At 61.5% G+C, this 115343-nt stretch carries 98 protein-coding genes (2 of these 98 only partly in view); 56 read left to right on the plus strand and 42 right to left on the minus strand.

Annotation, left to right across the window (positions count from 1 at the left end):
* From QOM08_RS14765 to QOM08_RS14810, 10 genes are all read left to right on the plus strand, one after another.
* Positions 1–808 carry the end of an ATP-binding cassette domain-containing protein gene (locus tag QOM08_RS14765; protein ID WP_188250808.1) on the plus strand. Its footprint begins 926 nt before the window's first position, so the window shows 808 of its 1734 coding nt (coding positions 927–1734); its start codon lies beyond the left edge, outside the window; the stop codon is at positions 806–808.
* A 208-nt stretch (positions 809–1016) separates the two neighbouring features.
* Positions 1017–1976, plus strand: coding sequence for an AAA family ATPase (locus tag QOM08_RS14770; RefSeq protein WP_047225799.1), 960 nt, complete (start codon positions 1017–1019; stop codon positions 1974–1976).
* A 10-nt stretch (positions 1977–1986) separates the two neighbouring features.
* Entirely contained in the window at positions 1987–2931 is a 945-nt protein-coding gene (locus QOM08_RS14775; RefSeq protein ID WP_047225798.1) for a DUF58 domain-containing protein, read from the plus strand.
* Entirely contained in the window at positions 2928–3422 is a 495-nt protein-coding gene (locus QOM08_RS14780) for a DUF4381 domain-containing protein (RefSeq protein ID WP_047225797.1), read from the plus strand. Before QOM08_RS14775 ends, QOM08_RS14780 begins: the two co-directional genes overlap by 4 nt.
* The gene (locus tag QOM08_RS14785; protein ID WP_047225796.1) at positions 3415–4494 is read left to right on the plus strand and encodes a vWA domain-containing protein; all 1080 of its coding nucleotides are present in this window, start codon (positions 3415–3417) and stop codon (positions 4492–4494) included. Before QOM08_RS14780 ends, QOM08_RS14785 begins: the two co-directional genes overlap by 8 nt.
* Positions 4491–6227, plus strand: a complete 1737-nt coding sequence (locus QOM08_RS14790; protein ID WP_076384459.1) for a vWA domain-containing protein — start codon at positions 4491–4493, stop codon at positions 6225–6227. The genes QOM08_RS14785 and QOM08_RS14790 overlap by 4 nt, the downstream gene beginning before the upstream one ends.
* Complete coding sequence (locus QOM08_RS14795) at positions 6224–7861, plus strand: BatD family protein (protein ID WP_047225794.1); 1638 nt, start codon at positions 6224–6226, stop codon at positions 7859–7861. Before QOM08_RS14790 ends, QOM08_RS14795 begins: the two co-directional genes overlap by 4 nt.
* Positions 7862–8018: 157 nt before the next feature.
* Entirely contained in the window at positions 8019–9263 is a 1245-nt protein-coding gene (locus tag QOM08_RS14800) for an exonuclease SbcCD subunit D C-terminal domain-containing protein (protein ID WP_188250807.1), read from the plus strand.
* The gene (locus tag QOM08_RS14805) at positions 9260–12901 is read left to right on the plus strand and encodes an AAA family ATPase (protein ID WP_316911782.1); all 3642 of its coding nucleotides are present in this window, start codon (positions 9260–9262) and stop codon (positions 12899–12901) included. The genes QOM08_RS14800 and QOM08_RS14805 overlap by 4 nt, the downstream gene beginning before the upstream one ends.
* A complete protein-coding gene (locus QOM08_RS14810) occupies positions 12898–13500 on the plus strand; it encodes a glutathione S-transferase (RefSeq protein WP_188250805.1) in 603 nt (200 codons plus the stop codon). The genes QOM08_RS14805 and QOM08_RS14810 overlap by 4 nt, the downstream gene beginning before the upstream one ends.
* A gap of 35 nt (positions 13501–13535) precedes the next feature.
* Here the strand turns inward: QOM08_RS14810 and QOM08_RS14815 are convergent, their stop codons facing one another.
* The 9 genes from QOM08_RS14815 to QOM08_RS14855 form a co-directional block, all read right to left on the minus strand.
* Positions 13536–13793, minus strand: coding sequence for a hypothetical protein (locus QOM08_RS14815; protein WP_160892259.1), 258 nt, complete (start codon positions 13791–13793; stop codon positions 13536–13538).
* Positions 13790–14002 carry a hypothetical protein gene (locus QOM08_RS14820; RefSeq protein WP_188250896.1) on the minus strand — a complete coding sequence of 71 codons (213 nt, stop codon included), beginning with the start codon at positions 14000–14002 and terminating at the stop codon, positions 13790–13792. Before QOM08_RS14820 ends, QOM08_RS14815 begins: the two co-directional genes overlap by 4 nt.
* A 114-nt stretch (positions 14003–14116) precedes the next feature.
* The gene (locus QOM08_RS14825; protein ID WP_256676792.1) at positions 14117–14242 is read right to left on the minus strand and encodes a hypothetical protein; all 126 of its coding nucleotides are present in this window, start codon (positions 14240–14242) and stop codon (positions 14117–14119) included.
* A 162-nt stretch (positions 14243–14404) separates the two neighbouring features.
* Complete coding sequence (locus QOM08_RS14830; protein ID WP_047225788.1) at positions 14405–14584, minus strand: hypothetical protein; 180 nt, start codon at positions 14582–14584, stop codon at positions 14405–14407.
* 155 nt (positions 14585–14739) lie between these two features.
* Complete coding sequence (locus QOM08_RS14835; RefSeq protein WP_188250804.1) at positions 14740–15915, minus strand: lactonase family protein; 1176 nt, start codon at positions 15913–15915, stop codon at positions 14740–14742.
* Positions 15902–16198 (minus strand): DUF5629 family protein, encoded by a 297-nt coding sequence (locus QOM08_RS14840; protein WP_173406906.1) that lies wholly within the window; start codon positions 16196–16198, stop codon positions 15902–15904. The genes QOM08_RS14835 and QOM08_RS14840 overlap by 14 nt, the downstream gene beginning before the upstream one ends.
* Before the next feature lie 235 nt (positions 16199–16433).
* Positions 16434–18014, minus strand: coding sequence for an aldehyde dehydrogenase (NADP(+)) (locus QOM08_RS14845; protein WP_188250803.1), 1581 nt, complete (start codon positions 18012–18014; stop codon positions 16434–16436).
* A 12-nt stretch (positions 18015–18026) separates the two neighbouring features.
* The gene (gene araD1 / locus QOM08_RS14850) at positions 18027–19019 is read right to left on the minus strand and encodes an AraD1 family protein (protein ID WP_076384445.1); all 993 of its coding nucleotides are present in this window, start codon (positions 19017–19019) and stop codon (positions 18027–18029) included.
* A gap of 147 nt (positions 19020–19166) precedes the next feature.
* On the minus strand, positions 19167–20489 hold the full coding sequence (locus QOM08_RS14855; protein ID WP_047225784.1) for an MFS transporter: 1323 nt from the start codon (positions 20487–20489) through the stop codon (positions 19167–19169).
* Between the two features lie 193 nt (positions 20490–20682).
* On the opposite strand from QOM08_RS14855, the gene QOM08_RS14860 reads away from it, so the two are divergent.
* The 3 genes from QOM08_RS14860 (at position 20683) to QOM08_RS14870 (ending at position 28212) form a co-directional block, all read left to right on the plus strand.
* Positions 20683–22419, plus strand: coding sequence for an IlvD/Edd family dehydratase (locus QOM08_RS14860; protein WP_047225783.1), 1737 nt, complete (start codon positions 20683–20685; stop codon positions 22417–22419).
* A 239-nt stretch (positions 22420–22658) separates the two neighbouring features.
* The gene (locus QOM08_RS14865) at positions 22659–23378 is read left to right on the plus strand and encodes a FadR/GntR family transcriptional regulator (protein WP_076384441.1); all 720 of its coding nucleotides are present in this window, start codon (positions 22659–22661) and stop codon (positions 23376–23378) included.
* A gap of 136 nt (positions 23379–23514) precedes the next feature.
* Entirely contained in the window at positions 23515–28212 is a 4698-nt protein-coding gene (locus QOM08_RS14870) for a dermonecrotic toxin domain-containing protein (RefSeq protein ID WP_188250802.1), read from the plus strand.
* 62 nt (positions 28213–28274) lie between these two features.
* Here the strand turns inward: QOM08_RS14870 and QOM08_RS14875 are convergent, their stop codons facing one another.
* From QOM08_RS14875 to QOM08_RS14910, 8 genes are all read right to left on the minus strand, one after another.
* A complete protein-coding gene (locus QOM08_RS14875; protein ID WP_047225780.1) occupies positions 28275–30650 on the minus strand; it encodes an efflux RND transporter permease subunit in 2376 nt (791 codons plus the stop codon).
* A gap of 43 nt (positions 30651–30693) precedes the next feature.
* Complete coding sequence (locus QOM08_RS14880; RefSeq protein ID WP_047225779.1) at positions 30694–31746, minus strand: WD40/YVTN/BNR-like repeat-containing protein; 1053 nt, start codon at positions 31744–31746, stop codon at positions 30694–30696.
* A 412-nt stretch (positions 31747–32158) separates the two neighbouring features.
* A complete protein-coding gene (gene pepN, locus QOM08_RS14885) occupies positions 32159–34816 on the minus strand; it encodes an aminopeptidase N (protein WP_076384437.1) in 2658 nt (885 codons plus the stop codon).
* 13 nt (positions 34817–34829) lie between these two features.
* Positions 34830–35660, minus strand: a complete 831-nt coding sequence (locus QOM08_RS14890) for a DUF2797 domain-containing protein (protein ID WP_076384435.1) — start codon at positions 35658–35660, stop codon at positions 34830–34832.
* Entirely contained in the window at positions 35657–35917 is a 261-nt protein-coding gene (locus QOM08_RS14895) for a YeaC family protein (protein WP_047225776.1), read from the minus strand. The genes QOM08_RS14890 and QOM08_RS14895 overlap by 4 nt, the downstream gene beginning before the upstream one ends.
* 44 nt (positions 35918–35961) lie before the next feature.
* Positions 35962–36834: a rhomboid family intramembrane serine protease gene (locus tag QOM08_RS14900; RefSeq protein WP_047225775.1), complete on the minus strand. Its 873-nt coding sequence runs from the start codon at positions 36832–36834 to the stop codon at positions 35962–35964.
* On the minus strand, positions 36831–37805 hold the full coding sequence (locus QOM08_RS14905; RefSeq protein WP_171061363.1) for a metallophosphoesterase: 975 nt from the start codon (positions 37803–37805) through the stop codon (positions 36831–36833). The genes QOM08_RS14900 and QOM08_RS14905 overlap by 4 nt, the downstream gene beginning before the upstream one ends.
* Positions 37802–38692, minus strand: a complete 891-nt coding sequence (locus tag QOM08_RS14910; protein WP_003202709.1) for an NAD(+) kinase — start codon at positions 38690–38692, stop codon at positions 37802–37804. The genes QOM08_RS14905 and QOM08_RS14910 overlap by 4 nt, the downstream gene beginning before the upstream one ends.
* Positions 38693–38795: 103 nt before the next feature.
* On the opposite strand from QOM08_RS14910, the gene QOM08_RS14915 reads away from it, so the two are divergent.
* Complete coding sequence (locus tag QOM08_RS14915; RefSeq protein WP_047225773.1) at positions 38796–39761, plus strand: DUF1853 family protein; 966 nt, start codon at positions 38796–38798, stop codon at positions 39759–39761.
* Between the two features lie 129 nt (positions 39762–39890).
* Here QOM08_RS14915 and QOM08_RS14920 read toward each other — a convergent pair whose 3' ends face one another.
* Together QOM08_RS14920 and QOM08_RS14925 are read right to left on the minus strand one after the other, a co-directional pair.
* On the minus strand, positions 39891–41174 hold the full coding sequence (locus tag QOM08_RS14920; protein WP_076384429.1) for an arsenic transporter: 1284 nt from the start codon (positions 41172–41174) through the stop codon (positions 39891–39893).
* A 105-nt stretch (positions 41175–41279) separates the two neighbouring features.
* Positions 41280–41837: an NADPH-dependent FMN reductase gene (locus QOM08_RS14925; protein WP_047225771.1), complete on the minus strand. Its 558-nt coding sequence runs from the start codon at positions 41835–41837 to the stop codon at positions 41280–41282.
* 184 nt (positions 41838–42021) lie between these two features.
* Between QOM08_RS14925 and QOM08_RS14930 the strand changes: the two genes are divergently transcribed.
* Positions 42022–42285: a hypothetical protein gene (locus QOM08_RS14930; RefSeq protein ID WP_047225770.1), complete on the plus strand. Its 264-nt coding sequence runs from the start codon at positions 42022–42024 to the stop codon at positions 42283–42285.
* 86 nt (positions 42286–42371) lie between these two features.
* A complete protein-coding gene (locus QOM08_RS14935; protein WP_076384427.1) occupies positions 42372–43265 on the plus strand; it encodes a LysR substrate-binding domain-containing protein in 894 nt (297 codons plus the stop codon).
* Here QOM08_RS14935 and QOM08_RS14940 read toward each other — a convergent pair.
* The 4 genes from QOM08_RS14940 to QOM08_RS14955 all read right to left on the minus strand — a co-directional run bounded on the left by QOM08_RS14940 (position 43231) and on the right by QOM08_RS14955 (position 46419).
* Positions 43231–43845, minus strand: a complete 615-nt coding sequence (locus QOM08_RS14940; protein ID WP_047225768.1) for a GNAT family N-acetyltransferase — start codon at positions 43843–43845, stop codon at positions 43231–43233. The two genes, QOM08_RS14935 and QOM08_RS14940, sit on opposite strands and share 35 nt — an antisense overlap.
* A gap of 272 nt (positions 43846–44117) precedes the next feature.
* Entirely contained in the window at positions 44118–44879 is a 762-nt protein-coding gene (gene dnaQ, locus QOM08_RS14945) for a DNA polymerase III subunit epsilon (protein WP_047225767.1), read from the minus strand.
* Positions 44880–45118: 239 nt separating this feature from the next.
* On the minus strand, positions 45119–45571 hold the full coding sequence (rnhA, locus tag QOM08_RS14950; RefSeq protein WP_047225766.1) for a ribonuclease HI: 453 nt from the start codon (positions 45569–45571) through the stop codon (positions 45119–45121).
* 89 nt (positions 45572–45660) lie between these two features.
* Positions 45661–46419: a class I SAM-dependent methyltransferase gene (locus QOM08_RS14955; RefSeq protein WP_047225765.1), complete on the minus strand. Its 759-nt coding sequence runs from the start codon at positions 46417–46419 to the stop codon at positions 45661–45663.
* A gap of 65 nt (positions 46420–46484) precedes the next feature.
* Here QOM08_RS14955 and gloB point away from each other — a divergent pair, with 65 nt between their 5' ends.
* The 8 genes from gloB to fabI all read left to right on the plus strand — a co-directional run bounded on the left by gloB (position 46485) and on the right by fabI (position 57151).
* A complete protein-coding gene (gene gloB / locus QOM08_RS14960; RefSeq protein WP_188250800.1) occupies positions 46485–47252 on the plus strand; it encodes a hydroxyacylglutathione hydrolase in 768 nt (255 codons plus the stop codon).
* Positions 47253–47351: 99 nt separating this feature from the next.
* Positions 47352–48782: a transglycosylase SLT domain-containing protein gene (locus QOM08_RS14965; protein WP_076384421.1), complete on the plus strand. Its 1431-nt coding sequence runs from the start codon at positions 47352–47354 to the stop codon at positions 48780–48782.
* Between the two features lie 162 nt (positions 48783–48944).
* Entirely contained in the window at positions 48945–50777 is a 1833-nt protein-coding gene (locus QOM08_RS14970) for an extracellular solute-binding protein (protein ID WP_047225762.1), read from the plus strand.
* Complete coding sequence (locus QOM08_RS14975) at positions 50774–52627, plus strand: extracellular solute-binding protein (protein ID WP_107322355.1); 1854 nt, start codon at positions 50774–50776, stop codon at positions 52625–52627. The genes QOM08_RS14970 and QOM08_RS14975 overlap by 4 nt, the downstream gene beginning before the upstream one ends.
* Before the next feature lie 3 nt (positions 52628–52630).
* A complete protein-coding gene (locus QOM08_RS14980; protein WP_047225760.1) occupies positions 52631–53704 on the plus strand; it encodes a microcin C ABC transporter permease YejB in 1074 nt (357 codons plus the stop codon).
* A gap of 1 nt (position 53705) precedes the next feature.
* A complete protein-coding gene (locus tag QOM08_RS14985) occupies positions 53706–54725 on the plus strand; it encodes an ABC transporter permease (protein ID WP_047225759.1) in 1020 nt (339 codons plus the stop codon).
* A 1-nt stretch (position 54726) separates the two neighbouring features.
* Positions 54727–56337 (plus strand): ABC transporter ATP-binding protein, encoded by a 1611-nt coding sequence (locus tag QOM08_RS14990; protein ID WP_076384417.1) that lies wholly within the window; start codon positions 54727–54729, stop codon positions 56335–56337.
* Positions 56338–56356: 19 nt separating this feature from the next.
* Positions 56357–57151, plus strand: coding sequence for an enoyl-ACP reductase FabI (gene fabI, locus QOM08_RS14995; protein WP_003202751.1), 795 nt, complete (start codon positions 56357–56359; stop codon positions 57149–57151).
* Between the two features lie 254 nt (positions 57152–57405).
* Here fabI and QOM08_RS15000 read toward each other — a convergent pair whose 3' ends face one another.
* A complete protein-coding gene (locus QOM08_RS15000) occupies positions 57406–58368 on the minus strand; it encodes a sensor domain-containing diguanylate cyclase (protein ID WP_188250799.1) in 963 nt (320 codons plus the stop codon).
* Positions 58369–58505: 137 nt separating this feature from the next.
* On the opposite strand from QOM08_RS15000, the gene QOM08_RS15005 reads away from it, so the two are divergent.
* Positions 58506–59330, plus strand: coding sequence for a helix-turn-helix transcriptional regulator (locus tag QOM08_RS15005; protein WP_047225756.1), 825 nt, complete (start codon positions 58506–58508; stop codon positions 59328–59330).
* Between the two features lie 28 nt (positions 59331–59358).
* Here the strand turns inward: QOM08_RS15005 and QOM08_RS15010 are convergent, their stop codons facing one another.
* Positions 59359–59946, minus strand: a complete 588-nt coding sequence (locus QOM08_RS15010) for a LysE family translocator (RefSeq protein ID WP_047225755.1) — start codon at positions 59944–59946, stop codon at positions 59359–59361.
* Positions 59947–60148: 202 nt separating this feature from the next.
* Here QOM08_RS15010 and QOM08_RS15015 point away from each other — a divergent pair, with 202 nt between their 5' ends.
* Positions 60149–61603, plus strand: coding sequence for a TrkH family potassium uptake protein (locus QOM08_RS15015; RefSeq protein WP_107322352.1), 1455 nt, complete (start codon positions 60149–60151; stop codon positions 61601–61603).
* 79 nt (positions 61604–61682) lie between these two features.
* Here QOM08_RS15015 and QOM08_RS15020 read toward each other — a convergent pair whose 3' ends face one another.
* Positions 61683–62147 (minus strand): hypothetical protein, encoded by a 465-nt coding sequence (locus tag QOM08_RS15020; RefSeq protein ID WP_047225753.1) that lies wholly within the window; start codon positions 62145–62147, stop codon positions 61683–61685.
* A gap of 144 nt (positions 62148–62291) precedes the next feature.
* Between QOM08_RS15020 and QOM08_RS15025 the strand changes: the two genes are divergently transcribed.
* The 3 genes from QOM08_RS15025 (at position 62292) to QOM08_RS15035 (ending at position 64695) form a co-directional block, all read left to right on the plus strand.
* Positions 62292–63374 (plus strand): bifunctional transcriptional activator/DNA repair enzyme AdaA, encoded by a 1083-nt coding sequence (locus tag QOM08_RS15025; protein ID WP_047225752.1) that lies wholly within the window; start codon positions 62292–62294, stop codon positions 63372–63374.
* Between the two features lie 23 nt (positions 63375–63397).
* Positions 63398–64015 carry a DNA-3-methyladenine glycosylase family protein gene (locus tag QOM08_RS15030; protein WP_107322351.1) on the plus strand — a complete coding sequence of 206 codons (618 nt, stop codon included), beginning with the start codon at positions 63398–63400 and terminating at the stop codon, positions 64013–64015.
* A 191-nt stretch (positions 64016–64206) separates the two neighbouring features.
* Positions 64207–64695, plus strand: a complete 489-nt coding sequence (locus QOM08_RS15035) for a GFA family protein (RefSeq protein WP_188250798.1) — start codon at positions 64207–64209, stop codon at positions 64693–64695.
* Positions 64696–64830: 135 nt separating this feature from the next.
* On the opposite strand, the gene QOM08_RS15040 is transcribed toward QOM08_RS15035, so the two are convergent.
* Positions 64831–65436, minus strand: a complete 606-nt coding sequence (locus QOM08_RS15040; RefSeq protein WP_076384407.1) for a tRNA-(ms[2]io[6]A)-hydroxylase — start codon at positions 65434–65436, stop codon at positions 64831–64833.
* A gap of 159 nt (positions 65437–65595) precedes the next feature.
* Here QOM08_RS15040 and QOM08_RS15045 point away from each other — a divergent pair, with 159 nt between their 5' ends.
* A complete protein-coding gene (locus QOM08_RS15045) occupies positions 65596–66459 on the plus strand; it encodes a universal stress protein (RefSeq protein WP_047225748.1) in 864 nt (287 codons plus the stop codon).
* 27 nt (positions 66460–66486) lie between these two features.
* Here QOM08_RS15045 and QOM08_RS15050 read toward each other — a convergent pair whose 3' ends face one another.
* Positions 66487–66957 carry a DUF1289 domain-containing protein gene (locus tag QOM08_RS15050; protein WP_047225747.1) on the minus strand — a complete coding sequence of 157 codons (471 nt, stop codon included), beginning with the start codon at positions 66955–66957 and terminating at the stop codon, positions 66487–66489.
* Positions 66958–67365: 408 nt separating this feature from the next.
* Between QOM08_RS15050 and acnB the strand changes: the two genes are divergently transcribed.
* Entirely contained in the window at positions 67366–69966 is a 2601-nt protein-coding gene (gene acnB, locus QOM08_RS15055; protein ID WP_047225746.1) for a bifunctional aconitate hydratase 2/2-methylisocitrate dehydratase, read from the plus strand.
* Between the two features lie 256 nt (positions 69967–70222).
* Here the strand turns inward: acnB and QOM08_RS15060 are convergent, their stop codons facing one another.
* Positions 70223–71503: a serine/threonine transporter gene (locus tag QOM08_RS15060; RefSeq protein WP_076384405.1), complete on the minus strand. Its 1281-nt coding sequence runs from the start codon at positions 71501–71503 to the stop codon at positions 70223–70225.
* Between the two features lie 402 nt (positions 71504–71905).
* Here QOM08_RS15060 and QOM08_RS15065 point away from each other — a divergent pair, with 402 nt between their 5' ends.
* Positions 71906–72859 carry a 2-hydroxyacid dehydrogenase gene (locus tag QOM08_RS15065; RefSeq protein ID WP_107322349.1) on the plus strand — a complete coding sequence of 318 codons (954 nt, stop codon included), beginning with the start codon at positions 71906–71908 and terminating at the stop codon, positions 72857–72859.
* On the opposite strand, the gene tssA is transcribed toward QOM08_RS15065, so the two are convergent.
* The 5 genes from tssA to QOM08_RS15090 are packed head-to-tail and all read right to left on the minus strand — an operon-like array spanning position 72856 to position 80384.
* On the minus strand, positions 72856–73944 hold the full coding sequence (gene tssA, locus QOM08_RS15070; RefSeq protein WP_107322348.1) for a type VI secretion system protein TssA: 1089 nt from the start codon (positions 73942–73944) through the stop codon (positions 72856–72858). The two genes, QOM08_RS15065 and tssA, sit on opposite strands and share 4 nt — an antisense overlap.
* Positions 73941–77762: a type VI secretion system protein gene (locus QOM08_RS15075; RefSeq protein WP_160892240.1), complete on the minus strand. Its 3822-nt coding sequence runs from the start codon at positions 77760–77762 to the stop codon at positions 73941–73943. The genes tssA and QOM08_RS15075 overlap by 4 nt, the downstream gene beginning before the upstream one ends.
* The gene (locus QOM08_RS15080; protein ID WP_107322346.1) at positions 77759–78520 is read right to left on the minus strand and encodes a DotU family type IV/VI secretion system protein; all 762 of its coding nucleotides are present in this window, start codon (positions 78518–78520) and stop codon (positions 77759–77761) included. Before QOM08_RS15080 ends, QOM08_RS15075 begins: the two co-directional genes overlap by 4 nt.
* Before the next feature lie 18 nt (positions 78521–78538).
* Positions 78539–79870 carry a type VI secretion system baseplate subunit TssK gene (tssK, locus tag QOM08_RS15085; RefSeq protein ID WP_107322345.1) on the minus strand — a complete coding sequence of 444 codons (1332 nt, stop codon included), beginning with the start codon at positions 79868–79870 and terminating at the stop codon, positions 78539–78541.
* A 52-nt stretch (positions 79871–79922) separates the two neighbouring features.
* Positions 79923–80384 carry a hypothetical protein gene (locus QOM08_RS15090; RefSeq protein ID WP_047225739.1) on the minus strand — a complete coding sequence of 154 codons (462 nt, stop codon included), beginning with the start codon at positions 80382–80384 and terminating at the stop codon, positions 79923–79925.
* 223 nt (positions 80385–80607) lie between these two features.
* Here QOM08_RS15090 and tssB point away from each other — a divergent pair, with 223 nt between their 5' ends.
* From tssB to QOM08_RS15140, 10 genes are all read left to right on the plus strand, one after another.
* Positions 80608–81165, plus strand: a complete 558-nt coding sequence (tssB, locus tag QOM08_RS15095; RefSeq protein WP_047225738.1) for a type VI secretion system contractile sheath small subunit — start codon at positions 80608–80610, stop codon at positions 81163–81165.
* A gap of 30 nt (positions 81166–81195) precedes the next feature.
* Entirely contained in the window at positions 81196–82677 is a 1482-nt protein-coding gene (tssC, locus tag QOM08_RS15100; protein WP_047225737.1) for a type VI secretion system contractile sheath large subunit, read from the plus strand.
* A gap of 207 nt (positions 82678–82884) precedes the next feature.
* Positions 82885–83382: an Hcp family type VI secretion system effector gene (locus QOM08_RS15105; protein WP_047225736.1), complete on the plus strand. Its 498-nt coding sequence runs from the start codon at positions 82885–82887 to the stop codon at positions 83380–83382.
* A 13-nt stretch (positions 83383–83395) separates the two neighbouring features.
* Positions 83396–83839 carry a type VI secretion system baseplate subunit TssE gene (gene tssE, locus QOM08_RS15110; protein ID WP_316911783.1) on the plus strand — a complete coding sequence of 148 codons (444 nt, stop codon included), beginning with the start codon at positions 83396–83398 and terminating at the stop codon, positions 83837–83839.
* A complete protein-coding gene (gene tssF, locus QOM08_RS15115; RefSeq protein ID WP_281459162.1) occupies positions 83823–85613 on the plus strand; it encodes a type VI secretion system baseplate subunit TssF in 1791 nt (596 codons plus the stop codon). Before tssE ends, tssF begins: the two co-directional genes overlap by 17 nt.
* A complete protein-coding gene (gene tssG / locus QOM08_RS15120) occupies positions 85577–86602 on the plus strand; it encodes a type VI secretion system baseplate subunit TssG (protein WP_188250795.1) in 1026 nt (341 codons plus the stop codon). Before tssF ends, tssG begins: the two co-directional genes overlap by 37 nt.
* Before the next feature lies 1 nt (position 86603).
* A complete protein-coding gene (gene tssH / locus QOM08_RS15125) occupies positions 86604–89147 on the plus strand; it encodes a type VI secretion system ATPase TssH (RefSeq protein WP_316911784.1) in 2544 nt (847 codons plus the stop codon).
* Positions 89148–89202: 55 nt separating this feature from the next.
* A complete protein-coding gene (locus QOM08_RS15130; RefSeq protein WP_047225731.1) occupies positions 89203–89646 on the plus strand; it encodes a hypothetical protein in 444 nt (147 codons plus the stop codon).
* Between the two features lie 18 nt (positions 89647–89664).
* Positions 89665–91674: a type VI secretion system tip protein TssI/VgrG gene (gene tssI / locus QOM08_RS15135; RefSeq protein ID WP_188250794.1), complete on the plus strand. Its 2010-nt coding sequence runs from the start codon at positions 89665–89667 to the stop codon at positions 91672–91674.
* Positions 91675–91687: 13 nt separating this feature from the next.
* Positions 91688–92230 (plus strand): toxin-antitoxin system YwqK family antitoxin, encoded by a 543-nt coding sequence (locus QOM08_RS15140; protein WP_188250793.1) that lies wholly within the window; start codon positions 91688–91690, stop codon positions 92228–92230.
* 144 nt (positions 92231–92374) lie between these two features.
* On the opposite strand, the gene QOM08_RS15145 is transcribed toward QOM08_RS15140, so the two are convergent.
* Positions 92375–92770: a DUF4280 domain-containing protein gene (locus QOM08_RS15145; RefSeq protein WP_047225728.1), complete on the minus strand. Its 396-nt coding sequence runs from the start codon at positions 92768–92770 to the stop codon at positions 92375–92377.
* 180 nt (positions 92771–92950) lie between these two features.
* On the opposite strand from QOM08_RS15145, the gene QOM08_RS15150 reads away from it, so the two are divergent.
* From QOM08_RS15150 to QOM08_RS15160, 3 genes are all read left to right on the plus strand, one after another.
* Positions 92951–94018: a phosphotransferase family protein gene (locus QOM08_RS15150; RefSeq protein ID WP_076384387.1), complete on the plus strand. Its 1068-nt coding sequence runs from the start codon at positions 92951–92953 to the stop codon at positions 94016–94018.
* 24 nt (positions 94019–94042) lie between these two features.
* Positions 94043–94810 carry an SDR family oxidoreductase gene (locus QOM08_RS15155; RefSeq protein WP_047225726.1) on the plus strand — a complete coding sequence of 256 codons (768 nt, stop codon included), beginning with the start codon at positions 94043–94045 and terminating at the stop codon, positions 94808–94810.
* A gap of 216 nt (positions 94811–95026) precedes the next feature.
* A complete protein-coding gene (locus QOM08_RS15160) occupies positions 95027–96139 on the plus strand; it encodes a Gfo/Idh/MocA family protein (protein ID WP_188250792.1) in 1113 nt (370 codons plus the stop codon).
* A 157-nt stretch (positions 96140–96296) separates the two neighbouring features.
* Here QOM08_RS15160 and QOM08_RS15165 read toward each other — a convergent pair whose 3' ends face one another.
* Positions 96297–97736 carry an FAD/NAD(P)-binding protein gene (locus QOM08_RS15165; protein WP_316911785.1) on the minus strand — a complete coding sequence of 480 codons (1440 nt, stop codon included), beginning with the start codon at positions 97734–97736 and terminating at the stop codon, positions 96297–96299.
* Between the two features lie 15 nt (positions 97737–97751).
* Positions 97752–98315, minus strand: coding sequence for a helix-turn-helix domain-containing protein (locus tag QOM08_RS15170; protein WP_047225723.1), 564 nt, complete (start codon positions 98313–98315; stop codon positions 97752–97754).
* On the opposite strand from QOM08_RS15170, the gene QOM08_RS15175 reads away from it, so the two are divergent.
* The 8 genes from QOM08_RS15175 to QOM08_RS15210 all read left to right on the plus strand — a co-directional run bounded on the left by QOM08_RS15175 (position 98310) and on the right by QOM08_RS15210 (position 106408).
* The gene (locus tag QOM08_RS15175; RefSeq protein ID WP_047225722.1) at positions 98310–99335 is read left to right on the plus strand and encodes a DMT family transporter; all 1026 of its coding nucleotides are present in this window, start codon (positions 98310–98312) and stop codon (positions 99333–99335) included. The two genes, QOM08_RS15170 and QOM08_RS15175, sit on opposite strands and share 6 nt — an antisense overlap.
* Positions 99336–99516: 181 nt before the next feature.
* Entirely contained in the window at positions 99517–102444 is a 2928-nt protein-coding gene (locus QOM08_RS15180) for a monovalent cation/H+ antiporter subunit A (protein WP_173406896.1), read from the plus strand.
* Entirely contained in the window at positions 102444–102788 is a 345-nt protein-coding gene (locus QOM08_RS15185) for a Na+/H+ antiporter subunit C (RefSeq protein WP_047225720.1), read from the plus strand. The genes QOM08_RS15180 and QOM08_RS15185 overlap by 1 nt, the downstream gene beginning before the upstream one ends.
* Positions 102785–104467 (plus strand): monovalent cation/H+ antiporter subunit D, encoded by a 1683-nt coding sequence (locus QOM08_RS15190; protein WP_160892222.1) that lies wholly within the window; start codon positions 102785–102787, stop codon positions 104465–104467. Before QOM08_RS15185 ends, QOM08_RS15190 begins: the two co-directional genes overlap by 4 nt.
* Positions 104464–104952, plus strand: coding sequence for a Na+/H+ antiporter subunit E (locus QOM08_RS15195; protein ID WP_139049914.1), 489 nt, complete (start codon positions 104464–104466; stop codon positions 104950–104952). Before QOM08_RS15190 ends, QOM08_RS15195 begins: the two co-directional genes overlap by 4 nt.
* On the plus strand, positions 104949–105227 hold the full coding sequence (locus QOM08_RS15200; RefSeq protein ID WP_047225717.1) for a K+/H+ antiporter subunit F: 279 nt from the start codon (positions 104949–104951) through the stop codon (positions 105225–105227). The genes QOM08_RS15195 and QOM08_RS15200 overlap by 4 nt, the downstream gene beginning before the upstream one ends.
* Positions 105224–105586, plus strand: coding sequence for a Na+/H+ antiporter subunit G (locus QOM08_RS15205; RefSeq protein ID WP_047225716.1), 363 nt, complete (start codon positions 105224–105226; stop codon positions 105584–105586). The genes QOM08_RS15200 and QOM08_RS15205 overlap by 4 nt, the downstream gene beginning before the upstream one ends.
* A gap of 303 nt (positions 105587–105889) precedes the next feature.
* Positions 105890–106408, plus strand: a complete 519-nt coding sequence (locus QOM08_RS15210) for an AidA/PixA family protein (protein ID WP_047225715.1) — start codon at positions 105890–105892, stop codon at positions 106406–106408.
* A gap of 98 nt (positions 106409–106506) precedes the next feature.
* Here QOM08_RS15210 and QOM08_RS15215 read toward each other — a convergent pair whose 3' ends face one another.
* The 5 genes from QOM08_RS15215 to QOM08_RS15235 form a co-directional block, all read right to left on the minus strand.
* Positions 106507–106731: a formate dehydrogenase subunit delta gene (locus QOM08_RS15215; RefSeq protein WP_076384381.1), complete on the minus strand. Its 225-nt coding sequence runs from the start codon at positions 106729–106731 to the stop codon at positions 106507–106509.
* Positions 106728–109604, minus strand: a complete 2877-nt coding sequence (gene fdhF, locus QOM08_RS15220; protein ID WP_076384379.1) for a formate dehydrogenase subunit alpha — start codon at positions 109602–109604, stop codon at positions 106728–106730. Before fdhF ends, QOM08_RS15215 begins: the two co-directional genes overlap by 4 nt.
* On the minus strand, positions 109601–111160 hold the full coding sequence (locus tag QOM08_RS15225) for a formate dehydrogenase beta subunit (protein ID WP_139049911.1): 1560 nt from the start codon (positions 111158–111160) through the stop codon (positions 109601–109603). The genes fdhF and QOM08_RS15225 overlap by 4 nt, the downstream gene beginning before the upstream one ends.
* On the minus strand, positions 111154–111636 hold the full coding sequence (locus QOM08_RS15230) for a formate dehydrogenase subunit gamma (protein ID WP_047225711.1): 483 nt from the start codon (positions 111634–111636) through the stop codon (positions 111154–111156). The genes QOM08_RS15225 and QOM08_RS15230 overlap by 7 nt, the downstream gene beginning before the upstream one ends.
* 383 nt (positions 111637–112019) lie before the next feature.
* On the minus strand, positions 112020–112946 hold the full coding sequence (locus QOM08_RS15235; protein WP_047225710.1) for a LysR family transcriptional regulator: 927 nt from the start codon (positions 112944–112946) through the stop codon (positions 112020–112022).
* A 242-nt stretch (positions 112947–113188) separates the two neighbouring features.
* Here QOM08_RS15235 and QOM08_RS15240 point away from each other — a divergent pair, with 242 nt between their 5' ends.
* The 3 genes in view from QOM08_RS15240 to QOM08_RS15250 are tightly spaced (at most 11 nt apart) and all read left to right on the plus strand, a layout consistent with a single transcriptional unit that may run on beyond the window.
* Positions 113189–114625, plus strand: coding sequence for an NAD-dependent succinate-semialdehyde dehydrogenase (locus tag QOM08_RS15240; protein WP_139049910.1), 1437 nt, complete (start codon positions 113189–113191; stop codon positions 114623–114625).
* A gap of 11 nt (positions 114626–114636) precedes the next feature.
* On the plus strand, positions 114637–114975 hold the full coding sequence (locus QOM08_RS15245; RefSeq protein WP_047225708.1) for a carboxymuconolactone decarboxylase family protein: 339 nt from the start codon (positions 114637–114639) through the stop codon (positions 114973–114975).
* On the plus strand, positions 114972–115343 hold the 5' end (the start) of the coding sequence (locus QOM08_RS15250) for an NAD(P)H-quinone oxidoreductase (protein ID WP_160892220.1). 630 nt of this gene lie beyond the right edge of the window; the window shows 372 of its 1002 coding nt (coding positions 1–372); it begins with the start codon at positions 114972–114974; its stop codon lies off the right edge, out of view. The genes QOM08_RS15245 and QOM08_RS15250 overlap by 4 nt, the downstream gene beginning before the upstream one ends.

Here is a 115343-nt window from a genome sequence, read left to right on the forward strand (position 1 = left end):
TGCCGATCAGCGTCGACTTCAAAGCCTGCTTTTGCTCCCAAATTTTGACCATGGCAATCGGCAATCGGAAGTCAATTTTCGAGGGGCATCGACACTGATTCTGGATCCGTGCGTACTGACCGAAAATGGCGACGTTCGCTTGTCGATCACGCAAAGCCTGAGATTTACTCAAGGTCAATCCGTGGCGATCATCGGCCAGAGCGGTGCGGGCAAATCCACCTTGTTGGAAGTTCTCGCTGGTCTTGATCAAGAAACGCGAAATCAGTTGAGCATCGACGCAACTCCCGTTTCGCAACTGAATCCTCGCGCCCACTTGAGTGCATTGAGGTACTGCCCTCAGCAGCCCTGTTTTCTCGAAGGTCTCTTTGAAAGGTCCGTTCTGTTTGGCGTTAAAGCGTCGCCTCACCTCGACCAGGCAATACGACGACTGCAGCTACAGGACATTGTCTGTGAACGGAACATCAGTGAACACGCATCGAATATTTCTGGCGGTGAAGCCAAGCGTCTGTCACTGCTGCGTCTGATCAACAGGCCTGGGCGATTCAATTTGTTCGATGAACCCAGTGCATCAATCGAGCCCGGGTTGACCGACTCCCTATGGGACTTGCTGTTCGATACCTTCGCAGAACGCGGGCTAATTTGTGTCACTCATGATTTCGAGCATCTACAGCGCTTTGATCGGGTCATCGTCCTGCGCGACGGCGCGATTGTTGACGAAGGGTGTTGGCAGGAGCTGGCCGACAGACCGGCAATCAAATTGTTGCTCAATGACTTTCAGGACACGGCACTAGCAGGCATACAGGAATAGATCTAAACGCCAGTCCCTGCGGGAGCCGATCAGGGGTGTTCATAGAGTCGGTGTTCACCTCAGATCCCACAATGAATCCAAACCGATCACAAATCCGCACACCAAACAAAATCCCGTTAGTCGCCACCCCCCGCCATGCATTAAAGTAACGCCCCCAGCCCCGACGTTATCCGAACGCCTGGGCCACCCTTTCCAGGAACAGTCACCGATGGAACATCGTGAAGCGCTGCTGGCGCTGCGAACCTTTCTTTCAACGCAGATCCTCGGCCAGGAAAAACTCATCGAGCGTCTGCTCATCGCCCTGCTCGCTGACGGCCACATGCTGGTGGAAGGCGCGCCGGGGCTGGCCAAGACCAAGGCCATCAAAGAGCTGGCCGAGGGCATTGAAGCGCAGTTCCATCGTATTCAGTTCACCCCCGACCTGCTGCCCGCCGACATTACCGGCACGGAAATCTACCGCCCGGAAACCGGCAGTTTCGTGTTCCAGCAGGGGCCGATCTTCCACAACCTGGTGCTGGCGGACGAAATCAACCGTGCCCCGGCCAAGGTCCAGTCGGCCTTGCTCGAAGCAATGGCCGAGCGCCAGGTCAGCGTCGGGCGCAGCACGTACGAGCTGTCGCCCCTGTTTTTGGTGATGGCCACGCAAAACCCGATCGAGCAGGAAGGCACCTACCCGCTGCCCGAGGCCCAGCTCGACCGCTTCCTGATGCACGTCAAGATCGGCTTCCCGGATGCCGCGGTGGAGCGTCGTATTCTGCAGCAGGCCCGAGGTGAAGCGCTGCACGGCGAAACCAAGCCCGAGCGCCGCGTGAGCCAGCAGGCTATTTTCTCCGCACGCAAGGAGATCCTCGGGTTGTACATGGCCGACGCCGTGGAGGAATACCTGGTGCAACTGGTCATGGCCACCCGTACGCCGGCCAAGTTCGACCCGGAAATGGCCGAATGGATCGCCTACGGCGCCAGCCCGCGAGGCTCCATTGCCCTGGACCGCTGCGCCCGTGCCCACGCCTGGCTCGCCGGCCGCGACTTCGTCAGCCCCGAAGACATCCAGGCCGTGCTGTTCGACGTGCTGCGCCATCGCATCATCCTGTCGTTCGAAGCCGAAGCTGCCGGTATTGACCAGGACCGCGTCGTGCAGCGGATTCTCGACGTCGTCGCCGTCGCTTGAGTAGCCAGCCATGAACAACCCACTGGCGCCCGTACCGGGCATCCGCGTCAGCCTTTCGGAGCTGATCGAGATGCGCCATCGCGTGCGTGAAGTGCAGTTGTTCTCGACGCCGGGCCAACGTAGCCCACTGATCGGCCTGCACCACTCCAAACTGCGCGGGCGCGGCGTGGATTTCGATCAGGTGCGGGTCTATCAGGCCGGCGACGACGTACGCACCATTGACTGGCGCGTGACCGCTCGTACTCAGGAGCCCCACACCAAGCTGTTTCATGAGGAGCGGGAGCGGCCGATCTTCATCATGATCGAGCAAAGCCATCGGCTGTTCTTCGGCTCGGGGCTGATGTTCAAGTCGGTGCTCGCGGCCCAGGCCGCCAGCCTGATCGGCTGGGCCGCCCTGGGGCACAACGACCGGGTCGGCGGGCTGGTGTTCGGAGATAACACCCATTACGAGGTTAAGCCCCGGCGCAGCAAACAGAGCCTTCTGCAACTGCTGAACCGCCTGGTGCGGGTCAATCAATCGCTGCATACCGAGGGCGAAGCGGACCGCGATTCGTTCGGCAACGCCTTGCGCCGGGCCCGGGAAGTATTGCGCCCTGGCAGCCTGGTGATCGTGATTTGCGATGAGCGCGCGCTGTCCGACAGCGCCGAGCAACAGTTGAGCCTGCTGTCACGCCATTGCGACCTGTTGCTGTTGCCGCTTTCGGATCCGCTGGATCACGCCCTGCCCGCCGCCGGATTGCTGCGTTTCGCCCAGCGCGGCGCGCAGTTGGAACTCGACACCCTGAATTTCGAACTGCGCCAGACCTATCGCGCCCAGGCCGAGGCGCGCCAGGAGCGCTGGGAATTGCTGGCCCAGAAGCTGCGGATTCTGCTCATGCCCCTGAGCACCCAGGGCGACATGGTCGAACAGCTACGCGAATACCTGAACCCCAAGCGGTCGGGGAAAAGCCGATGAGCAGTCTCGATCAACTGCAGCCACTGATCACGCCGCCACCCATCGGCTTCTGGCCTCCCGCGCCGGGCTGGTGGCTGCTGCTGGTGGTATTGCCGTTGCTGGGGCTTGGACTGTGGCAATTGCGCCGGTTCCTTCCCGCCAAGCGCTCCACCGTGCGCGCCGAGCAACCCCTGGACCCTGCGCGCCTGGCCGCGCTGGCGGAACTCGCCCAACTGCCCAAACCCTACGATGGCGCCCCTGCCGGCGCCTGGCTGCAACAGCTCAACGGGCTGCTCAAGCGCCTGTGTCGCAACCACTACCCGTACAGCCAGAGTCACACCCTCAACGGACGTAAATGGCTGGCTTTCCTGGATAACCGCTGCCCCGCGGCAGGCCTGACCCGCTGGATGGTGCTGGTGGAAGGCGCCTACAAACCCGAATGCAAGCTCGATGACAAAGCCATTGCCGGCCTGACCCAAGCCGTCGAAATCTGGATTCGCAAACATGTTTGAGTTCGCCTGGCCGTGGATTTTCGCGATGTTGCCGCTGCCCTGGCTGATGCGCCTGGTGCTGCCGGCGGCCGACAGTGGCGAGCCGGCCCTCAGGGTCAGTTTCCTGGGCGACCTCGAAGGTCTCGTGGGGCGCCGGGCCCGAAGCAATCTGCCGACCTGGCGTCAGCAGGCACCCTTCATCCTGCTCTGGCTGCTGTTGCTGATTGCCGCTGCCCGCCCGCAATGGTTGGGCGAGCCGTTGCCGATCGCAGCCAGCGGTCGTGACCTGTTGGTGGCGGTGGATGTCTCGGGGTCCATGGACTTTCCCGATATGCGCTGGCAAGACGAGGAAATCAGTCGCCTCGCGCTGGTCCAGCACCTGCTGGGAGATTTTCTCGAGAGCCGCGAAGGTGATCGGGTCGGCCTGATCCTGTTCGGCAGCCGGGCCTACCTCCAGGCACCGCTGACCTTCGACCGTCGCACCGTGCGGCTGTGGCTGGATGAAGCGCGCATCGGCATCGCCGGCAAGAACACCGCTATCGGCGACGCCATCGGCCTGGCGCTCAAGCGCCTGCGTCAACGTCCGGCAAACAGCCGCGTGCTGATCCTGGTGACCGATGGCGCCAACAACGGCGGGGAAATCGACCCGCTGACCGCCGCCCGGCTGGCCGCCGAAGAAGACGTGAAGATCTACCCGATCGGCATTGGCGCCGATCCGGAAGAAAGTGGCACAGCAGGGTTTGTCGGGGTCAACCCGAGCCTGGACCTCGACGAAGCGACACTCAGGGAAATTGCCCAAACCACGGGCGGCCAGTATTTCCGCGCCCAGGATGGCCAACAACTGTTGGCGATCAAGACCACCCTCGACCAGCTAGAGCCGGTGACCCAACAGCCGACCCAGGCGCGCCCCGCCCAGGCACTTTACCAATGGCCCCTGGCCGTTGCGCTGCTGCTGAGCGTCTTGCTGGTAGCCCGGGAACGCTGGCCGGACAACCCTCTGCAGCGTCTGTTCACCCAGCCATTGTTCCAACCGGCAGAACATTCCGAGTGGCGCCGGCGACTCAAGCGCATGCGCCTGGGGAAACGCCGATGATCGCTCTCTGGCCACACTGGTTGCGTCCCTGGTTCCTATTGCTGCTGCCTTTATTGGGGTGGCTGCTGTGGCACCTGTGGCACCGGCAGAAACGCGTGGGCCGCTGGCAAATGATTCTGCCGCCGGCGTTTCATGCCGTGCTGCTCAGTGGCGGCAACGGCCGCGAAAGCAAACTCCCGTGGGTTGCCCTTGGCCTGGGCTGGCTGTTGGTGGTGCTTGCGCTGCTGGGCCCCAGTTGGGCACGGGTCGAACAGACCAGCCAAAAACCTGCCGATCCGCTGGTGGTGGTGCTGGAATTGACGCCGCAAATGCTCGCCGCCGACGTCCCGCCCACGCGTCTGGAGCAAGCCCGGCGCAAGGTGCTGGACTTGCTTCATAGCCGCAGCGACGCCCAGACCGCAATCATCGTCTATTCCGGCAGTGCCCATACGCTGGTGCCGCTGTCCGACGACCTGTCCACCAGCGCCAACCTCCTGGAAGCACTCACCCCCTCGATCATGCCCCAGAACGGCCATCGCGCCGACCTGGCGGTCAACAAGGCCATGGCCCTGCTGGATCAGAGCGGACTTGGTCACGGTCGGATCCTGCTGATAGGTTCATCGTTGAACGAACAGGAACGCGAGCATATCCGCCAGATCCTCGATGGATCTGCCACGCAATTGCTGATGCTGGGCATCGGAACACGCGAAGGCGCCCCGGTAACCCAGGAAGATGGCAGTTACCTCAAGGATGCCCAGGGCGCGATTCTGGTACCGCGCCTGGACAGCCCGAGCCTCAAGTCCTTCCTCAATGAGCTGGACGGCCGCTATCGCCCGGCGCGCCTGGACGATAGTGACCTGCGTGGCCTGGGGCTGCTGGACGGCCCTCGCCATTTGCGCAGCGACGGTCAGACGTTGCGCCTGGATACCTGGGCGGACCATGGCTACTGGCTGCTCCTGCCGCTGTTGTTGCTGGCCGCCTGCGCCGGACGGCGCGGCTGGCTGTTCTGCCTGCCGTGGGTGTTCATGGTGCCGCAAACCGGTCATGCCTTCGAACTCCAGGACCTGTGGCTGCGCCCCGATCAACAAGGCCAGCACCTGCTCAAGCAGAAGCGTCCGGCCGAGGCTGCCGTCCACTTCGAGGACCACCAATGGCAAGGTGTGGCCCTGTATGAAGCCGGTGCCTACAGCGAAGCCGCTCGCCGCTTTGCCGAGGGCAACGACGCCCGCGCCCACTACAACCGCGGCAACGCCCTGGCCAAAAGCGGCGAACTGGACGCCGCGCTGGATGCGTACGAGCAAGCGCTGGAGTTGCAACCGGACCTGCGTCCGGCCCAAACCAACAAAGCACTGGTGCAGAGCCTGCTCAAAGAGCAGACAGCAAAACCTGCCGAACCTGAACCCAGTGAAAGTGAGCAGCCAGGGCCCGCCGAGCAAGCACCGAACGCCAATGCCCAGGCACAAACTTCTGCGCCGGGACAGCCCTCCTCCGAAGCGACCGCGACACCGGAACAATCCCAGGGCCCCCAGGCAGCGCAACCGCCTGGTGCCCAGGATGTGCCGGGCAGCGAGTTGCCTGATGAGCGGACCACGACCCCACCACTGCGCCCCGCGGCCGGCCAGCGCAACGACGAAGAACAGCGCCAGGCACTGGAACAATGGCTGCGCCAGATCCCGGATAATCCGGGCGAACTGCTCAGACGTAAATTCTGGTATGAACAGCAAAGCCATCAGGCCCAGGGAAAAACCCCATGACCCGCTTCACCGCCTACCTCCTCGTGTTGCTGCTCTGGGCATCTGGAACCCAGGCCGTACAGTTGACTGCCAGTGTGGATCGCGGGCGCCTGAATTCCGGGGAGACCGTGGAACTGACCCTGGAGTCCAATGACGCCACACTGTTCGGCAAACCCGACCTGAGCCCGCTCCAGGCGCTGTTCGAAGTGCGCGGCACCCGCCAGGTCAACCAACTGACGACTCTTGATGGCGAGAATCGCGCCACCACCCGCTGGATCGTCACCCTGCTGCCGCGCCAAAGTGGCACCGTGGTCATTCCGCCCCTGCAATTGGGCGAAGTGACCAGCCAACCGATCACCCTGCAAGTGATCGAAAGCGAAACGCGCAATGAGCCGGGCAAACTGGCCCCGGTGTTCATCGAGGCCAGCCTCGACCAGACCGACGTCTATGTGCAGGCACAGGCGATCCTGACCTTGCGCATCTACCATTCGGTGTCGCTGTACGACGACAGCAGCCTGACACCGCTGCACATTCCCGATGCCCGTACCGAGCAACTGGGCGAATCACGCACCTACGAAAAGGTCATCAACAACGTACGCCACGGCGTGATCGAACTGCGCTACGGCATCTACCCCCAACGCAGCGGCGAACTGATGATCCCGGCCCAGACCTTCAGCGCCACCCTGGTCGAGCCGGTGGCCCAGGGAACCGCGCCGTCGGGGCCCAAGCCCGGCCAGTTGATGCGGGTCAGCTCCGAGCAACTGCGCCTGACCGTCAACCCCAAGCCCGCCAGCTACCCGGCAGATGTGCCCTGGCTGCCGGCGCGCAGCCTTTCCTTGAGCGAGAGCTGGAGCCCGGAACCAACCCACAGCCAGGTGGGTGACTCCCTGACCCGCAGCCTGACCCTGGAAGCCGAGGGTCTGGCCAGCGCCCAGCTACCGCCCCTGCCAGCCACTGAAATCAGCGGCCTGCGGCGCTACCCCGACCAACCGGTACTCAGCAGTCGCAGCAGCGAGCGCGGTTTGGTGGGCAGCCGTGAAGACCGCGAGGCCCTGGTGCCCAACCGCAGCGGCACCATTGAATTGCCGCCGGTGGAAGTGGTTTGGTGGAACACCCGGGAAGACCACCTGGACCGCACCAGCCTTCCAGCGCGGACCCTGCAAGTGGCGAACAATCCGAGCCTGATGGTGGACACGCCAACAAGCACACCTCAGATTGTGACGATCGTCGACAGCGACACCTTGCGGTATTGGCAATTGAGCACTTTCATCCTGGCCTGCACCACGCTGCTGGGCTTGGGCCTGTGGTGGCGCGCCCGTTCGCAGCCGGCCATCCTGCGCGCGACCCAGGCCGGGCCGAGCCCGCGGACCTTGCTGGACGACCTCAAGCGTGCCTGCCTGGCCAACGACTCCCACGCTACACGCCAGGCGCTGGACGCCTGGGCTCGCCAGCAACCGGAAACCCTGGCCGACATGGCCGCGCGCTTCGTGCCACTGTCCGACGCCCTGGATGGCCTCAACGGCGCGCTCTACAGCGAAACGGGTCAGTATTGGCAGGGCGAAGATCTGTGGCGAGCCATTCGTACCATTCCCGCTGCGGAAGGCTTCCAGGACCCGGCCGGCGACAGTGGCTTGCCACCGCTCTACCCCAAGTGATCCCTTTGCGGGACATAGCGCTTCTGTGGCTCGCCACAGGAGTGGCGCCAACTCATTTGGAGAAATTGCCCGGTTTCTCTCCTCTGTTTCCCAGTAAACTCTCCATCTTTTAGCCGCCTCTCTTCCCGCGGCCATCATCTGTTTTCTGGAGTTCATCTTGCGTCTGTTCCACACCTCCGACTGGCACCTTGGGCAAAACCTGCACGGTCAGGAACGCGACTTCGAACACGCCTGTTTCCTTGACTGGCTGCTGCGTCAGTTGACCAGTGAAAAGCCCGACGTGCTGCTGATTGCCGGGGATATCTTCGACACGGTGAACCCGCCGGTCAAAGCCCAGGAGCGGCTGTACGACTTCATCGTCAGTGCCCATGAACAAAACGCCAATCTGACCATTGTGATGATCGCCGGCAACCACGACTCCGGTTCGCGTATCGAACTACCGGCGCCGCTGATGCGTCGGTTGCGCACCCATGCCCTGGGCCGGGTGTTGTGGCTGGACGACGGGCAATTGGACGTCGAGCGCTTGCTGCTGCCGTTGCCCGACGCCAAGGGCAAGGTCAAGGCCTGGTGCCTGGCCCTGCCATTCCTGCGGCCTGCCGAGGTGACCGGCGCACAACTGGGTGACGATTACCTGCGGGGCATCGGTCAGGTCCATGAATGGCTGATCTCCGCCGCCAACGACAAACGCAAGAAGGGCCAGGCACTGATCGCCATCAGCCACGCCCACATGGCCGGCGGCTCGGTGTCCGAGGATTCCGAGCGCAGCCTGATCATTGGCAACGCCGAGGCCCTGCCCGCCAGCCTGTTCGGCCCGAGCATCAGCTACGTCGCCCTCGGCCATTTGCACAAACCACAAAAGGTCAACGGCGAAGAGCGCATCCGCTACAGCGGCTCGCCGATTCCATTGTCATTTTCGGAAATCGGTTATCAGCATCAGATTCTCGATATCACCCTGGAAGGCGAAACCCTGGTCAAAGTCGAGCCACGGCTGATTCCCCGGGCCGTCAATCTGCAGCGCCTGGGCCCGGCACCCCTGGCCGATATTCTGGTGCAACTCAAGGACCTGCCGGACATCGACCTGTTGGCCGATGTCCAGCGCCAACCCTGGCTGGAGGTGCGGGTGCGCCTCGATGAGCCGCAGCCGGACCTGCGCCATCAAGTGGAAACCGCCCTGCAAGGCAAAGCCGTGCGCCTGGTGCGGATCGCCGCCGAATACGCCGGCAACGGCGGCAGCACAAACGTCGAGGACGGCGCCGCGTTGGTGGAACTGGATCAGTTGAGCCCGCAGGAATTGTTCAGCCGCGCCTGGCAAGACACCTACGGCAACGAAGTGGACGAACAGACTCTCAAGGATTTTGCCGTGCTGTTGCAAGACGTGCAGATGGAGGGCGAGCAGCCATGAAAATTCTCGCGATCCGTCTCAAGAACCTCGCGTCCCTGGCCGGGCCCTTCGAAATAGACTTCACCGCCGAACCGCTTGCCAGTGCAGGCCTGTTCGCCATCACCGGCCCCACAGGCGCCGGTAAAAGCACCCTGCTCGACGCGTTGTGCCTGGCGCTGTTCGGCGCCGTGCCGCGCCTCAACAACACCGGGCGCGACGCCAAGGTGCCGGACGCCGACGGCGAAATCGCTACGGGCGATCCGCGTACGCTGCTGCGCCGTGGTACTGGCGATGGTTACGCCGAAGTGGATTTTCGCGGCATCGACGGCCGTCGCTACCGGGCGCGCTGGGAAGCCAATCGCGCCCGGGAAAAGGCCGGTGGCAAGCTGCAAGCCAGCCGCCAGAGCCTGCGGGATCTGGACAACGATCAGTTGCTGGCGAGTCAGAAAGGCGAATACAAAGCCCAGCTCGAAGCCGCCCTGGGCTTGAACTTTGAACAGTTCACCCGTGCCGTGTTGCTGGCCCAGAGCGAGTTCAGTGCATTCCTCAAGGCCGACGACAACGACCGCAGCGAGCTGCTGGAAAAGCTCACTGATACCGCCCTGTATACCCGATTGGGCCGGCGCGCCTTCGACAAGGCCAAGCAAGCCAGAGAGTCCCACAAGCAATTGCAGGACCAGGCCACCGGCGTCACACCACTGACCCCAGAGGCCCGCGCCGAACTGGACCAGCGCTTCAACGAAGCCCAGCAACAGCTCAAGACCCAACAGGCGCAACTCAAGCAACTGGAGCAGCAACACACCTGGCTTAAGGAACTGCGCCAGTTGCAAGAGCAACGGGCCAGCGCCGCCGAGCAACTGCAACAGGCCCAAACTGACTGGGACGCCCTGGCCGACGAACGCCTGAAGCTGACCCGCCTGGAACAACTCGCGCCGCAACGGCATCAGTTCATCCGCCAGACGGAACTGACCCGGCAGCTCGAACCCCTGGCCGTACAGGTTCAGCAGCTCACCCAGCAGCAGATCGATCTGCATGAACGCCAGGCCGAGCTGGAGAAAGGCCTGGGCGTTGCGCAACTGGCGCTGACCGCAGCCCGACAACACAGCACCGACAGCGCCCCCTTGCTGCGCCAGGCCTTTGAAGAACAAGGCACCCTCGCCCGCCTCGACAAGGAGGCTCGCCAAAGCGCCGAACGCCAGGAGCAGGCACAACACGCCTGTAGCGAAGGCCAGCGCACCATCGACACGCTGCTTGAGCAGCAAAAACAGGTGGCCGAGCGCTTGCAGCGAATCGCCGGGGAGCTTGAACAAAGCACTCACCTGGCGCCGTTGAGCGACGCCTGGCAGGCCTATCGTGATCGCCTCCAACAGCTGATGCTGATTGGCAATCGCCTGAACCAGGGTCAGGTTGAACTCGCCACCCTGGAGCAAAATGCCGCCCACGCCGCCGAGCACCTGGCAACCCACCGGCAAAACCTCGAAGTGCTCTACAAGGAAGCCGACGCCGAACCGCAAGCGGTGGCCGAGCAGATCCAGTTGCTCGCTAATCTGCTGCAAGACAATCGCAAGCAACTGCGTGCATTCGAGGATCTGACGCGGCTCTGGGCCAGCCAGCAAGAGCTGGACAAGCGAGGTGCCGAGCTTGAACAGCGCCAGCAACAGGCGTTGCAGGAACGCGACCGATTGGTACGCGAAGGCAGCGAAGCCAAGGCCGAACTGGCGATTGCCGAACAGACCCTGAGCGTCACCCGCCAACTGCTGGAGCGTCAGCGCCTGGCCCGCAGCGAAAGCGTCGAACAACTGCGTGAACAGCTCAAGGATGACCAGCCATGCCCGGTGTGTGGCAGCGTCGAGCATCCTTACCATCAGCCCGAAGCCTTGCTGCAAAGCCTGGGGCGTTTTGATGAAACCGAAGAGGCCAATGCACGCAAAGCCGTCGAGTCGCTCCATGAAAAAGTCATCGACCTGCGCGCGCAATACAGCGGCGTCATCGCCCAGCTCAAAGAACTCAAGCAGCAACAGGAACAGCTCGCCAGCCAGCATCAAAGTCTGGCGCCCAGCCTTGAAGGCCATCCGCTCTCGGCGCAACTGCTGGCCCAGGATGCGGCCAAACGCGACGCCTGGCTGGACCAGCAAAGCAGTCAGCTCAACCTGCGTATCAGCCAGGACGAACAACGCCAGGCCGCCCTGCTGACGCTGCAACAGGACGCCGCGCGCCTGGCGCAGCAATTGCGCGAGGCTGAAACTGCGCATCAGCAGGCATCACTGCACCTGAACAACCAACAACAGGAGCTGGCCCGGGATCGCCAGCGCCTGGACGAGGAACTGAGCCACTTCAGTACGCTGTTGCCGGCAGACACACTACAGGCCCTGCGCACCGAGCCGGCCGCGACCTTCATGCAGCTTGACCAGCAGATCGCTCAACGCCTGGCGCACCTGGAACAGCAACGCGACGAACTCAGCGAGCAGCTTCAGCGTCAGCAGGCCCTGGAGAAAGAGCAGGATCGCCAGCAAACCCGCCTCCAACAGTTGGAGTTGGCGCAACGGCAACTGAGCGCCCTGACGGAACAACAGCAGGCCTGCCAGCAGCGGCTCAAGCAATTGCTGGGCGAACACACCAGCGCCGAACAGTGGCAGCAGCAACTCGACCAAGCCCTGGAACAGGCCCACAGCGCCGAAACAGCGGCCAATCAACAACTGCAAGCGCTACGCCACAACCGGGTGGAACTGGCCGCCGAACTCAAGGCCCGCCAGGAACAGACCCAAGCGCTGGACACTGAACACACGGCCCTGGCCGCCAGCATCGCACAATGGCGCGCCAGCCACCCGGAACTGAATGATGCCTCTCTGGCCGCCTTGCTTGACCTGGACGAGCAAAGTGTCGGCCAACTGCGTCAACAACTGCTCAACAGCGAAAAAGCCATTGAGCAAGCCCGCGTGTTGCTCACTGAGCGCGAGCAGCGCCTGCAACACCATCAGGCCCAGCACAACGGCAACCTGGAATCTGAACAACTGGCCCAGGCCCTCACCGAACTTCAAAGCCAATTTACCGCCAGCGAGCAGCACTGCGCCGAACTACGCGCCGAACAGGCCGAGGACCAGCGCAGGCAGAACGCCAACCAGGCCCTGGCCCAGCAGATCGAACAGGCTTATACCGAGTACCAGCGCTGGGCACGGCTCGATGCGCTGATCGGTTCGGCCACCGGCGACCGCTTCCGCAAGCTGGCGCAGGCGTACAACCTCGATATGCTGGTGCATCACGCCAACGTGCAGCTACGACAATTGGTGCGCCGCTACCGGCTCAAACGCGGTGGCAGCATGTTGGGGCTTCTGGTGATGGACACAGAGATGGGCGATGAGCTGCGCTCGGTGCATTCGTTGTCCGGCGGTGAAACCTTCCTGGTTTCCCTGGCCTTGGCGCTGGGCCTGGCCTCGATGGCGTCCAGCACGCTGAAAATCGAATCGCTGTTCATTGACGAAGGCTTTGGCAGCCTGGACCCCGAATCGCTGCAACTGGCCATGGATGCTCTCGACGGTTTGCAAGCCCAGGGACGCAAGGTTGCGGTGATTTCCCACGTGCAGGAAATGCATGAGCGGATCCCGGTGCAGATCCAGGTTCGTCGTCAAGGGAATGGCTTGAGTACCGTGGAGGTGAAATGAGCCGCGCCACGCTCTACTCGTTCCGGCGTTGTCCCTACGCGATGCGAGCGCGCATGGCGTTGCGCTACAGCGCGGTCGATTTGAACATTGTCGAAGTCAGCCTCAAGGCCAAGCCGCCCGAAATGCTGGCGCTTTCCAGCAAGGGTACGGTGCCGGTGCTGCAGGTCGATGGCAAGGTGATTGATGAAAGCCTGGAGATCATGCACTGGGCCCTGGCGCAGCACGATCCGGATAATTGGAGATTGCTTGGCGACCTCGAAGGCCAGGCGTTGACGGCCGCGTTGATCGAGGAAAACGACCAGGTCTTCAAGCTTCATCTGAACCGCTACAAATACCCTGAGCGCCATCCCGAGTATCCATTGGAACATTATCGGACCGAGGGCGAGGTCTTCTTGCGCAGGCTGGAAGCGTTGCTTGAAACCCGAGCATTTCTGACGGCGGATTACCAAAGCCTGGCTGACGTGGCACTGATGCCGTTCATACGGCAGTTTGCTCATGTCGACCGGGAATGGTTTGCCGCAGCGCCCTACCCTCGCCTACAGCGTTGGTTGCAAGGCTTGCTGGATTCCGAGTTGTTCGTGGCGATCATGGCCAAGTAATCACCACCACTTGGTGAACAGCCTCTGTGCTTGCTTCAGGCAGCCACGCTGCACATGCGCACCACTGCACAATCGACCTGAAAAGGCCCGAAGACGGCAACCCTGGGCTTGACCGGCGGATTCCCCACCAACGCCCCCAAAGCCTTGGCGGTCAGAATGTTGTGCGCGATGTTGTGGTTGCACTCGATGGTCCGCGCCAGAGATCCCGCCGAGGCTTGCCCCAGACCCAGCAATGAAAAACCATTGGTGATGAACGCCAGGAATGCGATCACCCAAAACTTGCTTCTGTTCATGCGCCGACCGCCTCTTTTGCGGCGCCATGCTCGAGCGCCGCGCGGGCAACCGGGGGACCATAATGAACAGAAGGCCGGGCGGCCTGGAGAGAGGTCTCGGCAGAGCCTTGGTATTGGGCACCGAGGCTGACCACCAACACCATCGCCACGTACAGGCCGATGGCGATGTACGCGCCGTGTCTGGCAGAAGATAGGATTGTGCTGGCCATTGGGTTCTCCGTGGGCATGTTTCAGTGCCCACAGAATCAATCAACTAAACCGATTTTAATAGCGACAAATACGCATAGTGTCTATCAGTTTTATTGATTACTAATCCAAACAGATCAGTCCCTAAGCAGGCTCAATAATCGCTCACGAGCAGCGTCCGGCTCGCCGGGGGTCGGCTGGGCGGCCGAAACAATGGGGGTGGAATAGAGAAACAGCAGCATCATTGCCAGACGCATCGCCATAGTGTCGATCTCTTGTTGGAGAAGGAGTCAATTTACTAGCGTCAAATTTAAACACATGGCCAAGTGATATTACAGCGGGTTTTTCGTAGGAGCAGGCAAAGCCTGCGATTTTTTCTCTTTTTCAAAGATGAAAAGATCGCAGGCTTCAGTCTTCAGCGCGGTTCAGTGTTGGGTCTTGTGGTCCAGGGCGGCGTAGAAGTTGGCGCTCTGTTGCAGGTATTTTTCGGTATAGCTCTGGGTGCGATTTTTCTTGTCGCTGATTTCAATGTTGGCACTGGCTGGCAGCGCTACGGTGGCGGAGATAGCGGAAGCAGCGATCACGGAGAAGAGATTCAGATTCATGTCGGTAGTCCTCGGATGAGTTGGCTTGCCTGCCCGGTTGGGCCGTGAAGCAAACTTACGCGCCGAGGCGTCTCGCTTTGAAATGCTTTGCAACACTAGCGAATATCAGTCTTGTTGATACAGCGACGCAGGCCCCGAAAATCGGGGCCTGCGCTTTACTGAGGGAGCATGAACTTCAAGTCGCTCGGCGCATCCATCGCCAGCTTTTGCACGGTTTTACCCAGCAGGCCGGTCTTGGGGTCACGCTCGAGAACCACGATCTGGTTGCTCTTCTGATTGGCGATCAGCAGGAATTTCCCGCTCGGATCGAGGCTGAATTCCCGCGGATGATCCCCCTCCACAGAGCGGCGCTGAAGCTCTGTCAGCGTGCCGGCAGTCGGGTCGATGGCGAACACCAGCACTTCGTTGGTGGTGCCACGATTGCTGACGTACAGGAACTTGCCATCCTTGGAGGCATGCAGCGCTGCCGCCGCCCTACCGGGCTGTGGTTTGCCCGCTGCCAGGTCGACCAGTTGCCGCTGGGTCAAACGCCCGTCCTGATAATCGAACACCGCCACCTGGGCGCTCATTTCCATGGTCAGCCACGCATGCTTGCCGTCGGCGCTGAACAGCAGATGACGCGGGCCGCTGCCGGGCGGCAACTGCACGAAGGCTGGATCGGCGGCGGTCAGTGGCAGTTCGGGGTTGGCCTTGGGGTCGTAGCGGTAGATGAACACCTTGTCCGCCCCCAGGTCGCTGGCGAACACATACTTGCCATCGGGCGAAGACACGGCCGAGTGCACATGGGCGGACATCTGCCGCTCGGGATTGATCCGACTCGGTTGATGGCTGCTCAGTTGCACCACCGGCGACAGCTTACCGTCGGTTCCCACCGGCAACACCGCCAGGGTGCCTGCCGGGTCTTCCACCACCGAATAGTTGCTGACCAGCAAATGTCGACCATCGCCACTGAGGCTCGAATGAGTCGGTTCGTTGCCCAATGACTGCACCTGACTGATCAGGCTCAGCTCATGGGTCTTCGGGTCAATGGCGTAGCTGCTGACCTTGCCCACCGGGTCTTTTTGCCCCGGCCCGTTTTCATTCACCACGAACAGCCGGCTCATGTCCCTGGAAAGGGTCAGCCACGATGGGTTGTCGGTCTTGATCACTTGCAACGGCTGGGCATCGAGCTGGCCGTTGCGGCTGTCGAATTGCAGGCGGTAGATGCCCTGGCTCTGGCCGGCGGTATAGGAACCCACCAACAGTTGATGGCGCTCATCGGTCTCTGCCTGGACGCCCATGGCACCCACGCTACCGGCCATCAACAAGGGCCAGAAACTACGCATCCTCATGTGTGTCTTCCTCATCGTCGTGGCCGCTGGTCGCTTCCACGCACTCCAAGTGGTGGTCGCCCGAATCGCTGGTGATGATCCAGTGTTTCTTGACCACGTCGAACGTCGCGGCCTCCATCTGCGCAGGCGTGAAGCGCCAATGCTCGAGAGTGCGACCGTTCATGCACTCGACGTGCAACTGGTCTTGTTCGTCGAGGGAAAAATCGAATGCGTGCAGCCCGTCGATGATCAGCATGTCGCAGGTTTCGAGGGCGTGCAGCAGGGTGTCGGTCAAGGCAGTCATGGCGATCAGTCGGTCGTTGGGAAAGTGCTCATGATAACCCAATGTGGGAGTGGGCCTTGGGCCAAAAGGTTCGAAAGCACGGTCAACTGCCAGATCGCCATCGCGAGCAGGCTCGCTCCCACAATTGGATTTGCAGCGAACACACATCTTGTATTCACCACCCATCCACTGTGGGAGCGAGCCCGCTCGCGATAGCGGCAGCCCATTGAACTTCAATGCAACTGCCTGACTGCGATCAGAGCGCCTCGCGCCCCGGCACCCCATCGACCAATCGCTGGATGCCCAGCGGATTGGCGTTTTTCAAAGGCTCGGGCAACAGGCTGTCGGGGTAGTTCTGGAAGCACACCGGGCGCAGGAAACGATCGATCGCCAGCGTACCCACCGAAGTCCCACGGGCATCGGACGTCGCCGGGTAAGGCCCGCCATGGACCATCGAGTCGCAGACCTCGACGCCGGTTGGATAACCGTTGAGCAGGATGCGACCGACTTTTTGCTCCAGCAACGGAGTCAATTCGCTGAACTGCTCGAAATCCGCTGGCTCCCCGATCATGGTTGCCGTCAACTGACCGTGCAGGCCGTTCAGCGCGGCAGTGAGCTCGGCTGGGTCCGCCACTTCGACAAACACCGTGGTCGGGCCGAACACTTCTTCTTGCAGCGCCTCGTCACCGTTGATCAACAAGCTGGCGTCAGCCTTGAACAACTGCGGCTGGGCCTGGTTGCCCTGTTGCGCACGTCCGGCCAGATGTTCGATGCCCGGGTGAGCCAGCAACTTCTGCAGGCCCTTGCCGTAGCTTTGCAGCGTGCCGGCATTGAGCATGGTTTGCGGAGCCTGATCGCCGATCAGCGCGGCCACTTGTTGGGTGAAGGCGCTGAATTGCGGCGAGCGGATACCGATCACCAAACCGGGGTTGGTACAGAACTGGCCACAACCCTGCACCACCGAAGCGGTCAAATCGCGGGCGACGCTGTCGGCACGCTTTTCCAACGCTTGCGGCAACACGATCACCGGGTTGATGCTCGACATCTCGGCGAATACCGGGATCGGCTGGGGCCGCGCGGCGGCCATGTCGCACAGGGCGCGGCCGCCCTTGAGGGAACCGGTGAAGCCTACCGCCTGGATCGCCGGATGCTTGACCAGCCATTCGCCAACACCACCGCCGTAGATCATGTTGAATACGCCGGCGGGCATCGAGGTTTTTTCAGCCGCGCGGATAATCGCATCAGCCACCCATTCGGCCGTTGCCATGTGGCCGCTGTGGGCCTTGAACACCACCGGGCAACCCGCGGCCAGGGCCGACGCGGTGTCGCCACCCGCTGTAGAAAATGCCAGAGGAAAGTTACTGGCGCCAAACACCGCAACCGGCCCCAGGCCGATGCGGTACTGACGCAAGTCCGGACGCGGCAACGGCGTGCGTTCCGGTAAGGCCCGGTCGATGCGCGCGCCGTAGAAATCGCCGCGACGCAGGACCTTGGCGAACAGACGCATCTGGCCGCTGGTGCGACCGCGCTCACCCTGGATCCGCGCCGCCGGCAAGGCGGTTTCCCGGCAGACCACGGCCACGAACTCATCGCCCAAGCCATCCAGCTCATCGGCAATGGCTTCGAGGAACTCGGCCCGGCGCACTGCGCTCAAGCTGCGGTAGGCCGGATAAGCGGCAGCCGCAGCCTTGGCGGCAGCGTCAACTTCTTCGGCCGTCGCCTGGACGAACTCATGGGGCAAGGCTTCGCCGCTGCTGGCGTCAAGGCTCTGCAAGCGTGTCTGGCCGGACGCGCTGCGCGCGCCACCAATGTAGTTGTGGCCAAGGATCTGGTTCATCGAAAGTCTCCTTTAAAGTGTGCCGATAGTACCCGGGTTGAACACCGCGTCCACCGGGGCAATGCCGTTGACCAGCGGTGCGCCGAATTCGGTCTGGCTGATTTCGAACACATCCCCCGGTTGCGTGCGGATGCCGTCGGCGAACGACAGGGTCGCGGTGCCGAAAAAATGCACGTGCACGTCACCCGGACGCAGGAACTGACTGTACTTGAAATGGTGGAACTCAAGGTTTTCGAGGCTGTGACACATGTTCGCCTCGCCACTGAGAAACTCGTTCTGCCACAGCACCTGGCCATTGCGCAGGATACGACTGGTCCCGGAAAGATGTTGAGGCAGTTCACCCAGGCGAAGTTCCGGGCCAAAGCTGCAGCTGCGCAATTTCGAATGGGCCAGGTACAGGTAATTCTTGCGCTCCATCACATGATCGGAAAACTCGTTACCCACCGCAAAGCCCAGTCTGTATGGCTTAGCGTCGTGGCCGATGACATACAGTCCGCTGATTTCCGGCTCTTCGCCGGCATCTTCGGCAAACGGCGGCAGCGGGAACGGATGGCCCGGACGGACCACGATGCTGCCGTCGCCCTTGTAGAACCACTCCGGTTGCACACCGGCCTGTCCGCTCTCAGGCTTACCGCCCTCCACGCCCCACTTGAAGATGCGCATGGTGTCGGTCATGGCTGTTTCGTCGCCGGCCTGCTGATGCATCTTGTCCCGGGCCGAAGCACTGCCCAGATGGGTCAGGCCGGTGCCGCTGACCAGCAGGTGCGCCGGGTCCGGGTGGTCCAGCGGAGGCAGAATGCGCAGTTCACTGAGTAACTGCGGGTAATCATGGGCGGTTCCCAGGCCCAGGCTGTTGACCTGCTGCTCAAGCTTCACACCCGCCTCGATGGCCGCCAGAGCCAGGTCGCGCACAGTCCGGGCGCCCTGCACTTCGCGCACTTTCTCGCCATCGACCACGCCGACGCGACGTTCGCCGTTATTCAATTCGAACTGAACTAAACGCATATTTTTCTCCCTGCAAACAAAGCTTGAATAACACGCTGATCCCTGTGGGAGCGAGCCTGCTCGCGATAGCGTTGGGTCAGCAACATTGATGCGACTGACAGATCGCAATCGCGAGCAGGCTCGCTCCCACAGGGGATTTCAATCACCTCAGGTCCGCGTCGCCCCCCGCGCACTGGCTGCGAACTGCTCCGCCGGCAGCACATGCTTGCGCTCCAGCAGGCGATACACCACGCCGGTCAACACCAGACCGAACACCATCACGCAGGACAGGAAGTACAGCCCCGACGCCAAGTTGCCGGTGTATTCCTTCAGCGCACCGATCACGAACGGCCCGATGTAGCCACCCAGGTTGCCCACCGAGTTGATCAGCGCGATACCCGCCGCCGCACTGGCGCCGGCAAAGAAACGCCCCGGCAAGGTCCAGAACACCGCGGTGCAGGAAAACAGCGCGAACGCCACCAGGCACAGCGCCGCCAGTTGCAACACCGGCACCGTCAGCCAGGCACTGAGGAACAGACCGATGGCGCCCAGCACATAGAGCACGGCCAGATGACCGTAGCGATCGTTCAAGCGGTCGGAACTGCGAGGAATGATCAGCAAACCGATGATGCCGAAGATGTAGGGCACCGAGGACACGAAACCGGTCACCAGGTCAGTGCCGCCAAATTGCTTGATCAACGTGGGCAGCCACAGGCCCAGCCCGTAGATGCTCAGGGTCACCGGCAGATAGAACAGCGCCAGCAGCAGGACACGCTTGTCCTTCAAGGCGTGCAGCGGATTGCCGTGCCGGGTCTGGCCGTATTCCTCAAGGTCTTTTTTCAGTTCAGCGGTCAGCCAGTCCTTTTCGGTCTGGTCCATCCACTTGACCTGTTGCGGCCCATCCGGCAGATAACGCAGCACCGGCCAGGTCAGCAAGACCGCCGGCAGACCGATGACGATGAACAACCACTGCCAGCCGTGCAGGCCCAGGATGCCGTCCATGCCCAGCAAGCCGCCGGAGACGGGGCCGGTGATCATCATGGCGATGGGCTGAGACAAAATGAACAGGCCCAGGATCTTGCCGCGATGGCGGACCGGGAACCATTGGGTGATGTAGTACAACACGCCGGGGAAGAATCCGGCTTCCGCCGCGCCGAGCAGAAAGCGCATCACATAGAAGCTGTAAGGCCCTTGCACAAACGCCATGCCGATGGTGATGGCGCCCCAGGTGATCATGATCCGCGCGAACCAGCGCCGGGCACCGAAGCGCTCCAGCATCAGGTTGCTGGGGATCTCAAGCAGGAAGTAGCCAATGAAAAACAACCCCGCGCCCAGGCCGTAGGCGGCGTCGCCGATGCCGATGTCGGCGCCCATGTGCAGCTTGGCGAAACCCACGGCGGAGCGATCCACGTAGGCGATCAGGTATAGCAGGATCAGGAAAGGAATCAGTTTCAGCGTGATGCGGCGAATAAGCCGCAATTCCTGGCTCATGGGACCGGTCTCCGATTGTTGTTGTTATAGAACCCTGGGGGATTTCTCTGACCAATGAGCGCCAGGATAATCCCTCCGTTGAATCGGACTATATAGTAATACTATTTACCCAACAACACTTCCAAACTGAGCAAATTGCGCTTATGTTAGGCGCAAGCTAAAACCATATAGTCATACAATAAGAGAATCGATCATGTCTGATAAGAAACCCTCCCTGCGCTCGGCCCAATGGTTTGGCACCGCCGACAAAAACGGCTTCATGTACCGCAGTTGGATGAAAAATCAGGGCATCGCCGACCATCAGTTTCATGGCAAGCCAATCATCGGCATCTGCAACACCTGGTCGGAGCTGACGCCATGCAACGCGCACTTCCGGCAGATCGCCGAACACGTCAAGCGCGGCGTGATCGAGGCCGGGGGCTTCCCTGTGGAGTTTCCGGTGTTCTCCAACGGCGAATCGAACCTGCGCCCGACTGCCATGCTGACGCGCAACCTGGCGAGCATGGATGTGGAGGAAGCGATTCGCGGCAATCCGATTGACGGCGTGGTGCTGCTCACCGGTTGCGACAAGACCACGCCAGCCTTGCTGATGGGTGCCGCCAGTTGTGACGTGCCGGCCATCGTCGTTACCGGCGGACCGATGCTCAACGGCAAGCACAAGGGCCAGGACATCGGGTCGGGCACGGTGGTCTGGCAGTTGAGCGAACAGGTCAAGGCCGGCACCATCACGATCGATGATTTCCTTGCGGCCGAGGGCGGCATGTCCCGCTCGGCCGGGACCTGCAACACCATGGGCACCGCCTCGACCATGGCCTGCATGGCCGAAGCCCTCGGCACGTCCCTGCCGCACAACGCCGCGATTCCGGCGGTGGACGCGCGCCGTTATGTGCTGGCCCACATGTCCGGCATGCGTGCGGTGGAAATGGTCCGTGAAGACTTGAAGCTGTCGAAGATCCTGACCAAGGAGGCTTTCGAGAACGCCATCCGGGTCAACGCAGCCATCGGCGGCTCGACCAACGCGGTGATCCACCTCAAGGCCATTGCCGGACGCATCGGCGTGCAACTGGACCTGGACGACTGGACCCGCATCGGTCGAGGCATGCCGACCATCGTCGACCTGCAGCCGTCCGGGCGCTTCCTGATGGAGGAGTTCTATTACGCCGGTGGTTTGCCCGCCGTGCTGCGCCGTCTCGGCGAAGCCAACCTGATCCCTAACCCCGACGCGCTGACCGTCAACGGCAAGAGCCTTGGCGAGAACACCAAGGACGCACCGATCTATGGCCAGGACGAAGTCATTCGCACCTTGGACAACCCGATCCGGGCCGACGGCGGTATCTGCGTGCTGCGCGGTAACCTCGCGCCCCTCGGCGCGGTACTCAAACCCTCCGCCGCCACGCCCGAGCTGATGCAGCATCGCGGTCGCGCGGTGGTGTTCGAGAACTTCGACGAGTACAAGGCGCGGATCAATGACCCAGAACTGGATGTTGATGCCAGCTCGATTCTGGTGATGAAGAACTGCGGGCCCAAGGGTTATCCGGGCATGGCCGAAGTGGGCAACATGGGCTTGCCGGCCAAGTTGCTGGCCCAGGGCGTGACCGACATGGTGCGTATCTCCGATGCGCGCATGAGCGGCACCGCCTACGGCACCGTGGTGCTGCATGTGGCCCCGGAAGCCGCAGCCGGCGGACCACTGGCGGCCGTGAAGGAAGGTGACTGGATCGAACTGGACTGCGCCAGCGGGCGTCTGCACCTGGACATTTGCGACGCCGAACTGGCCGCCCGCCTGGCCGACCTGCCACCAGCGCAGAACCTGTTAGTGGGCGGCTACCGTCAGCTGTACATCGACCACGTGCTGCAAGCGGACCAGGGTTGTGACTTCGACTTCCTGGTCGGTTGCCGCGGCGCCGAGGTGCCGCGTCACTCCCACTGACCCCACTCATCCCCTTGCGCGAGCAAGCTTTTTGTGGGAGCTGAGCTTGCTCGCGATAGCGGTGTAACAGACAACAGAGATATTGACTGGCAGGGCCTCATCGCGAGCAAGCTCAGCTCCCACAAAGGCTCGCTCCCACAATGGGTTCGGGTGTACATCAAAATCGCACTAGCGACCCGCCCTCGCCGCGCCTGCTATCATGCGCTGCATCCCCTTCGCACAGGATCGCGCCACCCCCCATGGACTACCGTAAACCCTCCGACCGCAAAAGCATGCACGCGCGCATCGTCCAGGAACTGGGCATGCAGATCGTTTCCGGACGGTTCAAACCCGACGATAAACTGCCCGCCGAAGCTTTGTTGTGCGAGGAGTATGCCGTCAGCCGTCCGGTGTTGCGCGAGGCCACGCGCGTGCTGGTAGCCAAGGGTCTGGTGTATTCGCGGCCACGGGTTGGCACGGTGGTCAAGGCGCGCCGGGAATGGCACATGCTCGACCCCGATGTGCTGCACTGGTTGATGCAAAGCAGCCCGCAGAATGAGTTCTTCAATCTGCTGACCAGCGTGCGCAGCATCATCGAGCCGGCCGCCGCGGCCCTCGCCGCACAGTTCGCCAACGATGCCGACATCGCCGCCATCCGCGAGGCCTACCAGCGCATGGAGGCGGCACCGACCCCCGAGGCGGTGCTGCAACCGGACCTGGACTTCCACAGCCGCATCGCCGATGCCACCCACAACGACCTGCTCGCCAACCTGTGCAACATGTTGTCGGTGGCCATCGCCGAAGCCCTCAAGCACTCCAACCAACGGCCCAACCTGCATGAACTGGCGATGCCGCGCCACAAGGCGATCCTCACCGCCATCGAGAACCGCGACGCCCTCGGCGCCCGCCATGCCACGCTGGTGCAGCTTGACGATGCCCGCAGCGCACTGAATGTGGTGCTGGGCGCCGATCCTTCCTGATCTTCCCTCCCGACGAGGCCAGGCATAACCCGCATTCGCCAGGGTGGTATTTATTTACCGCCCTCGCAGGAGCGGGATGTCGATACTTCCCTCGTCGTCACTCCCGGCGGCCATGAATTTATGAAAAGGATTTCATATGACCGCACCCGCTCCGGCCAATACGCTCCCCGCGTTGGCGCAAAGGGTCAGCCTGCTATTTGCCAGCCGCCCGACCTTCGAAGAAATCGCGCAACGCATGCTCGAGCAAGCCATCAAGGAAAAATACCCCTCGCTGACCTCCGACCTGTCCAAGACCCGATTGGCCACACCGGACCCAGCCTCTCGCGGCTTTACGCTCCAACCGTTCATGCCCCGCGTCCTCGAATACCTGGCCCTCGGCACGCCCGTGGATTTCACGGAGCGCGGTGGGCGTCGCTGTTTTCTTACCGACACCCCGCCCCGCGAGCTCTCACCAGACGACGGGAAGCTGGACATCAAGGTCATCGAAAAACTGCTGCTTGAACTGCCTTGGACCGTACCGATCGGGCTGGAGGATGCGCTGACCCGCTATTGGAACGCCGGAATCGACACAAGCAATAACCTCAGCCGCTGGCGCTGGCTCAGCGATGCACTGAAGAACACGCTGTCTATCCGCAGGCTGCGACAACCCGGCCTCACTGACCAGGCGCGCGAAGCCCTTGACCAGATCGTCCGCTGGCCGGAGCGCGAGCAGCGCTTTCGCCGCAACAACCCGTCCCCCGTCTACGCCTACAGCCTGGAAACCAAGCTCATCCGAGACGGCTCCAGCAGCGTGCTGATCGGCAACGAAATCCTCCTGACTCACGCCACAAAAGGCGCGACCACCTTCCTGCTATGCAGCCCTGGCGGCGCCGTGCAGTCGTTTGCATCCCTGGAAGCCTTCAATCACCATTGGGGCGCACTGATCGCCAGCCGGTACGTGGTCGACACGCTCACCTGTCAACGCAACGAGATCAGTGGCAATGTCTTCGACACCCAGGCGGCTATGGTGCTGGAGCAGCAACTGGCCGACCTGAACGCAGTGCAGTTGCCTTCGCGGATTGGCCTGCAAGACCTGTCGACGCTCTACCAGGAGCTGAGCGACCCTGCCCGTTATCTGCTTGACGCGCCGCGTCTGACGCCGGAAACGTCGGCACGGATCGAGCCGCTGTTGCCCGACTGGTTGAAAAAAGCTTCCATCGTCGATCAAACGAAATTCCAGCACTACAGCCTGACATTGGCCAGCGCGAAAAAACGCCACCAGGGCCGCACCTTTCTCTGCGACATTGAAGACATCAGGGCCTTTGCCGCCGACGCCTTGCTCAAGCAGATGCAGTCAACCAACAACAGCAGCCCGGACAAGGTTCTATCCAGCCGCTACCACCCCAACGATGTGGAGCTGACCTTCAGCGTGGCGGCTGGTTATCCCGGGACCACAGGGATCATCGAAAAACGGACGATGAGCCTGATCGAACTGGCCATCAACAACCTCATCGCCCGACCGAGTGCAAACCTGATCCTCAGCCATCGCTTGGGCCTGACGCTGCCCCGGTGGTTGACGCCGGACTTCATTACCCGCAAGAACGGGCTGATCGAACAGGTCGACATTGGTTCGGCCTATCCCCGCTACCTGCAACAACGGCTGTTGGACGATGTACCTCAAGCCCAGGAACGCCAGCGGATGTTTGCCGAACAGATTCCGGCACAGCTAACGCTTGAAGCCCTCCAGCAAATGCTCAACCACGAAAACGGTGTGACCCGCCAAGGACTGGGCCTGGTTGAAGCGCTCCTCAATCCCGACGCAGATAGCCAACAGGTCAGCGGCCAGTCGGTGGTCATCCGCCACCTGGCCTTCCTGCGCAAACCCGAGGCCCACCCCGACATCGTGAACAATATGTTCATTATCGAGCCGGAGGATGTCCAAACCGGACCGCACCTGCTGTATCGCCCACTTTACGCGCCCTCGTTGCAAGAGTTCCCGACGCGCGAGGCACTGCTGAAGGCCGTCGTCACCCCAGGGGACCTGCAAAAAAGCATCCTGACCTGGATGACTGATGCCGCACGGCCGATCTATGCCAATGGCGGCTTCCAGGAGCCGCACATCGTGCGGTTTTTCCAGGGCGATGAATTCAACCTCCCCGCCAAGCCCGCCCCTGCGACGCTGGCCATCGACGGTGCAAACGATGAACTGCGGCAGTTCCTGCGCAACGGCGAGCTGATGCTGTATCTTTACGGCAGCAATGCCCGCGCCCTGATCTCCCAGGCCGACCGTGATTCAGTCTCCAACAGCGAGAGCCGCTGGGCCATGCTCCTCAAGGGCGGCAGCCTGCTGTTCAATACGTTGCTGATGCCCTTGCTGCGTGGCCCGGTCATGGCCACCTTCTGGCTGTGGAGCCTGATGGCCAGCGCCAGCCAGGATATCCCGGCACTGAGCAGCGAAGACCCGGTGACCCGGGAGCTCGCCGCTGTCGATCTGCTGCTCAACCTCGGCATGCTGGTACACCAGTTTCCCGCCATCAGCGCCTTGTCCCATGCACCGTTGCCCGATGCGCTGAAGGAACAGGCGATGCGTCCCCCAGCACCGCGCGTCATCCCTGAGCAATGGCCTGCGCCTGTGTCGCCTCGCATTCTCGAAGGGACGGTGGGCTTGCCCGGCGAACACTTGCAGGGCGCCAGCAGGCACCTGGACCTCAGTTTCGCCAGTGCCCGCCAGCGCCTGACAGCGGAACAACGTAACCGGCTGCAGCGGCTACAGGTGCCACGTCCCACTTCAATGCCTGAACCGATCAAATATGGCCCCTACACAGGCTTGTACGTCATCCAGAACAAATGGCACGCACTGGTGGAAGACCTACTGTATCGGATCAGTCCGGAGCCGGACGGCAATACGGTGATCGTCGACCCGCAGGCTCCACGAGACTCGGCAAAAAATGGTCCGGTGTTGAAATCGGATACCCAAGGCAACTGGTCCATGGATCTACGCCTGCGTCTGCGCGGGGGTATGCCCCCAAAGCGGGTGGCCGAACTGCGCAAGCTCAGGGCCCAGCGGGGGATGGAACTGAGCCGGGAGCTGGCGAATTATCATGCACAGGAAGCCGATAAGCTAAAGGCCGTGCAAGTTGCCCAGGAAGTCATGAGCAGAACTCAGGAAGGCGCCTTTACCGAGGAGCAACGTGCGGCAAAACGTACGCAGTTTTATGAATTGCTCCAGGACCAGACTGACGACTATCTGCGGCTGCTGAACAAAGCAACCGAATATGCCGGCCTTGACATGACATTGCCCCCGGAAATGCTTCGCGCCCTGATGGAAAACGTGGTCAACAATGCCCGTAAAGCCTTTCTTGTCGTCGAGTTGGATTTATTGGCCCTGGATGCCGCCAATATCCAATTCATAAAAAACGGACCGGCGTTGAAGGAGGCTGTCGCCGACAACCCCGCAGGCTACTTTGCGTACCTCGACGCAATGAGCGTCATCAACGATCGTTCCATCTATTGGCTGGAACTCAAAGATCGACACCTGGACGCGCTATTGAACCTGGATGCCGAAGGCGCGCAGATATTCGAGCGGCTGACCAAGGACCGTCCCGAGGAAGAAAGAACGGCGCTGGCCACCAAGGCCGTGCAGTTACCCATACTCGGGGCCCTGCTGGTCAAAAACCCCGACTCCGACCTTCCCGCCAGTCTGCATAACCTCATCAAGTTCTTGCTGGAACAGGTGCGCTCCCACTCCGACCTGGGAACATATGACCTGCCCCCTTCGGAGCGGCTTGAAGTGCTGGAAAGTCTGACCGAAAACTATGGCGCTTCCCTTGATGCCATGCAGGGCATCAAGGCACTCAATGCCAGCGACATTGACCCATCCTATTTCGACAGGCTGTTCAAGCTGATCGAACAGCTCTATGACGACGCCTCCAAGACATTGTCCGCCGAGCTAAAACCGGCGCCGCAACCGCGCAAGCGTCCGCAAAAACGCACCAAAACGGCGAGCGGGCGTCCGCAAAAAAAGGTGATCAAAACCCGTAAGGGCGGCGTGTTGATTGGTGATCTGAAACCCGCCGGCACCTCCCTGCCGATTGAAGTCGTCGAGTTACGCTCCGAAGTCGATGACGAGTTACTCGCCACGTATTCACAGCACGATGACGTCTGGGACATCGTCGAAGTACAACGACCGGTTCCGCCACCACCGCGCACCAGAGCGATCAAAACGATCAAGAGCGAAGCGCGCAAGCTGCTGGATCAATTGGAAAACAGTTTACTGAGCGCAGAGCGGTATAAAACCCAGTGCCGCTTTCCTCAGGAAATCGAGGAGATCATGAACAATGAGGCGAGTCGCTACCGCAAACGCTGCGAAGAACTGGAAAGGGCCTTCACCGCCTCGACAAAACCGCGCACACCAGCAGATCAAACATTGATCGATGAACTGTCAAACGCAGCTTCCCGCCTGGCTACCCGGGGCAGCGCCCTGCGTACCGAACTGAGTTTCAAATTGCCGCCCACCGACAGCAACCTGCGCTACCTGTTCGAAAAGAACCTGATACAGGTTGCCCGGCTCGGCGAACGCAAAGCCTTGAAAAGCGAGCGCAAGGATTTCCTTCAGGAGTACGGCATCAATGACCGCGACGGTTGGCCGCTGTGGTATGCGCATTTTCACTACGAGGCGGCCGATACGCCGAAAGCGGATTTCAGCGTCGCGCATCTGAAAACCAAGGAGCAACGCCGGGAGCACTATCACTCGATGCTGGCCAAGGCGAAAAGCCCTTATGCGGTGGTGAATGTGCATCGAGGACAGATCGGCAGGCCGTTGGCGCAGAGCAAGTTCTTGCCGTTGGCGCCTTGATCTCTGTTCAAAGGCTGGCGTAATTCATTGTGGCGAGGGAGCAAGCTCCCTCGCCACATGTATTAATGGGCAAACAACGACTTACTCTTCTGCCCTGCCATTTTTTCAGGCTTGATCAGGAACCGCGCCAGCGCCGGCAGCAGCCACAGTGCCCCGAACATGTTCCACAACAACATGAACGTCAGCATCAGCCCCATGTCGGCCTGGAACTTGATGGCCGAGAAGATCCAGGTGCACACACCGATGGCCAGGCACAGGCCAGTGAACAACACCGCCTTACCGGTGGACTTCAGCGTCTGGTAGTACGCCTCTTGCAACGGCAAGCCGGCCCGCAGGAAGCTTTCCAGGCGACTGTAGATATAGATGCCGTAGTCCACGCCTATCCCCACGCCAAGCGCCACCACTGGCAGCGTCGCGACCTTCACACCGATACCCATGAAGGCCATCAGGGCGTTCCCCAGCACCGAGGTCAGCACCAGCGGCAGCACGATGCACAGCGTCGCCGCCCAGGAACGGAAAGTGATCATGCACATGGTTGCCACACAGATGTACACCAGGACCAGGATGGTCAGTTCCGATTCCTTGATCACTTCGTTGGTTGCAGCCTCAATGCCAGCGTTGCCGGCGGCGAGGATGAACTCCAGGCCGTCGCGATTATTTTCCTTGGCAAACTCCTGCACCACCTTCACGGCGCGGTCCAGGGTCTCGGCCTTGTGGTCGTTGAGGAAAACCAACACCGGGGCCACGGAACAGTTGTTGTTGTACAGGCCATCGGCCCGGGCAATGGAGTTGTTCAACACGTCAGGGTTGCGCGACAGGGTTTCCCACTTCAGGTTGCCCTCGTTCATGCCCTTGATCATTTGCTTGGACACGGTGACCAGGGAGATCGCCGACTGCACCCCCTCGGTGTTCTGCATTTTCCACATCAGTTCGTCGATGGGAGCCATGGCTTCATAGCGTGAGCAGCCTTCAGCCTTGGTCTTGACCATCACCACCAGGACATCGGAGCTGGTGGAATAGTTGCTGATGATGAAGTTGTTGTCCTGGTTGTAGCGCGAGTCCGGACGCAACTCCGGCGCGCCCTGGTCCAGGTCACCGATCTTCAGGTTCTGGCTGTACCAGAGGCCGCCACCAAAGGCGATCAAGGCCAGGATGATCGACACCGGCGCGACTTTGGCGCTGGCAAACTTCGACAGCAGGCGCCAGAACGGATGCTCCCGCGTCGCATCCTTTTTGCTGCGCTCGATGGCACGCTTGCTGATGCCAACATAGGAAATCGCCACCGGCAACAGGATCAGGTTGGTGAACACAATCACCGCCACGCCGATGGACGCACCGAAGGCCAGTTCCCGGATCACGCCGATGTCGATGATCAGCAAGGTGATGAAGCCGACGGCATCCGCCAGGATTGCGATCATCCCCGGCAGGAACAACTGGCGGAATGTGCGCCGCGCCGCGGTCAGGGCGTTGTCCGCCTCACTGGATTGCAAAGCGATACCGTTGATTTTCTGCACGCCGTGGGAGATACCAATGGCGAAGATCAGAAACGGCACCAGCATCGAATAAGGATCGAGCCCGAAGCCGACGGCGTGCATCAGCCCCAACTGCCAGACCACGGCCACCAGGGTCGTGCTCAGCACTGCAATGGTGCTGCGCATGCAGTTCGTGAACCAGTACAGCAGCACCAGGGTAATAATGAAGGCCACGCCGAAGAACATCACCACCATGGTCAGGCCGTCGATCAAGTCACCGACCTTCTTGGCGAAGCCCACGATATGGATCTTTACGTTGGGGTTCTGGGCTTCAAACTTGTTGCGGATCTTGTCTTCGAGTTCGTGGGAGAACTTCTGATAATCCAGGGCCAGCAGCTTGCCCTGGTCCTGCGGGTCCGGATAGGACTCCAACAGCGGGATATCGATGATGCTCGATTTGAAATCGTTGGCTACCAGACGTCCGACCTGGCCGGACTTGAGCACGTTGTTGCGTAACAGGTCGAGGCTGTCTGCCGAGCCGTCATAGCTCTGGGGAATCACCTCACCACCGGCAAAGCCCTCCTCCGTCACTTCGGTCCAGCGCACGCTCGGGCTCCACAACGACTTGAGGCCGGAGCGGTCGACGCCGGAAATGTAGAACACCTCGTCATGAATCTGGCGCAAAGTCTCCATGTAATCCTTGGAGAAAATGTCACCGTTGGTGGCCTCCACGGAAATCCGCACCGTGTTGCCCAGGTTCGCCAAGTCATTGCGGTGTTCGAGCATCTTCTCGATGAAGGGGTGCTCGAGGGGGATCATTTTTTCGAAACTGGTGGACGGCCGGATCAGCGTGGCCTGCCAGAACAGGAAAATACTGACCAACAGGCAAATGACGATCACTGCCGGGCGGTTGTTGAAAATCAGGCGTTCGAGGAACGTCGCCTTGTCTTGGTGATGACTGCTCATGGGGTCCGCCTTCTTGTTATTGTGCCCGCCGGATGTTTGCGGCTCATTTGCTCAATTCAGCGCCGGTGGGGGTGGTGGCATGAACGCCACCCTGTCCTGCCAGGATCAGATTGCCGTTGCCCGCCGCCGTGACAGCCGCCACGGAAATCCGATCCGGGCGGTTGAACACGCTGAAGGTCACGCCGTCATCACTGCTGCGCACCACACTGCCGCCGTTGCCGACAATTACGATGGAGCCATCTGGCAAGAGCGTGGCCCCGGACAGGCCGAATTCCAGGGCACCGCGGGTGGCCTTGAGCTCGACCTGCTCCCAGGTGCTACCAAAATCGGTGGAGCGATAGAGGTTGCCGCGCAGGCCGTAGGCCAACAGCGTTGAAGGCTGAGCGGTGCCGATGACGCCGAACAGCGAACCTTCGTATGGGCCTTCGATCTTTTCCCAGGTCTGGCCCCAATCGCTGGAGCGGAACATGCTGCCGGCCTCACCAACGATGAACAGCCCGGCGTCTTTCACCGCAGCTATCGCGTTGAGGTGGAACTGGTCTTCGTTGTCGAGACGATCCCCGACCTCTTCCCAGTGCTTGCCGCCGTCGGTGGTTTCGAACAACGCCCCGTAAGCGCCCACGGCAAAACCGTTGCTCGCGTCCTTGAACCAGACGTCCAGCAGCGGCGATTCACGGGTCAGGTCTTCGAATTGCTTGGTCCAGGTGCTGCCACCGTCTTCGCTGGCCAGTATCTGCGCGTCGTGCCCCACGGCCCAGCCGTGTTTGTCATCGACGAAAAATACTGCGGTGAGCAACTGGCGGGTCGGCACCTTGGCCTGAGTCCAGGAACCGCCCTGATCGTCCGAATAGACAATGTGCCCGCGATCACCGACCGCCACCAGGCGTTTGCCGGCATGGACCACATCGAGCATCAGGGTTTTGCTGGCCTTGGCCGACTCGACGGAATAGATGACATCGGATGTCGAAGCCGCTACGGCCATCACCGGTGCAGACAACACGGCAGAGCCCAGCAGCGAGAGCGCCGAGACCAGCAACGCGACTCTGCGCAGTACCGGCGGCCGGCAGCGGCCCACAGCCATGACAGGCTCATTCATAGACCTTTCCCCCATTATTATTGTTAGGTCATTCAACCCTTCAGGGCGCCGTAAGCGGGCTCATCGTGATTGACTGTTCTGGAGCATAGTCCTGAAACCTGCAATCTAGAGCCACTTCGGAAGCTGACCTATCCTATCGGGCTTTGGAAAGGTCTGACAATCGACGCCGCGTTATCTTTTGTTAACCGTGGCGCAGTGCGGTCGGGGGTGAATGAAGGGGTATTCGGGGAGGTTATGGCAGGCTATCGAGGCGGTTGTTGTGTAGACAGGTCTGACGCCATCGCGAGCAGGCTCGCTCCCACAAGGGATCAATGTTGAACACAAGATATATGCTCACTGAAGATCACCTGTGGGAGCGAGCCTGCTCGCGATGGGAACACCGCGGCCTGCCAGGCAGACCGCGGTGCCAAGGTCACGCCAGGCTCTTGCTCACCACTTCGAACACATCGGCCGACAGCCCGCCGGACGCCAGGATGCGCTCCAGCTCGGCTTTCATCAGCGCCTGGCGGGCACTGTCGTATTTGCGCCAGCGGGTCAGTGGCGCCAGTTGCCGTGCGGCGATCTGCGGGTTGAAGCCATTGAGCTGGATCACCAGATCCGCCAGGAAGCGATAACCTGAACCGTCAGCCGCGTGGAAGTTGATCAGGTTCTGCCCGGCAAACGCCCCCACCAAAGCGCGTACCTTGTTCGGGTTCTTGATATTGAACGCCGGATGTTCCATCAAGGCCTTGACCCGCGCCAGGCCGCCCGGCAACGGGCTGCCGGCCTGGACGCTGAACCATTGGTCCATGACCAGCGGATTGCCTTTGAAGTTCTCCGCGAACACTTCCAGCGCCTTGGCCTTCTCGGCTTCGAACGGGGAATTGACCAGCACCGCCAGGGCCGTGAGACGCTCGGTCATATTGTCGGCGGTGTCGAACTGCTCCAGGGTGGCACTGAGCACTTCCGGCTTGTCGGTCAGCATCAGGTACGACAGCGCGATGTTCTGCAAGGCACGGCGGGCGAAATGCTCGGCCTCGGCCACGTACGGCGTGCGCTTGGACAGGTCACGGTTGGCCTCATAGCGCAGCCACAGGGCTTCGAACAGATTGTCCGCCAGTTGCTGACGGGCGAATTCCCGCGCGGCATGGATCGCCTCCACGTCGGCCACTTCGCTGATTTCCGTCAGATAAGCCTCGCTTGGCAGCGAGAGCATTTCCGCGACCATGGCCTGATCCAGGGATTCGTCCGACAGCACGCTACGCAACGCGCTGACCAGACGAGGGTCCAGCACCAGATTTTCGCCTTTCTGATGCTGGGCGATCAGTTCCTGCAGCACCTGCACCGACAACTGCTGGCCGGCATCCCAGCGGTTGAAGCCGTCGCTGTCGTGCTGCATCAGGAACATCAAGTGGTCCCGATCGTACGGGAAGCTAAGCTTCACCGGGGCCGAGAAGCCGCGCAACAACGAAGGCAACGGCTTTTCGGCGATGTCGACAAAGGTGAAGGTCTGCTCGGCTTCGGTCACCGAGATCACCCGGGACGTGCCAGTTGCCGCCGCTTCGCCGGCCAGGCGCAGAGGGATTTCATTGCCCTTGCTGTCCAGCAAACCCAGCTCCACGGGAATCACAAATGGCAGTTTTTCCATTTTGTCCGGGGTCGGTGGGCAGCTCTGGCTGAAGGTCAGGCTGTAGGTTCGGGCAGCAGCGTCGTAGGACTCGCTGACCGCCAGCCGTGGCGTACCCGCCTGGCTGTACCAGCGCTTGAACTGACTCAGGTCGACGCCGTTGGCATCCTCCATGGCCTTGATGAAGTCATCGCAGGTCACGGCCTGGCCGTCGTGGCGCTCGAAGTACAGGTCGCTGCCCTTGCGAAAGCCCTCGGCCCCCAGCAGGGTGTGGATCATGCCGACCACTTCCGACCCCTTTTCGTACACGGTCAGGGTGTAGAAGTTGGAAATTTCGATGAAGCTGTCCGGGCGCACCGGATGGGCCATGGGACCTGCGTCTTCGGCAAACTGGTGAGTGCGCAGGTACGCCACGTCCTGGATACGCTTGACCGTGGCTGAGTTCATGTCGGCCGAAAAACCGGCGTCGCGGAACACAGTGAAGCCTTCCTTGAGGGACAACTGGAACCAGTCACGGCACGTCACGCGGTTGCCCGACCAGTTATGGAAATACTCGTGGGCAACGATCGCTTCGACCCGCTGGTGCGCGGCATCGGTGGCGGTTTCGGCGCGGGCCAGCACTGCGCTGGAGTTGAAGATGTTCAGGCCCTTGTTTTCCATGGCGCCCATGTTGAAGTCGTTGACCGCGACGATCATGAAGATGTCCAGGTCATACTCACGGCCATAGACCTCTTCATCCCAGCGCATCGACTTCTTGAGGCTGGTCATGGCGTGCTGGCACTTGTCGATGTTTTCCGGCTCGACATAGATGCGCAGCGCCACGGTGCGCTCGGTCATGGTGGTGAAGGTGTCTTCGACGCACCACAGGTCGCCGGCCACCAGGGCAAACAGGTAGGCGGGTTTCTTGAACGGGTCTTCCCAGGTCGCCCAGTGCCGGCCATCTTCGCCGGGACCGCTGGCGATCGGGTTGCCGTTGGACAGCAACACCGGATAGCTGTGCTGCTCGGCCACCACCGTGGTGGTGAACGTACTCATCACATCCGGGCGGTCGAGGTAATAGGTGATCTTGCGGAAACCTTCGGCCTCGCACTGGGTGCAGAACATGCTGCCGGACTTGTACAAGCCTTCCAGGGCGGTGTTGGTTTCCGGGTGGATCCTGACAGTGGTGTCCACCGTGAAGGCCGGGGCCTTGGGTTGCAGGGTCAGGTGGCTGGCGTCCAGCTGATAGTCCAGCGGATTGAGGTCGGTGTCATCGAGCTTGATCGAGAGCAGTTCCAGCTGCTGGCCATCGAGCACCAGGGGCGGCAGGCCGGCACCGCGCTCGGGGTTACGGCGCATCACCAGTTGCGCATGGACCAGGCTGTGGTCCTCGAACAACTCGAAGGTCAGGTGCGTCTCGTCGATCAGGTACTCGGGCGCCTGATAGTCCTTCAGGTAAATCATCTTCGGTTGTTCGGTGCGCATGGGGCAAATCCTTCTACTGATGCACGGCGAGCTGATAAGCCGTGTATTTACGAATATTGATCACGCCAGTGTCGAAAATCAGGTATTGGCCCTTGATCCCCAGCAGCGTGCCTTCGGCAATCGGGTTCTTGTCCAGGTTGAAACTGACGATCTTGGCCGGGTATTGCTCCACCGGATAACGGATCTCGATCGGCTCGACGTCCGCTATGGTCTGGATCGCTTGCAGGCCGAATCGTTCCTGCAAGCCTTGCAGACCTTCGGCGCAGCTCTCGAACAGCGAATCGCGGATCTGCGGCAGGTCCACCGCCACGGCGTCGCCCTTGAGCAATGCGCGCCAGTTGGTCTTGTCCGCCACCTGGCTGCGGAACAGGTCTTCGACAAAGCCCGATTGCTGGCGAGTGGCGACCCGCAGGATCGGCAGCGCCTGGCTGGCGCCCTGGTCCAGCCAGCGGGTCGGCAGCTGCGTGGCGCGGGTGATGCCGACTTTCACGCCCGAGGAATTGGCCAGGTACACCACATGATCGGTCATGCAGAACTGTTCGCCCCAGGCCGGCTCGCGGCAGGTGCCCGCATCGAAGTGGCAGCGCTCAGGGCTCATGATGCACAGGTCGCACTGGGCCAGTTTAGTCATGCAGGGGTAGCAATAACCCTGGCTGAAGCTGGTCTTGGTCCTGCGTCCGCAATGGCTGCAGTGGATCGCACCGAGAAACTCCAGGCGCACCGTGCTGCCAATCAACGGGTTGACTGGCACCTCGGTATCGCCCAGGCGAAAGGCGTATTGAACGGTCGGCCCGTCAAGGCGTGCCGACATCTTGCTGATTGCACCGCGGCCAATCTCGATCAATGGATGGCATCCGACTTGAACAGGATGTTCGGCACTTCTGTGGCCTTCGACTGGCACTCCTGCGGGCCCATGTAGCCGGTGCGTTCCTCTTCGGGCAGATTCTGCATCTCCCAGGCGATCATCGCCTGCAGCGACAATTCGCGCTGTTCGGCGGTGAGCTTGTTGCCATCGGCCCATTTACCGATTTCCACCGCCAGCTTCAGGCTCTGATAGATCTCGGGGGTGATGTTTTTGATCATTTCGTTGAACGAGGACATGGGTTCTCCGCGCAATCGCGCATATTCAAATATTACAGGCGCCGTCAGAGGGCCATTTTACGACGAGCGAACAGCCCGCCCAACAAACCCGTGAAGCAACCGATGAGCAGCCCGCCGACGTGGGCCGCGTTGGCGATTTCGCCGAAACCGATCAGCGAGATCAGCCCGGACAGGCACAGCACCAGCCACACCAGCATCATCACCAGCACCCCACGGGGCAAGTGATAGGCCGGGTTCGGCGCCAGCAGTTGAAAGATCCAGCAGTGCCCCAACAGACCATAGAGCACGCCGGACAAGCCGCCGAACAAGGTCGGGCCGCTGAAGAAATATTGGGCGAAGTTGGACACGAGGCTGAACAGCAGTGTCAGCCCCAGCAGGTTGATGCCGCCCTGGCGCGCTTCAATCCGCCGTCCCAGTTCCCAGTACCACATGCCATTCATGGCGATGTGCAGGAAACCGAAATGGATCAGCATCGGCGTCACCAGGCGCCACCACTGCCCTGCCGCCAGGCTGTCGGCCAGGGGCGTGAAATGGATATAGTCGCCGACGACGCGAAACTCCAGGAATGTCAGCCAGCGCAAGGTCTCGAGATTTTCCCCCAGCAACGTCACGGCGCCGACGATCAGGCTCAGCAGCAACACCAATGCTGTAACCGGGCTGCGGGTCAGTTGCTGGACGAAACCAGGCCGTCGCGACGTGCTGCCGGTGCCCGGCAACTCCAACTGGTGCTCGGGATCGCCGCTCGGGAAGCGTGCATACAACGAGCGCACGTCTTCGCTGATTTCATCGGGCACCCAGAGCACCTGCTCGCCCGCCTCCTCGCTGACCCGATGGGGCACCTGCATGCGTTGCAGCAATTTGACGAAGCCGCTCAGATCCTCGGCCAAGGGCAAGCGCAAGACCGCCACAACGCTCATCGCAGTTCCTCCGGCCGTTCGACATCGACCCAGACAAATTTATGCGGGTCCAGTCGGGTTTCTGCGTCGAGACGATAGGCCACCAGTTTTCCGTAAAGCACCGCGCTGTAATCCAGGCAGGCCAGGTTCGAGCGGATCGGCGCGGGTTTGCCGCTGCGCCAGTAATGACCGACGAACAGCATGGGTTCATGCACGCCATAGCGCAGCAGATTATTCTTTTCGTCGGGTGACAGCGGCGTGCGAGCCACCGGTTCGGGCAAGGCGTCGGGTTGGAACACGATGTCTCCATAGGTCTGAGGATCGTCTTCCCAGAACTTGGTGCGAAAGAACGAACGGGTCAGGCCGTCGCCGCCGGTGAGGGTCAGGCCATGGGGCAAGCGCATGTCGGTACCGCGCAGCAGGCGATCAAACACCGTGCAGGCGAAACTGCCCGGCTCCGCCGAGGCCTGGAGGAAATGCTCGTCGATACAGCCGTCCGGGAACAAGCCTCGCAGCGGCTCGATCAGACCGTTGTCCCAGCAGGCGTGGACCACCCGAAAGCGCTGGGCATCGACAAACAGCGGCAACTCGTAAAACCACTTGAGAAAGTCATGCCAGTCGCCCGGATGCTGCTCGAACTGGGTCAGGGTTTCGTTGAGCAGACGGGCATGGCGCGGGGTGTGTTCGCGCACGTAGCGCTGGCCGCTGCCCGGCAACGCCGGCGTGCTCCAGCCTAGGGCGTTGAACTCGTGGTTGCCCATGATGCACAGCGCCTGACCGGCCACCACCATGTCGTGGACGATGTGCAGGGCTTCGCGGATCCGCGGACCACGGTCGATGATGTCCCCCAGGAACACGGCCATGCGCGACGGGTGCCGCCAGACGCCGCCCTGCTTGTGATAACCGAGGCGGTCCAGCAGGCGTTCCAGGGTCAGGGCGCATCCGTGCACGTCGCCGATCAGGTCGTAACTGCGCGCAGGATCGAGCATCAGTCGCCTCCACCCCCCAATCGACTGCCCCAGCCGAGCTTGGTCCGGCAGACTTCGTAGTAATTGTGATCCAGCGGGTGGATCAGGCGCAGCTTCTGCGCTTTTTTGCTGACGGTGATGGTGTCACCCGGCGCGCAGGTGAAATGGTTCTGGCCGTCACAGGACACTTGCGGGTAGATCTGCATATCCTTGGACACGACGATTTTCAGCTCACTGTTGCCATCGACCACAATGGGTCGCCCAGACAAGGTATGGGGGTACATGGGCACAATCACAATAGCGTCGAGCTTGGGATGCATGATCGGGCCACCGGCGGAAAGCGCATAGGCCGTGGAGCCGGTGGGCGTGGCGACGATCAGGCCGTCGGCCTTCTGGCTGCAGACGAACTGACCGTCGATATACAGCTCGAATTCGATCATCCGCGTGGATTTGCCGGGGTGCAGCACCACATCGTTGAGGGCATCGCCCTGGCCGATGGCTTCGGCGTGACGGCGCACCTCGGCTTGCAGCAGGAAGCGATTCTCCACCAGATAGTGACCGTCCAACACCTCGGCCACTTTGGTTTCCAGCTCGTCGGGGCGGATATCGGTCAGAAACCCCAGGCTACCCCGGTTGATGCCCAGTACCGGAATGTTGTGCCGCGCCAGGGCTCGGGCGGCCCCCAGCAGACTGCCATCGCCGCCGACCACGATCACCATGTCACAGACTTCGCCGAGCATCTTGCGCGACGAAGTCTGCAGGCCGTGACCGGGCAAGACTTCGGCGATGGTATCTTCGAGGATCACATGCAGGTGCCGCTCCAGGAGGAAACGTTTGAGTCGGCGAACAGTGTCCAGCACCTGCGAACTGCCCAGGCGACCGATGATGCCGATATTGCGAAATTGCTCCATGGGGCTCCTGCGAGGGTCTGCGTCGGGCGAAAAACACGATTATGGGCGAAAGCCGCCCATAGACAAAATTCTTTAAGCCTTCGACGCAGGCTATGCTCGCAAAATGATCCTGTTCCCCGAACTGCTCGACTTGCCCCGCCGCCTGCGCCATCCCGAAGTGCGCGACCTGGCGTGGGCGATCCTTGCCCCGCCGATGCTGATCGACACGCCCTGGCCCCAACGCCATCCCCTGACCGGCAGCGACTGGGTGCAACAGCCTCATCAACTGGAACACTGGCTGCGACAACTGGACCGCGACAGCTATCCGTTACTGCATTGCCTGTCCCAGGGCAGAACCCGGCGCCTGGGTCTGTATTACGAACGGTTGTGGCAGTTTGCGGTGCAGCACGCGCCGGGCATTGAGCTGATCGCCGCCAACCTGCCGATCCGCCACCAGGGCCAGACCCTGGGTGAACTGGACCTGCTGCTGCGCGATGGCGACGGCATCCACCACCTGGAACTGGCGATCAAGTTGTACCTCGGGCCGCAAAACGGCCACGGGCAGGACACCGCACAATGGCTCGGCCCGGGCTGCCATGACCGGCTCGACCTTAAACTGGCGCATTTGCGCGAACACCAGCTACCAATCTCCGCTCGCCCGGAAAGCCGAGAGGCCCTGGCAACGCTGGGCATTGAACCCTCGGGCATCGAGCTGTTTCGCTCGGAACTCTGGCTAGGCGGCTATCTGCTTTACCCGTGGCCCGGCCATGCCGAACCCCCAACCGGCGCCCATCCCAGGCATTTGCGCGGAAGGTGGCTGCATCAGCGGGACTGGCCGGCGTTCGTTGCCCAGCGTCCGCCGGGGCGCTGGCAACCCCTGCCCCGGGCTGGCTGGCTGGCCCCGGCCCATTATCCGGCGGACCAGACCTGGAGCGCCGGGCAACTGGATGCCTGGCGAATGGCCCTCGACCCCATGGCCCCCGCACAATTGATGGTGCGCCTGAGTGAAAATGCCGAGGGTGAGTGGGAAGAAACCGAGCGAGCGTTCCTGGTGGCGGATCTTTGGCCGGATGTGCCGGGGAATGGGTGAGATGGGCGGCGTCTGTCCGGGCCTCATCGCGAGCAGGCTCGCTCCCACAGTGACCGCGGCGTTTGCAACTTCAATGGCAACACTGCATCCATGTAGGAGCGAGCCTGCTCGCGATAAAGTCAACGCGGTCTAAATAGACAACCGCAACGCCAACGCCGCCAACGTCACCAACAACACCGGCACGGTCAGCACAATCCCGACCTTGAAGTAGTACCCCCAGCCAATCCGGATGTCCTTGCGCGCCAGCACGTGCAGCCAAAGCAAAGTCGCCAGGCTGCCGATCGGAGTGATTTTCGGGCCCAGGTCGCTGCCGATGACGTTGGCGTAGATCATCGCCTCCTTCACCACCCCGGTGGCCTGACTGGCATCGATGGACAAGGCACCGATCAGCACCGTCGGCAGGTTGTTCATGACCGACGAGAGCAAAGCCGTCAACAGCCCGGTGCCCATCGCCGCCCCCCACACACCATAGGCGGCGAAACCGTCGAGCCATTGCGCCAGGTAGCCAGTCAGCCCCGCATTGCGCAGGCCATAGACCACCAGATACATGCCCAGGGAGAAGATCACGATTTGCCACGGTGCCTCCTTCATGACCCTGCGAGTGGAGATTTTGTGACCGCGGGCCGCGACGGCCAGCAATAACGCGGCGCAGACCGCCGAAATCGCGCTGATGGGAATGCCCAACGGCTCGAGGGCGAAGCAACCAAGCAGCAGAATCGCCAACACCGCCCAGCCCGCGAAGAAGGTGGCCCTGTCGTGGATGGCACTCGCCGGGGCATCCAGTTGATGCGGGTCATAATCGCGCGGGATATCGCGGCGAAAGAACCACAACAATATCGCCAGGCTGGCCGCGACGCTGACCAGGTTCACCGGCACCATGACCGCCGCGTAACGGTTGAAGCCAATGCCGAAGAAGTCGGCTGAGACGATGTTCACCAGGTTCGACACCACCAGCGGCAGGCTCGCGCTATCGGCAATGAAGCCGGCGCCCATCACGAATGCCAGGGTTGCCGCCGGAGAAAAACGCAAGGCCAGCAGCATCGAAATTACGATGGGCGTCAGGATCAACGCCGCGCCGTCATTGGCGAACAAAGCCGACACCAGCGCGCCCAGCAGCACCATGAACGCAAACAGCTTGCGCCCGCTGCCTCGGCCCCAGCGGGCCACATGCAAGGCGGCCCAGGCGAAGAACCCAGCCTCGTCCAGCAACAGGCTGATGATGATCAGCGCGATAAACGTACCGGTGGCGTTCCAGATGATCTGCCACACCAGGGCAATGTCACCGACCTGCACCACCCCGCTCAACAACGCCAGCAGCGCACCGAGCGTTGCACTCCAGCCAACACCGAGGCCCTTGGGTTGCCAGATCACCAGTGTAATGGTCAGCAGAAAAATCAACGACGCGAGGAGCATGCGCAACAGCCTTGAAAGAAGGGATTTAGTAGGGGAAAAGAAGGGTCGCCTTGTGGCGAGGGGATAAACCCCTCACCCGCTATGCATGCCTGAAAATGCCGGGCATCAGGCCTTTTTGTGCTGTTCAACCCACTTGCCATAGGCATCAATGAATTTCTGCAGAAACGGCCTCACCGACTCAGACAGCTCGCCCTGCTCATCGAACGCGCTCCCCGCACCGGCCAGATAAGCCTCCGGCTGTTGCATGCAAGGCACATCGAGGAAAACCAGGGACTGGCGCAAATGATGATTGGCGCCGAAACCACCCATGGCTCCCGGCGAGGCACTGATCACCGCACCCGGTTTACCGCTCAGGCAGCTCTTGCCGTAAGGCCGCGAGCCGACGTCAATGGCATTTTTCATCGGGGCCGGAACCGAGCGGTTGTATTCAGGCGTGACAAACAGCAATGCGTCGGCCGCGCCAACCTGCTCACGGAAAGTGCTGTAGGCTGGTGGGGGTGTGACGTCAATATCTTCGTTGTAGAGCGGCAGGTCGCCTATCTCGATGATTTCCAGCTTCAGGTTGCTCGGCGCCAGATCCGCCAGGGCCAGAGCCAGCTTGCGATTGATCGAAGCCTTGCGCAGGCTCCCCACTAAAACGGCCACGGTGTAGACATTACTCATTGGACACTTCTCGACGATGGGTTCAAGGGAGCCCCATTTATAGATGATCGGGCGAACAATTGGACCAGCGGAGAACCGAAAACCTTCCGACTGGACTATTTTTTTCATGTAGGAAAACTTACCGCGCTTGACCAAGGTCTACAGAACCGCAAATCGAGTGATTTATTTCCAGAGGTTCTAAGCAATGGCAGCAGTACTTGTCGGACAATTTCATGCACGGGACGCCGAAGGTCGCGTCTATTCAGTGCATGAATACCAAGAATCGACCCCGTCGCCCGACGGTAACGGCAAGGAGCCTGTGACCACTTTCAAGCTGGCGATCGGAGATCGCGTCAACCAACTCGAAGACGGCAAATTCATGCTGGTGCAGTCCCAGATTGAATTAACCCGCGAACCGGAAACGCTACCGCCCGCTCAAACGCCCGCTGAAACGCTAATTGCTTCATAACCTGTTGTTATGAGCAGAAGTCATGCCCGGACTTGGGTTAGGATTCAGCCACTCAATGGCTCTCCCGCCCAACATGGACTGCTTGCATGCGTTTACGCCACATCGAAGTGATCCAGGCGCTGTTGCAGACCGGCCACCTCGGCACGGCGGCTGAATGGCTGCAATTACCGGTGGCAGAGGTGGAGGCGACGCTGCGCGATGCCGAGCTGCAGTTGGGTTTCATGCTGTTTGCCAGTGTGCGCGGGCGATTGCAGGCGACTCGCGAAGCCCTTGAGTTGCGCGACGGCATCACCCGCGTGTATGACACCCTCGAACCGGTGCAACGCCTGGCCAGCAGCCTGAAACACTATCAGGCGCCGCCCCTGCGCATCATTTGCACCCCACCGCTGGCCCAGCAGTTACTGCCTCAAAGTATCGCTGCCCTGCGTCGACGCCATCCGGACGCCCCTTGCACCCTGCTCAGCCAACCGACCCGAGACATTGTTCAGAGCCTTCTGCTGCGCGACAGTGACTTGGGCCTTAGTCTGCACGACCCCGAACACTCCGACATCCAGTGCCAGATGATCGCCCAGGGCAAACTGCAATTGCTGGCGCCCCACGGCTGGCTGCAACCGCGGCAAAAATACATTTCGGTTCAGGATCTGGCCGGCCAGTCGCTGGTGGGCCTGGATGGCCACGACCCGCTGAGCCCTGCGTTCGACCATAAGCTGGCGGCGCTACGCCCCGCGCCGGTCATCCAGATCCGCGTACAGACCCATCAGATGATGCGCGCCATGGTCGAGGCTGGTGAAGGGCTTGCCATCGTCGACCCCTTCACCGCTTCAGGTGCCAAGGACGGCGGGCTGGACGTATGCCCGGTATCGCCCGCCATTCCCATCTGCCTGTATGCGCTGAGTCTGAATGGCACGGCGGCCTCTCCCACCCTCCAGTCGCTGCTGGAACTGATTACGGAACAAGCCGAGGCGCTGTTGGGCCACTGATCGCCATGCCCAGCGGATCATCGAACAACCGGTACCAGAACAACGCCACCTCGGCGGTATGACGGTCAATGCCGCGGTAGCGCAGGTGATCGATCCCGCCCAGCACGTAACCGCAACGCTCATAGAGCCGGCAAGCGCCCAGGTTGTTGTTCTGGGTTTCGAGCATGATGCCCGGCAGTTTTTTCTTGCGGCTCCAGAAATGAGCGACATCCAGCAATGCCCTGGCCACACCGTGGCGACGGGCCGGGGCATGCACGGCAAGCTCATCGATGTGGGCAAAACCGTTCCAGTTGGTACTCACCACCAGATGTCCTACCGGTTGGTCATCGAGGTAAGCCATGAAGATCTCGCTGTCCGGAGCGTCCCGGAAACTGCTGAATTCCTCAGGATCGATGCCATAGCATTTACGATAAGGGGCAATGGGCGTCACTGGCCATTGGCTCACCGGCCGACCCACCTGCGCCGTCCCATAGGCGCTGACCTCGAAACTGAAGTCGCTGCCCCAGATGTAGGCGGCAAAGCCGTCATCGACGACACGCACCGACAGGCCGGGGTGCTTGGGATTCATGACCGGCTGCATACTGGGAAAAGTCCTCATTCCTTGAGACAACCAACGGCGCTCTGCCATCCATTGCCCTTGCCTCTCGAAACTTCATACATCAAGCGGGTATCCGTAGCCTGCCCGTTACCTCAGGTTAGAAGGTACTGGCGATTGTGGCGAGAAATGAATGAAGACTGCCCTTGTGGGAGCGAGCCTGCTCGCGATGGGATCTCCATGGTCCAACAGACAGACCGAGCCGCCTGCATCGCGAGCAGGCTCGCTCCCACAAAGGGTACGACCGTGGCGCAAGATCAGTTCGCCGCGGCCTGGGATTCGACCAGTTGCGTCCACAGTGCCGGAGCACCGGCAGATTTGGCGATAGCTTCCAGACGCGCGGCATGTTCGGCCAGGTCGTTTTCGCTGGCGCGAAGGATCCGGCCTGGCGTGCGGTCAGCGGGCAAACGACGGATTTCCGTTGCCTGGTTACCTGAACCCTCACCCGTGCCATTGCCATCGGAGGCGTTGCCGGCCAGGGACAGGCTGGTCTGGCCACCCGTCATGGTCAGGTAGACGTCGGCGAGAATCTCCGAGTCGAGCAAGGCGCCGTGCAGTTCACGACCGGAGTTGTCGACGCCGTAGCGCTTGCACAAGGCATCGAGGCTGTTGCGCTGCCCCGGGTGCCGTTCCCGAGCCATCATCAGGGTATCGAGGATGGTGCAGTGCCGGGTGATATCGGCCCGGTCGTGCTGCCCCATCAGGGCAAATTCGTTGTTGATGAAGCCAACGTCGAACGCCGCGTTATGGATGATCAGCTGCGCACCCTGGATGAACTCGAAGAACTCATCGGCCACTTCAGCGAAGCGCGGCTTGCCCACCAGGAACTCGTTGGTGATGCCGTGGACGCCGATGGCGCCTTCATCACTTTCGCGGTCCGGTTGCAGGTAAACATGGAAATGGCGACCGGTCAGGCGTCGGCCGATCAGCTCGACACAGCCGATTTCGATAATCCGGTGACCATCGGTCACCGGCATGCCGGTGGTTTCGGTATCCAGTACAACAGATCTGTTGGCCATCAGTGTTCAGCTCTCAACGGGCATGCTTGCAAAAGCGGCGATGTTAACACGCTCCGGTAACGAGGGGACTTACCTGAAACCTGGCTTATGGGAGCGAAGCTGTGGGAGCAAAGCTTGCTCGCGATGAAGATAATGCGGTCTTTCAGGAAAACCAGGGCGCCTGTGTCGCGAGCAAGCTTTGCTCCCACACAAGCCCACTCGCCACAGATCATCCTGTTCAGGCCCCGACACCACTCGTATCAGGCCTGCTTGAAACCCCGCACCTCATCCACCCCACGGTTGGCCAACTGGTCGGCCCGTTCGTTACCGTGATGGCCGATATGGCCGCGCACCCATTTCCAGGTAACGTTGTGACGGTTGACCTGCTCGTCGAGCAGTTTCCACAGATCGGCGTTCTTCACCGGCTCTTTCGCAGCGGTTTTCCAGCCACGCTTCTTCCAGTTGGCCATCCACTCATTGATGCCTTTCATCACATATTGCGAGTCGGTCACCAGCAATACGTCGCAAGGCCGCTTAAGCTCTTCCAGCCCCCGAATAGCGCCCATCAGCTCCATACGGTTGTTGGTGGTATTGGTTTCACCGCCCCAGAGTTCCTTCTCGACACCCTTGCATACCAGCAGCGCCCCCCAGCCACCCGGGCCGGGATTGCCCTTGCAGGCGCCGTCAGTGAAGAGTTCTACGCTATCGCTCATGCCAATCCATCCAGAAAAAAATGCAAAGGCCTGCCGGACGGGAACGACAATGCCCGCAACCGAAATGCCGCCAGACCATCAGAAAAGGGTTAAGGCTCGATGTGGCGACGATTGACCTTGGCCATCGGCAAGGGAATCAGCTTGCCCATCGGCTCGCGTCGCGCCTGACGAACCGGGCGCAGCCCGACTGCAATCTTGCGCGCCACCAATAAATAGAAGCCGCCGCCGGACAGTTGCCACTCACCGGCCTTGCGCTCCCAGCCGGCCAGACGGGCCTGCCACTTGGGCGACGCAAGCGGCGGACGATAGCATCCGAAGCGACGTTTCTCCAGCGCGAAGCCCAGCAGGTTGAGCCAGTCACCGACCCTTGACGCCGAGATGCAGCGAGCCTGACGCAAAGCATCGTGAGCGAACACGTGACGCAACCCCCAACTGCTCCAGGGATTGATGCCAATGATCAGCAGATGCCCGCCAGGACGGACGCTGCTGGCGGCTTCGCGCAGCAGCCCGTGCGGGGAGAGACAGAAATCCAGCCCGTGCTGCATCACCACCACATCGGCGGCATGCTCGCTCAACGGCCAGGCCTGCTCTTCGCAAACGATCTCCACGCCAGGCAATGGTGCCCCCAGGCGTACATTACGCTGAACCTGCGGCGCCGACGGCGGGGTCTGCGCCGAAGGCCCGTAGTGCACCAGATAGCCACCAAAGAACCGGCCCAGCTCGTCTTCGAGCATGCGCCGCTCCTCTTCCAGCAAAAATTGCCCGACAGGGCCGGACAGCCACTCACGAGCGGCGCTGATCAACGCAAGCCAGTCGGGATCAGCCTGAGCGAACGCTTCATCGGTCATTGCATTCTCCAACGCGTCAGGAAGTTCTAAGATGCGCCTTTGTTTTCTGCTTGGCGAATTCCGCGATGATACAGATCAGTGCCCTGCCCGCGTTCACCGATAACTACATCTGGTTGTTACAGGACCACGCCACTCAACGCTGCGCCGTCGTCGACCCCGGCGACGCCACGCCGGTGCAGGCCTGGCTCGACGCCCATCCAGGCTGGGTCCTGAGCGACATCCTGATCACCCACCATCATCACGACCATGTCGGCGGCGTCCAGGCACTGAAAAACGCGACACACGCCACCGTCTACGGCCCGGCCAGTGAAAACATCCCGGCGCGGGACGTGGCGCTGCAGGACAACGACCAGCTCAGCGTCCTCGGCTGGGACTTCGATGTCTACGCCGTACCCGGCCACACCCTGGGGCATATCGCGTATTACCATCATGGCTTGCTGTTCTGTGGCGACACCCTGTTTGCCGCCGGTTGTGGGCGACTCTTCGAAGGCACGCCTGCACAAATGCATCAGTCCCTCAGCCGCCTGGCCTCTCTGCCTGAGGATACGCTGGTCTACTGTACCCATGAATACACCCTCAGCAATCTTAGATTCGCCGCTGCGGTAGAGCCGGGCAACCCGGACGTTGCCGCGCGCCTGGAAAAAGTCAGCCAGCAACGCAACGCCGGCGTCATGACCCTGCCCTCGACCCTGGCACTTGAAAAGCTCACCAATCCGTTCCTGCGTACCGCTGAAACATCCGTTAAACAAAAAGCAGACGAACGGAACGGCCAGCGTAACCAGACGCCGAGTGAGGTTTTTGCGGCCTTGAGGACGTGGAAAGATAAGTTCTAAGGCCGCTGGCGTTTGATACAAAAATTCTGAAAGGTTGACCTGTTGGGGTGCGCTTCCTAGAATCGGCCGACATTTTTGCCCGGAACTTACTTCCAGCCAATGTCGTCATCTATACGTAAGTCCGTCCAGTCAGACACATTGACCCGCTTGGCTCAAGCTGTCGCAGTGGCTGTGTCCGCCACCCTGGCGGGCTGCCAGAGCACGAGCCAGGTGCCGCAGAGCGATGTGGCGCACACGCCGAACATCGCCGCTCGCGCCAAACAGAAGCCCATCTGGCTCACTGAAAAACCCGTCCCTCAAGTGCCTCAGGACGTCTGGGAGCGTATGCGCCAGGGCTTCCAGCTGCAGGAAACCGCCGGCGTCAACCCGCGTATCGAGCAGCAACGCCTGTGGTTCGCCAGCAATCCATCCTTTCTGGAAAACGCCGGCGAACGCGGCAGCCTGTACATTCATTACATCGTCGAACGCCTTGAAGAACGCAACATGCCCCTGGAGCTGGCGCTGCTGCCGGTGATCGAAAGCGCCTACAACCCCATGGCTTATTCCCGGGCCCATGCGGTGGGCCTGTGGCAGTTCATCCCGTCCACGGGGCGCTACTTCAACCTGCGCCAGACCCGCTTCTATGATGGGCGTCGCGACATCACGGCCTCTACCACGGCCGCGATGGATTACCTGACGCGCCTGCACGACATGTTCAACGGCGACTGGCTGTTGGCGCTGGCTGCCTACAACGCAGGCGAGGGAACGGTCAGCCGCGCCATCGAGCGCAACGAAAAACTTGGCCTGCCCACCGATTACTGGAACCTGCCGCTGCCCAGCGAAACCCAGGCCTATGTGCCGAAGTTGCTGGCATTGTCCCAGGTCGTGCTTTCTCCCGAGGCCTACGGCGTCAACCTCAACCCGATCGCCAACGAACCGTACTTCCAGGTCGTCGAGATCAACCAGCGCATGGACCTGTCCAAAGTCGCGGCGGTGGCTGACATCGACGAAGACGAGCTGTTCCAGCTCAACCCGGCTTTCAAGCAGCGCACCACCATCGATGGCCCGCAGCACCTGCTGGTGCCCACGTCCAAGGCCCAGTTGTTGACCGCCAGCCTGTCCACCATGCGTCCGGAAGAACTGATCAGCAAACGATCGCTCCAACCGGTTTTTGACTCAGCCGAAGAAAGCACGGTGGCGGGCGCCAAGCGCACCTATCGCGTCAAGCGTGGCGATAACCTGGGGCTGATCGCCAAGGCCAACAACGTTCAGATCAAAGACTTGCAACGCTGGAACAGATTGAGCGGCAACAAACTCAAGATCGGCCAGACCCTGGTCATGCAAGACACCCGCAAACGCGTCAACACGGTAGTCGCTGCCAGCAGCAAGAATAAAAAGAAACAAACCCAGTACAAGGTCAAGCAAGGCGACTCGCTGTACGTGGTCGCCAAACGCTTCAACGTGGAAATGCAGCACCTCAAGCGCTGGAATCCACGGGTAGGCAAGGCACTGAAGCCTGGGCAGATGCTGACGGTTTACTCTCCGCACTAAGCCTGACTGAAGAGAGGGCTGCTTCGCAGCCCAGCGGGAGCAAGCTCCCTCGCCACGGTTTCGGGTAATCCCTGAAGCTTTCGGCTCCCGCCTTTTTCCTGCCGATACAAGCTGTTACTGTACGGGCCATAAAGCCCAAGCCGCCTGGATCGGATCTCAGACTTGATACGTCCCCTCCTCCTGCTCCTGATCAGCCTGGCCTTGAGCTCTCCCGCCGGCGCAACCATTAGCGAAAGCCATGGTTATGCGCAGTTCGGCACGCTCAAGTACCCGGCCAGATTCACCCACTTCGACTGGGTCAACCCGCAAGCGCCCAAGGGCGGTATCTTGCGGGTCATGGCATTTGGCACCTTCGATACGCTCAATCCCTACACTTTCAAGGGCAGCAGCCCGGTTTCGACGCCCAACTTCTTGCAATACGGCATCAACGAGCTGAACGAGCCGCTGATGGTTGGCACCGGTCAGTATGCGCCGTCCGGCGACGAGCCGACGTCGAGCTATGGCCTGATCGCCCGGTCAGTGGAATACAGCGAAGACCGCAGTTGGGTGGTGTTCAACCTCAGACCCGAAGCCCGTTTTCACGACGGCGTGCCGATTACCGCCTATGACGTGGCGTTCTCCTACAGAACGCTGCTCAAGGAAGGTCATCCGCAGTACCGCACCAACCTTCAGGAAGTGCTACGGGTCGACATCCTCAACCCGCTGAAAATCCGCTTTGTGTTCAAGCGTACGGGCAACCCGCTGCTGATCCTGCGCCTGGGTGAGTTGCCGGTGCTGCCCCAGCATTACTGGAAAGACCGCGACTTCAAGGCCACCACCTTCGAACCGCCCTTGGGCAGCGGCCCTTACCGGATTACCAAAGTGCAGCCTGGTCGCCAGTTGGTGTTTGAGCGGGTCAAGAATTACTGGGGCAAGGACCTGCCGGTCAATCGCGGCAAGTACAACTATGACCGGATGGACGTGGAGTTCTACCGCGACAGTGAAGTGGCTTTCGAAGCCTTCAAGGCCGGGGAATTCGACATCTACATTGAACACCAGGCCAAAAACTGGGCCAACGGCTACCGGTTCCCGGCGGTCAATCGCGGCGAGGTGATCAAGGCGCAGATTGCTCACCAGATCCCGACCCAGACCCAGGGTCTGTTCATGAATACCCGGCGCAGCACGTTCGCCCAGGTCAAGGTTCGTGAAGCCCTGGGCCTGATGTTCGACTTCGAGTGGACCAACCGCACGCTCTTCAGCGGTGCCTACAAGCGCACCCTCAGCTACTACCCCAACAGTGAATTCTCCGCCAGCGGTCTTCCGGTGGGCCACGAATGGCTGCTGCTCAAGCCGTATCGGGAACAACTACCGCCCGCATTGTTCACCCAACCCTTCAGCCTGCCCCAGACCGACGGGCGGGGCATCCCCCGGGAAACCCTGCGCAAAGCCCTGGGATTGCTGAAGGAAGCCGGGTGGACCATCCACGGCCAGCGCCTGCTCAACGCCGACAGCCAGCCCCTGCGCTTCGAGATCCTGCTGGTGAACCCGAACCTGGAGCGCATCCTGCAGCCCTACGTGGAAAACCTCGCCAGCATCGGCATCCAGGCCCGCCTGCGTACGGTGGATCGCGCTCAATACAAGCAGCGTCTGGACCAGTTCGACTTCGACATGATCCTGCTGACTCTGGGGCAAACCCTCAGCCCGGGTCTTGAGCAATGGCAGTACTTCCATTCCAGCCAGGCGGGGGTCAAGGGCAGCAAGAACTACGCCGGCATCAACAACCCGGTGGTTGATCACCTGCTGGAAAAGCTCCTGTCTGCCCGCACCCGTGACGAACAGGTCGCCGCCGGCAAAGCCCTGGACCGTGTGCTGCTGTGGCAGCACTACTGCATCCCTAACTGGTATCTCAATTATCATCGCCTGGCCTACCGTAACCGGTTTGCCTTTGTCACTACGCCGCCCTACACCCTGGGTTTGAGCGCATGGTGGCTGAAATCTTCGGAGAAAGATCAATGAAGCCTTTACGCGCCCTGCTCCTGCAGGCCAGCGGCCTGTTGTTCGCCGGACTGGCCTGTGCCGCACCGCAGCACGCCTTGACCTTGTACAACGAGCCGCCGAAATACCCGGCCGACTTCAAGCATTTCGATTATGTGAACCCTGACGCCCCCAAGGGCGGGATTTTTCGTCAGGGCGGGTTTGGTGGCTTCGACAGCCTCAACCCTTTTATCAGCAAGGGCGTCCCCGCCGATGACATCGGCCTGATCTACGACACCCTGGCCAAACAAGGCCTGGACGAACCGTTCACCGAATATGGCCTGATCGCCGAAAAAATCGAGAAGGCCCCGGACAATGCCTGGGTGCGCTTCTACCTGCGGCCCGAAGCCCGCTTCAACGACGGCCATCCCGTACGCGCCGAGGACGTGGTATTCAGCTTCCAGACCTTGACCAAGGACGGCGCTCCGATGTTCCGCGGTTATTACAACGACGTGGCCGAAGTCATCGCCGAAGAACCGCTCAAGGTGCTGTTCAAGTTCAAGCACACCAATAACCGCGAATTGCCGCTGATCCTCGGCCAACTGCCGGTATTGCCCAAGCATTGGTGGGCCGGGCGCGAATTCAACAAGGGCAACCTGGAGATCCCCCTCGGCAGCGGCCCGTATAAGGTCGCCGAAGTGAAGGCTGGCCGCTCGATTCGCTATGAACGCGTGAAGGACTATTGGGGCAAGGACCTGCCGGTCAACCGCGGCTTCTACAACTTCGATGTGCTGACCACCGACTACTATCGCGACAACACCGTGGCGGTCGAGGCACTGAAGGCCGGGCAGTTCGATTTCTGGCTGGAAATGGCTGCCAAGAACTGGGCCAACGCCTACAACATCCCGGCCGTGACCGAAGGCCGGCTGATCAAGGAACAGATCCCCAACGGCAACCCCACCGGCATGCAGGGCTTTGTCTACAACCTGCGCCGCCCGGTCTTCCAGGACGTGCGGGTGCGCAAGGCCTTGAGCCTGCTGCTGGACTTCGAATGGACCAACAAACAACTGTTCCACGGTGCCTACGCCCGCACCCGCAGTTATTTCGAAAACTCGGAGATGGCCGCCACCGGCCTGCCCGGCGAAGACGAGCTGAAGATCCTCGAGCCGTTGCGTGGCAAGATCCCCGAGCAGGTGTTCACCCAGGCCTTCCAGCCTTCGGTATGCGACGGCAGCGGCATGATTCGTGACCAGCAGCGCAAGGCCTATCAATTGCTGCAAGAGGCCGGCTGGCGCATCGTCGACGACAAGATGGTCGATGCCCAGGGCAAACCCGTGGTGCTGGAGTTCCTGCTGGCCCAGACCGAATTCGAGCGGGTGCTGCTGCCGTTCAAGCGTAACCTCAGTGACCTGGGCATCGAACTGGTGATCCGCCGGGTCGACGTGTCCCAATACATCAATCGCGTGCGCTCGCGGGATTTCGACCTGATCGTGGGCAGCTTCCCGCAGTCCAGCTCGCCGGGTAACGAACAGCGCGAGTTCTGGATGTCGGCCGCCGCCGATAATCCCGGCAGCCGCAACACCATGGGCCTGAAGGACCCCGCCGTCGACCAACTGGTGGAGCAACTGATCAACGCCGACTCACGCAAGAGCCTGGTGGCCCACGCCCGGGCGCTGGACCGGGTGTTGCAATGGGGCTACTACGTGATCCCCAACTGGCACATCAAGACCTGGCGCGTAGCCTACTGGAACCACATCGGCCATCCAAAAATCACCCCGACCTACGACATCGGCACCACCACATGGTGGGTCAAGCCAGACGTCAAGCCTTCCATCGAGGTGGAAAAACAGGTCATCGAGCAAAAAATCGTCGCCCCGGCGAGTGTGGAGTAACCGATGCTGGCTTATATCTTTCGGCGTCTATTGCTCATCATCCCGACCCTGTTTGGCATCCTGCTGATCAACTTCGTGATCATCCAGGCCGCGCCCGGCGGGCCGGTGGAGCAGATGATCGCCAAACTCGAAGGTTTCGAAGGCGCCACCAGCCGCATTGCCGGTGGCGGTGCCGAAGTGTCGGTGGCCGGCTCCGCCTATCGCGGCGCTCAGGGGCTGGACCCGGCGCTGGTCAAGGAAATCGAGCGCATGTACGGCTTCGACAAGTCGGCGCCGGAACGCCTGTGGATCATGATCAAGAATTACGCTCGCCTGGATTTCGGTGACAGTTTTTTCCGAGACGCCAAGGTCATCGACCTGATCAAGGAAAAAATGCCGGTCTCCATCTCGCTAGGGCTGTGGAGTACGCTGATCATGTACCTGGTGTCGATCCCGCTGGGGATCGCCAAGGCGACGCGGCATGGCAGTCATTTCGACGTCTGGACGAGTTCGGCGATCATCGTCGGCTATGCCATCCCGGCGTTCCTGTTCGCCATCCTGCTGATCGTGGTGTTTGCCGGCGGCAGCTATTTCAACTGGTTCCCGCTACGGGGGCTGACGTCCAACGATTTCGACGAACTGAGCATGGGCGGCAAGATCCTCGACTATTTCTGGCACCTGGCCTTGCCCGTGACGGCCCTGGTGATCGGCAACTTTGCCACCATGACCCTGCTGACCAAGAACAGCTTCCTCGATGAAATCAACAAGCAATACGTGGTCACCGCCAAGGCCAAGGGCCTGACCCGCAATCGGGTGCTCTATGGTCATGTGTTCCGCAACGCCATGCTGCTGGTGATTGCCGGCTTCCCTTCGGCGTTCATCGGAATCTTCTTCACCGGCTCGTTGCTGGTAGAGGTTATTTTTTCCCTTGATGGCCTCGGTTTGATGAGTTTCGAGGCGGCAATCAACCGTGACTACCCGGTGGTCTTCGGCACCCTGTTCATCTTCACCCTGCTGGGGCTGGTGGTGAAACTGATCGGTGACCTGACCTACACCTTTGTCGATCCACGCATCGACTTCGAAAGCCGGGAGCATTGAGATGAACCTGTCCCCCCTCAATCGCCGCCGTTTCGAACTGTTCAAGGCCAACAAGCGTGGCTGGTGGTCGCTGTGGCTGTTCCTGATCCTGTTCGGGCTCAGCCTGGGCGCCGAGTTGATCGCCAATGACAAGCCGCTGGTGGTGCACTACGACGACGGCTGGTACTTCCCGGCACTCAAGCGCTACCCGGAAACCACGTTCGGCGGCGAATTTCCGCTGGAAGCCAACTACAAGAGCCCGTACATCCGCGAACTGCTGGCCGCCAAGGACGCGTGGGTGCTGTGGGCACCGATCCCGTTCAGCTACCAGAGCATCAATTACGACCTGAAGGTCCCCGCCCCGGCACCGCCCTCCTCGGTCAACTGGCTGGGCACCGACGACCAGGGCCGTGATGTGCTGGCCCGGGTGATCTATGGTTTCCGTGTTTCGGTGCTGTTCGCTCTGACACTGACCCTCCTCAGCTCGATCATCGGCGTGATCGCCGGCGCCTTGCAGGGCTTTTACGGCGGATGGGTCGACCTGGCCGGACAGCGTTTCCTGGAGATCTGGTCGGGGCTACCGGTGCTTTACCTGTTGATCATCCTGGCCAGCTTCGTGCAGCCGAACTTCTGGTGGTTGCTGGGCATCATGCTGCTGTTCTCCTGGATGAGCCTGGTGGACGTGGTCCGCGCCGAGTTCCTGCGCGGGCGCAACCTGGAATACGTGCGTGCCGCGCGGGCATTAGGCATGCAGAACGGCGCGATCATGTTCCGCCACATCCTGCCCAACGCCATGGTCTCGACCATGACGTTCATGCCGTTCATTCTCACCGGGGCCATCGGCACCCTCACGGCCCTGGATTTCCTCGGGTTTGGCTTGCCTCCGGGCGCTCCGTCCCTGGGTGAACTGGTGGCCCAAGGCAAATCCAACCTGCAGGCGCCTTGGCTGGGCATCAGCGCGTTCGCCGTGCTGGCGATCATGCTGAGCCTGCTGGTGTTCATCGGCGAGTCCGCTCGCGATGCCTTCGATCCGAGGAAGTGAAATGAATCAGGACAATCTGATCGAAGTGCGCGACTTGGCCGTGGAGTTCATCGTCGGCGAACGTCGCCAACGGGTGGTCGAAGGCGTCAGTTTTGACATCAAGCGTGGCGAAACCATGGCCCTGGTCGGCGAAAGCGGCTCAGGCAAGTCGGTGACCGCCCACTCGATCCTGCGGTTGCTGCCCTACCCGCTGGCCCACCATCCAAGCGGGACCATCCAGTACGCCGGCCAGGATTTGCTCGGGTTGAAAGAAAAGACTATCCGCCACATCCGGGGTAACCGGATCGCGATGATCTTTCAGGAGCCGATGACGTCCCTCAATCCGCTGCATTGCATCGAGAAGCAGATCAATGAAGTGCTGGGCATTCACAAGGGGCTGTCCGGTAAGGTCGCTACCCGTCGCACCTTGGAGTTGCTGGAACTGGTGGGCATCCCCGAGCCGCACAAGCGCCTCAAGGCCCTGCCCCACGAACTGTCCGGTGGCCAGCGCCAGCGAGTGATGATCGCCATGGCCCTGGCCAACGAACCAGAGCTGCTGATTGCCGACGAACCGACCACGGCACTGGACGTCACCGTCCAGCTGAAAATCCTCGAATTACTCAAGGATTTGCAGGCGCGGCTGGGCATGTCGCTGCTGTTGATCAGCCACGATTTGAACCTGGTGCGAAGAATTGCTCATCGCGTATGTGTCATGCAGCGCGGTTGCATCGTCGAACAGGCATCGTGCGAAGAGCTGTTCCGCGCGCCGCAGCATCCGTACACTCGGGAACTGCTGGCCGCCGAACCCAGCGGCAATCCGGCGACCAACGTGGTCGGCCCGCCGCTGTTGCAGGTCGAGGACCTGAAAGTCTGGTTCCCGATCAAGAAAGGCCTGTTCAAACGCACGGTGGACTACATCAAGGCCGTGGACGGTATCCGCTTCAGCCTGCCCCAGGGCCAGACCCTGGGTATCGTTGGCGAAAGCGGCTCCGGCAAGTCCACCCTGGGGCTGGCGATCTTGCGGTTGATCGGCAGCCAGGGGGGGATCCGCTTTGAAGGCAAGCAGCTGGACTGCCTGTCGCAGCAACAGGTCCGGCCACTGCGCCGGGAGATGCAAGTGGTGTTTCAGGACCCGTTCGGCAGCCTGAGCCCACGGATGTGTGTAAGCCAGATCGTCGGCGAAGGCCTGCGGATCCACAAGATCGGCACCGCAGCCGAGCAGGAACAAGCGATAATCGCGGCATTGAAGGAGGTAGGCCTGGATCCGGAGACCCGGAACCGCTACCCCCATGAATTTTCCGGAGGGCAGCGGCAGCGTATCGCCATTGCCCGGGCCCTGGTGCTCAAGCCGGCGTTGATTCTGCTGGATGAACCGACGTCGGCCCTGGACCGTACCGTGCAACGCCAGGTGGTGGAGCTGTTGCGGTCGCTGCAAACCAAGTACAACCTGACGTACCTGTTTATCAGCCATGACCTGGCTGTCGTCAAAGCGCTGAGCCACCAGTTGATGGTGGTCAAGCATGGCCAAGTGGTCGAACAAGGTGATGCCCGCAGCATATTCGCCGCGCCGCAACACCCCTATACACAGCAGTTGCTGGAGGCCGCTTTCCTGGCCCCAACAACTGCCGAATAACCTGAAAGAGGAGCAACACATGGGTTTTCTCGCCGGTAAGCGCGTACTGATCGTCGGTGTCGCCAGCAAGCTGTCCATCGCATCCGGCATCGCCGCCGCCATGCATCGCGAGGGCGCTGAGCTTGCCTTCACTTATCAGAACGACAAACTCAAGGGTCGCGTCGAAGAGTTCGCACAAGGCTGGGGTTCGAGCCCTGAGCTGTGCTTCCCGTGCGACGTGGCCAGCGATGAAGAAATCGCCAAGGTTTTCGAAGAACTGAGCAAGAAGTGGGACGGCCTGGACTGCATCGTGCACTCCGTGGGCTTCGCCCCGGGCGATCAACTGGACGGCGACTTCACCGAAGCCACCACCCGCGAAGGCTTCCGCATTGCCCACGACATCAGCGCCTACAGCTTCGTGGCCCTGGCCAAAGCCGGTCGTGAAATGATGAAAGGCCGCAACGGCAGCTTGCTGACCCTGTCGTACCTTGGCGCCGAGCGCACCATGCCGAACTACAACGTGATGGGTATGGCCAAGGCTTCCCTGGAAGCAGGCGTGCGTTACCTGGCCGGCTCCCTGGGCCCGGATGGCACCCGCGTCAACTGCGTATCGGCCGGTCCAATCCGTACCCTCGCCGCTTCCGGCATCAAGAACTTCCGCAAAATGCTGGCCGCCAACGAAGCGCAGACCCCGCTGCGTCGCAACGTCACCATCGAGGAAGTCGGCAACGCCGGCGCCTTCCTGTGCTCGGACCTGGCCTCGGGCATCAGCGGTGAAATCATGTACGTGGACGGCGGCTTCAACACCACCGCCATGGGTAACATCGAAGAGTAATCTTCACGTCTCATCCGCTGCGTAAAAACGCCGCTTGTCCTGAAAAGGGACAAGCGGCGTTTTTTATTCCGCTCTGGTCATGGCGGCGGGTCAGCTTGCATTCGGGTTGAATGGGCCACCGCTATCGCGAGCAGGCTCGCTCCCACATTTTCCGAGTTGCTCATAGACTTCGGGCAAACCACAAATCCCCTGTGGGAGCGAGCCTGCTCGCGATGACGATGGACCTGCACACATAAGGGCTTGATGTGACGCCGTCAGCGCGAGCCAGCCTGTTTTTGAATGTACATCGCCTCATCAGCATCCGCCAAAAGGCTGTCGATGGACTGATGACGCTTCGGGTCATAGTCGATCTGGCCCACGCTGAAACGGATGTCATAGCCACGCTGCAACATCGCATTGCGCTCATCAAGGATTTCCCTGAGTCGCGCCATGATCGCCGAGGTTTCGACATGGGCAGAGCCGGTGAGCAGCGCCACGAACTCATCGCCACCCAAACGACCGATCACATCACTTTCGCGAAAGGCGATGCGTAGCACGTCGGCAAACGTTTTTAGTGCCGTATCGCCCTCGGCGTGTCCGAAGCGGTCGTTGATGAGCTTGAAGTCGTTGAGGTCGAAGAACAGCAGTGTTGCCGGACGCGACAGGCGCTCGCAAACGCTCAGCGCATGCTGGGCCAACGTCATGAAACCACGTCGATTGGACAGCAAAGTCAGTTCGTCCATGCTCGCCATCTGCACAGCAATCATTTCCTGCTCGGCCATGCTGGCCAAGTCGCGCAGCAGTTCGCGCTCTTCGTCATTGAGCTTGCGCGGCTTGGTGTCCAGCAAGCACAGGGTTCCAAGCTTGCTGCCGTCATCCAGTGCCAACGGCTGCCCGGCGTAGAAACGAATGCCGGGTTTATCGGTGACAAACGGGTTGTCGCGAAACCGCTCGTCCTGCTCCGCGTCGCAAACCTCCAGAATCTGATCCTGCAAAATGGCGTGTGCACAAAATGAAACGTCGCGTCCGGACTCACTGGCGTCCAGGCCCGCGTTGGACTTGAACCACTGACGGTTGGCATCCACCAGCGACACCAGCGCAATGGGCACATCGAACAAACGCCGGGCAAGGCGAGTCAGGCGGTCGAAGCGCTCCTCGGGCGCAGTGTCGAGCAATTTGAGCGAGTGCAAATTCTTGAGGCGAACGGCTTCGTTATCCGGTTTACCAGGCGCAAGCATCGGAAACTCCATAGAGAGGGCTTGTTGAAGTCTAGCCCAGGCCCTCTCCTCTTCAAACCGAACGGCCAAATCAGACAGGCATTTCTCGACGGGGCCGAATACACTGCGACACAGGTTCAAGACGAGGACGCCGACCGATGAAGCCCGCCCCCCATGATGCCGCCCCACGTTTCTGGCGTGATGCAGCGCTGCCCTTCATCGAAGCCCGGGGCATCGCCGATGGACGCAAGGTCTGCTATTCGCGTCATTCCCATGACCACTTTTCCATCGGGGCTATCACGGCCGGGCGCAGCACCTACCTGCATGAGCAATCGAATTTCCAGGTAGAGAGCGGTACGGTCGTATTGATGAACCCCGGCGATGTCCATGCGTGCAACCCGATCAATGATCAGCCATGGTCGTATGTAATGCTGTACGTCGACACCCAGTGGCTGACGGACTTGCAGCGCCGAATCGGCTTTGACGAGACCCTGGGTTTTCAGGGCTTCGCCACCACCCACAGCCGCGACATCGAGCTGTTTGCCGCCTTACAGGGTTTGTACGGCCAACTGGTGGATGAGCGGATCGACATCGCCCGCAAACACGCCGCCGCCGAAGCGTTTTTCATCGACCTGCAACACCGGCTCAACCCAGCCGGGCGCCCGGACCGTGGCAGCCACCCGGGGTTGATGCGAGCGGCGCAGTTTATCCATGACCATTGCAGCGAGGCCTTGAAACTCGAAGACATCTGCGCCGCCGCACAACTTTCGCCGTCGTACCTGAGCCGGGCCTTCAAGCGCCATTACGGCATGACGCCCCATGCTTTCCTGGTCAATCGTCGGATCCAGTTCGCCCGTCGGCAGTTACGCGAAGGCAAGCTGATTGCCGATGTCGCACTGGACAGCGGGTTTGCCGACCAGGCGCATTTCCAGCGCGCCTTCAAACAACACCTGGCCGCCACCCCGGGCCAATATCGCGGTTGATACCCGACCCTGCTTTTGCGGGGATGGCTCAAGGCAACAACAAATACACCGCACTGACCACCAGCAACGCCGCCATCGTCCGATTGAACAGGCGCATGGTCGCCGGGTTGCCCAGCCAGACCCGCAGAAAACTGCCGGCATAGGCCCAGCAGCCCACCGAGAGATAACAGATCACCAGGTAGATAGCCGCAAACTGCCACACCAACCGCGCCTCACCATCGGCCACGAACGCTCCCATCCCGGCCACACAGGCCAGCCACGCCTTGGGGTTGAGCCACTGCATCAACGCGCCGTAAAACATCGACGGCGCCCGCTCCTCGTCTCCGGCGCCCAGCTGCCCGTTGTCCATCGCCAGTTTCCAGGCCATGAACAACAGAAAACCCACGCCCCCCAGTTGCACCACTCGCGTGAGGCCGGGCCAGCGCTGCAGCACTTCGTGCAACCCCAGCCCCATCAACACCAGCAGCAAGACAAACCCCAGGGTGGCCCCGGCCACGTGACGCAAGGTGGCACGAAAGCCGAATCGCGCCCCGGAACTGAGGGCGACTATATTGACCGGGCCGGGAGTGATGGACGCGACGAGTGCAAACGCCGCCATGGAAATAATCAGACTCATTGCATACCTTCTTCATGTCCGTGAGGTGGCGTTCAAGGTAAATTGCATGCCACTGGCGGTATTGAACAAAACTGCCCAATGACGACGACTCACCGCGCGCCGTGCGAACAGGTGCTGTTTCGGGCTCTTTTTTACGCAAACTTTACGCAGCGTCCGGTCAACGAAATCGATACTGGGCGGCTCATTCTTTCAGGCGTGTTTTATGTCCCTTGCGGCTGTGCGGTTTATCGGATTCATCCTCGGCATTTTCCTGATCACCCTGGCCGCGAGCATGGCAATCCCGCTTCTCACGCTGATGGTGTACGAGCGAAACGATGACCTCTCGGCGTTCTTGTGGTCGAGCCTGATCACCTTTGTCTGCGGCATCTTGCTGGTAGCACGTGGTCGACCGGAGCACATACAACTGCGTCCGCGGGACATGTACCTGCTGACCACTGCCAGTTGGGTGGTTGTCTGCACCTTCGCCGCCTTGCCGATGGTATTTATCCAGCACATCAGCTACACCGACGCATTCTTCGAGACGATGTCCGGCATCACCACCACCGGCTCGACCATCCTCACCGGCTTGGACAATGCCTCCCCGGGCCTGCTGATCTGGCGCTCGATGTTGCAGTGGCTCGGAGGGATCGGCTTCATCGGCATGGCGGTGGCCATCCTGCCGCTGTTGCGGGTCGGCGGCATGCGACTGTTCCAGACCGAATCATCGGACTGGTCGGAGAAAGTCACACCGCGCTCCCATGTGGCGGCGACCTACATCCTGTGGCTCTACTTAGGCTTGAGTGCCCTGGCCGCCCTGGCCTTGTGGCTGGCGGGCATGACACCTTTCGAAGCGATCAACCATGCGATGACCATGATTTCCACCGGAGGGTTCTCCACTTCGGATTCGTCCTTGGCCAACTGGTCTCAACCGGCCATCCACTGGATCTCGGTGATTATCATGATCGCCGGCGCACTGCCCTTCACCTTGTATGTCGCCACGTTGCGCGGGAACAAACGAGCGTTGCTCAGGGATCATCAGGTCCGTGGATTCCTCGGATTCCTGGTCATTACCTGGCTCGTGGTGGGCACCTGGCTGAGCCTGAACAGCGACTACGCCTGGCTGGACGCGGTGCGCATCGTAGCCGTCAACGTGACTTCGGTGGTCACCACCACCGGTGTGGCGCTGGGTGACTACTCGCTATGGGGCAGCTTTGCCCTGCTGCTATTTTTTTACCTGACGTTTGTCGGCGGTTGTTCGGGATCCACCTCCGGCGGGCTGAAGATTTTTCGTTTCCAGGTGGCCGGCGCCTTACTGATGGGCAGTTTGAAACAACTGATCCATCCGCGGGCGGTGATTCAAAAAAAATACAACAAGCACCCCATCGACGAAGAGATCGTCCGTTCGCTGCTGACGTTTTCTTTTTTCTTCACCATTACCATCGGCGCTATCGCCCTTGGGCTTGCGCTGATCGGCCTGGACTGGACGACGGCCCTCACCGGTGCCGCCACGGCCGTGTGCAACGTCGGGCCAGGGCTGGGCTCGATCATCGGACCGGCCGGCAACTTCTCCACCTTGCCGGATGCGGCCAAATGGCTGCTGACCATTGGCATGCTGCTGGGTCGTCTGGAGATTCTGACCGTGCTGGTGTTGTTCACGCCGGTGTTCTGGAAGTATTGAACACTTCGGGTAATGCGAAGCCGATAAACGAAAAAAGCCGCGACGCCAATCCATAACGTCGCGGCTTTTTTTCAAGCGATCAGCGGTCGTTCTTGATCGAAGAGCTGGTCGCGTTGGTCAGTCCCTTGGTGTTGTGGGTGCCTGGCGTAGTGGTGGAAATGGCCGACGCCTTGGTCAAGCCGCGCGTGTCACGGTCCTTGGCGATGTTCGACGTGAGCGAAGCCTTGCTGGTCCGGTCGGTGCGGGTGGTACCGGTGTGTTTGCCGCTCAGGCCATGATCGCGAGTCCGGGTGCCGGTGTGGTCGCTGGTCAATCCTTTACCAAGGCCGCTGGAAGCGCTGGACTTGCCACTGCCCTGGCCACCGCCGACACCACCACCGTGGCCGCCGCCGTTTCCACCGCCCTTACCGCCACCCCCGCCATTCCCACCACCGGCAGCGTAGCTCGCGCCAATAGGCGACAGGTCGGCGGGCAACAAGGCTGAGGCACTCAGCATCAAGGCACACACAGCGACGGCGATCAGGGATTTCTTATGTTTGGACATGATGTCTCCGAAAGACAAAAACAACGGTTGAACCTTTAAGACTCAGGGGTTCAACTTTTGTTCGTAAGCAGCCGACCAAGTGAATGGAAATTCACTGTCGATTTTCCGGTGGAGCCATCCCGGGCCTGGCTCTATGCTCCCCCCATGAACCTACACGACTCGCTGCTCCCACCCCATGCCGAGATGGTCCGCGCCATGCTCGAACGAGACACCGCCTACGAGGGGGTGTTCTTCACGGCGGTCAAGACCACCGGCATCTTCTGTCGCCCCAGCTGCACGGCGCGCAAGCCGAAGCCGGAAAACGTCGAATTTTTCGCCCACGCTGACGAAGCCATGTCGGCCGGCTACCGGGCCTGTCTGCGTTGCAAGCCGCTGGATGCCGCCGCCATCGCGCCGGCCTGGATCCAGGCGCTGCTCAAGGCCGTGGACGCCGAACCCGACCTGCGCTGGACCGACGCCTTGTTGCTGGAACAAGGCATTGAACCGCTGAAGCTGCGGCGCTGGTTCAAGCAGCATTTCGGCATGACTTTCCATGCCTACCTGCGCACCCGACGGCTGGGCATCGCCCTGGGGGGCATCAAAGAAGGGATTTCCATCGACAATGCGGCCTTTGACTCAGGCTACGAGTCCCTGAGCGGATTTCGTGACGCCTTCGTGAAGTCTTTCCACATCACACCGGGCCGCGCCGCCCACAGCGAACCTCTGCTGTTCACCCGCCTGACAACGCCACTGGGGCCGATGCTGGCCATGGCCGAACGGCGCGGCCTGGTGTTGCTGGAGTTCCTCGACCGCCCGGCCCTGACCCGGGAAATCGAAGAGTTGCAACAACGCTACGGCTATACCGTCGCCCCGGGGCACAATCCCCACTTGCAACAGATCGAAACCGAACTGGCCGACTATTTCGCTGGAAAGCTCACCTCGTTCAGCGTGCCGCTGCACATGCCCGGCAGCGCCTTCGCCGTCCGGGTCTGGGCTGAACTGGAAAAAATCCCCTACGGCGAAACCCGTAGCTACGGCAACATCGCCACTGCCCTCGGCAGTCCTGGTGCCAGCCGTGCGGTGGGACTGGCCAACGGCCAGAATCGCCTGGCCATCGTCATCCCCTGCCACCGGGTGATCGGTGCGGATGGCTCGTTGACCGGTTATGGTGGCGGGCAGCCACGCAAGGCTTTTCTGTTGCGGCTGGAAAAGGCCGCGGTGCAGGTGTCCCTGCCACTGGCATTCTGATCAGCCTGCCGAGTGAACACCTGATGCCTGTCCCGTACCACGATGCGAGCACCTTTCTGGCAAGCCTCGACGAAGACTGGTGCCGTCATGTCGAGATGATCGGCCCTTGCCTGCTGCAACCCAAACCGGCCCGCGACCCGTATGAAGCACTCGTCCGGGCGATTGCCTATCAACAATTGCATGCTAAAGCCGGCGATGCGATTCTCGGTCGCTTTCTGCGGCTGTTTCCGGGAGCGATATTCCCCAGGCCTGAGCAGATCCTGGCGACTGACTTCCAACAGATGCGCGACTGCGGATTTTCCGCCAGCAAGATCGCGACCATACAGGGCATCGCTCAAGCGACGCTGGACGAGGTGGTGCCGGACTACCCCGCGGCGCTGGCCATGGATGATGAGGCCTTGATCGAACGCTTGATCACCCTGCGCGGCGTCGGACGCTGGACCGTGGAGATGCTGCTGATCTACAGCCTGGAGCGACCCGACATCCTGCCGGCGGATGACTTTGGAGTGCGTGAGGGGTATCGGCGGCTCAAGGGCTTGGACGTCCAACCGACGCGCAAACAGATGGTTGGGATTGGACAGGCGTGGAGCCCACATCGGACGGTGGCGGCGTGGTATTTGTGGCGGGTGCCCGGTCGCTAGAGCGCGTCATCGTTCATCGCGAGCAGGCTCGCTCCCACAGGGATTTCGGTGTTTGTGTTCACTGAAGATCAAATGTGGGAGCGAGCCCGCTCGCGATGGCTGCCGCATGGCCGGCCTGAATTCAGCTGTCAAAAAATGCCGACCGTCTAGGCTGTCCTGAGCCACTTCCCAATTGCCAACCGGAGGTTCTCATGCAGCTAGAAGGATCCTGCCATTGCGGCGCGGTGTCGTTCAGCCTCGACAGCGCCCACCCCTACGCTTATCAGCGCTGCTACTGCTCGATCTGTCGCAAGACTCAGGGTGGAGGCGGCTTTGCGATAAACCTGGGGGGCGATGCACGGAGCTTGAAGGTACGCGGTCGCAAGCACATCTCGATCTATCACGCGCGGCTCAAGAATGACGGGGATAAACGCGCCCACCGCAGCAGCGCCGAACGGCATTTCTGTTCCCTTTGCGGTTCAGGCTTGTGGCTGTTCAGCCCCGAATGGCCTGAGCTGATCCACCCGTTCGCCTCTGCCATCGACACGCCGTTGCCGATACCGCCTGAGCACACCCATCTGATGCTGGGCTCCAAGGCGCCGTGGGTGGAAGTCGAGGCGCACGCCGGCGATCAGCAGTTCGAGGTCTATCCCCAGGAGTCCATTGCCCAATGGCATGAACGCCTGGGTCTGAGCGATTAAGGATGTAGAGCTGCGTGAGGCCTCATCGCGAGCAGGCTCGCTCCCACAGGGATTTTCGGTGTACTCATTACTTGTGTTCACTGAAGATCAAATGTGGGAGCGACTCTGCTCGCGATGGCGTCAGGGCAAACAGCCCTATACCGCAGGCACACCACTGTGGAAGCGAAACTCCACATCCGGCGATTCAATCAGCGCCTGCTCGGCGTCACGAACCTTGTCGATCACCTGGGCGATGTCCTTGGCGTCGCCATACTGGTAGGCCAGTTTCAGGTAGCCCTGGAAATGCCGCGCTTCGCTTTTGAGCAAGCCGAAATAGAACTTGCCCAATTCTTCGTCCAGGTGCGGCACCAGGGCCTCGAAACGCTCGCAACTGCGGGCCTCGATGAAAGCGCCGACCACCAAAGTGTCCACCAGTTTGACCGGTTCGTGGCTGCGGACCACTTTGCGCAGCCCCGAGGCGTAACGCCCGGCAGAGAGCTGGCGCAAGCCGACCTTGCGTTTTTTCATCAGGCGCATCACCTGTTCGTGATGCACCAGTTCTTCCCGGGCCAGACGTGACATCAGGTTGATCAGGTCAACGTGGGAGTGGTACTTGGCGATCAGGCTCAGGGCGGTGCTGGCGGCCTTGAATTCGCAGTTCTTGTGGTCGATCAGCAGCGTCTCCTGGTCGGCCAGCGCCGCCTGGACCCAGGCATCGGGAGTGCGGCAACCAAGGAATTCATGAATTTCGGGAAGGATCATGGGGCTCACGGAAAAAGAGAGTCGAGCGAAGGGCGCCGATTATACCGGCCTGCCTCCAGACCACCAGCCACCGCCGTTGATATGCATCAAGTCGACGACTGCCATACAACAACTATAGTTGAGCAACGCCATGCCTTTTTATTGCTGGAGACGCCGATCATGCAAGCCATTCGCAGCATTCTGGTGGTCATCGACCCCGAACATTCGGAAAGCCTCGCGCTCAAGCGCGCCAAGCTGATTGCCGGTGTCACCCAGGCCCACCTGCATCTGCTGGTGTGTGACAAGAAGCATGACCATGCCGGCATGCTCAGCGTGCTGAAGGCCGCGTTGCTGGCCGACGGCTACAGTGTCACCACCGAACAGGCCTGGAACGAAAGCCTCTACGAAACCATCATCGACGTACAGCAGGCCGAAGGTTGCGGCCTGGTGATCAAGCAACATTTTCCCGACAGCCCGCTGAAAAAAGCCCTGCTCACCCCGGCGGACTGGAAATTGCTGCGCCATTGCCCGACTCCAGTGCTGCTGGTGAAAACCGCCGGTTCCTGGAAAGACAAAGTGATCCTCGCCGCCGTCGACGTGGGCAATGCCGACGGCGAGCACCGCCACCTGCACTCCACCATCATCGATCACGGCTACGACATTGCCATCCTGGCCAAGGCGCACCTGCACGTGATCAGCGCCCATCCCACACCGATGCTGTCCTCCGCCGATCCGACGTTCCAGCTCAAGGAAACCATCGAGGCCAAATACCGCGAACAATGCCGGGCGTTCCAGGCTGAGTTCGACATCGACGACCAACACCTGCACATCGAAGAAGGTCCGGCGGACGTCCTGATTCCATACATGGCACGCAAGCTGCAGGCGGCGGTGACAGTGATCGGTACCGTGGCCCGTTCCGGGTTGTCAGGGGTCTTGATCGGCAATACCGCCGAAGCGGTGCTCGACACGCTGGAAAGCGACGTGCTGGTGCTCAAACCGCAGGAGGTCGAGGATCATCTGGTGGAGCTGGCGGTCAAGGACTGACATCCCCCGCCACAAAAGCCATCTCCTTCAGCCGCCAATGGCATCCTTCAGGAAGCCCGGCGCGATGTAGCGCTGGTAATGGGCTTCGGACAGCAGGAAGAATTCCCGATCAATGGCGTCGCGCAGGTCCGGCAGGTCCCAGTCGCGAAATTCGGGCATCAGCACCATGCCGTAGGCTTCCAGGTTGTTGATCACCCGCGCGCCACGGGCGATCAATTGATAAGCCCAGCAATATTCCGACTGGTGCGGCACAAAACGAATCTTGCGTGTTTCCAGTTGCTGGCGCAGCAGCGCAGGATCAAAAACCTCCAGTTTGGCCACCATCACCTGGACCAGCAACTGCTCAAGCCGCATCCACACCGCGCGTTTTTCGTCCTCGTTATAGCCGTTCCAATGAATCACTTCATGGTGGAACCGCTTGCAGCCACGGCACACCAGGTCACCGTAGACAGTGGAGCAAAGGCCGACGCAGGGGGTCTTGATGAGCTGGTTGGGCATAAGGAAAAACACACGCAAAAGCAGGACAGGCCGGCATGTTAGCCCTTTGTCTAAGATTGATCACCCCTCAAACTTCAGGGGCCAACTTACGTTTATTTTTTTTTTGCCGTAGAATCAGCCAGCCTTTTAAGGCGCCAATGTCCGTTAGAAGCTGTTTTCAAAGCGTCACGAGCACAGTCGTTCCTTCAGAGCGGTGTTGGCCGAGGGTCTTTCCAGCGGGGAAAGCCCAACGCCAACCCTCATCAGCTCCCCGTTCTGCAGGCGTAAAACTTTGAAAGCAGCTTCTGTGAGGAACTCGCGGAAACTCTGGCGTGGTGGCTCAAAAAGCCTCCGACGCGCATGAGTACCGTGGGTTTCTGGATGAGCGTCCCGGACACCCATTTGGGACCACTGATGAGGGTAATAACTGTGCTTGAAGCCTACCGCAAACATATCGAAGAGCGTGCAGCACTGGGTATCGTTCCCCAGCCGCTTAACGCCGAACAAACCGCAGGCCTGATCGAGCTGCTGAAGAATCCTCCGGCTGGCGAAGAAGCTTTCCTCGTTGACCTGATCACCAATCGCGTTCCGCCTGGAGTCGACGAAGCCGCCTACGTGAAGGCCGGTTTCCTGTCCGCCCTGGCCAAAGGCGAAGCCCAATCCCCTCTGCTGGACAAGAAGCGCGCCGTTGAACTGCTCGGCACCATGCAGGGCGGCTACAACATCGTGACCCTGGTGGACCTGCTGGACGACGCCGAACTGGCGCCCGTAGCCGCCGAAGAACTCAAGCACACACTGCTGATGTTCGACGCCTTCCACGACGTGGCTGAAAAAGCCCGCAATGGCAACGTTCACGCCAAGGGCGTGCTGCAATCCTGGGCCGACGGCGAGTGGTTCAAGAACCGCCCCGTGCTGGCCGACAAGATCAGCCTTCGGGTGTTCAAGGTTACCGGCGAAACCAACACCGACGACCTCTCCCCGGCTCCTGACGCCTGGTCCCGCCCGGACATCCCGCTGCACGCCCTGGCCATGCTGAAAATGGCCCGTGACGGTATCGTGCCGGATGAACAAGGCAAGACCGGCCCGATGAAGCAGATCGAAGAGATGCGCGGCCAGGGCTTCCCGATCGCCTACGTCGGTGACGTGGTCGGTACCGGTTCGTCGCGTAAATCAGCCACCAACTCGGTGCTGTGGTTCTTCGGTGACGACGTGCCTTACGTGCCGAACAAGCGCGCCGGTGGTTTCTGCTTCGGCAGCAAGATCGCCCCGATTTTCTACAACACCATGGAAGACGCCGGCGCCCTGCCGATCGAATTCGATGTGTCCAACATGCACATGGGCGACGTGATCGACCTGTACCCGCATGCTGGCAAAGTCTGCAAGCACGGCACTGATGAAGTCCTGGCCACCTTCGAAATGAAGACCCCGGTCCTGTTGGACGAAGTGCGTGCCGGCGGTCGTATCCCGCTGATCATCGGTCGCGGCCTGACCGAGAAGGCACGTGCCGAGCTGGGCCTGCCCGCTTCGGACCTGTTCAAGAAGCCGGAAGCCCCGGCCGAAAGCACCAAGGGTTTCACCCTGGCGCAGAAAATGGTCGGCAAGGCCTGCGGCGTGACCGGCGTTCGTCCGGGCACCTACTGCGAGCCGAAGATGACTACCGTCGGTTCCCAGGACACCACTGGCCCGATGACCCGCGACGAATTGAAAGACCTGGCGTGCCTGGGCTTCTCGACCGATCTGGTGATGCAGTCCTTCTGCCACACCGCGGCCTATCCAAAGCCGATCGACGTGACCACCCACCACACCCTGCCTGACTTCATCATGACCCGTGGCGGCGTGTCCCTGCGTCCGGGCGACGGCATCATCCACAGCTGGCTGAACCGCATGCTGCTGCCGGACACCGTCGGCACCGGTGGCGACTCCCACACCCGTTTCCCGATCGGTATCTCGTTCCCGGCCGGTTCTGGCCTGGTGGCGTTCGCCGCCGCCACTGGCGTCATGCCGCTGGACATGCCGGAATCGATCCTGGTTCGCTTCAAGGGCAAGCTGCAACCAGGCGTCACCCTGCGTGACCTGGTTCACGCCATCCCTTACTACGCGATCCAGAAAGGTCTGTTGACCGTCGAGAAGAAAGGCAAGAAGAACGCCTTCTCCGGCCGCATCCTGGAAATCGAAGGCCTGGAAACCCTGACCGTCGAGCAAGCGTTCGAACTGTCCGACGCCTCGGCCGAACGTTCGGCTGCCGGTTGCACCATCAAGCTGTCCAAGGAATCGATTGCCGAATACCTGCAATCGAACATCACCCTGCTGCGCTGGATGATCGGCGAAGGCTACGGCGATGCCCGCACCCTGGAGCGTCGTGCCCAGGCGATGGAAGCCTGGCTGGCCAACCCGGAACTGCTGGAAGCCGACAAGGACGCCGAATACGCCGAAGTCATCGAGATCGACCTGGCCGACGTCAAGGAGCCTGTGCTCTGCGCGCCGAACGACCCGGACGATGCCCGCCTGCTCTCCAGCGTCGCTGGGCAGAAGATCGACGAAGTGTTCATCGGTTCGTGCATGACCAACATCGGCCACTTCCGCGCTGCCGGTAAGTTACTGGAACAGGTCAAGGGTCAGTTGCCAACCCGTCTGTGGCTCTCGCCGCCGACCAAGATGGACGCTCACCAGCTCACCGAAGAAGGCTACTACGGCATCTACGGCAAGGCCGGTGCACGGATGGAAATGCCAGGCTGCTCGCTGTGCATGGGTAACCAGGCACGCGTGGAACCGAACTCCACCGTGGTGTCGACTTCGACCCGTAACTTCCCGAACCGTCTGGGCGACGGCGCGAATGTCTACCTGGCTTCGGCCGAACTGGCATCCGTGGCGTCTATCCTGGGTCGCCTGCCGACCGTCGAGGAGTACATGGAATACGCCGGCAAGATCGACAGCATGGCAGCGGACGTGTACCGCTACCTGAGCTTCGACCAGATCGCCGAGTTCCGTGAAGCGGCTGCCAATGCCAACATCCCGGTCGTTCAAGCCTAAGGCTTCAACGCTCGACTAAAAACGCCGCCCTTCTTGCGAGGGGCGGCGTTTTTTTATGCCTGTTTTCGATGCAACCTGAACTGACGCCATCGCGAGCAGGCTCGCTCCCACAGAGACTTGTGGTGAATGACGAATCTATGAACACCCAAGACTCCATGTGGGAGCGAGCCTGCTCGCGAAGACGGCAGCACATCCAACATCAATGCAAGCTGACCCACCGCTTTCGCGAGCGCGCTCGCTCCCACAGGGAATCCGGTCAGGATGTCAGGGAATAGACCAGCGCGGTAATTGCCACCACCCCTACCAGCGTCACGAACACATTGGACGCCTGGCCGCGGTAACGGGCCATGGCTGGGACCTTTTGGATGGCGTACATCGGCATCAGGAACAGGATCGCCGCGATTACCGGGCCGCCCAGGGTTTCGATCATGCCCAGGATGCTCGGGTTAAGGGTGGCGACGATCCAGCACACCACCAACATGAACGCTGCGGTCAGACGGTCCAGGGTCTTTGCCGCCGGGCGTCGACCGCTCTTGACGATCAGGCCCTTGAGGCCTTCGCTGGCGCCAATGTAATGCCCCAGGAAGGACTTGGAGATCGCCACGAACGCAATCAATGGCGCGGCAAAAGCGATGGTCGGATTACTAAAGTGGTTGGCCAGGTACGACAGGATCGACAGATTCTGCGCCTTGGCCTCGGCCAGTTGCGACGGGGAAAGCGTCAAAACACAACTGAACACAAAGAACAGCACCATCACCACCATCAGCACATGGGCGCGCGAGAGGATCTGCGAGCTGCGCACTTCGGCGTTATCGCCATGGCGACGCTTCTGATCCACCGCAAACGCCGAGATGATCGGCGAGTGGTTGAACGAGAACACCATCACCGGAATCGCCAGCCACAAAGTATGCAGCAGCGCCGATGGTTCAGGCAGCGTGGACGCTGTGGTCAGAATGCCACCGTTCCAGTGCGGGATCAGAAACACCGCCAGGAACAGCAACGCTACGATAAACGGATAGACCATCAGGCTCATGGCCTTGACGATCGCCTGCTCCCCGCAGCGCACCACTGCCAGCAAACCCAGGATCAACACCAGCGACAGCACCACCCGAGGTGGCGGCTGGATATGCAGTTGATGCTCCAGGAAGCTGCCCACCGTATTGGTCAGCGCCACGCTGTAGATCAGCAGGATCGGGAAAATTGCAAAGAAGTACAGCAACGTGATCAGTGCACCGGCCTTGATACCGAAATGCTCCTCCACCACGTCAGTGATGTCCGCGCCTTCACGGCCGGACAACACGAAACGGGTCAGCCCCCGGTGGGCGTAGAACGTCATGGGAAAGGCTAGCAACGCCAGGATCAACAACGGCCAGAAACCGCCGAGGCCGGCGTTGATGGGCAAAAACAAAGTACCTGCACCGATGGCGGTGCCAAACAGGCCCAACATCCAAGTAGTGTCATGCCGCCCCCACTGGCTGAGCGTAGCTGGGGCTGTCGTTTCAAAGCGTTCTTCGACGCTAGTGGCCTGATCATTCATCCGGTCGGATCTCCGCATTCCGGTCACATGCACCCGACCAGGACGAGTCGGAAAACCCCGACAGGCAGCGCCCTGGCCGAAACAGGGGCGCGATTGTCCGGGATTAACGAGCAGAAGCAAAGACTTAGCTGAGGAGCGGTTGTGAGGACGGTGCATCTGCGGCAAATAACGCCGGGGAATGAAGCCGCCGACCTATCGCCGTTTTGCGCCAACTCCTACACTCAGAACAGATGAAACAGTTACCAGCGCAGGATAAGCCATAATGCACAAAACCCTGTGGGAGCGAGCCTGCTCGCGATAGCGATGGAACAGCCAGCCATGGTATTTCCTGAGACACCGCTATCGCGAGCAGGCTCGCTCCCACAGGTTTTTCGTCAGTCCTATTGCCCACAGGAGCACAGCATGACCGCAACCGTTCTTGTACTGGTTGAAACCGTCAACGAATACCTGCCGATTCTTGAGCGTCAGGGCTATCACTTGGAGTTGGCGCCAACGCCTGCCGAGCGCAAGACGGCGATTCACGAACATGGAGAACGGTTCAGCGCGGTACTGACCCGCGGTCCCCTGGGTTTGACGGCCGAGGAAATTGCCGCCCTGCCCAACCTGAAAATCATCTGCGTGATCGGCGCCGGCTACGAGCAGGTGGACCTGCAGGCCGCCCATCAGCGCGGCATCGTGGTGACCAATGGCGCCGGGGTCAATGCGTCGTCGGTAGCCGACCATGCCATGGCGCTGTTGCTGGCGTTGGTGCGCGATATCCCCCATTGCGATGCCGCCCTGCGACGGGGCGAATGGCCGAGGAGCGCGCGCCCTTCCCTGGCCGGTAAGCGGCTGGGCGTGTTGGGCCTTGGCGCGGTGGGCATGGCGATCGCCAAACGGGCCGCCCTGGGCTTTGACATGAGTGTCAGCTATCACAATCGCCGGGTACGCAACGACGTGCCCTACACCTTCTGCGCCACGCCCACGGAACTGGCGCGGGTCTCGGACTTCCTGATCGTCGCCACGCCAGGCGGCCTGGATACCCGGCAGTTGATAAACAAGCAGAGCCTGGATGCGCTCGGTCCAAAAGGATTTCTGGTGAACGTCGCCAGGGCCAGCGTGGTTGCCACCGCCGACCTGATCAGCGCCCTGGAACAACGGCGAATTGCCGGAGCGGCCCTGGATGTGTTCGATCACGAGCCCGAAGTGCCGCAGGCGCTGAAGAACCTGCCCAACGTCGTCCTCACACCCCACGTGGCAGGCCTGTCGCCGGAAGCCACCCGCGCTATGGTGGAGTTGGTGGGCCAGAACCTGACCGCGTTCTTTTCCGGCAAACCGGTACTGACGCCGGTGCGCTTGCCCGACGAGGAGCGTTAGAGAACGCCCAATAGCGTCCACACGCGCCGGGATTCGGCATCGGCACTGATCAGTTCGCCCAGCAGCTCGTTCAACGGTTTGTTGCCCCACTCCACGCCGCGCCGGATCAAATAGGGCACCGGACTGTGGGGTTCGGTGCGAGCCAGGTAGCCGGCGATGACCAGCAACTGGCGATAGGCTTCCTCGCGGCTGGCCGGCTCCTGAAAAGCCAGGGTTGCCGCGGCGCCCACCTGCGCTGGGGCGGTTTGCGGCGTCACCGGCGGTGGTGCTTGCGCCGGCACGACGGTGGGTTGCTGTGGGTTCATCGCAATGAACTCCTCTATCAATGTCAGCAAGGCCTGTATCACGTCCTGCAGGGAGGAATAGCCTGGGGCCTGATCGCCCAGGTAGGCATCACTCCAGGCTTCGAGCCGTTGCAGGTGCTGCAGGCTCAGCATCAGGCTGCCCTGGCGATGCAGCCAGAACGACAATGGCGTGGTGCGAATCAGTTCGCTAAGTTTTTTCTGGTCGTTGCGCGCCGCTTCCGCCGAGGCCTTGGCGTTTTTACTGTCGTTGACCAACACCTGCTGGCGCTGCAAGCGTTGCCAGTCGGCCAGGCAGAAACCGTCGAAATCAGGGTCCCGGCCATCGAACAAGGGCACCCGTGTCAGTAACACTTCGCTGTAGCGACGGGCCAGCCACTCCAGCGGAATGACCCGCCACGACGGGTCACCGTCATCGGCCCGGGGATACAGCTGCTCGGGGTAGCGCTCACACAGACCCGCCACCAACGCCAGGCTGCCCGGCAGTCCTTCCAGCCCGGTCAGGTGTAACCAGGCCTCCCCCAGCCAGGCGCTGATCATCAAATCCTTGCTGCGCTCGAGCAGCAACACAGTGGCAAGTCTTTCCAGTTCCGGCCATTGGGCGCGCTTGATCGACGATTGCCACACACCTGTGGGCAGGCTGGTGTCGTCCTCCCGGCGCAACTCGCGCAACTGGTCGAACTCCGGCTCGTAGCGCAGATCCTGGCCACAGGGCGATTCGGCGCTGATCGGCTCAAGCAACCGGGGGATGAGTTCGGGCAAAGGGGATATCGGCAAACTCACAAGCCCTCCTCGCGGGTTGCGATGGCGGTGCTCGATGAGGTCGCCATGAAAGGTGAACGGGGGGCCTGGGTCGGCAGCGGCGCAATCGACAGCGGCAGCTTCGAACCCTGGCTCATCAGCGACAAACGCAGGAACATCTGGGTCTGTTGCGCCGTGGTCGCCTGGGTCTGGGCCGTCACGGGCAGTTGCAGGGTCAGCGGGAAATCGGTGTAGTCGGCGTTCGGCTGGCGCTGGCTCGACACCAGTGAGCGCATCAGGCGCAGCAACGCCCACGGCCCCTGGTACTCCCAGCCGGCTTCCAGATCGCGCACCACCAGGTCGGGTTGCAAGGGGTCGTTGGCCGGACGCTGGTAACCGTTACGGGCCCAGCGCAGGGTCAAACTCACCGGCTGGCCGACCATCCAGCGCAGGTTCTGCCCGGTTTCACCTGGGTAACTGATCTGTTGGTTGCCGGCGTTCAGCCCCCAGGCGATCACCTGATCCGCGCCGCGTTCCTGCTCGCGATCGGTTCGCCAGCGCACGTCCATTTCCACGCCGAGCAAGCCACTCTTGTCCCGCACGAACAGCGGCCCGAGCCAGGCACCGGCCTGTTTCAAACGGTTGAGAAAATCCTCCGCCGCCAATCGCTCCGGCGTCCGGCTCAACGCCAGTCCGGCCTGTGCCTGAGGCAGCCGCGTGTCGATCAGCTCCAGCAGGCGCTGGACCCGCGCCGGGTCGGCATCGCTGGCCCGCACGTCCTGGGAAAACGGAAAGCGCCCGGCCAGGTACTGATTGAAATAATTGGCCAGGTCATTCCAGGCGGTCGCCGCCTGGTTCTGTTGTAGATACAGGCAGCGCTGCAAGGCACTTTGTTGCAGCGTAACGGTGCGCACGGCCAGGTCGCCACGTCCGCCGGGCAGGCTGGACGTTTGCAGAATCTGCGCGCAGGACGTGGTGTCCATTTCGATGAAATCGCGACTTACCAATTGCTCCAGCTGGGCAGCCGCACTGGCCGGGTTCTGGTTTTTGTATTTGAGCAGTTCGTCGTTGAGCGCCATGAACCGGGCAACCTGATCGTGCTCCAGGGCCGACAGGTTGTCCTGCTGGACAATCAGCCATTCCAGCGCAGGCATACGATGCTCGGCGATCTGTAGCATGGCGCCGAACTGCTGGTTGAGGTTCAGCTTCAAGTCCTGAGGATCAGTGGCGCCGTACAACTGCAAGCCGAAGTTCTTCGAGCCGTCCCAGCGTTGGACATCGGCACGTTGAGTGAACAGTGGCTGGGCGTCGATTTCGTTCAGGCCGCTCTGGATCTGCGCCAACGCTCGGCGGTTGAGCAGGCGCTGAAAACGAATCGCCAGATCGCTGCGCTTCACATCCATGAAAGCTTTTTGCAGGGCAACGGCCTGGGAGGTCTGCACATTGAAACTCATGCCCGGTAGCGGTTGCTCGCTGTCATCCAGACTCAGCCACATGGCCCGCGCCGCCGCGCTTTCAGCAGCCTCCATCAGCGCCCCACGATAATCCGGCGGGATGCGCGGCAGTTCTTCATTGGCGTAGCTCTGGTAGCTGGCGAAGTAGTTCAAGGCAACGCTGAAATCGTCGCTGTCACCCCGGCCCATCGAGTCGGCGTTACTGTCCGACGGCGCCTTCTGCATGGCCAATGCCACGAAGTCACGCTTGAACAGCGCTTGTACCGCGCCGTCCAGCGCCGTGACATGCTCCTGCAGCACCAGCAAACCGCTGCCCTGCTGGACCAACAGATTGTCCCTGGAACCGGTCTGGACGATCCACTGGTCGCGAAAGCTCTGCTGCAATTTTGCCGCCTGGCTCTGCAGATCCTGCTCAAGATCCGGCCCCAGCAGCGTGCTGTGGCCCACCTTGTCCATCAACTGGGTGTAACCGGGCACCAGGTCCTGCCCCTTGCCCCGGCCCCAGGCCGAGTTGGTCAGGCTGACGAGCCTTTGCAGGTCATCGACCAACGCCATCAGCTCTTCGAGTTCGCTCAAGGAGTTGCCGCCGCCGGCCTCAAGCCGTTGCAGATGCAGCTTCAGGTAACCGGCCTGACGCACGAAGTTGTCCGCCAGAAAGTAATGATCCAGCCAGCGCTGCATCAGGCCCATGAAGTTATCGGCAATCACCGGGCGCGCGGCGTTCAGGTCCAGGCCTTTCAAATCGCTATTCTGGGCATCGAACAGCACCCGATTGTAAAAACGCGCCCGGCTCAAGGTCCCGGTGTTGAGGTTCAACGACAGGGCGTTGTTGCTCAGTTGCACCAGCTCGTCCAACGGTGCCTTGGGGTTGTTCACCGCCTGGCTGAACATCTGGTTGTGCTGTTCCAGGCGCACCGCACGCTCAACCAGGTCCTTGGCTTTCACGTAACTTTGCCATTGGGCCGGATCTTCGCTTTCCACGTTGCCGCGCCGCTCGGTATTGCGGATGCCCTTGAGTTGTTCGAGGTCCGAGACCAGCAGGTCACGCAGCGGCAATATCCAATGATGGCGGGCGGTCATGCGCAAGCCGTTGTCCAGTTGTACGTCCACGGCGGAGAACCAGGAAGTCGGAAACACCACCGAGACGAAACGCCAGCGCGGGGCTTTTTCCAGCACGTTCCAGTAGTTCTGCACGTTGTGCCGGGTCGGCTCCAGTTGCGGCTTGTCGGGGTCGACCACGACATGGTTTTTGTGCGCGCTGAGGACCAACCGCGACAAGCCCTCGGCTTGCTCGACCGAATCGTGCCAGACCCAGACCATGCTCCCCAGCCAGACCACGCCGACCACCAGCGCCACCCCACCGCCCAGCCGATGCCAGCGCTGGCGCAAGCGCAGCAGGCGTGGCACCGGCTGGGCCAGCCCCCGCTCGGCCACCAGCCGGCGCGACCACAATTGCCGGGCGAACACCGTTTGGCGCAAAACGCTGTCGCTGGCGGTCAACCCATCGCCAGTGACGGCGGGCGCCTGGCTGGCGGTGAAATACACGCCACGAAAGCGCGGTGCCTCGCCTTGCGCGTTGCCCTGGAAAACCGGTTCCAGCAGCAGCTGCATGGCGCGCCGCAACCCTTCGAAACGCTCCGGCAACCCATACAGATCGCTGCTCAACTGCCCCGACAGCGCGCCGATTTCGATGATCGACTGGGACAATGCGGCGTTGACCTGATCCAGCGCCTGATCGCTCCATTGCGATTGCCACGCCGCCTCGGGCGAATATGGCGACGACCAGCCCAGCGTCGATTCCCGCGCCTGGGCGGGCAAGGCGCTGACCAGTTCCTGGAACCCCGGCAGTTCTTCCATCCCGGTGATCACCACGTACACCGGCAAGCTCAGACCGAACCGTTGCAAGAGGTCTATGAAACAGCGCCGGACCTTGAGACTCAACTCGGTCGTCTGCTCGATGTCATCGAGCTTGCCGAACGGCACAGTCCAGATCACCGCATCCAGCGGCCGTCTGCTGCGCAGGCGCAGAATCAATCCCAACAGCCGCCACCAGTTACCCCGCTGCATGTTCATGCCCTCATCGGGCAAAAACAGCGCCTGGGGCACCACCAGCACCGCGCCTTCGGCATCCGACCACCAGCGGCCGAACCACGCCGCCTTGTCTGTCGGCTGCAAACGCCACTGGGCGCACAACTGCGCGCCATCGGCCTCGTTGCCCAGCATCAACAACCAGGGCATCTGATAGCGGTCCCGAGTGCCTTGCTCCTGCTCCATGTGGCGCACCGCGCCATAGAAGCTGCGGATAGCCGCGCCGCCCTGGGTGCGCAGCCACCAGATCGCCGCCGCAATCAGCAGCACCGCGACAATGGCGAGCAACACCAGGGCGACGATGCTCAAGAGGCTCATGAGTCCTGCTCCTGAACCACCGACTCGTTCAGTTGCAGCACCGGTTCAAGCTCTGATTGGATGTCACGCCAGAACACCTGCCCCAACCCGGTCAGCAGCAACACCATCGCCAGGATCACCAGGCCCAGGCGCAAACCGTCCGGCAACGACTGTTGAACCGGGACACGTATCGGTGTGGCCGCCGCAGACATCGCCAGGCGCTGGCTGACATCGACATAATCGGGCTCGTGCTGCCAGGCGAACGTGAACAGCGCCACCCGCCATTTTTCGTGCTGGACCTGACCGGGCTCGCCCCGCAATCGGCCCTGAAAACCGAGAATCAGACACTGCAGGTACACGTTGGCCAGGTCCCGGGTGCCGGGCATCTGCTCATCGAGCAGTTTCTTGATAGCGGCCGGCAACCGTTCGCCGGCCTGACGGCTGGAGTACATGCGCGATTCGAGGGGATGCTGCTGCCAGGCCAGTTGTCCCGGCCATGGGGTGAACAGCAAGGTCTCGTCCACCAGCGCCACGAAGGCGTAGACCAATGCCTTGACCTGCTCGGTGGCCGCATCGCCCACGGTGGCAAAGGCAACCCGCCACAACCGCTGGGCGCTTCGACCGGAAAACTCCACCACCCGGCTGACCAATACCGCGGGGTCGCTGTCCTTGGGCAAGTCCTGCCAGTCCTGGGACCACTTCAGCCAAGCCTGACGAAACGCACTGCTCAGCGGTGCCTCATGCAGACTCCGAACCGCCCCGCCACTTCCGTCAGGCATACGACTCCCCTTTTACGATCAGGCGCTTTCACCGGCTTGCGCCACAAACAACACCACTTGCCACGGACTGCTGGCCTGATGCGAGGCCGGCGCTACGATGTGCAACGGCAATTGCCCATCGAACCATTGCCCACTGGCGGCCACCACGAACAACCGGGTGTCGTCACCCACGCTGTAGGCCACCTGTTCGTTGCGGCTCATGGCCTGATGGGGCAGACCGCTCATGCGTTGGCGACTCAACAACGGGATGTGCGGCGCCGACGCGATGATCGCCCCGCGCAACCACTCGGCGGCGGCTTGCTCACTGGCGCCGTTGGGCATACGCAGGCCGATCACCAGGCGCTGGTTCGGCTGGTCGTCGGGCAACTGGATCGAGAACACCTGGTCATCGCGCTCGAAGGCCAGGCTGCGATAACCGGCGCGGACCAGCTCCAGGGTGTTTTCCAACCAGTCCAGCAGCGGCTCATAGCCGCGTTGCAACTCAAGAAAATCCAATGGCGCAAAGGCCGGGACACCGGCCAGCGGATCGAGCGCCGACCAGCTACCAGCCAGCCCCAACAGCAGACCATGCAATGCCTGGGGCGTCGCCACCCGGGTGTTCAGCGCGCCTTCGACTTCCGGCAAACGCGCCCACAACGCAGTCAATTGACGGCGAATCTCCATGGCATCGTCCTGGTTACCGGCCGCCTGGGCCTGACGCAGGCGCCCGGCCAGGAACAGGCATTTCTCCCGGGCCCTGGCACACAGCCCGGCCACTCGCCGACCAAGAATCGATTCCGGCAACAGGATCGGCGTCGGCGGTGTGTAGGCCACCCGCAGGAAACCGCCGCCCTCCTTGCGGATGCGCAACAGCGGCAGGCAGATCGAGTCGGCCTTGCTCAGTTGTGTGCACAGCCGAGGGTTCGGCCGCCACACCGTGATGGACTCGGGGAACTCGCCGCTGGTGAGGTCCGGCAAGGCGTCACCCACTACCGATTGCAGCCGGCCCTTGAGCGGCAGCAATTGCCCGGCGCGCCAGAGCGGACTGATGGCCAGGTACACGGTCACCGTCGCGTCGTCGGTCTTGTTCACCGCTTCGGTGATGTCCAGCTCCAGGGTCGGCCCGACCCCGGCCTGCACGTTGACCGGCAACCCGTCCGGCAAGGTGCCCTGTAGCTGCAACAGCCGGACCTGGCCGGCGCTGAGGGCCGAAGGGTCGACCTCCAACTGGCTGACACCCCAGAACCAGGGGTTGCAGGCGCCGGCAAAATGCGCGGCCAGGGCTTCAGCGCGCAGGCCTTGCAATTGGAAGTGCTGGGGCAGCAACTGCATGCCCTCGTGCCAGCAAACCGCGTCAGGTAACAGACTCATACGACTCCCTTCGACATCCCAATGACGCCGCCCCAGGGCGGCCCGCGGTCACTCAAGGCTGACTGGCAAGCTGGCCATCGTTCACCAGGGTCATCTCACGACTTTCGAACTTCAGCCAAGCCTGGCGCTGATCGTCCAGCCGAAGCCGGTGGGCTCCGGGAGTGTTATAGCTGGCGAAGACCAAAAGTCCAGCGGCGCGCCTGCCCTCCAGAGGGAAGGGTTGGCGGTCGATGAATTGCCCCGGCACCAGCTCCAGCCCCCACACCGACATGAGTTGACGATAGTCGCGCTGGAACTGTTCGCGCTCGGCAAACCACTGGCGTGCGCTGATTCCCGACAGCTGCTTGAGCAGATCCGGGTCGTTCACGGCGACAAAATCCACTGCGATGGGTGTGTCGTCATTGGCTCGGGGCGCGACGTCCAGGGTCAGGCTGTCGAGGTCGACACTGGGAGCAAACAGCGAACAACCGGTGAGCGCGACGCTCAAAAAAAATCCGGAAAAAAGAACACGCAAAATGAATCTTCCTTTTCTCAGCGGTCAAAAATTGTTTTTGCTTGCATTTTTATAGACCTGTTCTAGCGTCTTGGGTAGTTCGACCCACACAGTCGAATGCACCAGGTTCGTCAAGGGAATGACAGGTCTACTGCCCTCCATTTGCAACCTGCGGATCAGCAAGGGAATGCGATGAGCGGGCCCCCCGATGCATTGCTCCCTACATGCATCGGAGTCGGCCGCCATGGCAGAAAGTACCCAGCACAAGCTCGACAGAGTTCGTCCTCCCCGCGTCCAGATCACCTATGACGTGGAAATCGGCAATGCCATCGAAAAGAAAGAATTGCCACTGGTGGTCGGCATTCTGGCCGACCTCTCGGGCAAACCACTGGACCCGCTGCCCAAGCTCAACGAGCGGCGCTTCACCGAAATCGATCGCGACAATTTCAACGAGGTACTGGCCTCCATCTCCCCTCGCGCCACGCTCCAGGTGAATAACACCCTCAGCGGTGACGACAGCAAGCTCAACATCGAACTCAACTTCCGCCACATCGACGACTTCGACCCGGTCAAGGTTGTGGAGCAGGTCACGCCCCTACGCCGGCTGTTCGAAGCCCGCCAGCGTCTGCGGGACCTGCTGACCAAGCTTGATGGCAACGACGACCTGGACAAGCTGCTGCGCGACGTGATCGCCAACACCGAAGGCCTGCAAGAGATCAAGTCAGCCCGCCCTCAGGATGCGCAAGACCTGCCGACCGAAGCCGCCAACGATGACCCAGCCCCGGCCGAACCACAGGCCTGATCGCGCTCATCACTCAAGGGAGATAAAGCCATGCCTGCTTCATCCAGCGCTCAAACCAGCGAGAGCACGACCCAGACCCTGTCCCTGCTGGACAAGATCATCGCCGAAGGCCGCATGGCCCACGACGACAGCCAGCAGGACTACGCCCGCGACATGCTGGCCGAATTCGCCACCCAGGTCCTCGACGAAGGCATGGCCATCGACAAGGACACCGTGGCCATGATCAACGACCGCATCAGCCAGATCGATCAGTTGATCAGCGCCCAGCTCAACGAAGTGCTGCACCACCCCGAACTGCAAAAACTCGAAGCCTCCTGGCGCGGCCTGCATCTGCTGGTGCAAAACACTGAAACCAGCACGCGGCTTAAACTGCGCTTGCTCAACGTGACCCAGAAAGAACTGCAGAACGATCTGGAAAAAGCCGTCGAGTTCGACCAGAGCGCGCTGTTCAAGAAGATCTACGAGGAAGAATACGGCACCTTCGGCGGGCATCCGTTCAGCCTGCTGGTGGGCGACTACACGTTTGGACGCCACCCCCAGGATATCGGCCTGCTGGAAAAACTGTCGAACGTCGCCGCCGCCGCGCACGCGCCGTTCATTGCCGCCGCCAGCCCCCGGTTGTTCGACATGACCAGCTTCACCGAGCTGGCCGTGCCCCGTGACCTGTCGAAGATTTTCGAAAGCCAGGAGTTGATCAAGTGGCGCTCGTTCCGCGAAAGCGAAGATTCGCGCTACGTGTCCCTGGTGCTGCCGCACTTTCTGCTGCGCCTGCCCTACGGCCCGGACACACTGCCGGTGGAAGGCATCAACTACGTCGAGGACGTCAACGGCACCGACCACAGTAAATACCTGTGGGGCAACGCCGCCTGGGCGCTGTCGCAACGCATCACCGAAGCCTTCGCCAAATATGGCTGGTGCGCAGCGATTCGCGGGGCCGAAGGCGGTGGCGCGGTAGCAGGCCTGCCGGCCCATACCTTCCGCACCAGCTCCGGGGACCTGTCACTCAAATGCCCGACCGAAGTGGCGATCACCGACCGGCGCGAAAAAGAACTCAACGACCTGGGCTTCATTTCACTGTGCCACAAGAAAAACAGTGACGTGGCAGTGTTCTTCGGCGGCCAGACCACCAACAAGGCTAAGCTCTACAACACCAACGAGGCCAACGCCAACGCGCGAATCTCGGCGATGTTGCCGTATGTGCTCGCCGCCTCGCGTTTCGCCCATTACCTGAAGGTCATCATGCGCGACAAAGTCGGCAGCTTCATGACCCGCGACAACGTGCAGACCTACCTCAATAACTGGATCGCCGATTACGTGCTGATCAACGACAACGCGCCGCAAGAGATCAAGGCGCAGTACCCGTTGCGCGAAGCGCGGGTGGACGTCACGGAAGTGGCGGGCAAGCCAGGGGCCTACAAGGCCACGGTGTTCCTGCGGCCGCACTTTCAGTTGGAGGAGCTGACTGCTTCGATCCGCCTGGTGGCGACCCTGCCGCCGCCGGTAGCGGCCTGACGGCCGAAACCTCTGGCGAGGAGCTTGTGGCGAGGGGATTTATCCCCGCTGGGCTGCGCAGCAGCCCCCTAAGCGGTTCACTTAGGGTGGTCAGATTTAGGGCCGCTTCGCGCTCCAGCGGGGATAAATCCCCTCGCCACAGGTTCGGCGTTCGTTTTTAACGGTATTGGGCACCCCCAATCTCGTCTTATTCAGGAGTTCCACACAATGGATGCGATCATTCTCGACCTCGGCGGCGACATCAAGGGCGACAGCCTGCTCGAGGGCTTCACGGACAAAATCGAAGTCATGTCCTACAGCCACAACGTGGCGATGCAAGTCACCAATGACGTCAGCAACTCGGAACGTACGTCCGGCAGGCCCCACATCGGCGAATTCACCCTGACCAAATTCGTCGACAGTTCTACCCCCACCCTCAACGAATATTGCTGCGCCGGTAAACCGATCCCCGAAGCCATCATCACCATCGGTCGCAACGCTGCCGAAGGCAGCGGTCAGATCATGCCGTTCATCGTCTACACCCTGACCAACGTCGTGCTGTCCAACGTCAGCGTCAGTGGCGGTACAGGCGGCAAACCGGTGGAAACCCTGTCGCTGAACTTCACCAAGATCAAATGGGAACTCACCGCGCAGAAAGACGACGGCACCAAGGAAGGCACGGCGGGCACGACGTGGGACCTGGCGGCCAACAAGATGACCAAGTAAGGAAGCCGCGCCCATGGCTGGCTTCGGGCTTCGCCCTCCTCTGTTCGAACGCCTGGCCAGCCCGGCGCAAGACCCTGAGCGGGCGTTGGACCGGCAGGCGCTGCAGGACTCGGTTCATGCCGAACTGCTGCGCCTGTTCAACACCCGACGCGGCCCGAAGGCGCTGACCGAGCCGCCGAGCATTCTGGATTACGGCATCGCTGACTGGACGGCGCTACAACAGCAGCGCAGCGATGACCGTCGCCAACTGACTCGCGAGATCCGTCAGGCCATCAACCACTTCGAACCGCGCCTGCGATTGGGCGAGGTCCAGGTCAACCCTGTGCCGGGTCATCCCCAGCAACTGAACATACGGCTATTGGGCGAGTTGCGCGGTGATCAGCACTCATGGCCTGTGGCATTTGTCATCGAGCCCGCCGGCGACGGCCTTGAGGTACGACATGAGCGACTCGATTGACCCGCAACTGCTGGATTACTACCAGCGTGAATTGACCTGGCTGCGGCATGCCGGAAGCCTGTTCGCCGAGCGTTACCCCAAGGTCGCCAGGCGTCTGGAGCTGTCTCCCGGCGAATGCCCGGACCCGCATGTCGAGCGACTGCTGGAGGGCTTCGCACTGCTGGCCGCCCGCTTGCAGCGAAGACTGGACGACGACTACGCCGAGTTCAGCGATGCCTTGCTCGAACAGCTTTACCCTCTGGCCCTGCGTCCTCTGCCGTCCTGCGCCATCGTGCAGTTCGAGCCCGACCCGAGCAAAGGCAACCTCAATGAAGGCTACCCCCTGCCCCGGGACACGCCCTTGTTCGTCACCACCGACAAGGGGCAGAGCATTCATTTTCGCACCACGGCCGCCGTGCGCCTGTGGCCGGTCGAAGTCAGTGAAGCGTTGCTGCTGGGCAGCGATGAGGCTCAGGCGCTGACGGGGGTGGTGCAGGCGCGTTCCGCCTTGCGCCTGAACCTGCGTTGCCTGGGGGAAAGCCAATGGTCGACGCTGGGGATCGATTCTCTGCGGGTGCACCTGGCAGCCTCACCAATGATCAACGCCTGGCTGTATGACCTGCTCGGCGCCCATGCCGTGAAGGTCCTGGCCGGCCCACCGGGCAGCGTGCCGGAACCCCTGACCGGCCTGCCTGAGATCGTCGGTTTCGCCAGTGATCAAGCCTTGCTGCCGGACGAGGACGGGGTGCATCCCGGCATGCGCCTGCTGGCGGAATACTTTGCCTTCCCCGACAAATTCGGCTTTTTCGACCTGCCACTGGCCGGAGCGTCCAGCGACAGCCAAGCGTTGTACCTGTACATCGTGTTCGACCGCGCGCCCGTCAGCCGCCTTCCGCTCCAGGCCAGCGACATCGCCCTGGGCTGCGCGCCAGTGATCAACCTGTTCCCCAGGACGTCCGAGCCGCTACGCCCGGACGGCACCCGCAGCGAATACCGCCTGGTGGCCGACAGTCATCGAGAGAACAGCGTCGAGATCCACAGCATCCGCGGCATGCGCGCAACGTCGAGCCAGGGGGTGCGCAAAGTACCGGCCTATTACGGCAGCCAGCACGGCAACGACCAGGCCTATTACTGGCATGCGCGGCGAGTCAGCGGCATGAGCCCCAATCGCCTGGGCACCGATTTGATGGTCAGCCTGGTGGACACTCAGTTCGACCCGCTGGCTGACACGCGGGACTACAGCCTCACCGCCGAGTTGCTGTGCACCAACCGCCATCTGGCCCAGAGCCTGCCGTCCGGCACCGCGCTGGGTTTTGAGCGTCCCGGGCCGGTGGCCTGGGCTCGCCTGCGCAACCCGCCCAGCCCGCAGAGCCTGCCACGCCTGGATGGCGAATCGCGCTGGAGACTGGTGTCGCAATTGACCCTCAACCACCTGTCGCTGGTGGAAGGTCCCCAGGCTCTCGACGCGCTGCGGGAAATTCTCGAATTGCACAATCTGCGGGACGAGGCCAGCGCCCGGCGGCAGATCGCCGGGGTGCTGGAACTGGCTTGTGACCGGGTCATCGCCCATGTCGGCGAAGACGCCTGGCGCGGGTGGCGCAACGGGTTGCAAGTAAGCCTGCAACTGGACCCGCAACACTTCGTCGGCAGCAGTGCCGTGCTGTTCTCCGGGGTGCTGGCGCAGTTCTTTTCCCTCTATGCCACCGCCAATCGTTTCGTGCGCACCGTACTCGTTCAGTCGGACAGGGAGGTGAAAACATGGCAACCCCAAGCCGGCAAACCCCTGACGCTCTGAACCTTAGCGAACGTTTGCGGCGCGACCCGCATCGTTTCGAATGGCTTCAGGCATTGCTGGTGCTGGAGCGCGAACAGCCCCAGGCCGAAACCCTGGGCAGCGGCACCGCGCCCCACGCCGAAGCCCTGCGCCTGCGGGGACCGCTGACACCGCTGTTCGCCGCCAGTGAAGTCGAAAGCCTGAAGCAGGAGCCCGGCACGGCACCCATCCTGACCACGCCGATCTTTGGCCTCGGCGGCCCCGACGGCCCCTTGCCCTACGCCTATCAGGAATGGCTGCAACAACGGGCACGGGCGCGCGATCATGCGCCGGCGGAGTTTCTCGACCTGTTCCAGCATCGTCTGCTCAGCCTGCTCTACAAAGTGATGCGCAAACACCGCATCGCCCTGGGTTTTACCGCACCGGCGGCGTCTGCCGTGCAGGCGCAATTGCGTGCATTGACCGGCCTGCTGCCCAAGGCGTTGCAAGAACGCCAGGCCGCGCCCGATGCGGGCGTGCTGGCGTGTACCGCACTGTACGCCGATGGCCGGCGCTCCCTGGCCGGGTTTGCGGCCATCGTGCGCGAACAGTTCGGGCTGCCGGTGGAACTGACCGCCTACAAAGGTGGCTGGCGCGAAATTCCCCCCGCCAGCCGCAGCCGCTTGCAGCCCGGCGGGCGCAACTTGCGCTTGGGCCACAGCGCGGTCGCCGGCACTCGGGTCTGGGACGAACATGCCGGCGTGCGCCTGACCCTCGGCCCGCTGACCGCGGTTCAGGCCAGTGCATTGCTGCCCACCGGCGAGACCCATCCGTTACTCGCCAGCCTTTACGCCTTGTACTTCGGTCCCGATCTGGATTGCAGTCTGGTGCTGCTGATCCGTGGCGCCGGGCCACTGCAACTGGTTCGCCAGGCGCCGCCGCGATTGAGCTGGAACGGTGGCCTGCAACGCCAGCCGAACCTTGCCGTACAACGGATCGAAACTCGCCTTCGTCAGCCGGAGATCGCCTGAAATGGAACTGGCCAGCCTGATCGGACGCCTCAACCCGGACAACCGTCGCGCCCTGGAACGCGCCGCGCAACGCTGCCTGCAACGCAGCCATCACTATGTGGAAATCGAGCACCTGCTGCTGGAACTGCTGGACATCGAAGGCGGTGACTTTGCCTGCCTGTTGCCGCGCTTTGGCCTGGAGCGCGACGCGGTGGCGGCAGAAATCAACAAGGCCCTGGAGCTGTTCAAATCCGGCAGTACCCGCACGCCGGCCCTGTCGACGCAAACCATCGGCCTGCTGGAAGACGCCGTGGTGCAGGCCAGCGTGCTGGGCCTGGACAGCATTCGTTCCGGCTTGTTGTTGCTGGCACTGCTGGACCGTGATGAGCGTCGCAGCCTGTTGCTCAACAGTGCCTCGTCGCTGCTGCGCATTCCCCGGGAGGCCTTGCGCGCCCATCTGTTGGAATGGACCGAAAGCTCGCGGGAACATGTCGGCGGCGTGCGCCCGGTAAAACCCGGTGAGGCACCACCGAAACAGGACCCGGTGCTCGACCAATACACCCAGGACCTGACCGCCGACGCTCGGGACGGACGCATCGATCCCATCGTCAGACGCGACGGTGAAATTCGTCAGTGCATCGATATCCTGCTCAGACGTCGGCAGAACAACCCGATCCTGGTGGGCGCGCCGGGCGTCGGCAAAACCGCCGTGGTGGAAGGGCTGGCCCTGCGCATTGCTGCAGGCGACGTGCCACCGTCGTTGCAGGAGGTCACGTTGCGCGTGCTGGATCTGGGCCTGTTGCAGGCCGGCGCGGGCGTCAAGGGCGAGTTCGAACAGCGTCTCAAAGGCGTGATTGACGCTGTACGCAGCGCTGAAAAACCGATCATTCTGTTTATCGACGAAGCCCACACCCTGATCGGTGCCGGCGGCGCTGAAGGTGGCAGCGATGCGGCCAACCTGCTCAAACCGGCCCTGGCCCGGGGTGAACTGCGCACCCTGGCCGCCACCACCTGGCTGGAATACAAAAAATACTTCGAGAAAGACCCGGCCCTCGCCCGCCGCTTCCAACTGGTGCAGGTCGAAGAACCGGACGAACTCACCGCCGTGGAAATGCTCCGTGGCGTAGCGACCAAACTGGAACAACACCACGGCGTACACGTGCTGGATGCGGCCATTCAGGAGGCGGTGAAGCTGTCCCACCGCTACATTTCCGGGCGACAGTTGCCGGACAAAGCCATCAGCGTGCTCGACACCGCCTGCGCGCGGGTCGCCCTCGGCCAACACGATGTGCCGCCGCCCCTGGAAAGCCTGCGCCATCGCCAGAACAGCCTCAAGGACGAAGTCGAACGCTTGCGCCGTGAACAGGCCACCGGACTGGATCACCGCGAGCGCATCACCCTGCTGGAAACCGAGTCGAGCGGCAACGTGCAGGCCATCCGCGAGCTGGAGACCCGCTGGGGTGAAGAGCGCGAAGCGGTGCGCGAACTGCTCGACACCCGCCGCGAGCTGCTGGCCTTGAGCGAGCGCGCCGACGGTGAAAAGCCCGACACCGAGATCGATAACCGCATCGACCACCTGGCTGCCGAACTGCTGCGTCTGGAGGCCGGCCTGGATGCCATTCGCCAGGACGATCCGCTGGTACCCGAACAGGTGGACAGCAAGACCGTCGCCGCCGTGATCGCCGGCTGGACCGGCATCCCGGTAGGCAAGATGCTCGCCGACGAAGCCCACGCCGTGCGCACCCTCGGTCAGCGCATGGGCCTGCGGGTTATGGGCCAGGACACCGCGTTGAACACCATCGCTCAGCGCCTGCAAGCCTACCGCGCCGGCCTGACCGATCCGCAGAAGCCGGTCGGCGTATTCCTGCTGGTGGGCCCCACCGGCGTGGGCAAGACCGAAACCGCCTACGCCCTGGCCGATGCCTTGTATGGCGGCGAACGCAACCTGATCAGCATCAACCTTTCGGAATACCAGGAAGCCCACACCGTCAGCCAACTCAAAGGCGCCCCGCCCGGCTATGTCGGCTACGGCAGCGGCGGTGTGCTCACCGAAGCGGTGCGGCGCAAACCCTACTCGGTGGTGTTGCTGGATGAAATCGAAAAGGCCCACCCGGATGTGCTCGAGGCCTTCTACAACGTCTTCGACAAAGGCCTGATGGAAGACGGCACCGGCCTGGTGGTGGACTTCAAGAACACGGTGATGCTCGCCACCAGCAACGTCGGCGCCGAACTGCTCCTGGACACGCCAGCCGCGCAACTGGGCAGCGACGCCTTCAACGAAGCCTTGCATAAAGTCTTGCTGCAAGCGTTTCGCCCCGCATTCCTGGCGCGCATGACGGTGGTGGCGTATCGGCCGCTGGAGGAGGCGACGCTGGAAGCCATTGTCCTGGCCAAGCTGGAGAAACTGCGTGGGCGGTATAAGGCCGCGACCGGCAAGCAGTTCGAGTTCGACGCAGGGATCGTCAAGGCCGTGTTGGCCAAGTGCAGCGCGGCAGGAGCAAGGGATGTGGAGAATGTGTTGATGACGCAGGTGACGGGGAAGTTGGCGGAGTGGGTGTTGGAGTGACAAACCGTCGTGGTTCATCGCCTGTTAAGACTTTCTGAGTTGGACCGGAGCCCTTATGAAGTTCTATCACTACACCACCCAGTCAGCGGCCAAATCCATCACTGATAATCAAATCGGCACCCCCGCCGTCCGGGAGTGGAAATGCACGATGAATCAACCTCAAAAGTGGGCCTGGTTCAAAAAGCAGCATGAAGAAGGTTTCTATTTAACGACCATACCACCGTCTGAAATACGAGAGAAAAAAGAAAAACTCGGCATTAGCAAACTGTCAGAAGTCTATGTTTTGTATTTCAACCTCGCATGGATAAAACCAAAACAGATGAAGAAAGTGGATGATTACGTAAATAGCGGATTCATCAAGATTAAAAAAGTTGGCGAGCCTGACAAAATTTGCGCTCAACGCATTGGGGTCAATACCAATCAACTGGACAATGTTCCTTTCCCGGTTGAGTCGTGTTTATGGGCAGGCCCGGTCGAAGGATTTCCTGACGATATTTAAAGGCGCTGAGGACAATCAATGCCCCGCTCCACCGACAGCAACACCACCCTCTCCCTCACCGCGGCCACGCTGTCGGCGCTGTATCCGGAATCGCTGTCCGGCGAAGAGAGCCTCAATGCGTTGGGCTCGCACATCCTCAACGGCATCAACGACGGCCCTTCGCTGACCCTCACCAGCGCTGTCGCCAGCCATGTCACCATGACCCTGCACAAGGACGCCTTGTTGCGCCCGCTGGACTGTCTGGTCGCGGAAATCCGCCAGCTCCCCGCCGACGCCACCGCCGAACGCTATCAACTTTTATTGCGCCCGTGGCTTTGGTGGCTGACCCTGGCGAGCAACAATCGGGTGTTTCAGAACCTCGCCACCTCGGACATCGTCACCACGATTTTCAAGGCCCATGGTTTCACCGATTTCCAGCTCAAACTCACCGGCAGCTACACACCACGCGAATACTGCGTGCAATACGGCGAAACCGATCTGGCCTTTGTTTCGCGCTTGATGGAAGAAGACGGGATTTTCTGGTTTTTCAGCCACGAGCAAGGCACGCACACGCTGGTGCTGGCTGACAACAATGATGCGTTCTTGCCGATCCCCAATGGCCCGACGGTGAATTATCTCGGGCAGAAAATAGGTGATCGGGAACTGCATGGCATCCGCTCAGGCCAGGTGTGCCTGCAAGCGGTGGCCGGGGTGTACCAGGCGACCGATTACCAATTCACCACCCCAACGACTTCGCTCTTCAGCCAGGCCGAAGCCGTCGCCGGGCCGAGTTCGATATACGAGCATCCGGGCGGCTATGACGCCAAGGGCCAGGGCGATGCGTTGACCAAACAACGGGTGGATGGCCTGCGCAGTCAGGAGAAGCGGTTTGTCGGCGAAAGCGACTGCCGTTGGCTGGTGCCGGGGTATTGGTTCACCCTCGCCGGCCATGAAGACTCGACGCTGAATATCGATTGGGTGGTGACCTCGGTCAGCCACGAAGCCAACCACGATAGCTACCGAAACCGCTTCGAGGCGATTCCCAAGGCCACGACTTATCGACCGCCCCGCACCACGCAAAAACCCCGCATGCACACCCAGACGGCACTGGTGGTGGGCAAGGCCGGCGAAGAAATCTGGACCGACGAATACGGGCGGATCAAGTTGCAGTTCCCTTGGGACCGCACCGGCAAGAACGACGAGAGTTCATCCTGCTGGGTTCGTGTGGTTTTGCCCTGGAGCGGCAAGGGGTTTGGCATGCAGTTCGTGCCGCGCATCGGCCAGGAGGTCATCGTCACCTTCATCGACGGCGACCCCGACCGGCCGCTGGTGACCGGTTGTGTCTACAACGGCGACAACGCCCTGCCCTACGCGCTGCCGGCCAACCAGACCCAGTCCGGGATCAAGACCAACTCGTCCAAGGGCGGCGGCGGTTTCAACGAATTGCGCTTCGAGGACAAGAAGGACGCCGAGGAGGTTTTTCTCCAGGCCCAGAAAGACTTCAACATCAACGTGCTCAACGACACCACCGCCACGGTCGGTCACGATGAAACCCTCACGGTGCAGAACGCGCGCACTCGCACGGTCAAGGAAGGCGACGAAACCGTCACCCTGGAAAAGGGCAAACGCAGCGTGACCATCCAGACCGGCAGCGACAGCCTCGATGTGAAGGACACTCGCACCGTGACCGTGGGTTCGGACCAGAACCACAGCACCGGGGGCAACTACGCGCACAAGGTCACCGGTAACTATGAACTGACGGTGGACGGCAACCTGACCATCAAGGTCAGTGGCACCCTGACCCTGCAAAGCGGCGGCAGTTTCGCGATCAAGAGCGGTGCCGACCTGGCGGCGCAGGCCAGCACGTCCATCAGCCAAAAGGCTGGAACCGCCCTGAGCAACCAGGCCGGTACGTCATTGGAAAACAAGGCCGGCACCACCCTGACCAACGACGCCGGCATCAGCCTGGTGAACAAGGCCGCCGCCGAACAGACCGTGGACGGCGGCGGCATGCTGACCATCAAGGGCGGCCTGGTGAAGGTCAACTGACGGGAGCGTGCCAATGACCTCGAAAAAACTCGACGTGGAGCGTGGCGACAGTCACCTGAGCGGGCAACTGGTCGACGGCCACCTCGACGGCCCGCTGCAGATTGAGGAGGCCCAGCGCCCGCAAGCGAAACTCAACTATCAGCAAGGTGAGCTGCAAGGCACCAGCACGCTGTATCACCCCAACGGCAAAGTCTCCGCGGTGTTGCCCTTCGTCAAAGGCAAACTGCAGGGCGTGGCAAGCTTCTATGCCGCCGAAGGCGGGCTGCAGCGCCAGGCCACTTATCGGCGGGGGTTGCTGCACGGTGAAGCGAACAACTATTTCCCCGATGGGCAACTGGCCGAGTCCGAGTTCTATCGTGACGGTGTGCGTGACGGTCGTTATCGACGCATGCACCCCAATGGCAACCCCGCCGTCGACGCCCGCTACCTCAACGGCCAACTGCTGGAACCGGCACACGCTTATGCCGAAGACGGCCGACCACTGGACGCCGAGGGCAAGCCGATTTCCAGGGTGCGCTGGTGGTTCAGGCGCTGGAGTGATCCGGCGCAAGCATAATTATTATCTTTCCCCTTACCCATGTGGGAGCGAGCCTGCTCGCGATGACGGTGGTACAGCCAACATCTCCACCAACTGAACCGCCGCTATCGCGCGCAAGCTCGCTCCCACAGGAAATCATCCCTACCTGTAGGTCCGCACCAATCAGGGAATGAGCATCTGCACCTGCCCCGGCACGACGATCTTGATCACCCCAGCCCAGGTACACATCAGGGTGCTGTTGGCATCGATGGCCGGCATGTTGCCCAGCAGCAAGGTCGGTGGGCCGCCGGGGATCCAGGGCGTAGCGGTGGCAGGAATGCACGGCATGGGTGTCAGCACGCCCAATGCCGCGGCAGTCGCAGCGGCGACGGTCGGGTTAGCCAGGCTTTGACACATGCCGAAGGTGGTGATGTTCACCAGAGGAATGTGATCCATGATATTCGCCGCCGGCATCCCGCCGGTCAGCAACCGATTGACCGGCAGCACATTGAGCACCGCCGGGGCGGCGCCGAAACTGCATTGCAAGGTTGCGGTGCCACAGACTTGCGGGCATCCCATCGCGATGGCTCCCTGAAAAGCGACAGACGCTGAAACCATAGCTCATCCACCCGGCATCAGGCCCGCTGATTATCCTGCAACACGCTAACCTATAAGACCCTGGCGTGCTTGTGACGCCTCTCACCTGCCATTAGATTAGCCAATGATCGATGGCCTCCAAAATAAGCAGAAGGGATAAGCATGGCGTTTACTGATCAGTCCACCCGTGTCCGCGACGGTGAAGAACTCGATGCCAGTCTGATCGACCCGTACCTCAAGGCCCACATTCCAGGCCTGACCGGTACGCCGCAGATCAGCCAGTTTCCCGGTGGCGCTTCGAACCTGACTTACCTGCTGGAATACCCTGAACAGGAATTCGTCCTGCGGCGCCCGCCGTTCGGCCATAAAGCCAAGTCCGCCCACGACATGGGCCGTGAGTTCCGCATCCTCAATCAGTTGCGCGAAGGTTTCCCCTATTGCCCGAAAGCCTACGTGCACTGCACCGACGAGTCGGTGATGGGCGCCGAGTTCTACGTGATGGAGCGGGTCAAGGGCATCATCCTGCGCTCCGACCTGCCGCCGGAACTGGGTTTTGACGCTGCCCGTACCGAAGCCCTGTGCAAGAGCTTCATCGACCGCCTCGTCGAACTGCATCAGGTTGACTACAAGGCCTGCGGCCTGGCCGACCTGGGCAAGCCCGAAGGCTACGTGGCCCGGCAGATCCGTGGCTGGAGCGACCGTTACGAAAAAGCCCTGACCCCGGACGCGCCGAAATGGGAGGCGGTCAAGGCTTGGCTCAACGAGAAGATGCCTGCCGACCACCCCACCTCCAGCATCGTGCACAACGACTACCGCTTCGACAACGTGATCCTCGACCCAGAAAACCCGATGCAGATCATCGGCGTGCTGGACTGGGAACTGACCACCATTGGCGACCCGCTGATGGACCTGGGCAACAGCCTCGCCTACTGGATCGAAGCCGGCGATCCGGCCCCGGTACAACTGATGCGCCGCCAGCCCAGTCATGCACCGGGCATGCTGACCCGTCGCGAGTTCGTCGATTACTACGCCGAACGCTCCGGGATCCGCATCGACAATTTCGACTTCTATTACACCTACGGCCTGTTCCGTCTGGCCGGCATCGTCCAACAGATCTACTACCGCTTCTTCCATGGCCAGACCCAGGACAAACGCTTCGCGCAGTTCGTTCAGATGAACAAACTGCTGGAGCAGATGAGCCTGCAGGTCATCAGCAAATCCACGCTCTGAGCGCATCTATAACAAGGAAACAGCATGTCCAAGACTCAGTTGTTCGACCTCGACGGTAAAATCGCTTTCGTTTCCGGCGCCAGCCGCGGCATCGGCGAGGCCATCGCCAAACTGCTGGCCCAGCAAGGCGCCCATGTGATCGTCTCGAGCCGCAAACTCGAGGGTTGCCAGCACGTGGCCGATGCCATCATCGCCGCTGGCGGCAAAGCGACCGCCATCGCCTGCCACATCGGTGAAATGGAACAGATCAGCCAGGTATTTGCCGGTATCCGCGAGCAGTTCGGGCGCCTGGACATCCTGGTGAACAACGCCGCCACCAACCCGCAGTTCTGCAACGTGCTGGACACTGACCTGGGGGCATTCCAGAAAACCGTCGACGTGAACATTCGCGGCTATTTCTTCATGTCGGTCGAAGCCGGCAAGCTGATGCGCGAAAACGGTGGCGGCAGCATCATCAACGTGGCGTCGATCAATGGCATCTCGCCGGGGATCTTCCAGGGCATCTACTCGGTGACCAAGGCCGCGGTCATCAACATGACCAAGGTGTTCGCCAAGGAATGCGCGCAATTCGGCATCCGCTGCAATGCCTTGCTGCCGGGCCTGACCGACACCAAGTTCGCCTCGGCACTGGTCAAGAACGACGCGATTCTGAAAACCGCCCTGGCGCAGATCCCGCTCAAGCGCGTGGCCGATCCAAGCGAGATGGCCGGCGCGGTGCTGTACCTGGCCAGTGATGCGTCCAGCTATACCACGGGTGTGGCGTTGAATGTGGATGGGGGTTTCCTCTCCTGATGATGTTTCCCCTGTGGGAGCGAGCCTGCTCGCGATAGCGGTGGAACAGTGACATCAATGCTGGCTGATCCAACGTCATCGCGAGCAGGCTCGCTCCCACAGGGGGTTGGTGCAGTGAGCGCCAACAAAAGAATATTTATTCCAACATTTGCAATGCGCGAATATTTATTCCATAAAGAGCCCTTCTGAAAATAAAAACTCAAAGGGCTCTTTCTCATGCGCGAACTCGGCATCGGTCTGATTGGCACTGGCTTCATGGGCCGTGCCCATGCCTTGGCGTTTCACAATGCCAAAGCGGTATTCGACCTCCCCCTGAACCTGAAACTGGCGGCGCTGGCCGATGCCGATCCCCAGCGTGCCCGGCAGTGCGCCCAGAGCTGGGGGTTCGAGACGGCCCACAGCGACTGGCAACAACTGATCGACGACCCGAAGGTCGGCCTGATCGCCATCACCACGCCCAACCATTTGCACTTCCCGATGGCCATGGCTGCGCTGGCAGCGGGCAAGCCGGTTTATTGTGAAAAGCCCCTGGCCGTGTCCCTGGAACAGGCCGACCAGATGCAACGGGCAGCCAAGGCGGCCGGCGTGGTCACGCGGGTCGGCTACAACTACCAGCACAATCCAGTCATTCAACGGGCGCGTGACATGATCCGGCGCGGGGAACTGGGGCAGATCATCAGTTTCCAGGGCGAGTTCAGCGAAGACTTCATGGCCGATCCGACCTCACCATGGTCATGGCGCTGCGAAGCCGCCCACGCTGGCGGCGCATTGGCGGACCTGGGCAGTCACTTGCTGGCCATGGCCCGTCATTTATTGGGCGATGTCGAGGCCGTGTGTGCCGACAGCCAGACCGTACACAGCCAACGCCCCGCCAGTGCCGGCAACACTGAGCAGCGCACCATCGCCGTGGATGACCAAGTCCACGCCCTGCTGCGCTTCACCAGCGGCGCCCGAGGCACGGTCAGCAGCAGTTGGCTCAAGCACGGCTACAAAAACCACTTGAGCTTCGAGATCAGCGGTACGCTCGGCACCCTGGTGTTCGATCAGGAACGGCTGAATGAACTGCGCCTGTGCCGCGTCGGCCAAGGGGGCTTCCAATGTCTGCTGGCCGGCCCGGATCTGCCGGGCTATGCCGCGTTCAGCCCAGCGGCCGGGCATCAGTTGGGGTACAACGAATTGAAGACCCTGGAAGTCCAGGAACTGATCATGGCCCTCGCCGGCCAAGGCGGCGACGGGACCGATTTTGCAGAAGCCTGGGAAGTGGAGCGGCTGGCGGCGGCGATTCGCCTGGCGGCGAGGGAACAGCGCTGGGTGACCGTGACTGGCTGACACACTGCCGATTTGTGCCGCCCTTTGTGGCGAGGGGATTTATCCCCGCTGGGTCGCGCAGCGGCCCCAAAAAATCTGCCTGATACACCGAGGCGTCAGCTTTAGGGGCGCTTCGCACCCCAGCGGGGATAAATCCCCTCGCCACGGGGGACAATGTTCAGGTTGATTGCAACTGAACCAACCGTGCCGCCAGCGCCTTGGCCTGGCTCGCCACATCGGTCACGGCGGTGCTTTCCCACCACATCCCGCGCAACGGTGGCCCCATGGCGAACAGACGACTGGCAGGCTCGCCCTGGGCATCCAGCACCGCGCCATCGGGACGGGCGGCGATGCCCAGGGCCAGCGGGCCGGGCTGGACCAATCCGCGAGCCAGCAGTTGTTGGGGCAACGGTCGTGCAACCCGTCGCCAATCGTATTCAATGCCACTGGAGTTGATCAGCGCAGCCCCCTGCACCACCGTCAGGTCTACCTCGCCCCTTCGGCGAATGCGGATGTTCACCGCTCCCTCGGCAGACGGCGCCAGCCCCTTGAACGACGCTGCCTGGATCCGCAACCGCCCTTCCTCGTGCAACCGCGCCACCAGCTCAGCGCTCAAAGGCGGCGAACGATGATGATGGCTCTCCCACCAGGGTCGTACATGCCGCACGAATTGCCGGCGCTGCACATCGCTGGCCTGGCTCCACAAGCGCCCGATGTGCGCACGCACCGTGTCCAGAGGGGCCTGCCAGTCGATGCCTTCGGCCTGGGCCTGACGGCATTGCTCACGCAGAGCGCGCATTAATTGGCGTGGCGAGCGGAGGCTGTGATCGGCGGCGAGAAAGTCCACCCACTCAGGCGGTTGTCGACGCACATGGGGCAGCAGGCCATGGCGGGAAAACACTTCGATAGGTCCGCGATGCCCGGCCTGCTCGAGGGACACCACGGCATCCACCATCGTCAGCCCTGAGCCAATGATCAACACCATGGATTGCGGATCGAGCCGACGCATCGCCGCTACATCCCAAGGGTCCAGCGCGGCGGCATTCAAGCCGCTGGATTCGGTCTGCGGGGTCCGCGCCGCCGGGAACATGCCGGTGGCGAGCACCGCGAAACGTCCGCGCAACGTCTGGCCATCGTCAAGCGTAAGCAGCACGGCATCACCGGCGACCTGCAGATCCACGGCCTCCCCGCGCACATGCTCCGCCACAGAGCCATTACGGGCCCCCAGCGCCCGGGCTTCCGCCAGGCGCTGCTGCACATATAAACCAAAGATTCCCCGGGGCGGGAACAGCTCGCTGACCGGCACATGCTGTTGATCCGACTCGGGCCAACCACCGGCTTCGATGAATTCGGCGAGCCATTGAGTCAAGTCATCGGCGTTGTCTGGATCGACGCTCATCCGCGCGGCGTTGCCGTTCAAGGTGTGGCCCAGCTCCACGGCGCTGTAGGCCTCGCCCCGGCCCAACTCGCTGCGCGGCTCGACGATCAGCACGTTGCGCCGGCCAGGCAGGCGCAGTAGCTGCGCCGCCAGCATGGCTCCGCTCAGACCACCGCCGATGATCAGGACATCGGCCTCGCGGGTGATGCTGCTGCCAGGTCGATCCAGCGCTGTATGCATGTCGCTCTCCAGGAATCAAATCACCACGTTGCGTACGAATCTTGTCGCCACCGGACCCTCATTGCGATAGGCATGGGGCTGGTTGCTGGCAAACATGAAAAACTCACCGGCGCCTATCTGGTGCTCTGCGCTGCCCAGCGTCAGGGTCAGGCAGCCTTCGAACACATAGAGCTGCTCGCTCCAGCCATCGGCATCAGGTTCGGATGGGTAATGCTCACCGGGCTCCAGGCGCCATTCCCAAAGTTCGACTTCGCGACTGGCGGTGGCCTTGGCCAGCAGCACGGCTTTGCTGCCGGGGATGGTACCGGCCCAGGCCAGTTCGTTGATGCGACTCGGGTCGCGGGCATCGGGGGCCTGAATCAAGTCGCTAAAGGCCACGTCGAGGGCTTCGGCGACACGGTCAAGGGTGGTCAGGCTGACGTTCTTTTCGCCGGCCTCGATGGCCACCAACATGCGCCGGCTGACCCCTGACAGTTCGGCCAGGGTTGTCTGACTGAGCTGCGCGGCGTGCCGCAGGCGGCGGACGTTCTGGCTGACGTGTTGCAGGACGGATGCCCGCTGGCCGTTTTCTTTGTGCACTATATTGCTCATCTGCTGGGGTTGCGCATTATACTGCCCACCTTCTTCGGGCGCATTGTGCGTCCGCCTCAAGTGGCGCGCAAGGTCATGGCATCGGTGAACTCCCCTCAAGCTTCCTCCCGTTTCTCAAGGTTCAGCAAGGCCGAATGCGTGCTGGTGCTGATCACCATGATCTGGGGCGGGACTTTCTTGCTGGTGCAACACGCCATGACGGTCAGCGGGCCGATGTTTTTCGTGGGCCTGCGGTTTGCCGCCGCTGCTGCCTTTGTCGCGCTGTTTTCGTGGCGGCATCTGCGGGACCTGACCCTGTTCGAACTCAAGGCTGGGAGCTTCATCGGCGTGGCGATCATGCTCGGCTATGGCTTGCAGACCGTCGGCCTGCAGACCATTCCCAGCAGCCAATCGGCGTTCATCACCGCACTTTACGTGCCGTTCGTGCCGCTGTTGCAGTGGCTGGTGCTGGGCCGTCGGCCCGGCTTGATGCCGAGCCTGGGCATCATGCTGGCCTTCACCGGCTTGATGCTGGTGTCGGGCCCGGCCGGGGCATCGTTGAATTTCAGCCCCGGTGAAATCGCCACGCTGATCAGCGCCATCGCCATTGCCGCCGAAATCATCCTGATCAGTGCCTACGCCGGCCAGGTCGATGTGCGCCGGGTAACCGTGGTGCAACTGGCAAGCACGGCGGTGCTGGCATTTTTGATGGTCGTGCCCACCCAGGAAAGAATTCCGGACTTTTCCTGGCTATTGCTGATCAGCGCCGTGGGCCTGGGGGCGGCCAGCGCGGCGATCCAGGTGGCGATGAACTGGGCGCAGAAAAGCGTCTCGCCCACCCGCGCCACGCTGATCTATGCCGGTGAGCCAGTGTGGGCCGGTATCGCCGGGCGCCTGGCCGGCGAGCGGTTGCCGGCGATTGCGCTGGTAGGTGCGGTGTTGATCGTGGCGGCGGTGATCGTCAGTGAACTGAAAACCCGCGGCAAAATTGTCAACGAGGCGGATGAGGTGCTCGAGCGCGAACGCTGAGGCAATCGAAAAACCTTTCGAGAAGTTTTGTCTCTAGGAAGATCGCCGTCTTCGGCGGCTCCTACCCCACGCAAAATAGGAAAACTCCACCGGCCTTGTAGGATTCTGCGACAGGCTGGCGGTTGGTGATCGGACGCTCGCCACGTATGATCCCTGACAAACTCCCGCCGAATAGAAGCCTATGTCACTGATAGTTCTATTGCTTTTGCCCTTCATCGGCAGCTGTGTCGCGGCGCTGCTGCCGCATAACGCCCGTAACGCCGAATCCTTGCTGGCAGGCCTCGTGGCCTTGGTCGGCACCGTTCAGGTGGCTTTGCTGTACCCGCAGATCGCCGACGGCGGTGTGATTCGTGAGGAGTATTTCTGGCTACCGAGCCTGGGCCTGAATGTCGTGCTGCGCCTGGACGGTTTCGCCTGGCTGTTCGCGATGCTGGTGCTGGGCATCGGCACACTGGTGTCGCTGTATGCCCGCTACTACATGTCGCCGGACGATCCGGTACCGCGTTTCTTTGCGTTTTTCCTCGCCTTCATGGGCGCCATGCTTGGCCTGGTGATTTCCGGCAACCTGATCCAGATGGTGTTTTTCTGGGAACTGACCAGCCTGTTCTCATTCCTGCTGATCGGCTATTGGCATCACCGCGCCGATGCCCGACGCGGTGCCTACATGGCCTTGATGGTGACCGGGGCCGGCGGGCTGTGCCTGTTGGCCGGCGTGATGATCCTCGGCCATGTGGTGGGCAGCTATGACCTGGACAAGGTCCTGGCTGCCGGCAACCTGATCCGTGACCACGCTCTCTACCCCATCCTGCTGCCGTTGATCCTGATCGGCGCGTTGAGCAAAAGCGCGCAGTTCCCTTTCCACTTCTGGCTTCCCCATGCCATGGCCGCGCCCACTCCGGTATCGGCGTATCTGCATTCGGCCACCATGGTCAAGGCCGGCGTATTCCTGCTGGCGCGGTTGTGGCCGTCGCTGTCGGGCAGTGAACAATGGTTCTACATCGTCGGCGGCGCCGGGGCCTGTACGTTGTTGCTGGGCGCCTACTGCGCGATGTTTCAGAACGATCTCAAGGGCCTGCTGGCCTACTCCACCATCAGCCATCTGGGGTTGATCACCCTGCTGCTGGGCCTCAACAGTCCGCTGGCGGCGGTGGCGGCGGTGTTTCATATTCTTAACCACGCCACCTTCAAAGCCTCGCTGTTCATGGCCGCCGGGATCATCGACCACGAAAGCGGCACCCGCGATATTCGAAGGCTCAGCGGCCTGGTGCGGCTGATACCGTTCACCGCCACCCTGGCCATGGTCGCCAGCGCGGCGATGGCCGGAGTGCCGCTGCTCAACGGGTTCCTGTCCAAGGAAATGTTTTTCGCCGAAACCGTATTCATCTCCGCCACGGCCTGGGTAGAGCTGGCGCTACCCATCATTGCCACCATTGCCGGGACCTTCAGCGTCGCCTACTCCCTGCGCTTTACCGTGGACGTGTTCTTCGGCCCCCCGGCCACCGACCTGCCCCATACCCCCCATGAACCGCCACGCTGGATGCGAGCACCGGTGGAGTTGCTGGTGTTCGCCTGTCTGCTGGTGGGCATTTTCCCGGCCCAGGTGGTCGGCTCGTTGCTGGCCGCCGCCGCATTGCCGGTGGTGGGCGGCCCGTTGCCCGAGTACAGCCTGGCGATCTGGCATGGCCTGAACGCGCCGATGATCATGAGCCTGGTGGCGATGTCCGGCGGCATCGTGCTTTATCTGCTGCTGCGCAATCAGTTCAAACTGGGCCACATCAAGCATCCACCGTTCATCGGCCGATTCAGCGGCAAGCGGCTGTTCGAGCGCTGCTTGGTGCTGATGATGCGCCAGGGCCGACGGCTGGAGCGCAAGATCAGCACCCGGCGCCTGCAAGCGCAGCTGTTCTGGCTGGTGCTGGCCGCCGTACTGGCCGGGCTGATCCCGATGCTCAACAGCCCGCTGGTGTGGGGTGACCGGCCGAAGATCCCTGGCTCCATCGTATTCGTGACCCTGTGGCTGCTGGCAATTGCCTGCGCCCTGGGCGCGGCTTGGCAAGCCAAATATCACCGGCTCGCGGCCCTGACCATGGTCAGCGTCTGCGGCCTGATGACCTGCGTGACCTTCGTCTGGTTCTCGGCCCCCGATCTGGCCCTGACGCAACTGGCCGTGGAAGTGGTCACCACCGTGCTGATCCTGCTGGGCCTGCGCTGGTTGCCCCGGCGGATCGAGGATGCAGCGCCGCGACCCAACAGCGAACGACGCGCACGCATCCGTCGTCTGCGGGACTTGCTGCTGTCCATCGCCGTGGGTGGCGGCATGGCGCTGCTGTCCTACGCAATGCTGACCCGCCAGACACCCAACGATATTTCATCGTTTTACCTGAGCCGGGCCTTGCCCGAGGGCGGCGGCAGCAACGTGGTGAACGTGATGCTGGTGGATTTCCGTGGCTTCGACACCCTTGGCGAGGTCACGGTGCTGGTGGCGGTGGCCCTGGCGGTCTTCGCCCTGCTGCGACGTTTCCGGCCACCCAAGGAAAGCATGCAGCTACCGGCCCAACAGCGTCTGCTGGCACCCGACGTGGTCACCGACCTGGTCAACCCGCGCCACGCCAGTGATACCGCGCTGGGGTTCATGATGGTGCCGTCGGTGCTGGTGCGTTTGCTGCTGCCGATCTCCCTGGTGGTGTCGTTCTACCTGTTCATGCGCGGTCACAATCAACCCGGCGGCGGTTTTGTGGCCGGGCTGGTGATGTCGGTGGCGTTCATCCTGCAATACATGGTCGCCGGCACCCAATGGGTCGAAGCGCAGATGAGCCTGCGTCCGCTGCGCTGGATGGGCACGGGGCTGTTGTTCGCCACGGTCACGGGGCTTGGAGCGATGGCCGTGGGTTATCCATTCCTGACCACCCACACCTGGCATTTCGAGTTGCCGGTGCTGGGTGATATTCATTTGGCCAGCGCGCTGTTCTTCGACATCGGCGTCTACGCCGTGGTGGTCGGTTCGACCCTGTTGATTCTCACCGCCCTGGCTCACCAGTCGGTGCGGGCCCACAAGCCTGGCCTGCATCCAAAACCCATTGCACAACCGGTAGCGGGAGGCGCGGCCTGATGGAAGAAGTCATCGCAATAGCAATCGGCGTGCTGGCCGCCTCCGGGGTCTGGCTGGTGCTGCGACCACGGACGTTCCAAGTGGTCATGGGCCTGTGCCTGCTGTCCTATGGCGTCAATCTGTTCATCTTCAGCATGGGCAGCCTGTTCATCGGCAAGGAACCGATCATCAAGGACGGCATACCCCAGGACCTGCTGCATTACACCGACCCGCTGCCCCAGGCGCTGGTCCTCACTGCGATTGTGATCAGCTTCGCCATGACCGCGCTGTTCCTGGTGGTCCTGCTGGCCTCGCGGGGCTTGACCGGCACGGACCATGTGGACGGTCGGGAGCCCAAGGAATGATGTTGACGCCTCATTTGATCGCCGCGCCGATCCTGCTGCCGCTTTTGACCGCTGCGCTGATGCTCATGCTGGGCGAGAAGCATCGCCCGCTCAAAGCGCGGATCAATCTGTTTTCCAGCCTGCTGGGCCTGGGCATCGCCATGCTGTTGTTGCATTGGACCCAGGACCAGGCCCTGCCCGCCTCCATCGGCGTGTACCTGCCGGGCAACTGGCAGGCGCCGTTCGGCATCGTATTGGTGGTCGATCGTCTGTCGGCGTTGATGCTGGTGTTGACCGGCATCATCGGCGTCAGTGCCTTGCTGTTCGCCACAGCCCGCTGGGATCGCGCCGGCGCGAGTTTCCATGCGCTGTTCCAGATCCAGTTGATGGGCCTCTACGGGGCCTTCCTGACCGCGGATCTGTTCAATCTGTTTGTGTTCTTCGAGGTGCTGCTGGCAGCGTCGTACGGTTTGATGCTGCACGGCTCGGGCCGGGCGCGGGTGTCGTCGGGGTTGCACTACATTTCCATCAACCTGCTGGCCTCCTCGCTGTTCCTGATCGGCGCGGCGCTGATCTATGGCGTCACCGGCACGTTGAACATGGCAGACCTGGCGTTGAAGGTGCCCCTGGTGCCGGAAGCCGACCGGGGCTTGCTGCACGCTGGGGCAGGCATCCTGGCGGTGGCGTTCCTGGCCAAGGCCGGCATGTGGCCGCTGAACTTCTGGCTGGTGCCAGCCTACAGCGCGGCCAGTGCGCCGGTGGCGGCCCTGTTCGCGATCATGACCAAGGTGGGCGTCTACACGATCCTGCGCCTGTGGACGTTGCTGTTCTCCGGCCAGGCTGGTGCCTCGGCATATTTCGGCGGCGACTGGCTGATCTACGGCGGCATGGCGACGATCATCTGTGCCGCCATCGCCATTCTTGCGGCCCAGCGCCTGGAGCGCATGGCCAGCCTGAGTATCCTGGTGTCCGCCGGAATCCTGTTGTCGGCCATCGGCTTTGCCCAGCCAAACCTGGTGGGTGCGGCGCTGTTTTATCTGGTGAGCTCGACCCTGGCACTCTGTGCGTTGTTCTTGCTGGCCGAGCTGATCGAACGCTCGCGCTCGGCCAATGAACCGTCGCTGGAGGACGATCTCGATGTCCTGCCTCGGCCGCTGGAATCCTTGCAACCGCCCAAGGGCATCAACCTCGATGACGAACAGAAAGCCGTCATCGGGCAAGTCATTCCCTGGACCATGGCCTTCCTCGGCTTGAGCTTCATCGCCTGCACGCTGTTGGTGGTGGGCATGCCGCCACTTTCGGGGTTCATCGGCAAGCTGGGGCTCATGAGCGCATTGCTCAACCCTCAGGGGCTTGGGGACAGTGTGGAACCGGTGTCGAACCAGGCGTGGGGCTTGTTGGCGCTGTTGATCCTGTCGGGGCTGGCGTCGTTGATCGCTTTCTCGCGCCTGGGTATCCAGCGCTTCTGGACGCCGCAAGAACGACCGTCACCCTTGTTGCGACCTTCCGAGTGCCTGCCGATCATCGTGCTCCTGGGGTTGGGCATCGCGCTGACCTTCAAGGCCGAGCCACTGCTGCGCTACACCCAGGAGGCGGCCGCCGGGCTGAACACCCCCGAACATTATGTGATGTCGGTGCTCGCTACCCGCCCCGTCCCCGGCCCGAAAGCGGACAGCGCACTGACAGAGGTGCAACCATGAAACGTCTGTTTCCTGCTCCGTGGTTGTCCCTGGCACTCTGGTTGCTCTGGCTGCTGTTGAACCTGTCCCTCAGTGCAGGGCATCTGCTGCTGGGAGCGGCACTGGGCGTGCTGGCACCTTTAATGATGCGCCCGTTGCGCCCCAGGCCCATCCATATTCGGCGGCCCTGGGCAGTGCTGCGGTTGTTCCTGCTGGTGGGTCGCGAAGTGCTGGTGTCCAATCTGGCCGTGGCCTGGAGTGTGATCAACGCTGGACACCGCCCACCTCGCTCGCGGTTCATCAAGGTGCCGCTGGACCTGCACGATGCCAATGGCCTGGCGGCGCTGTCGATGATCACCACAGTGATTCCCGGTACGGTCTGGTCGGAACTGGCCCTGGATCGCAGCGTCCTGCTACTGCACGTGTTCGATCTGGAAGACGAAGCGGCATTCATTACGCACTTCAAGACCACCTTCGAGCGGCCGCTGATGGAGATTTTCGAATGAGCCCATTGCTGTCCAACGCGATCCTGTTGAGCCTGTTCCTGTTCTCCCTGACGATGGTGCTGACCTTGCTGCGTCTGTTCAAGGGACCGTCGGCGCAAGACCGGGTACTGGCCCTGGACTATCTGTACATCGTGGCGATGCTGATGATGCTGGTGCTGGGCATTCGTTACGCCAGTGACACCTATTTCGAGGCGGCGCTGATGATCGCCCTGTTCGGCTTTGTCGGCTCGTTCGCCCTGGCCAAGTTCCTGTTGCGCGGCGAGGTGATTGAATGAGCGGTGAACTGTCGATGTGGGTCGAAATTCCCGTGGCGATCCTGCTGGTGCTCAGCAGCCTGTTCGCCCTGGCCGGAGCGATCGGCCTGGTGCGTTTGAAGGATTATTTCCAGCGCATGCACCCGCCGGCCCTGGCTTCAACATTGGGCGCCTGGTGCGTGGCGCTGGCCTCGATCATCTATTTTTCAGCGCTCAAGTCCGCGCCGGTTCTGCATGCCTGGCTGATACCGATCCTGCTGTCCATCACGGTACCGGTGACCACCCTGTTGCTGGCCCGCGCCGCGTTGTTTCGCAAACGCATGGCCGGGGATGACGTACCGGCGGAAGTCAGCAGCCGCAGGACCGAGCACGGCGGCTGACCAATTCCTGCGGCGTGTCCGTGGCGGCATTGAAGGCAAAGACAGACATGCGCTGTGCGCCTTCACCTACGCATGCCGCCAGAATTTCACCCGATGCATCTTACGAAAATGTCCGGTTCGGAACCGAATCAAGGACATGCCGCCGTCGCGCTTCGCTGCGCTTTTTCAGCGTCAAGAAATCGAAATTTGACTCCATAAAGCCGTCTTCTATCGTTCCCCCCGAGACCGCACCCAGGGACCGGGTGGCCCGGACGCCCTTTGAGGGCGCGGTCGTCGATGTCACTACGATCAAGGAGCAACAAAATGTCTGGAGCGACCCAAACAATTGATGTGCTTGTCACGATTGATGCCGATTACCTGATCGCCCATCCTGGCGATGTCGGCGGCGCAGTGGCCATGCTGGTGAGCCGCGATGCGGTCGACAAGCAAGCCAGCGGCAACACCGGCGAAGGTGGCGACGAGTTGTGGATCGACGTGAACCCCGGCGACAACATCCGCTGGCGCGCAACGACCCTGTCGCGCAACTTCGACCGCGTCGCACTGATCACCAACGTCCAGCAAGGCAATCCTCACCAGGGCGGTGATTACCCAGGTTCCATGTCGACCCCGATCTCCTACAACATCCCGAATATCCCGGTGCCGTACCTGGACAAGGGCGCCCCCCACGGCATCGCCAAAACTGACGTGACCTACACCTTCTGGCAGTCCACGGCCCTGAACGCAGGAAAACTCTGGTACACCGTTACCTTCGTTCTGCTGGACCGGAACCTGAACCAGATTGGTCCGAACTACAGCTGGGACCCCTACATCACTGTCAACTGACAGATCCCTGAGTTGACCACAGCCCTGATCGGTTTTGTCATACGTCTTCGACGATGAACCGGCCAGGGCTGTGCCCGTTCCCGCCATCGCAGGCCCCGCTAGACCGCCCCCTCTGTCGTTTCCGTCAGTGCCGCCAGCACCAAAGGATGCAGTACTGCGCCTGGATGCTCGGTTTGCCAAGCACTCAACTGGCGACGCATGGCCGGCGTCCAGAAGTTCTTCATGTGTTGGCGCACGCCGTTCACCGCCTGTGCGTGATCCGGTTCACTGGCGAAGTACTGCGCGATCTGGTTGGCCATCTTGATCAGGCTTTCGGAACTCATCGCCGCACCTCGGCTTTCTCGGCATGGCGACGCTCTCTGAGCAGACGTCCCTGTTCATCACTGAAGGCCTGGTAGCGCTTCTGCCATTCGGAAGGCTGGCTGACCCGCACGATCTCGACCGCCGTCACTTTGTATTCCGGGCAGTTGGTGGCCCAGTCGGAGTTGTCGGTGGTGATGACGTTGGCGCCCGATTCGGGGAAGTGGAAGGTGGTGTAGACCACCCCTGGCGCCACCCGCTCGGTGACTTTCGCACGCAGCACGGTCTGCCCGGCGCGACTGCCGATACCGACCCAGTCGCCCTCGACGATACCGCGGTTTTCGGCGTCAGTCGGATGAATTTCCAGCCGGTCTTCCTCGTGCCAGGCCACGTTGTCGGTGCGTCGGGTCTGGGCGCCGACGTTGTACTGGCTAAGGATCCGCCCGGTGGTCAGTAGCAACGGATAACGGCTGTTGACCTTCTCCTCGGTGGGTACATAGCCGGTGAGCATGAAGCGTCCCTTGCCACGCACGAACTGCTCGATGTGCATGGTCGGCGTGCCGTCGGGCGCGGCGTCGTTACACGGCCATTGCAGGCTGCCGTGACGATCCAGTTCGGCGTAGCTGACGCGGCTGAAGGTGGGGGTCAGGCGAGCGATCTCGTCCATGATCTGCGAAGGATGGTTGTAGTGCATCTTGTAGCCCAAGGCATCGGCCAGGGCCACGGTGGCTTCCCAGTCGGCCTTACCGGCCAGCGGTTCCATCACCTTGCGCACGCGGGAAATGCGGCGCTCGGCGTTGGTGAAGGTGCCGTCCTTCTCAAGGAACGAGCTGCCCGGCAGGAACACATGGGCGAACTTGGCCGTCTCGTTGAGGAAGATATCCTGCACCACCACGCATTCCATGGCCGACAGGGCCGCGGTCACGTGCTGGGTGTTCGGGTCGCTCTGGGCGATATCCTCGCCCTGGCAGTAAAGCGCCTTGAAGGTCCCGTCCAGGGCCGCTTCGAACATATTGGGAATGCGCAGCCCCGGATCGGGTTGCAGGGTCACGTTCCAGGCCTGTTCGAACTGGGCGCGTACCGTTTCGTTGGAAATGTGCCGATAGCCGGGCAGCTCGTGGGGGAAAGAACCCATGTCGCAGGAACCCTGGACGTTGTTCTGCCCGCGCAGCGGATTCACCCCAACCCCTTCACGGCCAATATTGCCGGTGACCATGGCCAGGTTGGCGATACCCATCACCGAGGTGCTGCCCTGACTGTGTTCGGTGACACCGAGGCCGTAGTAGATAGCGGCATTGTCAACGCTGGCGTACAGCCGCGCGGCGGCGCGGATCTGCTCGGCGGGCACGCCACACACCGGTCCGAGGACTTCGGGCGAGTTTTCCGGCTGGCTGACGAAGTCGCGCCACCGGGCGAAGTCCGCCGCCTCGCAGCGCTCCTCGACAAAAGGCTGGTTGACCAGCCCCTCAGTGACAATCACATGGGCCAGCGCATTGAGCATGGCCACGTTGGTCCCCGGACGCAGTTGCAAGTGCAGTTCGGCACGGGCATGGGGGGAGTCCACCAGGTCGATACGACGTGGGTCGATGACGATCAGCCGTGCGCCCTGGCGCAAGCGACGCTTGAGCTGGGAGCCGAACACCGGGTGAGCGTCGGTGGGGTTGGCACCCATCACCAGGATCACGTCGGCCTTCATCACCGAGTCGAAATTCTGGGTGCCGGCGGATTCGCCCAAGGTCTGCTTGAGGCCATAACCGGTGGGCGAATGGCAGACCCGGGCGCACGTGTCGACGTTGTTGTTGCCGAAAGCGGTGCGCACCAGTTTCTGCACCAGGTAGGTTTCTTCGTTGGTGCAGCGGCTGGAGGTGATGCCACCGATGGAGTCGCGCCCGTATTTGAGCTGGATACGCCGTAATTCGCTGGCCGCGTAGTTGACCGCCTCTTCCCAGCTGACTTCCTGCCACGGGTCGCTGATGTGCTTGCGGATCATCGGTTTGGTGATGCGGTCTGGGTGGGTGGCGTAACCCCAGGCGAAACGGCCCTTGACGCAGGAGTGCCCATGGTTGGCCTGGCCGTTCTTGTCCGGGACCATGCGCACCAGTTGCTCGCCTTTCATTTCGGCGCGGAAGGAGCAGCCTACACCGCAATAGGCACAGGTGGTGATGACGCTGCGCTCCGGCTGGCCGATCTCCACAACGCTCTTGTCGATCAGGGTCGCCGTCGGGCAGGCCTGGACACAGGCGCCGCAGGAGACGCATTCGGAGTCGAGGAAGTTGTCACCGCCGGCCGCCGCCACGCGGGAATCGAAGCCGCGTCCGGTGATGGTCAGGGCAAACGTGCCCTGGATTTCCTCACAGGCGCGCACACAACGGTTACAGACGATGCATTTGCTCGGGTCATACTCGAAATAAGGGTTGGAGACGTCCTTGGCTTCGGCCAGGTGATTGGCACCCTCGTAGCCGTAGCGCACCTCGCGCAGGCCCACCTGCCCCGCCACCGTCTGCAATTCACAGTTGCCGTTGGCGGCGCACGTCAGGCAGTCCAGCGGGTGATCGGAAATGTACATTTCCATCACGTTGCGCCGCAGATCGGCCAGTCTGGACGTTTGGGTGCGCACCACCATGCCTTGTGTCACCGGCGTGGTGCAGGAGGCCGGGTAGCCACGCATACCGTCGATCTCCACCAGGCACATGCGGCAGGAGCCGAAGGCTTCCAGGCTGTCGGTGGCGCAGAGTTTTGGAATGGTGGTGCCGAGCATGGCCGCCGCGCGCATCACCGAGGTGCCAGAGGCGACGCTGATTTCGCGGCCATCAATGGTCAGGCTGACCTGCACGTCGCTTTCACGTGCCGGGGTGCCAAGGTCGATATCGCTGCTTGGGTCGAAGATATTGATCATTGGTCGGCCTCCGTGGTCGCCAGACCGAAGTCGGCGGGAAAATGCTTGAGGGCGCTGCCGACGGGAAAGGAAGTCATCCCACCCAGGGCGCAGAGCGAGCCGTACTGCATGGTGTCGCAAAGGTCTTGCAGCAGCAGTGCCTGCTCCTGGCGCGCAGCGGCATCGGTGCTGGCGATCAAGCGGTCCACCACTTCCACGCCACGGGTGGAACCGATCCGGCACGGCGTGCACTTGCCGCAGGATTCCTCGGCGCAGAACTGCAAGGCAAAACGGGCCATCCGGGCCATGTCCAGGCTGTCGTCGGCAACCACCACACCACCGTGGCCGAGCATGGCGCCCATGGCGGCGAATGCCTCGTAGTCCAGCGGCGTGTCGAACTGCGAAGGCGGCACCCAGGCACCCAACGGCCCGCCCACTTGCGCGGCCTTGAGCGGCCGACCACTGGCGGTACCGCCCCCATAACCTTCCACCAGCTCACGCAGGCTCAAACCGAAGGCGCGCTCTACCAGGCCGCCGTGACGGATGTTGCCCGCCAGTTGAAAAGGCATCGTGCCCAAGGAACGGCCCATGCCGAAATCACGGTAAAACTGTGCGCCCTTCTCCAGGATCACGGGCACCGAGGCCAGGGTCAGCACGTTGTGGACCAGTGTCGGCAGCCCGAACAAACCTTGCAGCGCCGGCAATGGCGGTTTGGCGCGAACGGTGCCGCGCTTGCCCTCCAGCGATTCCAGCAAGGCGGTTTCCTCACCACAGATGTAGGCCCCCGCGCCCACCCGGACTTCCAGCTCGAACGCGCGCCCGCTGCCGCCCACGTTCGTCCCCAGATAACCCGCCTGGCGAGCGATGCCCAGGGCGGCATTGAGGGTAGCTACCGCGTCCGGGTACTCCGAACGCACGTAGATGTAGCCCATGGTCGCGCCGACCGCGATACCCGCGATAATCATGCCTTCGATCAAAAGGAACGGATCGCCTTCCATCAGCATACGGTCGGCAAACGTGCCGGAGTCGCCCTCATCGGCGTTACACACCACATACTTCTGTGCGCCTACCGCGTCGCGAACGGTGCGCCACTTGATGCCCGCCGGGAACGCCGCGCCACCGCGGCCACGCAGGCCGGAATCGAGCACGCTGGCGACCACGTCGGCGCCGTCCATCTGGATCGCCCGCGCAAGCCCAAGAAAGCCACCTTGGGCACGGTAATCGTCCAGGGACAGCGGTTGAGTGATGCCGGCACGCGCAAACAGCAGACGCTGCTGGCTTTTGAGGTACGGAATTTCCTCGACCAGCCCCAAGGCCAACGGATGACTGGCGGGATCTCCCGCCAGGGCATCGAGCAGGCTCGGCACGTCTTGCGGCGTGATCGGGCCAAAGCCCAGCCGGCCCTCGGCGGTTTCAAGCTCCAGCATTGGCTCCAACCAATAGAGCCCACGGGAGCTGGTGCGGCGCAGTTCAAGCGGCAGTTGTCGACGCTCGGCCTCACTCACCAGCGCCACGGCAACCTTGTCCGCCCCCACGGCGCGGGCCACTGAATCACGGGGGATACAGAGCTTCAGCATGCGCCCTCCTCCAGACAGCCCTTCACCAGCTCGCGCAAGCGTTCGGGGGTTAACCGTGCATGCAGCTCGCCGTCCAGTTCCAGAGCAGGTGAACAGACGCAGGCACCCAGGCAATAGACGGGACGCAGGCTGATGCTGCCATCGGCACTGGTGCCATGGTCATCCAGCGCCAATTGCTCACGCAACTGCGCAGCCAGGCCCTCGGCCCCCATGCTCTGGCAGGACTCGGCCCGGCACAGACGCAGCGTGTGGCGCGCCGGCGGCGAGGTACGGAAGTCGTGGTAGAAGCTGATTACGCCGCGCACTTCAGCCTGGCTGAGGTTCAAGGCATGGGCAATCTCCGGGACGGCGGCGTCGGGAACGTACCCGCAGCCTTCCTGGATGGCGTGGAGAATCGGCAGCAAGGCACCGGGAGTGTCCTTTTCGCGCTGCAACACGCTATGAATCAGAGGCAGGTGAAGCGTCTCATCAGGCATAAACGTACCTCGGCATCTCGAACGATACCGCCGCAACGCGACGACCGTCCGGAGTCTTGGCTGCGGTGCCGGGCCACGTCACGGACGCGTGGCTGATCCAGTCACCATTCTCGCTCTCCGGCCAAGTGTCTAGGCGCACCAGGTCCGGGGCATCGTTACAGCTTGCCACTCCCGGGGGGCGGCGATTGCACACAGACGACTTAACGTGTCCTGAAAGCGACTTGAGCCGGGAGGCGGTCAGCCCTCATAGCTTAATTCACTATTGGGTATTGGCCAGCCGATGCTACCGGTGGTGGTTTTTGGGGGGCTACATATCCTTGCGCTTAGGCGAGTTGCTCGAAAGTTGTCTTGTCGAGGTGAAAATACTTATGACTCGCGGTATTTCAATGGATGAGCTCCTGAGCGGTGGCTGCCAATTGACGACCAACCCGATCCTTTAACGTGTCGATGAAGCGGGTGATTTTTGCATCGACAAACTGTCGTGAGTTGTAGATGGCATAGACGTTGCGCTCATACGTATGAAAGTCAGGCAGAACCCGCACCAGCTTCCCGGAGCGCAAATCCTCGACGGCCGTAAACCCGGCCAGCAACCCAATTCCAGCCCCCTCCCGAATAGCCACCGCCATCGCATCCATATCGTTCACGCTGAAACTTGGCCCGGCAGGGACAAATGTCGCGTCGCCCGCCTTGCTCTTCAGTTGCCACTCATCCCTGACATAGTCCACGGTGCCCAGCAGCAGACACTGGTGATCATCGAGATCCTTCGGCGTCACGGGCGGCGCATGTCGAGCCAGATAGTCTGGTGACGCCACCAGAACGCAATGGCTGACACCGATCTTTTGGCTGACATACGCCGAATCAGGCAGCGTTCGGGCAATCAGAATCGAGACATCGAGCTGGTCTTCAAGCAGGTTAGGCATGCGCTGGGAAAGCAATAGATCCACAGTGACATCCGGAAAATGTTTGCGGTATTCCAGCACGGCTCCCGTGACCAGATGCCGAGCCAGTCCGGGTACACAATGCACACGGAGTGTTCCCCTGGGCTGCAAGGCCGCGTTGCTTGCTTCGGCTTCCGCACTCTCAAGATCAGCCAAAATTTTCGTGCACCGCTCATAGAACCGCCGCCCCGCATCAGTGACCGACAGGCGCCGGGTCGAGCGTTGCAACAGACGCGCATCGAGCACGTTTTCGAGCGCAGAAACAGCACGCGATACGTTACCTACTGTGGAGTCCAGATGATTTGCCACGGCAGTGAAACTGCCCATCTCGACAACCTTTATGTAGACCGACATGTTCGAAAGCTTATCCATTGCGACCTTCCTTCAGATCTGACGCATACCCGTGAAAACACGCATTTTTCCATGATGCTACACGCTCGGCCCGATGCTCGATATTACCTCTGCTGACAACAATGATTCCCTCTGGGCCGACTAAATCAACGGTGTCGCCTTCCATAGACTTGGTTGCACAGGCCGCCTCAACAGGCCTGCGGCACAGCCACTCAGGCGCCGAGCGTCATACCAAACCCTGACAACCAAATGAAGGCCACATCATGAACACTCCCTACGACCCGCTTTATCTTTTCATCGGTGGTGAATGGATCAGTGACCAAGGGCGCGACACTGCTGCTGTCGTTAACCCGGCAACCGGACGGATGATCGGGCGCGTCCCCCTCGCCACCGCAGGTGACCTTGATAACGCCCTTGAGGTGGCTCGACTGAGCTTCGAACAATGGCGCCAGACCGTACCTGACAAACGCGCAAAAATCCTCAAGCGGGCCGCCGACCTGATCATTGAACGAGCACCGCACATCGCCGCGCAAATGACACTGGAAGAAGGCAAGCCGCTGGGTGAAAGCATGGATGAAGTGATACGTGCGGCGGAATACTTCGAGTGGTTCGCCGAGAGTGCCCGGCGTATTGATGGCCGCGTGGTACCGGCCAACCGTCCTGGCGTACTGCAACTGGTCAAACGCCAGGCCATCGGCCCAGTGGCAGCGTTCACACCCTGGAACTTCCCGGCCATTACTCCAGCCCGCAAGCTCTCGGCAGCCTTGGCCGCCGGGTGCAGCGTTATCCTCAAGCCAGGTGAAGAAAGTCCTTCCACAGCGCTGGCCCTGGCTCGTGCGCTCGACGACGCAGGCTTGCCCAAAGGGGTGCTGCAGGTGGTCTTCGGCGTACCGGATCAAGTGTCCAGCCATCTGATCGCCTCACCGATCATTCGCAAAGTCACCTTTACCGGCTCAGTGCCCATCGGTCGCCTGCTATCTGCCCGAGCTGCCGAAGGCGTTAAGCCCATCACCCTTGAGTTGGGTGGGCACGGCCCCGTGCTCGTATTCGCAGATGCAGATATTGAAAAGGCTGCAACCGAAGGTGTCGCGAATCGGTTTCGCGGGACCGGACAGGTGTGCATTTCATCCACTCGTTTTCTGATCCAGCGCGGTGCCTATCAAGCTTTTGTCGATCATTTTGTCGCTGCAACCAAAGCCCTGAGAATCGGTGATGGCCTGCATCCAGACACTCAAGTGGGCCCTTTGGCCAACCCAAGGCAATTGGCAAAGATGGAAGAACTGGTGGCCGATGCCGTCGAGAAAGGTGCTCGGGTATTGGTCGGGGGCGAAGCCTTGTCACGTGAAGGCTTCTTCTTCCAGCCCACCGTTCTGGCGGATGTGCCGCTGAACGCCCGAGTCATGCACGAAGAACCCTTTGGCCCGATCGCAGTGCTGATGCCGTTCGATGAATTGGCGGATGGACTGAAAGAAGCAAACCGCCTGCCCTACGGGCTCTCAGCGTACGCATTCACATCCAGTGCGCGAACCGCCATTGACGTCGCTGACGGATTGGAGGCCGGAATGATCGGGATCAACCAATACCGCATCGTCGCCACCGAGCTTCCGTTCGGCGGCATGAAAGAAAGCGGTCATGGCTCGGAAGGCGGCATTGAAGGCATCGAGCACTATCTGACCCACAAATTCATCAGCCAGGTTTAAGGGTAATTCCCATGTCCAAGATCAATTTCAGCAGTCCCCGCGAGGCGGCGCGCGCATTCACTCCCAAGCTGTCGCAGTTCGTCGACTCAACGCTTTATCCGCAGATCTGGAGCGATCCGGCATTGTCCCCCCGCGACCGCAGCCTGATCACCGTGGCCGCATTGATCGCCGGGGGCCACTCGGAAGAATTGCCCGCTCATTTACGCCGGGCGGTGGGCAATGGCGTTAACCATGACGAAATTGCAGCGGCGATCACGCACCTGGCTTTCTACGTGGGATTCCCTGGCGCCATTACCGCGTCTGCTATCGCCAACGCCACGTTTACCGAATCGGAGAACAACCAAGCATGAAAGCCATCAACATCAGAGAATTTGGTGCCGCAGACGTTCTGGAACTCGCAGAGGTTGCCACTCCTGAAGTGCGTCCTACCGACCTGCTAGTGCGTGTCTATGCCGCGGGGGTAAACCGTGCGGATCTGACTCATCGAACGGGTGGCTATGGCCATCCTAATTTCGGCGACTCCCTGATCATCGGGCTGGAGATCGCCGGAGAGGTGATCGATGCAGGCAGTGAGGTGATCGGATTTGAGGTGGGTGATCGAGTGATGGGCGTTGTTGGAGGCGGCGCCTATGCCGAACTGGCTCGAATCGACTACCGCATGGCCATGCACATCCCTGCCCAGCTGGACTATGTGCACGCGGCAGCAATTCCGGAGGTC

The organism is Pseudomonas sp. P105 (assembly GCF_032614175.1).
Lineage (GTDB): Bacteria > Pseudomonadota > Gammaproteobacteria > Pseudomonadales > Pseudomonadaceae > Aquipseudomonas > Aquipseudomonas rhizophila.

Coding starts and splice junctions, on each gene's coding strand:
- QOM08_RS15060 (WP_076384405.1), bottom strand. CDS start 71,503: ATGAATGATCAGGCCACTAGCGTCGAAGAACGCTTTGAAACGACAGCC.
- QOM08_RS15180 (WP_173406896.1), top strand. CDS start 99,517: ATGTCACTGATAGTTCTATTGCTTTTGCCCTTCATCGGCAGCTGTGTC.
- QOM08_RS14915 (WP_047225773.1), top strand. CDS start 38,796: ATGATCCTGTTCCCCGAACTGCTCGACTTGCCCCGCCGCCTGCGCCAT.
- QOM08_RS14860 (WP_047225783.1), top strand. CDS start 20,683: ATGTCTGATAAGAAACCCTCCCTGCGCTCGGCCCAATGGTTTGGCACC.
- QOM08_RS15230 (WP_047225711.1), bottom strand. CDS start 111,636: ATGCCTGATGAGACGCTTCACCTGCCTCTGATTCATAGCGTGTTGCAG.
- QOM08_RS14965 (WP_076384421.1), top strand. CDS start 47,352: ATGTCGTCATCTATACGTAAGTCCGTCCAGTCAGACACATTGACCCGC.
- QOM08_RS15155 (WP_047225726.1), top strand. CDS start 94,043: ATGTCCAAGACTCAGTTGTTCGACCTCGACGGTAAAATCGCTTTCGTT.
- tssK (WP_107322345.1), bottom strand. CDS start 79,870: ATGAGTCTGTTACCTGACGCGGTTTGCTGGCACGAGGGCATGCAGTTG.
- QOM08_RS14940 (WP_047225768.1), bottom strand. CDS start 43,845: ATGCAGCCGGTCATGAATCCCAAGCACCCCGGCCTGTCGGTGCGTGTC.
- QOM08_RS14855 (WP_047225784.1), bottom strand. CDS start 20,489: ATGAGCCAGGAATTGCGGCTTATTCGCCGCATCACGCTGAAACTGATT.
- QOM08_RS15080 (WP_107322346.1), bottom strand. CDS start 78,520: ATGCCTGACGGAAGTGGCGGGGCGGTTCGGAGTCTGCATGAGGCACCG.
- tssC (WP_047225737.1), top strand. CDS start 81,196: ATGCCTGCTTCATCCAGCGCTCAAACCAGCGAGAGCACGACCCAGACC.
- QOM08_RS14775 (WP_047225798.1), top strand. CDS start 1,987: ATGAACAACCCACTGGCGCCCGTACCGGGCATCCGCGTCAGCCTTTCG.
- QOM08_RS15000 (WP_188250799.1), bottom strand. CDS start 58,368: ATGCTTGCGCCTGGTAAACCGGATAACGAAGCCGTTCGCCTCAAGAAT.
- gloB (WP_188250800.1), top strand. CDS start 46,485: ATGATACAGATCAGTGCCCTGCCCGCGTTCACCGATAACTACATCTGG.
- QOM08_RS15200 (WP_047225717.1), top strand. CDS start 104,949: ATGAGCCCATTGCTGTCCAACGCGATCCTGTTGAGCCTGTTCCTGTTC.
- QOM08_RS14815 (WP_160892259.1), bottom strand. CDS start 13,793: ATGAACAGAAGCAAGTTTTGGGTGATCGCATTCCTGGCGTTCATCACC.
- QOM08_RS15040 (WP_076384407.1), bottom strand. CDS start 65,436: ATGATCCTTCCCGAAATTCATGAATTCCTTGGTTGCCGCACTCCCGAT.
- QOM08_RS14770 (WP_047225799.1), top strand. CDS start 1,017: ATGGAACATCGTGAAGCGCTGCTGGCGCTGCGAACCTTTCTTTCAACG.
- QOM08_RS15195 (WP_139049914.1), top strand. CDS start 104,464: ATGAAACGTCTGTTTCCTGCTCCGTGGTTGTCCCTGGCACTCTGGTTG.
- QOM08_RS14910 (WP_003202709.1), bottom strand. CDS start 38,692: ATGGAGCAATTTCGCAATATCGGCATCATCGGTCGCCTGGGCAGTTCG.
- QOM08_RS15045 (WP_047225748.1), top strand. CDS start 65,596: ATGCAAGCCATTCGCAGCATTCTGGTGGTCATCGACCCCGAACATTCG.
- QOM08_RS14900 (WP_047225775.1), bottom strand. CDS start 36,834: ATGAGCGTTGTGGCGGTCTTGCGCTTGCCCTTGGCCGAGGATCTGAGC.
- tssH (WP_316911784.1), top strand. CDS start 86,604: ATGGAACTGGCCAGCCTGATCGGACGCCTCAACCCGGACAACCGTCGC.
- tssF (WP_281459162.1), top strand. CDS start 83,823: ATGAGCGACTCGATTGACCCGCAACTGCTGGATTACTACCAGCGTGAA.
- QOM08_RS14785 (WP_047225796.1), top strand. CDS start 3,415: ATGTTTGAGTTCGCCTGGCCGTGGATTTTCGCGATGTTGCCGCTGCCC.
- QOM08_RS14845 (WP_188250803.1), bottom strand. CDS start 18,014: ATGAACCAGATCCTTGGCCACAACTACATTGGTGGCGCGCGCAGCGCG.
- QOM08_RS15005 (WP_047225756.1), top strand. CDS start 58,506: ATGAAGCCCGCCCCCCATGATGCCGCCCCACGTTTCTGGCGTGATGCA.
- QOM08_RS15020 (WP_047225753.1), bottom strand. CDS start 62,147: ATGTCCAAACATAAGAAATCCCTGATCGCCGTCGCTGTGTGTGCCTTG.
- QOM08_RS15185 (WP_047225720.1), top strand. CDS start 102,444: ATGGAAGAAGTCATCGCAATAGCAATCGGCGTGCTGGCCGCCTCCGGG.
- tssB (WP_047225738.1), top strand. CDS start 80,608: ATGGCAGAAAGTACCCAGCACAAGCTCGACAGAGTTCGTCCTCCCCGC.
- QOM08_RS14930 (WP_047225770.1), top strand. CDS start 42,022: ATGGCAGCAGTACTTGTCGGACAATTTCATGCACGGGACGCCGAAGGT.
- QOM08_RS15015 (WP_107322352.1), top strand. CDS start 60,149: ATGTCCCTTGCGGCTGTGCGGTTTATCGGATTCATCCTCGGCATTTTC.
- QOM08_RS14835 (WP_188250804.1), bottom strand. CDS start 15,915: ATGAGGATGCGTAGTTTCTGGCCCTTGTTGATGGCCGGTAGCGTGGGT.
- QOM08_RS14795 (WP_047225794.1), top strand. CDS start 6,224: ATGACCCGCTTCACCGCCTACCTCCTCGTGTTGCTGCTCTGGGCATCT.
- QOM08_RS14925 (WP_047225771.1), bottom strand. CDS start 41,837: ATGAGTAATGTCTACACCGTGGCCGTTTTAGTGGGGAGCCTGCGCAAG.
- QOM08_RS15245 (WP_047225708.1), top strand. CDS start 114,637: ATGTCCAAGATCAATTTCAGCAGTCCCCGCGAGGCGGCGCGCGCATTC.
- araD1 (WP_076384445.1), bottom strand. CDS start 19,019: ATGCGTTTAGTTCAGTTCGAATTGAATAACGGCGAACGTCGCGTCGGC.
- tssG (WP_188250795.1), top strand. CDS start 85,577: ATGGCAACCCCAAGCCGGCAAACCCCTGACGCTCTGAACCTTAGCGAA.
- QOM08_RS14935 (WP_076384427.1), top strand. CDS start 42,372: ATGCGTTTACGCCACATCGAAGTGATCCAGGCGCTGTTGCAGACCGGC.
- QOM08_RS14840 (WP_173406906.1), bottom strand. CDS start 16,198: ATGACTGCCTTGACCGACACCCTGCTGCACGCCCTCGAAACCTGCGAC.
- QOM08_RS14790 (WP_076384459.1), top strand. CDS start 4,491: ATGATCGCTCTCTGGCCACACTGGTTGCGTCCCTGGTTCCTATTGCTG.
- dnaQ (WP_047225767.1), bottom strand. CDS start 44,879: ATGGCCAACAGATCTGTTGTACTGGATACCGAAACCACCGGCATGCCG.
- QOM08_RS14985 (WP_047225759.1), top strand. CDS start 53,706: ATGAACCTGTCCCCCCTCAATCGCCGCCGTTTCGAACTGTTCAAGGCC.
- QOM08_RS15065 (WP_107322349.1), top strand. CDS start 71,906: ATGACCGCAACCGTTCTTGTACTGGTTGAAACCGTCAACGAATACCTG.
- QOM08_RS14895 (WP_047225776.1), bottom strand. CDS start 35,917: ATGTCCTCGTTCAACGAAATGATCAAAAACATCACCCCCGAGATCTAT.
- QOM08_RS15150 (WP_076384387.1), top strand. CDS start 92,951: ATGGCGTTTACTGATCAGTCCACCCGTGTCCGCGACGGTGAAGAACTC.
- QOM08_RS15190 (WP_160892222.1), top strand. CDS start 102,785: ATGATGTTGACGCCTCATTTGATCGCCGCGCCGATCCTGCTGCCGCTT.
- QOM08_RS15160 (WP_188250792.1), top strand. CDS start 95,027: ATGCGCGAACTCGGCATCGGTCTGATTGGCACTGGCTTCATGGGCCGT.
- QOM08_RS15235 (WP_047225710.1), bottom strand. CDS start 112,946: ATGGATAAGCTTTCGAACATGTCGGTCTACATAAAGGTTGTCGAGATG.
- QOM08_RS14830 (WP_047225788.1), bottom strand. CDS start 14,584: ATGAATCTGAATCTCTTCTCCGTGATCGCTGCTTCCGCTATCTCCGCC.
- QOM08_RS14990 (WP_076384417.1), top strand. CDS start 54,727: ATGAATCAGGACAATCTGATCGAAGTGCGCGACTTGGCCGTGGAGTTC.
- QOM08_RS14875 (WP_047225780.1), bottom strand. CDS start 30,650: ATGAGCAGTCATCACCAAGACAAGGCGACGTTCCTCGAACGCCTGATT.
- QOM08_RS15050 (WP_047225747.1), bottom strand. CDS start 66,957: ATGCCCAACCAGCTCATCAAGACCCCCTGCGTCGGCCTTTGCTCCACT.
- QOM08_RS15130 (WP_047225731.1), top strand. CDS start 89,203: ATGAAGTTCTATCACTACACCACCCAGTCAGCGGCCAAATCCATCACT.
- QOM08_RS15140 (WP_188250793.1), top strand. CDS start 91,688: ATGACCTCGAAAAAACTCGACGTGGAGCGTGGCGACAGTCACCTGAGC.
- QOM08_RS14805 (WP_316911782.1), top strand. CDS start 9,260: ATGAAAATTCTCGCGATCCGTCTCAAGAACCTCGCGTCCCTGGCCGGG.
- QOM08_RS14825 (WP_256676792.1), bottom strand. CDS start 14,242: ATGGCGATGCGTCTGGCAATGATGCTGCTGTTTCTCTATTCCACCCCC.
- QOM08_RS15105 (WP_047225736.1), top strand. CDS start 82,885: ATGGATGCGATCATTCTCGACCTCGGCGGCGACATCAAGGGCGACAGC.
- QOM08_RS14920 (WP_076384429.1), bottom strand. CDS start 41,174: ATGCTCCTCGCGTCGTTGATTTTTCTGCTGACCATTACACTGGTGATC.
- QOM08_RS14975 (WP_107322355.1), top strand. CDS start 50,774: ATGAAGCCTTTACGCGCCCTGCTCCTGCAGGCCAGCGGCCTGTTGTTC.
- QOM08_RS15035 (WP_188250798.1), top strand. CDS start 64,207: ATGCAGCTAGAAGGATCCTGCCATTGCGGCGCGGTGTCGTTCAGCCTC.
- QOM08_RS15075 (WP_160892240.1), bottom strand. CDS start 77,762: ATGAGCCTCTTGAGCATCGTCGCCCTGGTGTTGCTCGCCATTGTCGCG.
- QOM08_RS14820 (WP_188250896.1), bottom strand. CDS start 14,002: ATGGCCAGCACAATCCTATCTTCTGCCAGACACGGCGCGTACATCGCC.
- rnhA (WP_047225766.1), bottom strand. CDS start 45,571: ATGAGCGATAGCGTAGAACTCTTCACTGACGGCGCCTGCAAGGGCAAT.
- QOM08_RS14865 (WP_076384441.1), top strand. CDS start 22,659: ATGGACTACCGTAAACCCTCCGACCGCAAAAGCATGCACGCGCGCATC.
- QOM08_RS14780 (WP_047225797.1), top strand. CDS start 2,928: ATGAGCAGTCTCGATCAACTGCAGCCACTGATCACGCCGCCACCCATC.
- QOM08_RS15215 (WP_076384381.1), bottom strand. CDS start 106,731: ATGAGTTCCGAAAGCCTGATCAAGATGGCCAACCAGATCGCGCAGTAC.
- QOM08_RS15240 (WP_139049910.1), top strand. CDS start 113,189: ATGAACACTCCCTACGACCCGCTTTATCTTTTCATCGGTGGTGAATGG.
- QOM08_RS14810 (WP_188250805.1), top strand. CDS start 12,898: ATGAGCCGCGCCACGCTCTACTCGTTCCGGCGTTGTCCCTACGCGATG.
- fabI (WP_003202751.1), top strand. CDS start 56,357: ATGGGTTTTCTCGCCGGTAAGCGCGTACTGATCGTCGGTGTCGCCAGC.
- QOM08_RS15210 (WP_047225715.1), top strand. CDS start 105,890: ATGTCTGGAGCGACCCAAACAATTGATGTGCTTGTCACGATTGATGCC.
- tssI (WP_188250794.1), top strand. CDS start 89,665: ATGCCCCGCTCCACCGACAGCAACACCACCCTCTCCCTCACCGCGGCC.
- QOM08_RS15010 (WP_047225755.1), bottom strand. CDS start 59,946: ATGAGTCTGATTATTTCCATGGCGGCGTTTGCACTCGTCGCGTCCATC.
- QOM08_RS15225 (WP_139049911.1), bottom strand. CDS start 111,160: ATGCTGAAGCTCTGTATCCCCCGTGATTCAGTGGCCCGCGCCGTGGGG.
- fdhF (WP_076384379.1), bottom strand. CDS start 109,604: ATGATCAATATCTTCGACCCAAGCAGCGATATCGACCTTGGCACCCCG.
- QOM08_RS15205 (WP_047225716.1), top strand. CDS start 105,224: ATGAGCGGTGAACTGTCGATGTGGGTCGAAATTCCCGTGGCGATCCTG.
- QOM08_RS15165 (WP_316911785.1), bottom strand. CDS start 97,736: ATGCATACAGCGCTGGATCGACCTGGCAGCAGCATCACCCGCGAGGCC.
- QOM08_RS15025 (WP_047225752.1), top strand. CDS start 62,292: ATGAACCTACACGACTCGCTGCTCCCACCCCATGCCGAGATGGTCCGC.
- QOM08_RS14955 (WP_047225765.1), bottom strand. CDS start 46,419: ATGACCGATGAAGCGTTCGCTCAGGCTGATCCCGACTGGCTTGCGTTG.
- QOM08_RS14880 (WP_047225779.1), bottom strand. CDS start 31,746: ATGAATGAGCCTGTCATGGCTGTGGGCCGCTGCCGGCCGCCGGTACTG.
- tssE (WP_316911783.1), top strand. CDS start 83,396: ATGGCTGGCTTCGGGCTTCGCCCTCCTCTGTTCGAACGCCTGGCCAGC.
- QOM08_RS15145 (WP_047225728.1), bottom strand. CDS start 92,770: ATGGGATGCCCGCAAGTCTGTGGCACCGCAACCTTGCAATGCAGTTTC.
- QOM08_RS15030 (WP_107322351.1), top strand. CDS start 63,398: ATGCCTGTCCCGTACCACGATGCGAGCACCTTTCTGGCAAGCCTCGAC.
- QOM08_RS14870 (WP_188250802.1), top strand. CDS start 23,515: ATGACCGCACCCGCTCCGGCCAATACGCTCCCCGCGTTGGCGCAAAGG.
- pepN (WP_076384437.1), bottom strand. CDS start 34,816: ATGCGCACCGAACAACCGAAGATGATTTACCTGAAGGACTATCAGGCG.
- QOM08_RS14980 (WP_047225760.1), top strand. CDS start 52,631: ATGCTGGCTTATATCTTTCGGCGTCTATTGCTCATCATCCCGACCCTG.